This window comes from Burkholderia sp. FERM BP-3421, from assembly GCF_028657905.1.
Taxonomy (GTDB): domain Bacteria; phylum Pseudomonadota; class Gammaproteobacteria; order Burkholderiales; family Burkholderiaceae; genus Burkholderia.
Window position 1 is genome coordinate 1,710,868 of sequence record NZ_CP117782.1, and the last position, 113,190, is coordinate 1,824,057.

Consider the following 113,190-nt stretch of genomic DNA (forward strand, 5'->3'; position numbering starts at 1 on the left):
TGTATGAAATCGCTTCGGCCACGCAAGCCGAGTTCGCGAAGGTCGCGGAAGCCCAGTACGAAGAGCAGAACCGCAAGGTGCAGGCGCTCGTCGACAACGTCGCGAAGAACGCGCCGGCCGGTTCCGAAACCGCCGTTGCCGCGCTGAAGTCGGCGCTCAACGCCGCGACGACGACCTACGAAACGGTCCAGAAGGCCGCGAAGCAGGCCGTGGAAATCGCCGAAACGAACTTCAACGCCGCCGCAGCCGTTGCGACCAAGGCCGCCAACAGCGCCGCTGCCGCATCGCGCCGCAGCACCACCGCCGCCGCGCCGACGACGACCAAGTCGGCCTGAGCGGACGCCGCCCTGCGGGCGGCACGCGATATCGGAAAGCCTGCGTTCGCGCGGGCTTTTTCATGGGCGCTCGCCGCGAGGGGCACTGCGGGCCGAATCACGACGGAGCCGAACGGCCAGGGCTCTCCGCCGCGCCGCCTCTCCGATTCACTGCACCCGGCCCCACACGTACTCCCGCCCCCATGCAAAACGCCCGGCGCAATGCGCCGGGCGTTTTGGTGAACCACGATGGGCCGCGCCCTCCGGCGACGCCCTTCCGCGAACCGCGCGTTATGCCTTCTTGCGCGGCGGCGGCAGGTCCGTACAGACCCCTTCGTACAGCTCGGCCGCCATGCCGATCGATTCGCCGAGCGTCGGGTGTGGATGGATCGTCTTGCCGATATCCTCCGCGTCCGCGCCCATCTCGACCGCCAGACAGACTTCGCTGATCAGGTCGCCCGCGTTCAGCCCGACGATGCCGCCGCCGATCACGCGATGCGTCGCCTCGTCGAACAGCAGCTTCGTGAAACCCTCGTCGCGATCGTTCGCGATCGCCCGGCCCGACGCCACCCACGGGAACACCGCCTTGCCGTACTTGATGCCTTCGGCCTTGCACTGGTCCTCGGTCTTGCCGGCCCATGCGACTTCCGGATCCGTGTACGCCACCGACGGAATCTGCAGCGCGTCGAAGTAAGCCTTCTCGCCGTGCGCGGCCTCGGCCGCCACGTGGCCCTCGTGCACCGCCTTGTGCGCGAGCATCGGCTGGCCGACGATGTCGCCGATCGCGAAGATGTGCGGCACATTGGTGCGCATCTGCTTGTCGACCTCGATGAAGCCGCGCTCCGTCACCGCCACGCCCGCCTTGTCGGCGCCGATCTTCTTGCCGTTCGGGCTGCGGCCCACGGCGACCAGCACCAGGTCGTAGCGCTGCGCGTCCGCCGGGGCTTTCTCGCCCTCGAAGCTCACGTAGATGCCGTCGTCCTTCGCTTCCGCGCCGGTCGTGCGCGTCTTCAGCATCACGTTGCTGAAGCGCTTCGCGTTGTACTTCTCCCAGACCTTCACGAGATCGCGGTCCGCGCCCATCATCAGGCCGTCCATCATCTCGACGACGTCGATCTCGGCGCCCAGCGTCGAGTACACCGTCGCCATTTCGAGGCCGATGATGCCGCCGCCAATCACGAGCATGCGCTTCGGCAGCTGGCGCAGCTCCAGCGCGCCCGTCGAATCGATCACGCGCGGATCCTCCGGCATGAACGGCAGCTTCACCGCCTGCGAGCCGGCCGCGATGATCGCCTGCTTGAAGCGCACCACCTTCTTGCCGCCCTCGCCCTGCACTTCCAGGTGATGCGCATCGACGAACGCACCGACGCCCGTGACCACCTCGACCTTGCGCGCCTTCGCCATGCCGGTGAGGCCCACCGTCAGCTTCTTGACGACGCTGCTCTTGAAGTCGCGCAGCTTGTCGAGATCCACTTCCGGCTTGCCGAACGAGATGCCGTGCGACGCCAGCGCCGACGCCTCGTCGATGACGAGCGCGGTGTGCAGCAGCGCCTTCGACGGGATGCACCCGACGTTCAGGCACACGCCGCCGAGCGCGTCGTAGCGTTCGACGAGCACGGTCTTCATGCCGAGATCGGCGGCGCGGAACGCGGCCGAGTATCCGCCCGGGCCCGAACCCAGCACGAGCATCTCGCACTCGACATCGACCGGGCCGGCATAGCTGCCCGCCTGCGGCGCCTGGGTCGGCGCGGGCGCGGGCGCGGGGGCCGGTGCGGCGGCGGGCGCGGGCTTCGCGGGCGCCGGCGCGGCGGCGGACGCCGCGGCCTCGACGAGCGCGATCACCGTGCCTTGCGACACCTTGTCGCCCGCCTTGACCTTCACTTCCTTCACGACGCCGGCGACGTCGCTCGGCACTTCCATGGACGCCTTGTCGGATTCGAGCGTGACGAGCGTCTGCTCCTTCTCGATCGTATCGCCCGGCTGGACGTTGACCTCGATGACATCGACGCCGTTGAAATCGCCGATATCCGGCACCTTGACTTCGATGAGACTCATGAACTGTCCCCTACTTGTATGGACTACCGCTGACAGACACACGGGCGGGCGCGCCGCGACGGCATGACCGCCGCGCGCGCCCCCGCGCTCATCAAAGGATCACGCGGCGGAAATCGGCGAGGATCGCCGCCAGATATGCGTTGAAGCGCGCCGCCTCCGCGCCGTCGATCACGCGGTGGTCATACGACAGCGACAGCGGCAGCGTGAGGCGCGGCACGAACTGCTTGCCGTCCCACACCGGCTTCATCGCGCTGCGCGACAGGCCGAGGATCGCCACTTCCGGCGCGTTGATGATCGGCGTGAAGTTCGTGCCGCCGATCCCGCCCAGCGACGAGATCGAGAAGCAGCCGCCCTGCATCTGGTCCGGCTTCAGCTTGCCTTCGCGCGCCGCCTTCGACAGCTCCGTCATTTCCTTCGCGATGTCGACGAGACCCTTCTTGTCCGCGTCGCGGATCACCGGCACCATGAGGCCGTTCGGCGTGTCGGCCGCGAAGCCGACGTGGTAGTACTGCTTGAACACGAGGTTGTCGCCGTCGAGGCTCGCGTTGAAGGTCGGGAACTTCTTCAGCGCCGACACCACGGCCTTGATCACGAACGCCAGCATCGTGAACTTCACGCCGGCCTTCTCGTTTTCCTTGTTCAGCTGCACGCGCAACGCTTCCAGCTCGGTGATGTCCGCCTCGTCGTTGTTGGTGACGTGGGGGATCATCACCCAGTTGCGATGCAGGTTCGCGCCCGAGATCTTCTTGATGCGCGACAGCGGCTTCGGATCGACCGGGCCGAACTTCGTGAAGTCGACCTTCGGCCACGGCAGCAGGTTCAGCTCGCCGCCGCCCGCGGGCGCGGCCGCGCCCGCCGGCGCCGCGCGCTGGCCCGTCATCACGCCCTTCACGAAGCCCGTCACGTCGTCCTTGGTCACGCGGCTCTTCGGCCCCGTGCCCTGCACGCGCGCGACATCGACGCCCAGCTCGCGCGCGAACTTGCGCACCGACGGCGACGCGTGGCTCGCGCGGTATTCGCCGCCCGCCGCCGGCGCGACGGCCGGTGCGGATGCCGGCGCAGCCGACGGCGCGGGCGCGGCGGCTGCGGCCGGCGCGGGCGCCGGAGCAGGCGCGGCGGCCGGCTGCGGCGCGGGGGCCGGCGCGGCGGCGCCGCCCGCGGCTTCCAGCACCACGATCAGCGTGCCTTCCGACACCGTGTCGCCGAGCTTCACCTTCAGTTCCTTGACCGTGCCGGCGGCCGGGCTCGGCACGTCCATCGTCGCCTTGTCCGATTCGAGCGTGACGAGCGACTGCTCCTTCTCGACCGTGTCGCCGACCTTCACGCCGATCTCGATGACCGGGATGTCCTTGTAGTCGCCGATGTCCGGCACCTTCACGTCGACCGTGCCGCCGCTCGCGGCAGGCGCGGGCGCGGGCGCCGCTGCGGGCGCGGGCGCCGGCGCAGCCGCGCCGTTCGCCTTCGCGGCGCCGCCTTCCAGCAGGATGATCAGCGAGCCTTCCGACACCGAATCGCCCACCTTCACCTTCACTTCCCTGACCGTGCCGGCCGTGGGGCTCGGCACGTCCATCGTCGCCTTGTCCGACTCGAGCGTGACGAGCGATTGCTCCGCCTCGACCGTGTCGCCCGCCTTCACGAGCACCTCGATGACCGGGATGTCCTTGTAATCGCCGATATCCGGCACCTTCACTTCGATCGCTTGACTCATCTGTTTGTGTCTCCTGAGCCGCGCCGCCACCCCGCACGGGGCCGCGTCGCGGCGTCATACGGTGCGCGTGCGTTAAACCGTCATCGGGTTGGGTTTGGCCGGGTCGAGGTTGTACTTCGCGAGCGCGTCCGCCACCACCTTGCGCTCGATCGTACCCTCGTCGGCGAGCGCATTGAGCGCGGCCACGGTCACCCAGAAGCGGTCGACCTCGAAGAAATGGCGCAGCGCCTCGCGCGTATCCGAACGGCCATAGCCGTCGGTGCCGAGCACCACGAACTTGCGGTCCACCTGGCCGCGGATCTGGTCGACCAGCGCGCGCACGTAGTCGGTCGACGCGATCACCGGACCTTGCGTGTCCTTCAGGCATTGCTGCACGTGCGACAGCTTGCGCTCCGCGGTCGGGTTCAGCAGGTTCCAGCGCTCGACCTCATGACCTTCGCGGGCCAGCTCGGTGAAGCTCGGCACGCTCCACAGGTCGGCCGCGACGCCCCAGTCGTTCTTGAGCAGGTCGGCGGCGGCGATCACTTCGTTGAAGATCGTGCCCGCGCCGAGCAGTTGCACGCGCGGCGCCTTCTTGTCGGCGTCGGCCTTGCGGAACGCGTACATGCCCTTGATGATGTCGGCCGCCACGTGCTCGCCCTGCGGGATCGCGGGGTGCTCGTAGTTCTCGTTCATCACCGTGATGTAGTAGTACACATCCTCCTGCTCCCACACCATGCGGCGCAGGCCGTCCTGCACGATCACCGCCAGCTCGTAGCCGAAGGTCGGGTCGTAGCTCACGCAGTTCGGCACCGACGCCGCCCACAGCAGCGAATGGCCGTCCTCGTGCTGCAGGCCCTCGCCGTTGAGCGTGGTGCGGCCCGCGGTGCCGCCGAGCAGGAAGCCGCGCGACCGCATGTCGCCCGCGGCCCAGGCCAGATCGCCGATCCGCTGGAAGCCGAACATCGAATAGAAGATGTAGAACGGCACCATGATCTCGCCGTGCGTCGAATACGACGTCGCCGCCGCGATCCAGTCGCACATGCCGCCCGCTTCGTTGATGCCTTCCTGCAGGATCTGGCCGCTTTCCGATTCCTTGTAGAACATCAGCTGGTCGGAATCCTCGGGCACGTACTTCTGGCCCTGCTGGTTCCAGATGCCGATCTGGCGGAACAGGCCTTCCATGCCGAAGGTGCGCGACTCGTCGGGCACGATCGGCACGATGCGCTTGCCGAGCGCCTTGTCCTTGAGCAGGATGTTGAGGATCCGCACGAACGCCATCGTCGTCGAGATCTCGCGGCCTTCGCCCGTGCCCTTCAGCAGCGGCTCGAACATGCCGAGCGCCGGCACCGGCAGCGATTCCGCCTTCTGGCGGCGCTGCGGCAGGTAGCCGCCGAGGTCCATGCGGCGTGCGCGCATGTACTCGAGTTCCTTCGAGCCTTCCTCGAACTTCACGTACGGCACGTCGGCGATCACGTCGTCCGGGATCGGCAGGCGGAACTGGTCGCGGAACTTCTTCAGCTGCTCCACCGGCAGCTTCTTCTGCTGGTGGGTGATGTTCATCGCCTGACCCGACTCGCCCATCCCGTAACCCTTGATGGTCTTCGCGAGAATCACGGTCGGCGCGCCCTTCGAGTGGCTCGCCTCGTGGAACGCCGCGTAGATCTTGTGCGGATCATGGCCGCCGCGGTTCAGGTTCCAGATGTCGTCGTCCGACCAGTCGGCGACCAGCGCCTTCAGCTCGGGCGAATTGAAGAAGTGCTCGCGCACGAAGGCGCCCGACTCCGACTTGTAGGTCTGGTACTCGCCGTCGACGACGTCCATCATCCGGCGCATCAGCGCGCCCGACTTGTCGCGCGCGAACAGCGCATCCCAGCGGCTGCCCCAGATCACCTTGATCACGTTCCAGCCGGCGCCGCGGAATTCCGATTCCAGTTCCTGGATGATCTTGCCGTTGCCGCGCACCGGGCCGTCGAGACGCTGCAGGTTGCAGTTGATCACGAACACCAGGTTGTCGAGCTTCTCGCGGCTCGCCATGCCGATCGCGCCCAGCGATTCCGGCTCGTCGGTCTCGCCGTCGCCGAGGAACGCCCACACCTTGCGGCCTTCGGTCGTCACGATGCCGCGCGCCTGCAGGTACTTCATGAAGCGCGCCTGGTAGATCGCCATGATCGGGCCGAGACCCATGGAAACGGTCGGGAACTGCCAGAAGTCGGGCATCAGCCACGGGTGCGGATACGACGAGATGCCGTTGCCGCCGACTTCCTGGCGGAAGTTGTCGAGCTGGTCCTCGGACAGGCGGCCGAGCAGGAACGCGCGGGAATACACGCCCGGCGACGAGTGGCCCTGCACGAACACGAGGTCGCCGCCGTGCTGGGCGGACGGCGCATGCCAGAAATGGTTGTAGCCGACATCGTAGAGCGTCGCGGCCGACGCGAACGACGCGATGTGGCCGCCGACGTTGGTGTCCTTGCCGGCGCGCAGCACCATCGCGATCGCGTTCCAGCGCGTGTACGAGCGGATGCGGTGCTCGATGTCCTGGTCGCCCGGGATCTTCGCCTGGCCTTCGACCGGAATCGTGTTGATGTACGGGGTGTTCGCGGAGAACGGCAGGTGCTCGCCGTGCATGCGCGCGAATTCGATCTGCTTCTCGATCAGGTAGTGCGCGCGGCCCGGGCCGACGGAGGAGATCACGCCATCAAGCGCCTCGAGCCATTCGACGGTTTCCTGGGGATCGTCGTCACGATCGGCGACGACATACTTCATCACTTCGTTGGGTACGGCGGACATACTCGTCTCCTGGGGCCTTGAATGTGAGGATCGCTCTGGTTGCAGACGACGGAATTCCGGCCGCCTGCGGCAAGCTCCCGCGGATTGTAAAGAGCGTCGCGGGCCACGTGCAACAAAATTTTCGAATAGTGAGATCTTTTATCGTAATATGAAATATTGCTGCGCCGCACCCATCCGACAAGGCTCGCCGAGGGCCGGCCCGGCGATAATTTCGCTTTTGGTTCAATAATTCTTGTACGCCTTTTGCGCGCGGTGCGCTGCGCTACAATCCAGCCATGTTGACCGATCGGCTTTTCGCACGTTCGGCGCGGCCGTCGGGTTCGCCGGCGGATTCGCAGCCGTCCCGCTGGCACCACGGACCGTGGTGGTCCAATTCCTATCTACTGACCCCCCTGTTGTCGATCCTGGTGTTCCTGGTGGTGATGAGCCTCATTCTGTGGAGCCTCAACCGCCGCGAGCAGCAGCAGCAGGAAGACACGCTGTATCGCAACGTCGCCTGGGCGCAGCAGCAGATCCGCCTGTCGATGACGGGCGCGCAGGAGCAATTGCAGGCGTTCGCGCGCGATCTCGCGGCGGGCCGCATCGACGAGCACGCGTTCCAGATGGCGGTCGGCGACATCATGCAGGCGCACCCCGAGATCCTCTACCTGAACTGGTATACGTCGCCCGGCCAGCGCCGCTGGCCCGCGATGCTGCTGCCGCTCGTCGGCCAGCGCTTCGCGAAGCCGAACGACACCCAGATGGAGGACGCCGCGCGCGGCGCCTTCGCCGAGGCGCGCGGCACGCGCCGCCAGGTGTACTCGCCGCTCGTCTACGACGACTTCGGCAACGGCTACCTCGCGCTGCAGACGCCCGTGATGCGCGACCGCGAGTATCTCGGCTCGATCGCCGCGGTGTTCTCGGTCGAGGGCATGCTGAAGCACGACATCCCGCAGGAGCTGTCGGCCAAGTACAAGATCTCGATCACCGACGCGAACAACCGCGAACTCGCGTCGACCTCCTCGCGCCCGCGCCTGCCGCGCGACGCCCACTACGATCTGCCGCTCGACCCGCCCGGCCAGGGGCTGACGGTGCGCGTGTACGCGTACCCGCAGATGACCAACCTGACCAACAACACACTCGTCTGGCTCGTCGCCGGGCTGTCGTGCTTCGTGCTGTGGAGTCTCTGGAGCCTGTGGAAGCACACCCGCCAGCGCTTCGAGGCGCAGCAGGCGCTCTATGCGGAGGCGTTCTTCCGCCGCGCGATGGAGAACTCGGTGCTGATCGGGATGCGCGTGCTCGACATGCACGGCCGCATCACGCACGTGAATCCCGCGTTCTGCCGGATGACCGGCTGGGACGAAGGCGACCTCGTCGGCAAGGTCGCGCCGTTCCCGTACTGGCCGCGCGACACCTACCCGGAAATGCAGCGCCAGCTCGACATGACGCTGCGCGGCAAGGCGCCGTCTTCGGGCTTCGAGCTGCGGGTGCGGCGCAAGGACGGCTCGATGTTCCATGCGCGCCTCTACGTCTCGCCGCTGATCGACAGCGCCGGACGCCAGACCGGCTGGATGTCGTCGATGACCGACATCACCGAGCCGAAGCGCGCGCGCGAGGAGCTGGCCGCCGCGCACGAACGCTTCACGACCGTGCTCGAAAGCCTCGACGCGGCGGTCTCGGTGCTCGCCGCCGACGAGGCCGAGCTGCTGTTCGCGAACCGCTACTACCGCCACCTGTTCGGGATCCGGCCGGACGGCCACCTGGAACTGTCGGGCGGCGGCTTCGACAGCGCGCAGGCGTCGTCGGACTCGATCGACCTCGTCGACGCCTACGCCGGCCTGCCCGCCGCCGCGCTCACCGAGAGCACGGCCGACGCGCAGGAGGTGTACGTCGAAAGCATCCAGAAATGGTTCGAGGTGCGTCGCCAGTACATCCAGTGGGTCGACGGCCACCTCGCCCAGATGCAGATCGCCACCGACATCACGACCCGCAAGAAGGCGCAGGAGCTGGCGCACCAGCAGGAAGAGAAGCTCCAGTTCACGAGCCGATTGATGACGATGGGCGAAATGGCGTCGTCGATTGCGCATGAGCTGAACCAGCCGCTCGCGGCGATCAACAATTACTGTTCCGGCACCGTGGCGCTCGTCAAGGGCGGCCGCGCGACCCCCGAGACGCTGCTGCCGGCGCTCGAAAAGACCGCGCAGCAGGCGCTGCGCGCCGGAATGATCGTCAAGCGGATCCGCGAGTTCGTGAAGCGCAGCGAGCCGAAGCGCGAGCCCGCGCGGGTCGCGGACATCGTCGCGGACGCGGTCGGCCTCGCCGAGATCGAGGCGAGAAAGCGCCGGATCCGGATCGTCACCGAAATCCGCGCAAGAATGCCTATTATTTATGTCGACCCGGTGCTGATCGAGCAGGTGCTCGTGAACCTGATGAAGAACGCGGCCGAAGCGATGCACGATGCGCACCCGCAGGCGGTCGACGGCGCGATCCGCGTGGTCGCCGACCTGGAGGCGGGCTTCGTCGACATCCGCGTGATCGACCAGGGCCCCGGCGTCGACGAGGCGACGGCCGAACGGCTGTTCGAACCGTTTTACAGCACCAAGTCCGACGGCATGGGCATGGGGCTCAACATCTGTCGTTCGATCATTGAATCGCATCGCGGGCGTCTGTGGGTGGTCAACAACGTCGAGGCGGATGGCCGCATTGCCGGCGCGACGTTCCACTGCAGCCTGCCCGTGGGGGAACCCGAAGATCTCGGGCGCGGCGGGTCCGAGGCATCGACATCACAAACCGTAACGGGAGATATATGAATAGCCCTGTCACCACCACTCAGGAATCCGTCTTTGTCGTCGACGATGACGAGGCCGTGCGCGACTCGCTGCGCTGGCTGCTGGAGGCGAACGGCTATCGCGTGCAATGCTTCTCGAGCGCCGAGCAGTTTCTCGATGCGTACCAGCCCGCGCAGCAGGCGGGCCAGATCGCCTGCCTGATCCTCGACGTGCGGATGTCCGGGATGAGCGGCCTCGAACTGCAGGAACGCCTGATCGCCGACAATGCCGCGCTGCCGATCATCTTCGTGACGGGCCACGGCGATGTGCCGATGGCCGTCTCGACCATGAAGAAAGGCGCGATGGACTTCATCGAGAAGCCGTTCGACGAAGCCGAGCTGCGCAAGCTCGTCGAGCGCATGCTCGACAAGGCGCGCAGCGAGAGCAAGAGCGTCCAGGAGCAGCGCGCCGCGAGCGAGCGCCTGTCGAAGCTGACCGCGCGCGAGCAGCAGGTGCTCGAGCGGATCATCGCGGGCCGCCTCAACAAGCAGATCGCCGACGATCTCGGCATCAGCATCAAGACGGTCGAGGCGCACCGCGCGAACATCATGGAAAAGCTCAACGTCAACACGGTGGCCGACCTGCTGCGCCTCGCGCTGTCGAAGAAGCAGGCCTGACCCGTCTCATCCGCGCGCGTCCGGGCCCGCCCGCCGGACGCGCCGCGCGCGCGACCGCTCCCGTCGCGCGTCCCCGTCTGTCGCGCCCCTCTCGTTCGTCTCGTCTCATGCCGGCTCGCCGGCGAAGCCGCGCGACGGCGGGCGGGCGCGGCGACGGCTGAACGCGGCACCGGCCGACCGCGGCGCCGGCCGACCGCGGCACCGACCGACCGCGGCACCGGCCGACCGCGGCACCGGCCGACCGCGGCACCGGCCGACCGCGGCACCGGCCGACCGCGGCACCGGCCGACCGGTATAATTCCCTCCTTCGCCGCGACGCACTCCCCGCGTCGCGCGCCCCCGCTTTCCAACTCGCACGCGAATCACCATGACAGCCACTCTCATCGACGGCAACGCCCTCTCGAAGACCTTGCGCGGCGAAGCCGCGCAGCGCGCCGCGGCGCTGACCGCGCGCGGCCACCAGCCCGGACTCGCCGTGATCCTCGTCGGCAACAATCCCGCCAGCGAAGTGTATGTGCGCAACAAGATCAAGGCCTGCCAGGACCACGGCTTCCACTCGCTGAAGGACAACTACCCGGCCACGCTGTCCGAGGCCGACCTGCTCAAGCGCATCGACGAGCTGAATCGCGACCCGAAGATCCACGGCATCCTGGTGCAGCTGCCCCTGCCCGCGCATATCGACAGCCACAAGGTGATCGAGGCGATCGCCCCGGAGAAGGACGTCGACGGCTTCCACGTCGCGAACGCCGGCGCGCTGATGACGGGCAAGCCGCTGTTCCGCCCGTGCACGCCGTACGGCGTGATGAAGATGTTCGAGGCCTACCGGATCCCGCTGCAGGGCGCGAACGCGGTCGTGATCGGCCGCTCGAACATCGTCGGCAAGCCGATGGCGCTGATGCTGCTCGAAGCGGGCGCGACCGTCACGATCTGCCACAGCAAGACCCGCGACCTCGCCGCGCACACCCGCGCGGCCGACGTGGTCGTCGCGGCGGTCGGCAAGCGCGACGTGCTGACGGCCGACATGGTGAAGCCGGGCGCGACCGTGATCGACGTCGGCATGAACCGCAACGACGAAGGCAAGCTGTGCGGCGACGTCGAATTCGCCGGCGTGAGCCAGGTGGCCGGCCACCTGACGCCGGTGCCGGGCGGCGTCGGCCCGATGACCATCACGATGCTGCTGATCAACACCGTCGAGGCGGCCGAACGCGCGGCGAACGCGGCCTGACGCGAGCGGCGGCGCACCCCGCCGCCGCCGATACCGCCCCAATCGAGCCGGTAGAAACTTTCGATTGGAAAGCGCGCACCACGCCCCAATAATAAAGAGATGCCGCGCGCACGCCGCGCGCCACTCTCCGTTTCCATCCGAAATCACCCGGGAGCACCATGTCCGCCAGCGCAACCGCCAATCCCCTTCTCGATTTCACCGGCCTGCCCCGTTTCGGCGAAATCCTCCCTGAACACGTCACGCCGGCGCTCGACGCGCTGCTCGAGACCGCCGACGCCGCCGTCGAACGCGCGGCCGACCCGGCCACGCCCGCGACCTGGGAAGAGATCGTCGAAGCCGTCGAACGCGCGACCGAGCCGCTCGGCCGCGCCTGGGGCGTGATCGGTCACCTGAATGCCGTCGCCGACACGCCGGCGCTGCGCGCCGCCTACGGCGAGAACCTGCCGCGCGTGACCGAATTCTGGTCGAGCGTCGGCCAGAACCTCGCGCTCTACGAGAAGTACAAGGTGATCGCCGCGAGCGCGGCGTACCCGGCGCTGTCCGTCGAGCGCAAGAAGATCCTCGACAACGCGCTGCGCGACTTCCGCCTGTCCGGCGCGGAACTGCCCGAGGACCAGAAGCCGCGCTTCGCGGAACTGCAGGAGCGGCAGGCGGCGCTCTCGAAGACCTTCTCCGACCACGTGCTCGACGCCACCAACGGCTACGCGTTCTACGCGCAGACCGAAGCGGAATTGGCCGGCCTGCCCGACGACGCGATCGCCGCCGCGCGCGAGGCCGCGCAGAAGGAGGACAAGGCCGGCTGGAAATTCACGCTGCACTTCCCGTCCTACTTCCCGGTCCTGCAGTACGCGGACAACCGCGCGATGCGCGAGGCGCTGTACCGCGCCTACGTGACGCGCGCGTCCGAGCTGGGCCCGCAGTACGGCGGCGGCCAGGCGGACTGGGACAACACGGCGATCGTCTCCGAACAGCTCGGGCTGCGCCGCGAGGAAGCGCGCATGCTCGGCTACCACGACTTCGCGGAAGTGTCGCTCGCGCCGAAGATGGCCGAGTCGCCGCAGCAGGTCACCGCGTTCCTCGAGGATCTCGCCACGCGCGCGCGGCCGCACGCCGAACAAGACTGGGACGAACTGCGCAGTTTCGCCGCGCAGACGCTCGACACGACGGAGCTTGCGCCGTGGGACGTCGCCTACGCGGCCGAGAAGCTGCGCCAGCAGCGCTACGCGTTCTCCGAGAACGAGGTGAAGCAGTACTTCCCGGAACCCGCCGTGCTCAAGGGGCTGTTCACCGTCGCCGAAACGCTGTTCGGGGTGCGCATCCGGCCCGACAGCACGCCCGTCTGGCACGACGACGTGCGCTTCTTCCGCGTCGAGAACCGCGACGGCTCGCTCGTCGCGCAGTTCTACCTCGACCTGTACGCGCGCGAAGGCAAGCGCGGCGGCGCCTGGATGGACGACGCGCGCGCCCGCGCGAAGCGCGCGAGCGGCGTGCAGACGCCGGTCGCCTACCTGACCTGCAACTTCTCCGCGCCGATCGGCGGCAAGCCCGCCTGCTTCACGCACGACGAAGTGATCACGCTGTTCCACGAGTTCGGCCACGGGCTGCATCACATGCTGACGCGGGTCGACGAGATCGGTGTGTCGGGCATCAACGGCGTCGAATGGGACGCGGTCGAGCTGCCCTCGCAGTTCATGGAGAACTTCTGCTGGGAATGGGATGTGCTCGCGTCGATGTCGTCGCACGTCGAGACCGGCGCATCGCTGCCACGCGCGCTGTTCGACAAGATGCTCGCCGCGAAGAATTTCCAGAGCGGCCTCGGCATGCTGCGCCAGATCGTGTTCTCGATGTTCGACATCCTGCTGCACGTCGACTTCGACCCGGCTGGCGCGGCCGGCGTGAACGCGTTCGCGCGCGACATCAACGAGCGCTACCACGTGATCCCGCAAGCGCCGTTCTCGCGCTGGCCGAACACCTTCAGCCACATCTTCGCGGGCGGCTACGCGGCCGGCTACTACAGCTACAAGTGGGCCGAGGTGCTGTCGGCGGACGCGTACGCCGCGTTCGAGGAAGCCGCGCAGGCGGCGGGCGGCAGCGTGCTCGACACCGCGACCGGCACGCGCTATCGCCGCGAGATCCTCGAGGTCGGCGGCAGCCGCCCGGCGATGGAATCGTTCAAGGCGTTCCGCGGCCGCGAGCCGAGCATCGACGCGCTGCTGCGCCACAACGGCATGACGGACGCCGCGCACTGAGCGGCGCGCCGCCGCGTTGTTCCGCAACGGCAGTCCGCACGCGCGGACTGCCGTTTTTTCATGGCGCGCCGCCAGGCGGATCGTCGAACAGCGCGATCTGGCCGTGCCGCTCGGCGCTGTCCTCGTCGATCCGCACGCCCACGCCGAGCAGCCGCACCGGCTGGCGTCGCCGCACCAGGCCCCGTTCGAGCAGCGCGACGGCCGTGTCGGCGTCGGTCGCGTCGGCCACGCACTCGACCGTCGTGCGCTGGAAATCGGCGAAGCGGATCTTCACGTACAGCTTGCGGATCGCGCGCGCCGCGCCGGCCCGTTCGATGCGCGCGTCGAGCAGCACGGTCAGCCGGCGGATCTCGTCCGCGCATTGCGCGGGCGTCGTCAGGTCCTGCACGTAGGTCGTCTCGACGCTGACCGACTTGCGCTCCTGGTCCGCGCGCACCGGCCGCTCGTCGATCCCGCGCGAGAGGTCGTGAAGCCGCCGGCCGAACGCGCCGAACTCGCGGTGCAGGTCGAACAGCGACCAGGCGCGCAGCTGCGCGCAGGTCTGGATGCCGAGCCGCTCGAGCCGCGCGGCGGTCACCTTGCCCACGCCGAACAGCTTGCGCACCGGCAGCGCCGCCACGAACGCGTCGACCTCATGCGGCCGCACGACGAACAGCCCGTCCGGCTTGTTCCAGTCGGAGGCGATCTTCGCGACGAACTTGTTCGGCGCGACGCCCGCCGACACCGTCACGCCGACCGTCTCGAACACCCGCGCACGAATCTCGCGCGCGATCAGCGTCGCGCTGCCCTGGCACCGTTCCGTGCGGCTCACGTCGAGGTAGGCCTCGTCGAGCGACAGCGGCTCGACGTCGGGCGTGTAGTCGCGGTAGATCGCCATGATGAGCCGCGACGCCGCGCGATACTTGTCCATCGCGCTCGGCAGGATCAGCAGGTCCGGGCACTTGCGCATCGCGAGCGCCGACGACATCGCCGAATGCACGCCGAAGCGCCGCGCTTCGTAGTTGCAGGTTGCGATCACGCCGCGCTGGTCGGGCCGCCCGCCGACCGCGAGCGGCCGGCCGCGCAGCGACGGGTCGTCGCGCATCTCCACCGACGCGTAGAAGCAGTCGCAATCGCAGTGGATGATCTTGCGCGCGCGCGGCGCCGCGTCGCCCGAAGGCGGCGGCGTGGCGGGGAGGGAATCGGCGGTGGTGTCCAAGGTGTCGACACTGTACAAAAACACAGTGCAAGTTTCAACTGCGCCGGCCCGGCGCGCGGCCGGGCGCCGTACCGGCCGGATTCCCGCCCAACCGTACCGCCGCCGCGCCCGATCGCTCCCTATACTCGATCGATTACGGCATGAGCAGGAGAACACGGATGCGTACCATCGGATTGATCGGCGGAATGAGCTGGGAATCGTCGGCCGAGTATTACCGGATGATCAACCAGGATTCGAAGGCGCGCCACGGCGGCCACCATAACGCGAAGAGCGTGATGGTGACGGTCGACTTCGCCGAGATCGAGGCGTTGCAGCGCGCGCAGGACTGGGAGGCGCTCGGCGCGCGGATGGCCGAGGCCGGACGCCAGCTCGAACGCGCCGGCGCGGATTTCGTGGTGTTGACCACCAATACGATGCACCGGGTGTTCGACGCGCTCGAACAGGCGGTCGCGCTGCCCTGCGTGCATATCGCCGACCCGACCGGCGCGGCGCTGACGGCCGCCGGCATCGAGCGGGTCGGCCTGCTCGGCACCCGCTACACGATGGAGCTGCCGTTCTACGCCGAGCGGCTGCGCACGCGCCACGGGCTCGACGTGCTGACGCCCGATGCGGCCGACCGCGACGACGTGCACCGCATCATCTACGACGAGCTGTGCCACGGCGTCGTCGCGCCCGGATCGCGCGCGGCCTATGCCGCGATCGTCGCGCGGCTCGCGCAACGCGGCGCGCAGGCGGTGATCCTCGGCTGCACCGAGATCACCTTGCTGATCGGCCCGGACGACGTCGCGCTGCCGGTGTTCGACACCACGGCGCTGCACGCGCGCGCGGCGGTCGAACTCGCCGCGCGCTGAACGGCGCGCCCGCGCGTCACCGGGTCGGACAGGCGCGCCGCGCGGTCGCCGCGTCGACACCGCCCGGCGGCCGCTCCCCCTGCCCGGCCGGCGTGCCGAGCAGCGCGATCAGCCCGCACGCGAGCGAGCCGCGCCAGTGCAGATAGTCGTGGCCGCTCGCCGTCTCCGCGTAGGTCACCGGGTATGCCCTGGCGACCAGCACGTCGCGCAGATGGCGGCTGGTGGTGCCGATGCCCGTCGGCCCCTTGCCGTCCTCGAAGCGCCCGCTTTCCAGATAGAAACGCACCGGCAGCCGCTCGGCAGCCGCGTATTCGCGCGTCAGCCACTCGGCCGCGCGGGTGTGTGCATCGCCTTGCGCGGGCGCCCACCAGAACGAACCCGACTGGCTCAGCACGTTGCCGAACAGCTCCGGATGACGCAGCGCCACGTACGCGGACGCGAGCCCGCCATAGCTCGACCCCGCGACCACCGTGCGCGCGGGCGCGGCGCTCACGCCCTGCCCGCGCGCCCACGGCATCAGCTCCTCGGCGAGAAAGCGCGCGAACGCCGGATTCGGCGGCAACTCGCGAGCGCGCGCCGCGCCGTCGGGATTGCCGATGATCAGCGCCGCCGTGCGCGGCAGACGACCTTCCGCGATCAGGTTGTCGAGGATCGTCGGCGTGGGCACCGTGTCGGGATCGGCATAGGCGTGCGCGTCGAAGATCAGCGCGAGCGCGCGCGCCGGATCGTCGGCGCGATAGCCGGCGGGCCGATACAGGTAGACGTCGCGCGTATTGCCGAGGATCCAGCTCGTGAAGCGCGTGCGGGCGAGCGTGCCCGCCGGTACGCCCGGGCGCGGCGCGAGCCACGGCTGCGGCGGCGCATCGGGCAGTTCCAGCACCGACTTGCCCTGGTACGGGTCGGTGCCCGTGCGCATGAAGGTCCGTGGATTCAGCGGGTCGCGTTGCGCGGTCGCGAGAATCGCGCGCCGCCGCTCGCCCTCCGGCTGATCAAGCTCGGGCACGTCGGGCGCGAGCAGATAGCTGAGCCGCGTGCTCGCGGGCACCACGTAGCTGCGGTACCAGACATCGCTGCCGGCCAGCCGCGCAAGCGCGTCGTGCTCGCCGGACGGGCTGCCGAGCACGCGCACGTTGTCGCGCGCGCCGCGCCACAGGAACGTGACGAGCCGCACGGGCTCGTCCGCCGGCGTCGCGCCGCGCGCGAGGCTCGCATCGGTGCGCGCCGGCTCGGCGGGCGCGGCCTCGACGAGCGGCGTGCCGCGCTCGGCCATCTCGCGCCAGAACGCGTCGGTGCCGCCGCCCGCCTGCACGCCGCGCGCGAGCGCCGCGAGCCGCGGGCTCGCGAGCGCCGGCGTCGGACGACGCTGGTGCGCGCGCGGCACGACGGCGTCGAGCGTGATCCGGCAGCGCGGCGCGGCGGCCAACGCCGACGCGGCGGCCGCCGGCGTCGCGCGCAGCCTGTAACGGCCGGTCGCGGGCGCGACGAACATGAAGGTGCGCCCTTGCGCATCATCGGTCAGCAGCCGGCGCAACGCGCGCCCCTCGCTGTCGAGCAGGTCTAGGTTCGCCATCGCGCCGTCGAGGCGGCCCTGGATGAAGGCGCCTTCGTCGAGTTGCAGCACGTGCTCCCCCTCGCCGCTCAGCTCGCCGGCCGGACCGAGGTTCGTTGCCGCGACCGGCGCGGACGTGGGCGCGGCGCAGGCCGCCCCCGCCCCCGTCAGCCACGCGCCGCACAGCCACGCGCAGGCAAGCGCCCGCGCGCGGATCGGGTTGCGTTGATTCATCGGCCGCGTCCTCAGAAGTCGAGGCTCGCCGACACCTTGAAGGTGCGCGGCGCGTTCTGCGTGACGAAGCCGTCGTTGAACGAGCCGGCCCAGAACACCCGGTTCGCGACGTTCTCGACGCCGCCGCGCAGCACCACGTCCTTGCCGGCGATGCGCGTCGCATAGCGCGCGCCGAGATCGAAGCGGGTCCAGCCCGGAATCCGCTGGGTGTTCGCCGAGTTGACGAACTGCGCGCTCGTCGCGACCGCCCGGCCGCTCAGGGTCAGCCCCGCGACCCACGGCGCGTCCCATTCGAGGCCGAGATTGGCCGTCCACTTCGGCACGCCGAACGCGGTGTTGCCGTCATACGTGCGCCCCGCCGTGTGCGTGAGGATCGCCTGCGTGTAGGCGACGCCGCCCAGCACCCGCACGCGCGGCACGATCTGACCGAACACGTTCCACTCGATGCCCCGGTTGCGCTGCTCGCCGTCCGCGTTGTAGGTGTTGGTCGCGGCATCGCGCAACATGCCGGGCTTGGTGATCTGGAAAAAGCTCAGCGTGTTCGCGAACTCGCCCGTGTCCCATTTCGCGCCCACCTCGACCTGGCGGCTCTTGTACGGCACGAACATCTGCCCGAAGTTCTTCGCGGCGGGATCGCCGACCGTATCGCCCTGCGACAGGCCCTCGATGTAGTTCGCGTACAGCGAGATGTCCGGGCCGAACGGCTTCACGAGCAGGCCGAAGGCCGGCGTCAGCGCGGTCTCGTTGTAGTTGGCGGTCTGCTTGCCGGTCGCGCCGTCGTAGGTCTTCGCCTTCACGCGCTGGTGGCGAACGCCGGCCGTCAGCCGCACGCGATCGCCGAGGAACGACAGCGTGTCGGCGAGCGCGACGCCCGTCAGCGTCGTCTCGGCGGTGCGCGGCGCGTCGCCCGGAGAAGGGGCGAGCACGGGATCGACCGGCGCGTAGATGTTCGACGCATATGGCGCGCTCGCCTTGTTGACGGTGCCCGAGTCGATCTGCAGCGACGACCCGCTCACCGTCACCTCGTGCTTGACCGGCCCCGTGCGGAAGCGGCCGCGCACGCCGACCTCGGCCGATACCGTGTCGTTGTAGCCGTTCTGGTTGTAGGTCATGCCGCGATAGCTGCCATCCGGCTTCACCCCGCCCGCCCGCGTCCCGTTGAGAAAGCCCGAGTAGCTGTAGCTCCGCCCGCCCACGCCCGCGAACGCGGTCAGGCGATCGGTGATGTCGACCTCGGCGCGGCCGACGACGGCCTGGTTGAACGTCTTGCCCCACGCGCCGCGCAGCAGGTTGACACCCGCGCCGGGCGGCGACACGACCTGCGTCGCAAACGACGCCATCCACGGGCTGCCGCCGTCGAATCGCTCGGTGTCGGTATAGGCATCGAGCGAGAAGCGGAAGCGTTCGCCGCGGAAGTCGAATGCGAGCGAGCCAAGCTCGCGCTTCTTGCTCTGGTCGTCCATCGTGGTGTGCCCGTCGCGGAACACGCCGTTCACGCGCAAGCCGACCTGGTTGCGGTCGCCGAAACGCCGGCCGACATCCGCGTGCACGCCGAACTGGCTGTCGGATTGATAGTCGGTGGTGAGCCGCGCGAGCGGCTTGTCGCCCGCCCGCTTCGGCACGAGGTTGATCGCGCCGCCCACGCTGCCATTCGGCGACATGCCGTTCAGCAACGCGTTCGGCCCCTTCAGCACCTCGACGCGCTCGAGGAATTCGGTCGGAGCGTGGCCGTTGGGCGCCAGCCCGAACATGCCGTTGAACGAGAGATCGTCGGAATTCACGTTGAAGCCGCGAATGCTGTAGTTCTCGTAGATATGTCCGGTCGAGGTCGTGAAGCGCACCGACGGATCGTTTTCCAGCACGGCGGCCACCGTGCCCGCCTGCTGGTCCTCGATCAGCTTCGACGTATAGCTCGCGGTGCTGAACGGCGTCTCCATGAAGTCCGCGTTGCCGAGCATCCCGAGCCGGCCGCCGCGCGCGACCTGTCCGCCATCGTAGACCTCCGGCAGGTGGTCGACCTGGCCGCTCACGACGATGGTCGGCAGCGTGCCGGCCGCCGCATCGCCCGCCGTGTGCGCGCGACGCTTCACCACGTACGCGCCGCCCGCGCCGCGCTCGGCTTCGAGGCCGTGCGGCGCCAGCAGCTGCGCGAAGCCCTGGGTCACGCTCACGCGACCCTTGAGGCCGCTGCTCGTCCGCCCGTGCATGAGCGATGCGTCGGCCGCCAGCTCGACGCCGGCCTGCGCGGCGAAGCGGTTCAGCACGACGTCGAGCGGGCCGGCCGCGAGCGCGTACGCGCGGCGCTCGTCGGTCTCGACCCGCGCGGGCGGATCGTCGGGGCTCGCTTGCGCACCGAGCGGCGCGCTCAGCGCGAGCGCCGCGACGAGCGCGGGCCCCAGCGCGCGCGGCGGTGGGAACGGAACGGGAAGTGGATCGGCGGAACGCCATGGCGAGTCCTTTCAGGTTCGAAGAATGACGAGGTTCGTCATGTATTCCGAACGAGCCGACGAAACCCTCAATCGATGACGAAAATTGTTTGCGCGCGCGAGCGTGACGGCCTCAGCGCGGCACGATGCTGACCCAGTAGCGGGTGCGGTAGACGACCGCGACCGGCAATGCCGCCTGCAGGCTGGCGAGCGCGCGGTCGGTATCGACGAGCGAGAACACGCCGGATACGCGCGCAGCCGCCAGCGCCGGATCGCATCGCACGATGCCCGGCCGATAGCGGGCGAGCGCCGCGACGAAGGCGTCGACCGGCATGTGTTCGGCGATCAACAGCCGTCGGGTCCAGGCGGCCGCCTGCTCGTCGGCGGGCAGCGGCGCGCCGACCGCGGTGACCGAGAATGACGACGACTGGCCGGCGGCCAGGCGCATCGCGCGCATCGGCGCGGCGGCCGTCCGGATCTCCACCGCGCCTTCGAAGACGTCGACCCGCGTCGCGTCGCCGTCGTCGCGCACGACGAAGCGCGTGCCGAGCGCACGCACCACGCCCTGCCGGGTCTCGATGCGAAACGGCCGCCCCGCCGCGTCGTGCGCGGTCGTGATGCAGACCGCGCCGCGCAGCAGCACCACGCGCCGTTCGCGCGCGTCGAAGCGCACATCGACGGCGCTCGCGGTGTCGAGCCAGAAACGCGTGCCGTCCGCGAGCGTCACGGCCTTGATTTCGCCGACGCCGGTCGCCTGGTCGGCGGCCGCGACCTGCCACGCGCGGGTGCCGCGCATCGCCTGGAACGCGCCGCCGGCGGTGACCGCCAGACCGAGCGCGCGCAGCACGCGGCGGCGACGCGGCGCGGACCGGCGCTCGCCGCCCGGCTGCAGCGCGGCCCGCGCGACGGCGGGCACGCTCAGCAGCTTCGCCTCGATGCCGCCGAGCCGGCGCCACGCGCGCTCATGATCGGGATGGGCGGCGCGCCACGCGGCGCAGCGCGCCAGTTCGTCGTCGCTCGCCTCGCCCGACCAGAGCCGCGCGAGCCAGTTGCTGGCCTGTTCGACAATCGCGTCCGCGATCGCGCCCGGCTGCGCGGGTTCGTCGCACAGGCTCATGCGGCCTCGCCGTACAACGCGGCATAGCAGGCGCGCAGCGCGCACGCCACGTACTTCTCGACCGACGAGGTCGAGACGCACAGCCGGGTCGCGATCTCGGCATAGGTCAGCCCTTCGAGCTTGCACATGAGCAAGGCGTCGCGCGTGTTGGCGGACAGGCGATCGAGCATCGCGTCGATCTCGCACAGGGTTTCCAGAACGAGGGCCCGGGTTTCGGGCGACGGCGCCTCGGGTTCGGGCAACAGGCGGATCGCGTCGAGGTAGGCCGTCTCGATGCGCCGACGCCGGTACATGTCGACGACGAGGCCGTTGGCGATCTGGGTGAGGAAGCGCCGCGAATCCTCGGGCTGCGGCGCGCGGCCGGACGCCAGCACGCGCAGATAGGTGTCGTGCGCGAGATCGGCCGCGTCGCTCGCATTGCCGAGCCGCTTCCTCAGCCAGCCGCGCAACCAGCCGTGATGATCGCTGTAGAGCAGCCGGACATCCCGCTGCAGATGACTTTCGATAACGCCCATGCACTCCCCGGCGCTGCATCGACGTGCAGGCGCCACCCCGTAATGATAATTATTATCATTAATTCTATGGGACGTGCCAATGGAATGGCAAGCAGGATTATTGAAAGGAGCGAAACAACATAAGGAAAGGTCTCAGCCCCGACGCCGACCGGATCGTGTCCACGGGCCGACGGTCACGTCTTCGGGGCTGAGTGGCGGGGACGCGCGCCGGTACGGCGAAACCCACGGTGCTCGACGCCGTCCTCCCGCATGCATGAACATCGCGCGAGCGCGATGCGGCCGTGTCTCGCGCGATGCGCGTCACACTGGCTCCCGGCGGTCAGACGCCGAGTCCCGCCTTCACGAGCAAACCGAGCGCAACGCACACGAGCACCGAACCAAATGCGATCTGCACATGGAGCGCCGACAGAAAGCGGGACGCCCAGCGTCCGCCCGCCATGCCGAGCGCCGTCGTCGCGCTGAACCACAGGGTCAGCTCGAGCGGCGCGCGCACGCCCGCGAACAGCGCCACCAGCATCGCCCCGGTGCCCACGAACGCGATCACCGTGAGCGAGGTCGCGACGATGCCGTGCATCGGCACATGGGTGAATTTGCGAAGCATGGGAACGATCACGAAGCCGCCGCCGACGCCGAGCAGCCCGGTCATCAAACCCGTCATCGCCCCCGTCGAGGCCAGCGCCAGTGCAGTCTGCCAGGACCATATCAAGCGCCCGGTCTCCTGATTCACACGCCCCACGCACAGAGATGACGCGCGCGTCACGCCGCGTCTTTCCCCGAGCGCCTGCCGCAGCAAGCGAACCGCGACGACCCCCATCGTCAGCGCGAACAGCGTGAGCAGCACCCGTTGCGGCAGGCTATGCGCCAGCTTGACGCCAAGCGACGTGAGCGGTATGCCGGTCGCTGTCATCAAGAACGCCGCCCGATAGCGCACCAGGCCGCGGCGAAATCCCTCCAGGGCTCCAATCGCCGCGCTGCCCGCCACCGCGACGAGCGCCACCGGCGCCGCTTGCTGCATGTGCAGGCCCATGCCGACCACGAGGACCGGAACGGCGAGAATGCCCCCTCCCGCGCCGGTCAAGCCGAGCACGGCGCCGACCACGCCGCCGAGTATCAAAGCGATCAACATCGTTTATCCAGGTTTCGCGGCGTTTCAGATCGCGTCGAGCGGAATCTTCAGATAGCGCACGCCATTGCCTTCGGGGTCGGGCAATCGTCCCGCGTACATGTTGACCTGCACCGACGGCAGCATCAGCACCGGCATGTCGAGGGTCGCGTCGCGCGCGTTGCGCATCGCAATGAACCCTTCTTCGGTCACGCCGTCGCGCACATGGACGTTCGCACGCTTCTGCTCCGCGACCGTGCTCATGTATGCGACCGCGCGCCCGCCGGGCTGGTAGTCGTGGCAGGTGTAGAGGCGCGTGTCGGGCGGGAGGTCCAGTACCCGCTCGATCGAGCTGTACAGCGTGCGCGCATTGCCGCCTGGAAAATCACAGCGCGCCGTGCCGTAGTCGGGCATGAACAGCGTGTCGCCGACAAACGCCACGCGTTCGCCGCCCGCGTCACAGAAGTAAGTCAGGCAGGCAGGGGTATGGCCCGGCGTATGGATGGCGCGAATCGACAAGGTGCCGAGCGGCAGGGTATCGCCGTCGTCGAGCAGCCGGTCGAACGGGCAGCCGTCCGCCAAGCGATCGTGCCGGGTGTTGAACAAGCGGCCGAACACATCCTGCACGCGCTGCACGTGGACGCCGATCGCAATCGAGCCGCCCACGCGCGACTTCAAGTACTGCGCCGCCGAAAGATGATCCGCATGCACATGCGTTTCCAGCAGCCAACGGACTGTCCCGCCCAGTTCGGCCACGCGCGTGATCAGTCGGTCGGCGCTTTCGGTGCGCGTCCGTCCGGACTTCGGGTCATAGTCGAGCACGCTGTCGATCAGCGCACAATCGCGGGTCGACGTATCGAGCACGAGGTAGCTGACGGTGCTGGTTGCCTGGTCGAAGAAGCCTTCGACCAGGATGGCCGGCGCAGCGCCCATCGAACGCCCATGATCGGGATTTGCTCGCTCGGCCCTCATTTCCGACGCGGCTCCGACATGTTCCAGAGCATGCCGGATCGATTGCCCGTGCGGCAATAAGCCAGCACGGGCGCGGGCAGGCTCTCGATGCACGCGGCAAACGACGCAAGCTCATCTGCGCCGATCTTGTCCCCCACGACCGGGAGATAGCGCACCTCGATGCCAAGCCGGCCGGCGGTCGCGGCGATCTCGGCAAAGCTCGGCTGCTCCGGCGCCTCGCCGTCCGGCCGGTTGCAGATGATGCTCTTGAAACCCTGGTTGCGAACGGCTTCGAGGTCGCCGGGCATCAATTGAGGCGAGATCGAGAATTCCGGAGAGATTCGCGTTGCCACGACCTTCGAGCGGCAGACGGCCAGCGCGCGTTGAAAGCACGCGATGGCATGGTCGACGTCCTCCCAGGAGGTATAGCGGCCGAAGCTGAGACGCACGGTGCGGCCGGCCGCGTTCGCATCGAGACCGATCGCGGTCAGCACATGCGAAGGCTTGCCCGCCGCCGAGTTGCACGCCGACGTCGACGACACGGCCAGGTTCTCGCCGAGCATGGCCGCCTGGAAACCGGGCAGGCCGATGGTCAGGCTCAGCGTGTGGGGGATGCGGCGGGCATCGCGTGCATTCTGCGTGATGTCGCCGAGCGCCAGCACGGCATCGAGCAGGTACGCGCTCAATCCGGCAATCCGTTCGCTGTCGCCGGCCATCCTTTCCGCGGCCAGCTCGCACGCCACGCCCATCCCGACGATCTGGTGCGTGGCAAGCGTGCCCGAGCGCAGGCCGAACTCATGACCGCCGCCATGCATCTGCGATGCGATGCGCTCGCCGACCCCGCTGCCGACGTACAACGCACCGATGCCTTTCGGTCCGTAGACCTTGTGCGCGGACAGGGACATGAGATCGATCCCGAGCGCCTTGACATCGATCGGGGTCTTGCCGAGCGCCTGGGCCGCGTCGACGTGCAGGAGCGCGCCCGCCGCATGGACGACGGCAGCGATCGCGGCGATGTCGGTCAGCGTGCCGATCTCGTTGTTGACGAGCATCAGGGAAACCAGGCCGGTTTGAGGACCGACCGCCCGGGCGACCTCGTCGACGGTCAGTTCGCCGCGGCTCGACGGGCTCAGATACGTGACCGTCATGCCGCGTTTCTCGAGGCTGGCCATCGTATCGAGAATCGCCTTGTGCTCGATCCGGCTCGTGACCAGATGCCGGCGCGCCGTGGCCATCTCGGCGTAACCCTTCAGCGCGAGATTGTTCGATTCGGTCGCACCGGACGTCCAGACGATTTCCCGCGCGTCGGCGCCGATCAGATCCGCGACTTGCTGCCGCGCATGCTCGACCTTCTCGCGCGCCGCGATGCCTGCGGCATGCGAACTCGAAGCCGGATTGCCGAACACGCCATCGGCGCCGAGACATTCGAACATCGCCGCGATGACCCGAGGATCGGCCGGGGTGGTGGCGGCGTAGTCGAAGTAATGCAGGGTGTTGGGTGCGCTCATGAACTCGATCAAAGTAATCCTCTGTGCCTGCAAGGTTACTGTTCCGCGCGCAGCATTTGTTTCCAAAAATTATCGACCTGACAGGTATTATTAGAAATATTTTCTAGTTTTTGGGTGTCATGGACAAACGTGATGTTCAACTGCTCGCGCTGCTTCAGGACGACGCGACGATCGGGCTCAATGATCTGGCGAAAGCCGTCAACCTGTCGCCGACACCCTGCTGGCGTCGGCTGCAGAAATTGCGGGAGGATGGGGTCATTTGCCGGCAGGTCGTGCTGTGCGAACCGACCAGGCTGAATCTCGGGCTGACGGCCTTCGTCACCGTGCGCTCGAACCAGCACGGCGACGCCTGGACGAACCAGTTCATCGCGGCGGTGCGCGAGATTCCCGAAATCGTCGAGATCCATCGGATGAGCGGCGAGATCGACTACCTGCTCAAGGTCGTCGTGCCCGACATCGCCGGGTATGACAGTGTCTACAAGCGGATGATCAAGAGCGTCGAGCTGAGGGATGTGAGTTCCGCGTTCTCGATGGAGGTCATCAAGCAAACCACCGCACTCCCCCTGGATTACGTCGAGGCGCGATAGCGTTGGCTTCATGAGCGCCGATCGGCTTGGGCCGCGCACGTTGGGCCGGCCCGAGGGCGAGAACGCGGCCCGAGCGGCCGGATGCGCTTCATGCGGAATTCGATCCAGCCGTTGAGGCGATCCGAGCCTGCGCCGACAGCGGTCCGGACATCGAGAAAAGCAAAAAGCCCTGATTTCCAGAAGAAATCAGGGCTTCGAAGCTTGGTTGCGGGGACAGGATTTGAACCTGTGACCTTCGGGTTATGAGCCCGACGAGCTGCCAGACTGCTCCACCCCGCGTCAGAGAAAAAGATTATATGTTGATTTCAGTCCGGCGTCAAATACCTTGCGCGTCATGCATCGCGTGCACCCGGCACCGGCACGACTGCGCCCGGGAAAAGCAAAAAGCCCTGATTTCCAGAAGAAATCAGGGCTTCAAAGCTTGGTTGCGGGGACAGGATTTGAACCTGTGACCTTCGGGTTATGAGCCCGACGAGCTGCCAGACTGCTCCACCCCGCGTCAGAGAAACAAGACTATACCTCTTTTAAGCGGAAACATCAAATTTTCATCGACGTGCCATGAAAACATGACCGCACGCTCACGGCCGACCACCGCGCCTCGCTCGAATCCCTTCTCCCCCACGAACGAAAGCAGCATGCATGATCGCGACGCAGATCCCCGCCGGCCCTACCCGTCCCGCGCGGACGGAACCGCCGCCCGCCGCGCGACGCGCTGGTACACTGCGGCTCGTCAACGCTCGTGGATTGCGCGCGGCGCCACGTCCGCCGGCGTCGCAGCCGTGCGCGGCGCGACAGCCTCGATGCGGCTGCCGATCCACGTCGCGCGCCACGCTCTCTCCGGCAAGGAATCGAATATCGTGAAAATCGCCACCTGGAACGTCAACTCCCTGAACGTACGCAAGCAGCACGTGCTCGACTGGCTCGCGCAAAGCCAGACCGACGTGCTGTGCCTGCAGGAACTGAAGCTGCCCGACGAGAAATACCCGCGCGAGGAACTGGAAGCCGCCGGTTATCGCAGCTGGTTCGCCGGCCAGAAGACCTACAACGGCGTCGCGATCATCGCGCGCGATTCGCTGCCGTTCGACGAATCCGACGTCGTGCGCAACATCCCCGGCTTCGAGGATCCGCAGCAGCGCGTGATCGCCGTCACGGTCGGCGGCGTGCGCATCATCTCCGCCTACTTCCCGAACGGCCAGGCACTCGACTCCGACAAGTTCGTCTACAAGCTGCAATGGCTCGATGCGCTGCAGACCTGGCTCGCCGGCGAACTGCAGCGCCATCCGAAACTCGCGCTGCTGGGCGACTACAACATCGCCCCCGAGGATCGCGACGTGCACGACCCGGCCAAGTGGGAAGGCCAGAATCTCGTGTCGCCGCAGGAGCGCGCACATTTCGCGAAGCTCCTCGAACAGGGCTTCGTCGATGCATTCCGGCGCTTCGAGCAGCCGGACAAGAGCTTCAGCTGGTGGGACTACCGGATGTTCGGGTTCCGCCGCAACGCGGGGCTGCGGATCGACCACATCCTGCTGTCGCCGGCGCTGGCCGCGACCTGCACCGCGTGCGAGATCGATCGCGTGCCGCGCACCTGGGAACAGCCGTCCGACCACACCCCCGTGTTCGCGCTCGTCGAGTAAGTGCGCGCCCGCGCGCCGCGTCAGACGCGCGGCGCGGCGGGCCCCAGCTGCGCCCACAGGAAGCCGAACTCGGCCGCGTTGTCCTCCGCCCGCGCGAGATCGTCGGCGCTGCCGTGCCCGCCGTCGGTGTTCTCCCAGTACCACACCCGCTCGTGCCCCTGCGCCCGCATGCGCGCGGCCATCTTGCGCGCGTGCGCCGGATGCACGCGGTCGTCGCGCGTCGAGGTCGTGAGCAGCAGCGGCGGATACGCGACGCCCGCCGCGACCCGGTGATACGGCGAGTACGCGGCAAGCGCGGCCGCCTCGTCCGGATCGTCCGGGTCGCCATACTCGTCGAGCCACGCCGACCCCGCGTGCAGCAGCGGATAGCGCTGCATGTCGAGCAGCGGCACCTGGCACAGCACCGCGCCGAACAGCTCGGGCCGCTGCACCATGCAGGCCCCCACCAGCAGCCCGCCGTTGCTGCCGCCCTCGATGCCGAGCTGCGCGGCCGTCGTCACGCCGTCCGCGATCAGTTGCTCGGCGATCGCGATGAAATCGTCGAACGCGCATTGACGGTGCTCGCGCTGCGCGTCGAGATGCCAGTCCGGACCGAACTCGCCGCCGCCCCGGATGTGCGCGAACACCGCAACGCCGCCCTGCTCGAGCCAGCCGATCCCGAGACCGTCGCTGTAGGCCGCGAGATTCGGCAGCGCGAAGCCGCCGTAGCCGGCCAGGAGACACGGCCGCGCGGTGCGCGCCGCGCCCTCCAGCGCGTCGCGCGGGCCGATCAGCGTATACGGCACCGGCGTGCCGTCGCGCGAGCGCGCATGCGCGCGCCGCACCACGAGCCCGGCCGCGTCGAATTGCACGGGCGGCCGGTCGAGCAGCACGCGCCGCGCGGGCGCATCGTCCGCGAGATCGGCAAGCCAGCATTCGGGCGGATTCAGATAGGTGTCGATGTCGACATAAACTTCGTCGTTCAGCAGCGACTCGATCGGCTCGACGCCGATCTGCGCGCCCGCCGGGCCGTCGAACGGCCGCGATCGCCACGACCAGCCGCCCGCGTCGTCGCACAGCGGCTGCCACAGCTCGGTGCGGCTGTCGACGTCGTCGAGCCAGCTCGCGAGCAGGTAGTGGCGCGTCGCGGTCCAGGTGCAGGCCGAGGTCGATGCGCTCGGCGAGAACAGCGTGAAGCAGTCGCGCGCGCCCGCGAGGAACGCGTCCTCGCGGATCGCGAGCAGCGCGCCGCCCGGATGGCGCACGCCGCCGCAGGTCCAGTCGAGACGCGGCTCGAACACGAGCCAGCCGCGCCAATGGCCGATCCCGACGTGCGACGGCACGTCGTAGCGCGCCCACGCGCCGTCGGCGTCGAGCCGATAGGTATGCACGTCGAAGAAATCGACGCTGCGCCATGCCACGTGCCGCGCGTCGACCGGATCGAAGCTCGCGCCGGCCGAGATGTCCTCGTACTCGCCGCGGAACACCACGGGCGCCTGCGCGAGCGCCGCGCCGCGGGCCCAGCGCCGCACCTCGAACGGATAGCCGGAGCGCGTGAGCGACGCGTCGCCGCGATCCCAGCTCGCGTAAACCGTATCGCGATTGATCCAGTCGAGCGTGTGATGGCCCGGGGTGTCGATCGTGAAGCCGTCGGCCACGAAACGGCGCTGCGTCAGATCGAACTCGCGCACGACGACCGCATCCGAGCCGCCCGGCGACAACGACAGCAGCGCGCGGTCGCCGTCGGGATACAGGATCGCGTGCCCCTCGAACACCCACGGCTCGCCCTCTTCCTCGCCCAGCGCATCGATGTCGAGCAGCGTCTCCCACACGGGCGCGCCGGCGCGCCAGTCCGCCCACGGCGCGCGCCGCCACACGCCTTTCGGATGGCGGTCGTCCTGCAGCAGGTCATAGGCCCACGACTGCCAGCGCTCCGGAATCACCGGCGCGTCGCGCGGCAGATAGGCGCGCGCGAGGCGGTCGGCCAGCGCGCGCCATGCCGCGCCGTCGCGCCACGCCGCGCGGGTGCGCGCATTCTGCGCGTCGACCCATTCGCGGGCGCGCGGGCTGTCGAGGTCTTCGAGGAACAGGAAGGGGTCGGGCGTCGCCGGCCACACGGAGGAAGCGGACATCGTGGTATCGGGTTGCGTCAAACCCCGATTATGCCCGGCTCCGTGCGGCCGTCGCGTCTCACGATTCGAGACGCAGCTCCTGGATCTTGCGCGTGATGGTGTTGCGGCCGATGCCGAGCCGCTCGGCGGCCTCGACCTTGCGTCCGCGCGTGAAGTCGAGCGCCTCGCGGATCACCGCGGCCTCGAAGCGACGCGCGAGCGCATCCATCACATCGGCCGAGTTCTCGCGCAACAGGCGCGCCACCTCGGTGCGCAGGCCATGCTCCCATACCGGATGGCCCGGCGCCGCGCCGTTCACGGACGCATCCCCCACGACCATCGCGTGCGCCGCGCCGGGCAACTCGCCGTGCGCGGGCGCGCCCGGCGTCGCCAGCGCGGGGGCGCCCGCGCCGGACATCGCGAACCCGTCGCCGGACGCGTACACCGGCATCAAATCGGGCGGCAGGTCCTTGATCTCGACCGTCTGCGCGGGCGCCATCACGGTCAGCCAGTTCGCGAGATTCTCGAGCTGCCGCACGTTGCCCGGGAACGGCAGCGAACTCAGGTGGAGCAGCGCCTCGTCCGACACGCGCTTCGGCTCGACGCCGAGATCACGCGCGCTCTTCTGCAGGAAGTGACGCATCAGCAGCGGGATGTCCTCGCTGCGCTCGCGCAGCGCCGGCAAGCGCAGGCGGATCACGTTGAGCCGATGGTAGAGATCCTCGCGGAACAGGCCCTGCCGCACCCGCGCCTCGAGATTCTGGTGGGTCGCGGCGATCACGCGCACGTTTGCGCGCAAGGGATTGTGTCCGCCGACCCGGTAGAACTGGCCGTCCGACAGCACGCGCAACAGACGCGTCTGCAGATCGAACGGCATGTCGCCGATTTCGTCGAGGAACAGCGTGCCGTTCTCCGCCTGCTCGAAACGGCCCTGGCGCGTCGTCTGCGCGCCCGTGAACGCGCCGCGCTCGTGGCCGAACAGTTCGGATTCGAGCAGATCCTTCGGGATCGCCGCGGTGTTGAGCGCGATGAACGGCCCGCTCGCGCGCGGGCTGTGCCGATGCAGCGCGCGTGCGACCAGCTCCTTGCCGGTGCCCGACTCGCCCGTGATCAGCACGGTCGCGGCCGAATGCGACAGCCGGCCGATCGCGCGGAACATGTCCTGCATCGCGGGCGCCTGGCCCAGCATCTCGGGCGCCTCGGCGGGCCGATCGTCGTCGGGCACGCCCGCGCGCAGGCTCTCCTCGACCGCGCGCCGGATCAGCTCGACCGCCTTGTCGACGTCGAACGGTTTCGCCAGATACTCGAACGCGCCGCCCTGGAACGCCGCCACCGCGCTGTCGAGGTCCGAGAACGCGGTCATGATGATCACCGGCAGCGCCGGCAGCCGCTCGCGCACCGCCTGCAGCAGTTCGAGCCCGGAGCCGCCCGGCATCCGGATGTCGGACACCAGCACCTGCGGCGTTTCCTGGTCGAACGCATGCAGCGCGTCGCGCACGTTGGCGAAGCTGCGCGTCGCGAAGCTCTCCCGCGCAAGCGCCTTTTCGAGCACCCAGCGGATCGATTGGTCGTCGTCTACTATCCAGATCGGCTTCATAGGTCGGTCAAAAGGATGGGGGAATCTGGGCCGCCGCTCAATGGTCGAGCGGCAGCAGAATCTGAAATTCGGTGCGCCCCGGGCGGCTCTCCGCCTCGATCACGCCGTCGTGCTGCTGAACGAAGGTCTGCGCGAGCGTGAGCCCGAGCCCGCTGCCGTCCTCGCGCCCGGACACGAGCGGATAGAACACCCGGTCGCGGATGTCCTCGGGAATCCCCGGGCCGTTGTCGATCACGCGCAGGTCCAGCGCGAGCCGGTACAGGCGCTTCGCGATCGTCACCTTGCGCGCGACGCGGGTGCGCAGCTCGATGCGCGCGTCGCCCTGCGCGATCCGCTCGCGCAGCGCCTGCGCCGCGTTGCGCACGATGTTCAGCAGCGCCTGGATCAGTTGCTCCTTGTCGCCGCGCAAGTCGGGCACGCTGACGTCGTAGTCGCGCTCGATCGTGAGCCCGCGCGGGAATTCCGCGAGCATCACCGCGCGCACCCGCTCGCACACCTCGTGGATGTTCACATCGCCGACGATGTGCGGATGTCGGTGCGGCTCCAGCAGCCGGTCGACCAGCGTCTGCAGCCGGTCCGATTCCTTGATGATGACCTGCGTGTACTCGCGCAGCTCGCCGCGCTCGCGCTCGCTCAGCTCGAATTCGAGCAGCTGCGCCGCGCCGCGGATGCCGCCGAGCGGATTCTTGATCTCATGCGCGAGATTGCGGATCAGCTGCTTGTTGACCGCCGTGAGGTCGTGGATCCGTTCCTCGCGGTCGGTGCGCGACTGCCGTTCGTTCTCGAACAGCTCGACGAGCACGTAGTCCTGCGCGCCCTCCAGGAAGCCGACGATCGCATGCACGTGCAGCGGCTCGCGCCCCGGCCGATCGAGCACGGTGTCGAGGTGGGTCGCGTGAAAACGCTCCTCGCCGATCGCGGTGATGGTGGTCGCCAGCTCGCCCGCGTTCGGAAAAATCTCGCCCCACGGCTTCTGCGCGAGCTGCCGCCGCGAGATGTCGAGCATCGCCTCGGCCGACGGATTCGCGAACGCGATCCGCAGCGTGCGGCGGTCGAGCACCAGCACGACGGTCGGCAGCGCTTCCAGTCCCGTCAGGAGCCCGGAGCGCACCAGCCGGTCGTCGTCCGACAGACGCTCCGGCTGGCCGGCCCGGGCCTTGATCAGATTCTTCAGAACCATCTTGCTTGGATGCCGTGTCAAAAATTATGTCCTGGCCGGCGAACAAAAAAGGGACGGCTGGACGCCGTCCCCTTGTCAAGCCGCGGCGCGCGCCCGTGGAACCGTGCCGCGGACACGCGCCGGCGACGCGGCGCTTCGTGCGCTGAGGTGACGAAGCGCCATCGCCGCTTACAGCGAGTAGTACATCTCGAACTCGATCGGGTGCGTCGTCATGCGGAACTTCGCCAGCTCCTGTTCCTTGAGGCCCAGGTACGCATCGATCATGGCGTCCGTGAACACACCGCCGCGCGTCAGGAACTCGCGATCCTTGTCGAGCGCCTCGAGCGCCTGGTCGAGGCCTGCGCACACGGTCGGGATCTTGGCATCCTCTTCCGGCGGCAGGTCGTACAGGTTCTTGTCGGCGGCTTCGCCCGGATGGATCTTGTTCTGGATGCCGTCGAGACCCGCCATCATCAGCGCCGTGAAGCACAGGTACGGGTTCGCCATCGGGTCCGGGAAGCGCGTCTCGATGCGGCGGCCCTTCGGGTTCGACACGTGCGGAATGCGGATCGACGCCGAGCGGTTGCGCGCGGAGTACGCGAGCTTCACGGGCGCCTCGAAGTGCGGCACGAGGCGCTTGTACGAGTTGGTCGTCGGGTTCGTGATCGCGTTCAGCGCGCGCGCGTGCTTGATGATCCCGCCGATGTAGAACAGCGCGAGTTCCGACAGGCCGGCGTAGCCGTTGCCCGCGAACAGGTTCTGGCCGTCCTTCCAGATCGACTGGTGCACGTGCATGCCCGAGCCGTTGTCGCCGACGACGGGCTTCGGCATGAAGGTCGCCGTCTTGCCGTACGAGTGCGCGACGTTATGGATGATGTACTTCGACCATTGCGTCCAGTCGGCGCGCTCGACCAGCGTCGAGAACTTCGTGCCGATCTCGTTCTGGCCCTGGCCCGCCACCTCGTGGTGGTGCACCTCGACCGGGATGCCGATCTGTTCGAGCAGCAGACACATTTCCGAACGCATGTCCTGGAACGCATCGACCGGCGCGACCGGGAAATAGCCGCCCTTCACGCCCGGACGGTGGCCGGTGTTGCCGCCTTCGAATTCCTTGCCCGACGACCACGGCGCTTCTTCCGAATTGATCTTCACGAAGCAGCCCGACATGTCGGTATTCCACTGCACCGAATCGAAGATGAAGAATTCCGGCTCCGGACCGAAGTACGCGGTGTCGCCGATGCCCGTGCTCTTCAGGTAGGCTTCCGCGCGCTTCGCGAGCGAACGCGGATCGCGCTCGTAGCCCTTGCCGTCCGCCGGCTCGACCACGTCGCAGGTCAGCACGAGCGTCGATTCCTCGTAGAACGGGTCGACGAACGCCGCGTTCGGATCCGGCATGAGCAGCATGTCCGACGCTTCGATGCCCTTCCAGCCGGCGATCGACGAGCCGTCGAACGCATGACCGCTTTCGAACTTGTCTTCGTCAAACGCCGACACCGGCACCGACACGTGCTGTTCCTTGCCGCGCGTATCGGTGAAGCGGAAATCGACAAACTTGACGTCCTCGTCCTTCACGAGCTGCATGACGTCGGCGACGGTTTTACTCATAACCTCTTCTCCTGATTGAACAAATTCGGCGGACTGGGACCGCCTCGTTAAGCGAGCTGCTCGGCGCAGCGTGCGATGTGCCGCGTACAACCGATTCGACTGGAACTTGTATAGCAGCTTCCGTGCCATGCATGCGCCAGATCGGCGCGACGCGTGCCGGCCCGCGTCCGGACAAGGGGCGCGGCGCGCGCTTTCGGGGCTTGCGGCCGACGGGCCGCCCATTCGGCGCACCCATCCGGTGCGCGCCATCGACCCCCTTCCATGGCGAGCCCCGATTTGGTGCCAACGCGCTATTTTGCACCATCTTGGTGAGATTCGGGCATCCGGCCGGTCCGGACGGACGCCGGGCATCGCGCACGGCGCGACGCGCTAGAATGCTTTTTTGACTCGCAGGAGACCTCCCGCCATGAGTACGCTTGAACAGCTGTATGCGCGTGCCGAGCAGCGCCGCACGGCGAACCAGCTGAATTACGCGGGCGCGCTGTCGCCCGCCGAGGCGTTCGAGCTGCTGCAGCTCGAACCGGGCGCCCGCCTCGTCGACGTGCGCACGCGCGCGGAACTGGATTGGGTCGGCCGCCCGCTCATCGGCGACGGCCAGTACGTGCACCTCGAATGGACGCGCTATCCGGGCGGCGTGCCGAACCCGGAATTCCTCGCGCAGCTGCAGGCGGCGGTCACGCCGGAGACGCCGGTGCTGTTCCTGTGCCGCAGCGCGGCGCGTTCGAAGCTGGCCGCGGTCGCCGCCGCGCAGGCGGGCTTCGTCAAGGCCTTCGACCTGCTGGAGGGCTTCGAGGGCGCGAAAGACGGCCAGGGACATCGGAAGACGGTCGAGGGCTGGTGCTACCACAAGCTGCCTTGGATCGGCGCATGACATGCGCGGCGCCTCATCGTCCGTCCAGGCGATGACGCCATGATGAACGGGCCGCCCTGGGGCGGCCCGTCTCGCATCCGGGGCGGCCGGCCGCCCTGCGCCGGCGTTCAGCCGGCCACCGGCGGTTCCGGCTCGACGATGTCGCCGCCCAGCTGGTGCACGCCTTCGCGCAGCTTCACATAGGCGGCCGCCACCGCCTCGGGCTCCCCTTTCACGCCCAGGTCGATGTGCCGGCGCGCGTAGATGCCGCCGCGCTCCGCATCGCCGACGCTCGGCAGGCTGAACACGCGCACGCCGGGAAAATCCCGTTCGATCCGCTCCATCAGCGGCGTCAGCGTCGACTCGGGCAGCTCGAACACGTACAGCGAACGCTCCGCATGCGGGGTGGCGTGATGCAGGTGCGCGTACTTCGTGTCGAGCACCCATTCGATCATCGGCCACGCCATCACCGGGAAGCCCGGCACGAAATGCACCTCGCCCACCGAAAAACCCGGAATCCGGTTGTAGCCGTTCGGAATGATCGACGCGCCGCGCGGAAACACGCCCATGTTCAGACGATGCTGGTTCTCCGCCGAGTCGAAATCGGGCGGCGTCGCCGCATCGGCGTGCATCTCGCGGATCCGCGCCTCGATCAGCACCCGCGCCTCCGGATGCAGCTCCAGCGGCACGTCGAGCGCGGCGGCCGCGCACTGGCGCGTGTGATCGTCCGGGGTCGCGCCGATGCCGCCCGTCGAGAACACGAGGTCGCCCGCCTCGAACGCGCGGCGCAGCGTCGCGGTGATGCGCGCCGGATCGTCGCCGACGTATTCGGCCCAGCCCAGCGCAAGCCCGCGCGCGGCGAGCAGTTCGATGAGCTTCGCCAGGTGCTTGTCATGGCGGCGACCGGACAGGATTTCGTCGCCGATGATGATGATGCCGATGGTCATGCGTGCCTCGTCAGGTCGAAAGGGAAGGTCCGGCGGCGGCCTGCGCGCGCTGGTCCTGCAGCGCGCGCAGGCAGTAGAAGCCGAACCACAGCGCGGAAAACACCAGGATGAACGCGTACACCCAGATCATCGCCGCCGCGACGAACGGAAACAGCACCATCATCCAGATCGACGACACCCAGATGAACGTCGGCACGGTGCCGAGCAGCCCGCTCGCGACGCCGATGCCGATCAGCGGCCAGCGATGGCGGCGCAGCAGCGCGCGCCGCTCGTCGCTGCTCGCGTGCAGCGCGAGCGCGTCGTAGGTCATCACGCGATAGGTGAGCCAGCCCCAGATCACGGGCGGCAGCAGCGCGAAGAACGGCGGAATCAGCCACAGCGGCAAGGTGACGATCAGGAGCACGAGGCTTGCGAGCGCGGCCCCCACCGAATTGAACACGCTGCCGTACCAGGTGCCGCCCCGCTTCATCTCGAGCGCCGCGAACTGCCGCTTCGACAGGTGGGTGACGACGACCGGCATCGACAGCGTCGCGATCAAGGTCAGCACCGTCAGCACGATCAGCGGAATCGTCGCCGCGACGACCACGAACGGCGCGACCACCGCCTGCAGCTGCGGCGCGCCGATCGCATTGAACAACCGGTACAGCAGCGCGGTGAGCGCGAAGCCGTCGAGCACCGCGCGGGCGCCGTCGATCAGCGGCTGCCAAGCGAACCACAGCACGACGCCCCAGAACACCGCGGCGACGATAAACGGCATGAAGGTGAGCCAGAGCATCCGCGGGTGCAGCGCACTCGCGAGCGCCCGGCCGAAAGAGCGCAGCAGGTCGTTCATGCGGGCCTGTCAGAAAGGGGAAATCGGGACATGCGCAGAAAGGATAAACCACGCCGCGCCCGCGCGCCAAAGGCCGTGCGGTGCGGCGGGGATTGCCGCGCGCAGCGGCGCGGGGCCGGCGCGCGCCGCGCGGGTCAGGCGGACGCCGCGCGCTTCTTCGGCGCGAGCCGCTTCGCGATGCGCACGAACGCGAGGCCGTGCTGCGACCAGAAGCCGTCGCCGTACGACACGCCCTCGTACTGCGCGCGGATGCCGGTCGGCTCGACCGTGCGGTTCCACGACGCGGTGCCGAACAGCATGTCCCACCACGGGAACAGCACGCCGAAGTTGCAGCCGTACTTGGTGCCCTCGTGGCCGTAGCCGACCGCGTGGTGACGCCGGTGGAAGATCGGGCTCACGAGCAGGCGCTCGCCGAGCCGGCCGAACGGCAGCTTCGCGTTGGTGTGCTGGATGCTCTGCGCGAAGTTGGTGAGCGCGGTCAGCACGACGTACTGCGACGGCGGCACGCCGATCACGAGCGCGATCACCGCGAAGAAGCACGCCTGGATCACGTCGTCGAGCAAGTGGTTGCGATCGTCGGCCCACAGCGACATCTGCCGCTGGCTGTGATGCACCGCGTGCAGTTCCCACCACACGCCGAAGCGATGCTGCCAGCGGTGATACCAGTAGCCGGCGAAGTCGAGCACGATCAGGTAGATCGCGAACGACACGATCGGCTGCGAGGTGACGCCCGGCCACAGCGCATCGAGGTTGTAGTTCGCGACGCCCTTCAGGCGCAGCCAGGCCTGGAAGTTGTCGAACAGCGGCTGCATCGCGAAGAAGAAGAACAGGCTGAAGATCCCGAGCTTCGCGATCAGCGTGTAGAGGATGTCGACCCGCGCCTCCTTGCGGTTGCGCCAGGCCTCGATCGGCCGCCAGGCCTCGAGCGGGCGCAGCAGCACGTACATCACGACCACCTGCAGCGCGCCGACGATCACCCAGTAGAGCGCGTCGTAGGTGTCCTCGTCGTAGTCCATCAGGTCGAAGCGATACATCAGCGGCTGCACGACGTCGACGTACAGCCAGGTCTGCAGGTTCGACACGAAGCCGTCCAGCGCGGCGGCGATCATATGCAACATGCTGCGCCCTCCGCGTGCATCAGGCGCCGTTCGGCGCCGTCACGGGCGCGCGATCGAAGAAGTAGATGCCGTGCGGGGAGCGCCCCACGGGAATCGTCTGCACCAGCTTGCGGGTCGCGAGGTCGATGATCCCGACCTTCTTCGCGAAGCGGAACGTGACCCACAGCGACTTGCGGTCGGCGGACAGCTCCATGTCGTCCGGCCCCGGCAGGAGGCCCGTGATGTCGCCGACATTGGTCAGCGTGTTCTCGTCGATGATGCTGATGGTGTTCGCCACGCGGTTCGTGACCGCGACGTGGGTGCCGTCGGCGAGCGAGCGGAAGTTGTGCGCGCCCTTGCCGGTCGGGATCGTCTTCACGACCTTCTGGTTGCGCCAGTCGACCACCGCGACGTAATCCGCGCCCGTCATGCCGATCAGCACGTACTTGTCGCCCGGGGTCATCCACAGGCCGGCCGGCACCTTGCCGACCTTCATCTTCCACTTGACGGTCTGCGTGGCCAGGTCGATCGCGGCCAGCTCGCCCGACACCTGCAGCGACACCAGCACGGTCTTGCTGTCCTTCGTGAACGCCAGGTGGCTCGGCATCACCTCGAGCGGCACGCGCTTCGCGAGCTTCACGTCGCGCCCGTCGTAGCTGTAGATGTCCACCCGGTCGAGCCGCAGCCCGGCCGCGACGAACCACTTGCGATCGGGCGAGAAGCCGAGCTGGTACGGATCGTCGATCCCCTCGACGGTGCGCTGCAGCTTGCCCGTCTTCGGATCGAGGAACATCAGGCTGTTCGAAACCGAATTCGCGACGATCAGCGAGCCGTTGTCGGGCGTCGCCATCAGGTGATGCGGCTCCTTGCCGGTCGGCATCGTGCCGATCACCTGGCGTGTGTTCTGGTCAATGAGGGACAACGTCGCTTCGGCCGAATTCAGGACGATCACGTTGTTCGCGAAGGCGGCGACGGGCGCCAGGACTGCTGCGGCCAGCGCGCACGCGCGGCCGAGGGAAAAAAGAGTACGCATGAAGACTCACGTCGTGGAACAACCGTCATTGTAGAACGTCCGGGGGCGCCGCCCGGTTGACGCGCGGCGCCCTGCCCCCGGTTGCATCAACGCTGCATCGATTCCCAGACCTTGTGCAGACGCTTCACAGAGACCGGCATCGGCGTGCGCAGTTCCTGCGCGAACAGAGAAACACGCAGTTCCTCGAGCAGCCAGCGGAACTCCGCGAGCCGCGCGTCCGCGACGCCGCCGCGCTGCGACACCGCGCGCTGGTAGTGCTGCGCGAGCGGCTGCAGGTCGGTCATCTGGCGCGCGTCGCGGGCCGGATCGGCCTTCAGCTTGTCGATCCGCAGCGCGATGCCCTTCAGGTAGCGCGGGAAATGCGCGAGCTGAGGATACGGCGTGTCGATCACGAAGCGCTTGCCGATCAGCGCGCCGAGCTGCGCCTGCATGTCCGCGTGCGGCGCCCCGAACGCCTTGGCCTGTGCGAGCTTCTTCGCGAGCCCCGCGTATTCGGCGAGGATCTGCCCGACGAGGCGCGCGATCTCCTGCGCGAGCAGGTTCAGGCGGCTGCGCCCCTCGTCGCGGCGCGCATGGAAGCTCGCGTCGTCGTCCGGCAGCGGCTCCTGCAGGCAGGCGCGGTCGAGCGCGGTCTCGATCAACTGGTCGCGCAGCGCCTCCTGGGTGCCGAGCGCCATATAGTGCATCGCCATCTCGCGCAGCCCCGGCAGGTTCTTCTCCAGGAACTTGATCGGTTCGCGCAGCTGCAGCCAGAACAACCGCCGCAGCCCCGCGCGATGGATGCGCGCCGCCTCCTCCGGCGAATCGAACACCTCGACATCGCAGTGCGCGCCGCGATCGACGAGCGCCGGATAACCGAACAAGGTCTGGCCGCGCCGCCGGATCTCCAGCAGCTCGGGCAGCTTGCCGAAGTTCCAGGTCGTCAGGTTTTCGTAAAGTGCGGTCGCACCCGCCTCGGCGCCCGGCGCGCCGGGCGTCGCCGCGCCGCCCGCCGGCGCGGTCTGCGGCCCCGTCGGCTTGCCCGGCGCCGCACGCGCGGGCCGCGCGCCCGGCGCAGGCGCGTCGTCGGCCGTCGCCTCGCCCGCCGGCGCGAGCGTCGCGCTCGCCGCGATCTTCTGGAAATGCTGCTGCGCCTGCGCGCCCAGCTCGGCGCGCAGCTGCGCGAGATTGCGGCCCATCGCGAGCTGGCGGCCGTGCTCGTCGATCACCTTGAAGTTCATGAACAGGTGCGCGGGCAGCGTCTCCAGCTTGAAGTCGCCGCTCTTCATCGCGATCTGGGTCTGCTCGCGCACGTCGGCGATCAGCACCTCGACCAGCCCGCCCGCGCCGAAGCGCGCGCCGGCCGTGCGCTCGACGAAACCCGCCGCATACTCGGGCAGCGGCACGCAGTGGCGGCGCAGCTTCTGCGGCAGCGACTTGAGCAGCAGCTGCACCTTCTCCTTCAGCATGCCCGGCACCAGCCATTCGGCGCGGCGCGCGTCGACCTGGTTCAGCGCGAACAGCGGCACCGCGAGCGTCACGCCGTCGCGCGGCGAGCCCGGCTCGAAGTGATAGCCGAGCGTCATCTCGACGCCGGCCATGGTCGCCCGCTTCGGGAACAGGTCGGTCGTCACGCCCGCCGCCTCGTGGCGCATCAGGTCGTCGCGCGACAGGTACAGCAGGCGCAGCCTGTCCTCGGGCTGGCCGCTCTTCTTCACCTCGTCGCGATACCAGCGCTCGAACGCCGCGCCCGTGTGGATGCCCTCCGGGATCGCCTGGTCGTAGAACGCCTGGATCAGCGCGTCGTCGACCAGCACGTCCTGGCGGCGCGACTTGTGCTCGAGCTGCTCGATGTCGGCGAGCAGCTTGCGGTTGTGCGCGAAGAACGCGAGCTTGGTGTCGAACTCGCCGTCGACGAGCGCGCCGCGGATGAACAGCTCGCGCGCGCGGGCCGGATCCTGGCGGCCGAACGCAACCCGCCGCCGGTGATAGATCGTGAGCCCGTACAGCGTCGCGCGCTCGAACGCGCTCACCTGCGCGGGCCGTTTCTCCCAGTGCGGCTCGGACAGCGATTTCTTCAGCAGGTGCGCGCCGACCTTCTCGACCCACTCCGGTTCGATCTTCGCGATGCAGCGCGCGTACAGGCGGCTCGTCTCGACCAGTTCCGCCGCCATCACCCAGCGCCCCGCCTTCTTGACGAGCGCCGAACCCGGCCACAGGAAGAACTTGATGCCGCGCGCGCCGAGGTAGTGCGGCTCGTCGTCCGCCTTCAGCCCGAGATTGCCGAGCAGGCCCGTCAGCAGCGCGAGGTGGATCTGCTCGAAGGTCGCCTCGGTCTCGTTCAGGCGCCAGCCGTGCTCGCGCACCACGGTCAGGAGCTGCGAATGGACGTCGCGCCACTCGCGCAGCCGCACGTGCGACAGGAAATTCTGGCGGCATGCGTCGATCAGCTGGCGGTTCGACTTCTTGTGCGCCACCGCCTCCTCGAACCACGCCCAGATCCGCAGCCACTGCAGGAACTCGGAGCGCTCGTCCGCGAAGCGCCGGTGCGCCTGGTCGGCCTGCTCCTGCGCCTCGATCGGCCGGTCGCGCGGATCCTGCACCGACAGCGCGCTCGCGATCACCAGCACCTCGCGCAGCGCCTGCTGGTCGCGCGCGGCCAGGATCATCCGGCCGACCCGCGGGTCGAGCGGCAGGCGCGCCAGCTCGCGGCCGAGCGGCGTCAGCGCGTTGTCGTCGTCGACCGCGCCCAGCTCGTTGAGCAGCTGGTAGCCGTCGGCGATCGCGCGGCCGGGCGGCGGCTCGATGAACGGAAACGACTCGATCGCCGACAGATGCAGCGACTTCATCCGCAGGATCACGGCCGCCAGCGACGAACGCAGGATCTCCGGATCCGTGAAGCGCTGCCGCGCCTGGAAATCGCTCTCTTCATAGAGGCGAACGCAGACGCCGTCGGCCACCCGGCCGCAACGGCCCGCGCGCTGGTTCGCGGCGGCCTGCGAAATCGACTCGATCTGCAGCTGCTCGACCTTGTTCCGGTACGAATAACGCTTGACCCGCGCGAGGCCGGTGTCGACCACGTAGCGGATCCCCGGCACCGTCAGCGAGGTCTCGGCGACGTTGGTCGCGAGCACGATCCGGCGCGCGTTCGAGGCCTTGAACACGCGCTCCTGCTCCGCCGCCGACAGCCGCGCGAACAGCGGCAGGATCTCGGTGTGCGGCGGGTGGTGCTTGCGCAGCGCCTCGGCCGCGTCGCGGATCTCGCGCTCGCCGGGCAGGAACACCAGCACGTCGCCGGGGCCTTCGCGGCACAGCTCGTCGACCGCGTCGACGATCCCGTCCATCAGGTCGCGCTCGGCCTCGCGCGCGCTCTTCACGCGGTCGCGGCCGGACGCCGCGCCCTCGGCATGGCGCACGGCGGCCGGGCGATCCTCCGCGATCGGCCGGTAGCGCATCTCGACCGGGTACAGGCGGCCGCTCACCTCGATCACCGGCGCGGGCCGCGCGTCGCTGCCGAAATGGCGCGCGAAGCGGTCGGCGTCGATGGTCGCCGAAGTGACGATCAGCTTCAGGTCCGGCCGCCTGGGCAGGATCTGCCGCAGGTAGCCCAGCAGGAAGTCGATGTTCAGGCTGCGTTCGTGCGCCTCGTCGATGATCAGCGTGTCGTAGGCCTTGAGCAGCGGATCGGTCTGGGTCTCGGCGAGCAGGATGCCGTCGGTCATGAGCTTGACGGACGCACCCGGCGCGAGATTGTCGGTGAAGCGCACCTTGTAGCCGACCACCTCGCCGAACGGCGTGCCCAGCTCCTCGGCGATGCGCCGCCCGGTGGACGACGCGGCGAGCCGGCGCGGCTGGGTGTGGCCGATCAGGCCGCCGCCGCCCGCGCCGAGGCCGCGGCCGAGCGCGAGGCAGATCTTCGGCAACTGCGTGGTCTTGCCCGAGCCGGTCTCGCCGCAGACGATCACGACCTGGTGGGCGGCGATCGCCTGCGCGATCTCGTCGCGCTTGCCGGAAACCGGCAGGCTCTCGGGAAACGTGATGGGCGGCACCGGGTTCGGCGCGGCCTTCGGACGGGCCGCGCGCGGAGCCTGGGCGGCGCGCGGCGTCTGACCGGAAGGAGGCTGCGGGCGCGGCTGCCGCGCACGCGGCGCCGGCGCGCCGTCGGGGCGCGGCTCCGCCTGCGCATCTGCCCGCTTTTGTGCGGGGCTTTTGGGTACATTCGACATGGGGGCGCATTATAATCCCGCCCATGAATTCCCAAACCGACCTCCCCACCGCCCAGTCAGGCGTCGACGACGCCGCCGGCCACGCCCAGTTCGTCGACTGGATGCGCTCCGTCGCGCCCTATATCCACAGGTTCCGCAACAGCACGTTCGTGGTCGGTTTCGGCGGCGAAGTCGTGCAGCAGGGCCTCCTCAACGCCCTGGTGTCCGACATCGCGCTGCTGCAGGCGATGGGAATCCAGATCGTGCTGGTGCACGGCTCGCGGCCGCAGGTCGAGGAGCAGCTGAGCCTGCACGGGGTCGAGTCGGCGTTCTCGCACGGCCTGCGCATCACCGACGCGCGCGCGCTCGAATCCGCGAAGGAAGCGGCCGGCGAAGTGCGTCTCGACATCGAGGCGGCGATCAGCCAGGGCCTGCCGAACACGCCGATGGCGCACGCGCACATCAGCGTGGTGTCCGGCAACTTCGTGACCGCGCGCCCGGTCGGGATCCTCGACGGCGTCGACTTCGCGCACACCGGCATCGTCCGCAAGATCGACGCCGAGTCGATCCGCCATTCGCTCGCGAGCCGCAAGCTGGTGCTGCTGTCGCCGCTCGGCTTCTCGCCGACCGGCGAGGCGTTCAACCTGTCGATGGAGGATGTCGCCTCGGCGGCGGCGATCGCGCTGCGCGCCGACAAGATCATCTTCCTGACCGAGACGCCCGGCATCGTCGACGAGACGGGCGAGCTGGTCCGCGAAATGTCGCTCGACGCGGCGGCCGACCTGCTCGACTCCGGCGACCTGCAGGGCGACGACGCGTTCTTCCTGCGCCATTCGATCCGCGCGTGCCGCGGCGGCGTGACCCGGGCGCACCTGATTCCGCAGGCGCTCGACGGCAGCATGCTGCTGGAGCTGTTCCTGCACGACGGCGTGGGCACGATGATCTCGTACGAGAACCTCGAAAGCCTGCGCGAAGCGACGCCGGACGACGTCGGCGGCATCCTGACCCTGATCGAGCCGCTGGAGACGGACGGCACGCTGGTGCGGCGCGGCCGCCACCAGATCGAGCGCGACATCGATCACTTCTCGGTGATCGAGCACGATGGCGTGCTGTTCGGCTGCGCGGCGCTGTATCCGTATCCGCTCGAGAAGATCGGCGAGATGGCCTGCCTGACCGTCGCGCCCGAGGCGCAGGGTTCGGGCGACGGCGAGCGGCTTCTCAAGCGGGTCGAGCAGCGCGCCCGCGCGCGCGGCCTCACGCACATCTTCGTGCTGACGACCCGCACCGAACACTGGTTCCTCAAGCGCGGCTTCGTCAAGGCCACGGTCGACGACCTGCCGGAAGACCGCCGCAAACTCTATAACTGGCAGCGCAAGTCGCTCGTGCTGATGAAGCAGCTCTGAGCGGCGCCGAGCGCCCGCCCTCCCCCAGTCCGATTACAGGAGAAGTACACGATGGCCCGTATGATTCAATGCGCGAAGCTCGGCAAGGAAGCCGAGGGACTCGATTTCCCGCCGCTGCCCGGCGAACTCGGCAAGCGCCTTTATGAAAGCGTCTCGAAGGAAGCCTGGCAGGGCTGGCTCAAGCAGCAGACCATGCTGATCAACGAGAACCGCCTGAACATGGCCGACCCGCGCGCGCGCCAGTACCTGATGAAGCAGACCGAGAAGTATTTCTTCGGCGATGGCGCGGACCAGGCGTCCGGCTTCGTGCCGCCGCCCCAGGCCTGACCGATCCGGCGGGCCGCGCGCGACGCGCGCGCTTGCCCGCCCCCTCGCCGCGGCCCGCCCAGGCGGGCGGCTCAGCCGGCTTCCAGCCCCTTGGCCCCGCCGGCCGTGCCCTGCGGCCGCGCCGCCTCCCGCTCCCGCTCCCGCTCCCGCTCCCGCTCCCGCTCCCGCTCCCGCTCCCGCTCCCGCTCCAGTTCCAGCTCGTCCGCCCGCTCCACCGTGGACAGTTCGTTCGCGCGATGGCCGGTGCGCGCGAGCAGCGCCAGCATGCAGGCGAGCGACACGAGCGCATAGAGCGCCGACACGAGCGCGACCGCGCCGATGCCGCCCGTCGCGTTGAGCAGCGCCTGCGCGAGCACCGGCGTGCCGCCGCCGATCAGCAGCGAGCACAGCTGGTAGGACAGCGACAGCCCCGTATAGCGCACGTTGACCGGGAACACCCTGGCGAGCATGCCGCCCACCGCCGCGTAGTACATCGCCGACGGAATCGTCGAGAGCACCATGCCCGCGAGCGCGATCGCATAGGAACGGGTTTCGATCGCGTGGAACATCACGGGCATCAGCACGCACTCGGGAATCAGGATCGCGCACATCGCGCGCCGCATGTCGACCCGCGACACGAGCCACGCGCCGATCGGCTGCACGCAGAACTGCACGATGATCGAGATCGCCAGCATGCCGAGGAAGGTGCTCTGCGCATAGCCGAGCTCCTTGGTTGCCCAGGACAGCGCGAAGGTGCTGCGGAAGTAGGTGACGTGAATCACCGGCAGCGCGCCCGCCGCGAGCAGCACGGTCGGCCAGTGGTGCCGCAGCACCTCGGCGAGCGGCAGCTTCACCGTGCGGTTGCGCTTGAGCACGCGCTGCATGTCGGCCGATTCGACGAGCTTGAGGCGGATCACCATGCCGACGATCACCAGCACCGCCGACAGCAGGAACGGGATGCGCCAGCCCCAGCCGACGAAGATGGGCGTCGGCAGCATGCTCAGCGCGAAGAACGCGCCCGTCGCCAGCAGGTTGCCGGCGGGCGAACCCTGCTGCGCGAACGCCGCGTAGAGAATGCTCTTGTGGCGCGGCGCGTTCTCGCTCGCGATCAGCACCGCCCCGCCCCACTCGCCGCCGACCGCGATCCCCTGCAGCACGCGCAGCAGCACGAGACACACGGGCGCCCACGCGCCGATGCGGTCGTAGCCGGGCAACAGGCCGATCGCGGTCGTCGCGAGCCCCATCATCACCAGCGTGATCACGAGCGCCTGCCGGCGGCCGACCCGGTCGCCCAGGTGGCCGAACACGATCCCGCCGATCGGCCGCGCGACGAAACCCGCCCAGAACGTGACGAACGCGAGCAGCGTCGCGACGCCCGGCGCCATCTGCGGCGAGAAGAACACCTTGCCGAACACGAGCGCCGCGGCCGTGCCGTAGATGTAGAAGTCGTACCACTCGATGGTCGTGCCGACGAAGGCGGCGATCGCGGCCCGGCGCGGGGAATTGCCCGGCGCGCGGGGTTCGTGCTGAGGGTTCATGCTTGTCTCCTGGTTGCTGGGGGCGTGGCGCGACTGGTGCGCGCCTTGCCGGGGGGGCCGGTTCGCCGCCGGCCGGCGGCGCCGTCATGGATCGACGGCCGACTCCTTCAGCACGCCCGCGTCGAACAGGCGCCGCTGGGTCGCGGCGTCGATGCCGAGCCCGTCGAGCACCGTGCGCGTGTCGCGACCGAGCGCGGGCGGCGCATCGCGGTAGGTCGCGGGCGTGCGCGACAGCCGGATCGGCGACGCCGTGCCGCGATAACGGCCCAGTTCCACCAGCAGCCCGCGATGCAGCGTATGCGGATCGCGCGCGACCGCATCGACGGTTCGCACGGGGCCGCACGGCACCCCTTCCGCCATCAGCGCGCGCGCCAGCGCATCGCACGGCTGCCCGGCCAGCCTCGCTTCGAGCGCCGCCTTCAGTTCCACGCGATGCGCGCAGCGGCGCGCGTTGTCGACGAAGCGCGGATCGTCCGCGAGCGCCGCCGCGCCGAGATGCGCGCACAGGCGCGCGAACTGGCGATCGTTGCCGACCGCGAGAAACAGCGGCTCGGTCGCGGTGCGATAGCTGTCGTACGGCGCGATGTTCGGATGCGCATTGCCGCTGCGCGCCGGCACGGCGCCCGAGCCGAAATGGTTCGGCAGATGCGGATGCAGCAGGGACACGCCGCAGTCGTACAGCGCGATGTCGATCGATTGCCCCATGCCGCTCTGCGCACGCTCCGCGAGCGCGAGCAGGATGCCCGCGAGCGCATTGAGCCCCGTGACCATGTCGACGATCGGCAAGCCGATGCGCGTCGCCGGGCCGTCACGCTCGCCGTTCACGCTCATCAGGCCCGCCATCGCCTGGATCACCGCGTCGTAGCCGGGCAAGCCGCCGAGCGGACCGTCCGGACCGAAGCCCGTGATCGCGCAATGGATCAGCCGCGGCAGCCGCGGCCGCAGATCGCGTGCGTAGTCCATGCCCCAGCGCGCGAGCGTGCCGGGCTTGAAGTTCTCGACCAGCACGTCGGCGTCGTCCAGCAGGCGCCACAGGATCGCGCGCCCCGCCTCCTGCGACAGATCGACCGCGATCCCGCGCTTGTTGCGGTTCACGCCCATGAAGTACCACGCTGCGTCGTCGAGGAACGGCGGCCCCCAGCCGCGCGTCTCGTCGCCGCCCGGCGGTTCGAGCTTGATCACGTCGGCGCCGTGGTCGGCCAGCGCCTGCGTGCAGTACGGGCCGCCGAGCACGCGGCTCAGGTCGACCACCTTCAGCCCCGCCAGCGCGCCGGGCGGCAGGTGCGCGGAACTCATGCGTTCACCTGTGCGTCGTCGAGAAGGCGCAGCGCCGCGTCCAGCGGCACCGGCCGGTCGCCCAGCAGGAGCGCGCCGGCCTCCGCGTCGGCCGCGCCGTCGCGCGGCGCCAGCGGATCGAGCGGCGACAGCTTGTGACGCAGCACCAGGTGCGCGAGCGCGAGCCGCCGATAGTCAGGCGCGAGCCGCGCCCCTTCGTGCGCCAGCAGGATCGCCGTCGTCGCGTGGTACAGCGCCGACCCGGCGGCGCGCACGCGCGCATCGTCGCCCTGCGTCGCCACGCGCGCCATCAGTTCGCATGCGCGCGCCAGGGCCCGTTCCAGCGCGACCTCGCTCGCGGGTGGCAGGCCCGCGTCCGCGAGCAGCCGCGCCAGGTGCGCGCGCAGCGGTTCGAGCGCCTGCTCGCGCGTGACCGCGCGGGCAATGTCGAGCGCGACGATATTGCTCGTGCCTTCCCAGATCGACCCGAGATGCGCGTCGCGCAGCACCCGCGCGTCGCTCCACTCCTCGATGTAGCCGGTCCCGCCGCGCACCTCCATCGCATCGCCCGCGACGCGGCGCGCGTCGCGGCACGCGCGGAACTTGATCAGCGGCGTGAGAATGCGCACGCAGCGTGCCGCCTGCTCGTCGCCCGCGTCCGCGCGCGGCAGCAGCAGCGCGATCTGGATGAACAGCGAGCGCGCCTGCTCGGCGGGCACGAGCATCTTCAGCAACTGCCGCTGCATCAGCGGCATCTCGATCAGCTTGCGGCCGAACGCCTCGCGGTGCCGTGCGATGTGCAGCGCCTCGGTCAGCGCGCGCCGCATCAGGCCCGCCGCGCGCACGCCGTTCGACAGGCGCGACATGTTGATCATGTCCGCCATCTGGTGGAAGCCGCGCCCGACCTCGCCGATCAGGTAGGCGTATGCGCCGTCGAGCGTGATCTCGCCGCTCGCCATCGAGCGGCTGCCGAGCTTGTCCTTCAGGCGGACGATGCGGTAGTGATTGCGCGCGCCGTCCGGCAAGGCCTTCGGCAGCAGAAACAGGGCGAGCCCCTTGAGGCCCGACGGCGCGCCGTCGGGACGCGCGAGCACCATCGCGAGATCGGCATCGGCGTTCGAGCAGAACCACTTGTCGCCGTACAGCCGCCACGCCGTCGCGCCGTCCGCGCCGGTTTCGCGCACCGCGCGCGTCTCGATGCGGGCGACGTCCGAGCCCGCCGCCTGCTCGGTCATGAACATCGCGCCCTGGTACAGCGTGTCGAAATCGCGCGACGCGAGCCGCGGCAGGAAACGCTCGACCAACTCCGGCGCACCGTAGCGGCGCAGCGTGCGGGTCAGCGAATCCGTCATGCTCACCGGACAGCACAGGCCGAACTCGGCCTGCACGAACAGGAAGGTCAGCGCGTACTTGACGAGCGGCGGCGGCGCATCGTCGCGGTGGCTCATCGACGCGAGCCCCAGTTCGGCAAACGCGACGCGCTCGAGCGCGACGTAGTCGGGATGCTTGTCGATGCGCTGCAGCGGTTCGCCGCGCCGCGTGCGGTGCTGCAATTCGGGCGGATGGCGATCCGCGCTCCCGGCCCAGCGATCGAGCTCGTCCGACGCCCGCCGACCCAGCGCATGCAACGTCGGTTCGAGGCGGCGATAGCCCGCGTCGTCGAGGTACAGGCGCAGCAGCGCGGCCAGGTCGTGGTCGGTCGTGAAGAAATTGACGCCGCGGCTGTCGGGGATGTTGTTCGCGCCCGCGGCGAACGCTTCGGTGTTCTCGTGCATGGTGTCGCCTCCTTGTCCGGCCAGCTTAGGAACACCATCGATAAACGTCCAATACAGGATTTATCCGGTACGATAAATAATCCTGATCGATGCAAGCAGGCGGAGGCGGCATGGAACTCAAGCAGTTGCGCTACTTCGTGGCGGTGGCCGAGGAACTGCATTTCGGCCGCGCGGCGAAGCGGCTTTTCATCTCGCAGCCGGCGCTGAGCTTCGACATCCGCAAGTTCGAGGAGGAGCTGGGTGTCGCGCTGCTCGTGCGGACCAGCAAGCGGGTCGCGCTGACCAATGCGGGCGAGGTGCTGCTCGGCGAGGCGCGCCGGTTGTTGCTGCAGGCCGGGGAAGCCGCGCGGCTGACGGTGCGTTCGGCGTCCGGGCTCGGCGGGCGGCTGCGGATCGGCTTCGTCAATTCGATGCTGTACCGCGGCCTGCCGCAGGCGGTGGCGCGCTTCGGCGCGGATCATCCAGGCGTCGAGATCGTGCTGAAGGAAATGAACACGCATGAACAGGTCGACGCGATCCGGCGCGCGCAGATCGATCTCGGCTACGCGCACTGGGGGAGCTTCCCCACTGACATCGCGGCCGAGACGATCTATTCGGAGCCGTTCGAGTGCTGCCTGCCGGCCGGTCATCCGCTCGCGGGCGAGGCGCGGCTCGCGCTCTCGGCGCTCGCGGCCGAGCCGTTCATCCTGTTTCCGCGCGACGTCGCGCCGCATTATCACGACCTGATCATCGCGCAGTGCGTGCAGGCGGAATTCAGCCCGTTGATCCGGCATGAGGCGCGGCTGTGGCAGACGGTGCTGTCGATGGTCGAATTCGGGATGGGGGTCGCGCTCGCGCCGCATGCGCTGCGGAAGGCGCGCGGCGAGCGCGTGTGTTTCGTGTCGCTGCTAGACACGGGATTCGCGTCGCAGACCTTGCAGCTGCGCCGCGCGGATGATGTGGAGCCGGTCGTGGAACGGTTCGCGGGGTATGTGCGGGAAGCGATCGGAGGGCTCGCGCGGGAAGCGTGACGGCATGCGCGGCTTCGCGGCATCCCCGCCCTTCTGCTGCGTGATTGAAAATACTGCTGGATAAAAGTGACGGATTGATTGTAGAATCCCGCTTCTGGTTGCGCCACGGTGCGGTCAGAACCCGCCGCGATGAATTAGTTTCAGAAAGTGCTTTACGAAGTTGGCCAACTCTGACATAATTCAAGGCTCTTTGGGCGGTTAGCTCAGCGGTAGAGCACTGCCTTCACACGGCAGGGGTCACTGGTTCGATCCCAGTACCGCCCACCAAGGATTCATCGGTGTGTGAAGCCCGAAAGATAAAAGGCCCTCAAGCGAAAGCTGAGGGCCTTTTTCTTTGCGCGCAAACCTCGCCGAACACCCTTTGAGGGCGCCGCGAAATTGGCCCAGACAACGATCAACGACTGTCTGGAGCATCCAGTGGCATCAATCTTGAAGCGGGGAAACGATGGGCGCGCGCTCATTCGTCGACGCGCCGCCCCCAACACGCAGGTTTGACACAAAGGCTATAGCCGAAGCCTGGACGCGCCGCATCGAGTCTGAAATGGATCGAGGAACCTTTGTCGGTAGAACGGAAGCGGAGCACAACACGTTTGACGACCTCGCGCAGCGATACACTCAGGAGGCCTCGCCCCATAGGAAAAAGGGTGAGGGGTGACCCGCCAGATCGGCACTTCCGACCCGCACGCCCTTCCGGCACTCAGGTTTTGTCATTCAGCGCGGTGGCGGCAGTGCTGGCAACCCGCTGCCTGACGGGCAAATGCACGGTGAAGGTTGTGCCTCGCCCGGGTTCGCTCTCGACGTCGATGGTGCCCTTATGACGCTCCACGATCCCATGCGACACCGACAGTCCGAGACCGGTGCCTTCGCCGATCGGCTTGGTCGTAAAGAACGGATCGAAAATCCGGCGCTGTACGTCTTGCGACATGCCACTCCCGGTATCGGAAATCGCAATCGCCACCTGGTCGCCCTCCAAGGTCGTCCGAACCGAGATAACACCGCGCCCGACAATAGCCTGCGCCGCGTTGACGAAAAGGTTCATGAACACCTGATTCAATTGCGACGGCAGGCATTCGATCAACGGCAAGTCGCCGAAATCGCGAACCACGTCCGCCTTGTACTTGATCTCGTTATGAACGACGTTCAACGTACTTTCGATGCCGGCATGGATATCGACCATGCTCCAATCGCCGCTGCCAGGACGCGAAAAATCGCGTAGATCCTGCACGATGCGGCGAACACGCGTGGTGCCGTCGATCGACTCGTCGATCAAGGTGATGATCTCGTCCCGAACGAAGTCGATATCGGCGCTTTTCCAGGCATTCAGGAGTGTGTCGCGCGTAGCGGAATCCAGACTGGACATGAGCGTCTCATGAGCCGTCACCACGCCGAGCAGGTCGCGTACCCAGCCACGCAGCGTGTTCAGATTCGAGTTGACGAAGCCGATCGGATTGTTGATTTCGTGCGCGACGCCCGCGGCCAGTTGGCCGATCGAAGCGAGCTTGTCGGATTGCAGCAACTGGACGTGCGTATCCGCCAGCTCGCTCATCAGCCGACGCTGTTCGTCCTTCTCCTGCTCGAGTCTCGCCTGCGCCGACTTGCGCTCCTCGATCTCGCGCTCCATCTTTTCGCGGGTCTGTTGCAGCATCCGGGTCGTCCGCTCGTAACGTTTCAGCGCGCCTTCCAGTTCCGAGGTTCGCTGCTTTACGAGTTCCTCCAGCGTATCCGCCATCCCCCGAAGGAAGGTCGCCCGCGCGTCGAAACGGGAAACCAGCAGCGTTACCACCAGGAGCGCCAGCGTAAACAGCGCAATCGTCGTTGCCAACCACGGCGCATCGATGCCGTTGGCCGCGCCGCATATCGCGTCCGGACCGAAGTTGGCCGCCGCCATCGCTGTGTAGTGCATGCCGCCGATCGCCACGCCCATGACCATCGCAGCGCCGATCCTTCGCACGGTCGCATGTCTTGTATGCTGCGCGCGCAGGGTCTGCGCGATCCACAGTGCCGCCGTGGAGGCCCCGACCGCGATCATGAGCGACGCGGCAAACAGGACCGGGTCGTACGCGATTGCCGGCTGCATGTGCATCGCCGCCATCCCGGTGTAGTGCATGCCGGCGATACCGCCGCCCATCGATGCTCCGCCGACGCACAGGCGGCCCCAGGTCAACAATTCGCGCGTCACAACGCTCAGCGCGAAGTACGACGCGAGTACGGCAAGCAGGAGCGACACGCCGGTCTCGGCGAGGTTATAGCCGAGCGGAATCGGCAGCGAGAACGCCAGCATGCCGACGAAGTGCATCGACCAGATACCCGTTCCCATGGCCGCGGCGCCGCCGCTCAGCCATACGCGCCGCAACTTCGGTTGCTTGAGCAGCGAGATAAAGGCCGTCAAATCGAGCGTTGCATACGACGCCAGCGTCGCAATGCCGAATGACAGCAGAACCAGCCAATGGTTGTACGTACCTTGCATGATCGTAGTCCGAGTCAGAGTGACACAAGGTCGCCACGCCCGGCGATCGACCGCCACGAAGACGGTATCCAATAGCCCCCACCCGCCTCAGCCGGGCTGACCGGCAATTCTCGAGAAGCCGTCCGCTGCCCCGCGCGATGCCTGGATCAGGATCTTGAACGGCGAATCCTCGTGCGCCTCGAAACGGCGGATCAGTTCGATCTGATGGGCCGACATCGCGCTACCCTTGGCCATCAGCAGCACGCCCCGGCGCGTGCGCAGATCATCGGCAAGCCGCATTCCCTCGACCAATCCGGCTGCCGAGACCTCCGATATCGATGCAGCCATGCCGGAAATCACCGGATTTTTCATCAAGGTGATCAAGCGACCAACGACCTGCGGGTCGTAACGGATGCCCGCCTGAGATCGAAGTGCGTCCAGTGCTTGATCGCGGGTATGCTGCACGCCGATATCGCCGTGACACAGCCCGTCGAAATCCCGCGCCACCGCGATGATGCGCGAGCCCAGCGGAATGTCGTTTCCCACGAGGCCATCCGGTATCCCCCGGCCATTGAAGCGCTCAAATTGGTGCCCGATGATCGACGCGACCTGATGCAATTGATCCACAGGTGTCAGAACCATCTGGGCGCGCAACGGGTGCTGGTGGAACAGGTGACGTTCTTCCGTCGACATCTTCGCGATCGGCTTGTGCAATAGCGCGTCGGGCAACGACAATTTGCCTATGCCATGCAACAGGCCGGCGAAATACACCTCCTGTGTCTGCAGCGCGCTCATCTCCAACGACGAGGCGAGATGTTTCGCGATCTCCCCGATCCGCATCGCTTGTCCGCCGCCGCTGCCGCACCGCAGTTCGACCATATTTGCGCAGACCTGCGCCATTGCGGTGAAATTGCTCTTCAGGTCCCGTTGGGCGGCTTCGAGAAACATCACAGTCTGGCCGATCTCCTCGGTACGCGCCCGGACCTGCCGCTCCAATTCGTCATTGAATCGGCGTAGCGTTTCGTTTTGCGTCTGCGTAAGTGCCGCGAGACGCATCGCTTCGGCGCGCAAACGGCGCTGTTCGAGGGCCTGCCCGATCGTCAAAAGCAGATCCTGGTCATCCCAAGGTTTATTCAAATAGCGATAGATCCCACCCTCGTTCACGGCTCGCACAACGGAATCGATCTCCGAGTAGCCAGTCAGCAGGATTCGCATCGTCTCGGGCCACATCGTGCGGCAGCGTGCCAGAAAGTCCGAGCCGTTCATATGTGGCATGCGCATGTCCGATACGATCAGATCGACCTCCGTCGAGGTCAGTAGATCGAGCGCCGCCTCCCCACTCTCCGCCGTTCGCACGTCGTATCGAGCGACTCTTAGAACACGCTTGAGTGCGGACAGAACGTTCGGTTCGTCGTCGACCAGCAGGACCACGGGGGTTGGCGCCGTCTGGCCCGGGATCTGCCCGTCGCTTGCCATTTCATCCAACGGAGGTTCCGGCTTTATTGTTTCATTCATTGTGCGACTCTCCTGGCATGGCCCTCTCATGCGACGCACGACATCGACCACCTATGCGTCTTGATTCGCGAAAACGCCAGCCGATGCCATGTATGAACAGCCCCCATTGGGTAACGGGGCGCCCGCCACCACTCCAGACAATCATGCGTCTATTCAAGCTCAAAAAACGGCCAACAGCCAGTCAAAGCTCATAAGGCAGCTGCAATCGGTCGTCGCGCCTCCTGCAATCGGGGGAAGCGTCGATACCTTTGGTACCGACGTTGCAAGTTACGCTTCCAGTAAGCGTCTCCGCCACTGGGCAAACGTGTGCAGGTGCTGTTTGATCTATCAGTTGCCCTTGGGGGCGCCCTGCGTGCCCGCGCCGACGGCGAACGTCTCCATCTCGATGACCTTGCACCGAATTTCAACCTGCGGAAGCGTGACGGCTGCGGGCAAGCTCAGAACGAAATCGATCGTCGCCACGACATCCTCGACCTGGATCTTCGCCTCGTTCGGGATGCGGCCGTCATTGGTCATGCCGGTATTGACCACACAGGAGCACAGGCAGGTCACGCGCACGTCGAAGGACAACAACTCCTTGTGCAGAGCCTGCGCGTAGCTGATCAACGCGGCCTTGGTCGCCGCATAGACCCCAAGCTTCGGCATGCTCTCCATCCCGGCCATCGGGGAGAGCAGGAAAATCTGTCCGCCACCGTCGAGCCGCATGCGGTTCGCCACGAGATTGGTGACAACCAGCGCGCTGGTGAGGTTGATGTCCACCATGGAGATGACATCCTCGCCGGCAAGGGCCGCCCCCCCCTCTTGAAGACCCCGGCCGAACTTACCACCATGGTGATCCGCATCGTGCCGGACAGGGCTTTCGCGACTGCTTCGTGTACCTGATTCGGAAAACGCATGTCCACGCTGAGCAGTTCAATCCTGCAATCCGGGTGCAGGGCGAGGATCTGGGCCCTGGCCCGAGCAAGCCCGGCAGGATCTCGTGCCGACAGAAGCAAGTTCATACCCCTGCCAGCGACATACTTTGCTACTGCCGGGCCAATCCCTCGGCTGCCGCCGGTGACAAGCGCAGGGCACGCGCCATGCAGCCGGCTCGTTCGCCGCGCCGCCCTGGCCGCCGCTGCCGTAAGGCGCGGCCGGGCCAAAGAGAACCGCCGACCGATCGCGCGCCGGAACGCAGCGGGAAACCGGGCCGGCCCAGGCCGTCGAGGCGGCGCACGCCGAACGCGTCACCGGCAAGCCGCCCCGGCTCCGCGCCTCTTCATCCGAGCCGCCGGCGCGCCCGGCCCGGCCGCTCGCCATCCGCGGCCGCCCTCACTGCGACGCCGCCTCCTTCCCCGCCGCCGCCACCGGCGCCCCGACATACCTGAGCGTCCGCACCACCTGCTGCGCCTGCTCCGACTGCTCCAGCGTCGGCATCAACGGCCCCGCCACCACCGAGTACGGCACGCTCAGCCGCACGTAGCGCGTATCGCCGCCGGCGAGCTTCACCGTGAGCGGCGTGTCGCGTGCGCTCGACGTCGTGATCGTGTACTCGCCGGCCGGCTCGTCGACATAGAAGAACGCCCCCATCGGCATCGTCCCGACCGGCTGGTCGTTCACCCGCACCTGCGAGCCGCTCGCCGCGCCCAGCACGCCGGTCTCGCGGAAGAAATACAGCCGGCCGTGGTCGGCATCGAGCGTCGGTATCGAAGCCGACATGTCCTGATACGGCGTCCCCTGCTGCGTCGCGCAGCCTGCGGCCCCCAGCACCACACCGCCCACCACGCAAAGCACTCGCCAGTTCCGGATCATCGCTGCCTCCTTCATCAGAATGGGGACGCGGCGCCCGCATCCGGCGCCGCGGGTTTGCCACACCATAGCGCCGCCCGACCGTCGCCACTGTTAAATTTGGTGAAGGTCACCCGGCTCCTCCCAACGTTATAGTGCATCCCGGATCCGATACCACGCCATCGCGAGCATCAGCGCGGGCGTCCGCCAGCGCGCGCCGCCCGGGAAATCGCGGTGACGGATCGCGCCGAACAGATCGAAGCGGCCCGCCTGCGCATCGATCGCCTCCGCGATCAGCGTGCCCGCGAGCGCCGTCACATTGACCCCGTGCCCGGAAAAACCCTGCGCGAAATACACGTCCGGTTCGAGCCGGCCGAAATGCGGCGCGCGGTTCATCGTGATGTCGACGAACCCGCCCCACGCGTAATCGACCCGCGCGTCGGCGAGCATCGGGAAGGTCTTCAGCATGTCGGCGCGCATCGCCTGCGCGAGGCGGCGCGGCGGCCAGGTCGAATAGCTGACCTTGCCGCCCCACAACAGCCGGTGGTCCCGCGACAGGCGGAAGTAGTCGAGCACGAACGCGCTGTCGCAGATCGCCGCGCCGGCCGGCATCAGCGCGCGGGCGCGCGCCTCGCCCAGCGGCTCGGTCGCGATCATGTAGGTGCCGACCGGCATGATCTTGCGCGCGAGCGCGGGCGCGAGCCGCCCCAGGTAGGCGTTGCAGGCGAGCACCACGCAGCGCGCGTCGACGCTGCCGGGGCCGGCCGCCACCCGGTAGCCGGCTCCGGTCTTCGCGAACGACGTCGCGCCGCTCTCCTCGAAGATCGACACGCCCGCCTCGCGCGCCGCCCGCGCGAGCCCGAGCGTGTAGTTGAGCGGATGCAGGTGGCCGCTCGCCGCATCGAACAGGCCGCCGAGATAGCGCGCCGAATCGACGTAGCGCGGCAGGTCCTGCCGCTCGACGTACCGGAACGCGTGATCGTCGTAGCGCGCGGCCGCCTCGTCGCGCCAGGCGCGCAGCGCGCGCACGTCGCGCGGCTTGTTCGCGGCGGTCAGGTAGCCGAGCCGCAGGTCGCAGTCGATCGCATGCCGTTCGATCCGCGCCTTGACGAGTTCGACCGCCTCGCGCCCCATCGCCCAGATCCGCTTCACGTCCTCGGCCGGCAGGTGCGCCGCGAAGGTGTCGATCTCGCATGCGTAGCCGCCGATCAGCTGGCCGCCGTTGCGCCCGCTCGCCGCCCATCCGACCCGCGACGCTTCCAGCAGCGCCACCCGATAGCCGCGCTCGGCCAGATTCAACGCGGCCGTCAGGCCCGTGAGCCCGCCGCCGATCACGCACACGTCGGCGCGGATCGCCGCGTCGAGCGGCGGATGCCGGGTCGTGTCGTTGACGCTCGCCGCATAGTAGGACGGCACGTGGGCCTGCTTGACGAAGCTGAGCATCGCGGTCTCCGTTCAAATGGTGGACGCGGAACCGCGCACGCCGAAGCGACCGCCCGCGGGCGACGCGCCCGCGCCGGCGGCCGGCGGCTCGCCCGAGGCCGCGGCGAGCGCGGCGCGCAGGTCGCGCGCGCGCCGCCGCTCGCGCGACAGCATCAGCATGTTGATGCCGATCACGCCGATCGTCACGAGCACGATGAACAGCGTCGCGAGCGCATTCATCTCGGGGTTCAGCCCGAGCCGGACGCGCGAGAACACCAGCAGCGGCAGCGTGGTCGAGCCGGGCCCGGACAGGAACGCCGACAGCACGAGATCGTCGATCGACAGCGTGAACGACAGCAGCCAGCCGGCCAGCAGCGCCTGCGCGATCAGCGGCAGCGTGATCACGAAGAACACCTTGACGGGCGTCGCGCCGAGATCGAGCGCCGCCTCCTCGAGCGCGCGGTCGAGTTCGCGCACGCGCGACTGCACGACGATCGCGACATACGACACGCACAGCATCATGTGGCCGATCCAGATCGTGAGCATGCCGCGCCCGGTCGGCCAGCCGATCAGCTGCTCCATCGCGACGAACAGCAACAGCAGCGAAATGCCCTGGATCACCTCGGGAATCACGAGCGGCGCGTTGATCATCCCGCTGAACAACGTGAAGCCGCGAAAGCGCCCGAAGCGCGCGAGCACGAACCCGGCCCAGGTACCCATCGCGACCGAGGTGCAGGCGGTCAGCAACGCGATCTTCAGCGACAGCCACGCCGCGCCGAGCAGTTCGTCGTCCTTCAGCAGCGCCGCATACCACTTCAGCGAGAAGCCGGACCAGACGGTCACGAGCTTCGATTCGTTGAACGAGTACACGACGAGGCTGATGATCGGGATGTACAGGAACAGGAAGCCGGCCGTCAGCACGGCCACCGTGATCGCCTTGTTCGACTTGATCATCGCGCGCTCCCCTGTTCCTTGACCTGGTAGTACTGGAACACCGCCATCGGCACCAGCAGCAGCAGCACCATCGCGACCGTCACGGCGGACGCCATCGGCCAGTCCATGTTGTTGAAAAACTCATTCCACATCACGCGGCCGATCATCAAGGTGTCCGCGCCGCCGAGCAGCTCGGGGATCACGTACTCGCCGACGGCCGGGATGAACACCAGCAGGCAGCCCGCGATGATGCCGTTCTTCGACAGCGGCAGCGTGATCCGCACGAACGCCTTCCACGGCTTCGCGCCGAGGTCGTAGGCCGCTTCGAGCAGGCGCAGGTCCATCTTCACGAGATGCGCGTAGAGCGGCATCACGAGGAACGGCAGGTAGGAATAAACCATGCCGATGTACACCCCGGCATTGGTTCTGTACAGCTCGATCGGCGTGCTGATGAGCCCCGTCGACAACAGGAAGTTGTTCAGGAGCCCGTTGTTCTTCAGGATGCCGATCCACGCGTACACGCGGATCAGGAACGACGTCCAGAACGGCAGCATGACCGCCATCATCAGCAGGTTGCGCGTGGCCGGGTTCGTGCGCGCGATGCAGTACGCCATCGGATAGCCGATCAGCAGGCAGAACACGGTCGTCACCGCGGCCATCTTCAGCGAACTGATGTAGGTCGCGACGTACAGGCTGTCCTCGATCAGGAACGCATAGTGGCTGAACTGCAGCGTCAGGTTCAGCGCGCCGTCCTTGAGCGCGACGAGTTCGGTATAGGGCGGGATGCCGATGCGCAGATCCGCGAAGCTGATCTTCAGCACCAGCACGAACGGTACCGCGAAGAGCAGCGCGAGCCACAGGAACGGCACGCCGATCACGAACGAACGGCCGGACGACAGGCCGCGTGCGGGGGAGGATGGGAGCGTTTTCATTGGGTCAGCACCACGCCGCTCGCGGGCAGCCAGGAGACGAACACGGTCTCGTCGTAATCGGGCAGTCCGGCCTGCGCGATCTGCGCGCTGGACACGTTCGACATCACCATCTTGCCGCTCGGCAGGCGCACGTGATACAGCGAATAGCTGCCGAGGTACGCGATGTCGGCCACGACGCCGCGCGCCCAGTTGTGCGGCGAGTCCGGCTGTTCGCGCGACAGCGCGATATGCTCGGGCCGCACCGAAATCCCGACCGGCATGCCGAGCGGCCCGGTGACGCCGTGGCTGACGTGGATGCGCGCGTCGAGCGCGTCGCTCTCGACGAAGATATAGTCGGGCTCGTCCTCGACGACCACGCCCTCGAACAGGTTCGTCGAGCCGATGAACTCGGCCGAGAAGCGGCTGTTCGGATACTCGTAGACCTCGCTCGGCGAACCGGTCTGCACGATCTTGCCCTCGCTCATCACCGCGAGGCGATGCGCCATCGTCATCGCCTCCTCCTGGTCGTGCGTGACCATCACGCAGGTCACGTCGACTTTCTCGATGATGTTCACGAGTTCGAGCTGGGTCTTCTGGCGGATCTTCTTGTCGAGCGCCGACATCGGCTCGTCGAGCAGCAGCAGCTTGGGCCGCTTGACGAGCGAGCGCGCGAGCGCGACCCGCTGCTGCTGGCCGCCCGACAGCTGGTGCGGCTTGCGGCCCGCGTAGCGGCTCATCTGCACGAGTTCGAGCGCGTCGCGCACGCGCTCCCTCAGTTCGGCCTTCGGCACGCCTTCCTGCTTGAGGCCGAACGCGACATTCGCCTCGACCGTCATGTGCGGGAACAGCGCATACGACTGGAACATCATGTTCACCGGACGCTTGTACGGCGGCAGCGCCGCCAGGTCCTCGCCGTCGACGAGGATCCGCCCCGAGGTCACGGTCTCGAAGCCCGCGAGCATGCGCAGCAGCGTCGACTTGCCGCAGCCCGAGCTGCCGAGCAGCGCGAACAGTTCGTTCTTCTCGATCGTGAGACTCACGTTGTCGACGGCGACGCTGTCGCCGAACTTCTTCACGACCTGCTCGATCCGCACGAATGCGGCCGCCGGCGCGGACGGCGCATCGGGCGACGCGCGGCGCGCGGTGTCGGGTAAGACCTGGCTTGGGTTCATCGCATCTCCTCCGGTGACGAATCGCGGGCGCGAACGCGTCCGCGCAAAGCGCGGGGCGTTCGCGGGCAATCTCGCGCAAGCGGAAAGCGCGCGGCCGGCGGGTTTCTGCGCCCGGCCGGCGCGCGTGGAAAACGGTGCGACGACGGGCGTCGAGCGACGCCCGGGCCGCGCGCATCATGTCAACGTCCGGCCTTCAACTGCGACCACAGCCGGTTCTCGAGCTTCACGATCACGATCGGCAGCGGCTTCTGGAGCGACATCCGCGCCAGCTCCGCATCGCTCGGATAGGTCGCCGGATCCTGCGCGATCGCGGGCGTCACGAAGCGGCGCGCCGCGCGATTGGCCGACGGATAGAACACCGCGTTCGTGATCGCCGCGTTCACCTTCGGGTCCGACACGTAGTTGATCCATTGCAGCGCGGCCTGCGGATGGGGCGCATCCTTCGGCACCACCATCACGTCGAACCACAGAATGCCGCCCTCCTTCGCGTTCGCGAAATGGATCTCGTAAGGCCGCTTCGCCTCCTTCGCGCGACGCTTCGCGATGCCGACGTCGCCCGACCAGCCGAGCACGACGCACACGTCCTGGTTGACGAGGTCGTTGATGTAGCCCGACGAGCTGAACTGCGTGATGTACGGCCGCACCTTCCTGAGCACCTCGTAGGCGGCGCGGTAGTCGGCCGGGTCGTTGCTGTTCGGGTTGCGGCCCATGTACTGCAGCGTCGCGGCGAACACGTCGGACGCCTGGTCGAGGAACGATACGCCGCAGCCCTTGAGCTTCGACAGGTAGGCGGGATCGAGCACCAGCGCCCAGCTGTCGACGGGCGCGGCCGGCCCGAGCGCCTTGCGCACCGCATCCGCGTTGTAGCCGATGCCGGTCGTGCCGAACGCCCAGGGTACGCCGTACTGATTATCGGGATCGACGTCGGCCAGCATCTTCATCAGCGTGGGATCGAGGTTGACCAGATTGGGCAGCTTCGACTTGTCGAGCTTCTGGTAGACGCCCGCCTCGATCTGTTTGGCCATCGTGTTGGAGGTCGGCACGACCACGTCGTAGCCGGTGCTGCCCGACAGCATCTTCGCCTGCAGGGTGTCGTCGCTGTCGTAGTTGTCGTAGCGGACCTTGACGCCGGTGTCCTGCTCGAAGCCCGGGATCGTGCCCTTCGCGATGTAGTCGGACCAGTTGTACAGATTCAGCTGCTTCTCGGCGGCGCCTGCGCCGGGCGCCGCCAGCGCCGCCAGCGCTGCCAGCAGCGCGACGCCTGCCAGCGCGCCGCGCCTGAAGTGATGTGCGGTCATGTCGAGATCCTGTCGTTGCAGGCCGCCCGCGCGACGCGCGCCGCGCGGGAGGCCTTCGCCATTACGAAATCCCCAGTTGGGCAGCCGTCGCATCGATCGCGCGCTTCGCCTTCGCGACGATCTCGTCGACCTCCTCGGTCGACACCACGAGCGGCGGCGACAGCAGCATCCGGTCGCCCGTTGCGCGCATGATCAGCTGGCCGTTGAAGCAGTGGTCGCGGCAGATCGTGCCGACCTCGCCGCCGTTCGTGAAGCGCTCGCGCGTCTCGCGCGACGCGGCGAGCTGCAAGCCGGCGACGAGCCCCGTCCCCGCGATCTCGCCGATGAGCGGATGCCCCTCGAACGTGTCGCGCAGCCGCTGCTGGAAGTACGGGCCGATCTCGCGCTTCACGCGCTCGACCACGCCGCCGTCGCGCAGCACCTTCAGGTTCGCGACCGCCACCGCCGCCGCGACCGGATGGCCGGAATAGGTCAGCCCGTGATTGAACTCGCCGTGCGTGATCAGCGCCTGCGCGATGCGCTCGTGCAGCGCGACCGCGCCCATCGGCACGTAGCCGCTCGTCAGGCCCTTGGCGAGCGTCATCAGGTCCGGCGAAAAACCGAAATGCTGGTGCGCGAACCATTCGCCGGTGCGCCCGAAGCCGCCGATCACTTCGTCGGCGACGAGCAGCACGTCGTACTTGCGGCAGATCCGCTCGATCTCCGGCCAGTACGTCGACGGCGGGAAGATCACCCCGCCCGCGCCCTGGAACGGCTCGCCAATGAAGGCCGCGACCTGGTCCGGGCCCAGTTCGAGGATCTTCGCCTCGAGCTGGCGCGCCCGCTCCAGGCCGAACGCCTCGGGCGTCATGCCCGCCGGCGCCTCGCCGAAGAAGTACGGCTGGTCCAGATGGACGATGTGTTCGACCCGCGACGGCATCTGCTCGTGCATGTAGTCCATGCCGCCCAGCGTGGCGCCCGCGATCGTCGAGCCGTGGTAGCCGTTGCGGCGCGCGATCACGTACTTGCGCGTCGGCTGGTTCTGGGTGCGCCAGTACTGATGCACGATGCGCAGCACCGTGTCGTTGCCTTCCGAGCCGCTGTTGCAATAGAAGAAGTGCTTGAACGGCGCGGGCGTCAGCTCGGCGAGCAGCGCCGACAGCTCGATCACGGGCGGATGCGTGGTCTTGAAGAAGGTGTTGTAGAACGGCAGCTCGCGCAGCTGGCGGCTGCCGGCCTCGATCAGCTCCTCGCGGCCGTAGCCGACGTTCACGCACCAGAGGCCCGCCATGCCGTCGATGATCCGGTTGCCGTCCGAATCCCACAGATACACCCCTTCCGCCTTCACGATCACGCGGCTGCCGGCGCGGTTCAGCGCGCCCATGTCCGAGAACGGATGCAGGTGATGCGCGGCGTCGAGCGCCTGGTACTGCGCGGTGCTGCGTTGCCGGACCGCCTGCGCGGCCGGCGCGGCCTGCGCCTGATACGGTTGCACATAGGCGAATTCGCCCACTCTCGATGTCATGTCCTTCTCCTGGTCCTGGTTGCGATGCCCGGGCCGGGCCCGCTCAAACATGCAGCAGCAAGTGCCGGCGCTCCCACGAGCTGATCACGCGGAAGTACGCCTCGTATTCGGTTTCCTTCAGGGCGACATAGGCCTTCATGAATTTCTCGCCCAGCAGCTCGGCGAGCGGCGCGCACGCGCTCATCAGCGTGAGCCCCTCCTCCAGGTTGCGCGGCAGCTGGTACGGCAGGTTGTAGCCGTCGGTCGAGATCGGCTCGGTCGGCGTGAGCCCCTGCGACACGCCGAGATAGCCGGCCGCGAGCGTTCCCGCGAGCGCGATGTAGGGATTGCAGTCGACGCCCGGGATGCGGTTCTCGATGCGCCGCGCGGCCGGGCTCGCATGCGGGATCCGGAAGCCCACCGTGCGGTTGTCGTAGCCCCACTGCACGTTGATCGGCGCGGCCATGAAGCGCGACAGGCGGCGGTACGAATTGATGTACGGCGCGAAGATCGGCATCAGCGCCGGCGTGTACTTCTGCAGGCCCGCGAGGAAGTGATGGAACATCCGGGTCGGCTGGCCGTCTTCGCCCGTGAACAGGTTGCGCCCGGTCTCGGCGTCGACGATGCTCTGGTGGATGTGCATCGCGGACCCCGGCTCGTCCTCCATCGGCTTCGCCATGAAGGTCGCGTACATGTTGTGGCGCAGCGCCGCCTCGCGCACCGTGCGCTTGAACAGGAACACCTGGTCGGCGAGGCTCAGCGGATCGCCGTGCAGGAAATTGATCTCCATCTGCGCGGCGCCGACCTCGTGGATCAGCGTGTCGATGTCGAGCCCCTGCATTTCGCAGTACTCGTAGATATCCTCGAACAGCGGGTCGAATTCGTTGACGGCCTCGATCGAATACGACTGCCGGCCGGTCTCCGCGCGGCCCGTGCGGCCGATCGGCGGGCGCAGCGGCAGGTCGGGGTCCTTGTTCATGTCGACCAGATAGAACTCCAGCTCCGGCGCGACCACCGGCTTCCAGCCCTTCGCCTTGTACAGGTCGAGCACGCGGCGCAGCACGTAGCGCGGCGAGATCTCGACCGGCGTGCCGTCGAAATGCACGCAGTCGTGGATCACCTGCGCGGTCGGGTCGACGGCCCACGGGATCAGGCAGATCGTCGCAGGGTCGGGCACGCACACCATGTCGGGATCGGTCACGCCGGTCAGCGAGCCGTCCTCCGGATACTCGCCGGTGACGGTCTGCACCATCACGGCCTGCGGCAGGCGCATCGCCTCGCCGGTCTCGAACTTGTTGCGCGGGATGATCTTGCCGCGCGCGCGCCCCGCCATGTCGGGGATGATGGCTTCCACTTCGGTGATGCGATGCTGTTTCAGAAAGTCGTCTATGTCTTGCATGATCAGCCTCTTTGAATTGGCGTCGACGGCTTACGCGCGCGCCGTGGTGCCCACGGCCTGCGCGGCCGTCGAGCGCATTCGGGCGCGGCATGCCGCGCCGAACGCCGCGAAGATTTCCCGGGACAGCGGATTGCCCGCGAACTGCCACTCCGGGTGCCATTGCACGCCGAGCACGAAGCCGCGCGCAGCGGGCATGCTGACCGCCTCGACGAGACCGTCGGGGGCCCGCGCATCGACCGCGAGGCCCGCGCCGAGACGCGCGAGGCCCTGCCCGTGCAGCGAATTGACCCGCGCCTCGGCCGCGCCGCCCGCGATGCGCTGCAACAGCCCGCCCGGCGTGAGCCGGATCGTGTGCGCGGGACCGTATTGCGCGTCGAGCGGTTCGTCCCGGTCTTCACGGTGATCGGCGTAGCCGTCCACCGCATGCACCTGCTGATGCAGCGTGCCGCCCAGCGCGACGTTCAGCTCCTGCAGGCCGCGGCAGATCGCGAGCACCGGCACCCCGGCGTCGAGCGCCGCGCGCAGCAGCGGCAAGGCGGTCGCGTCGCGCTCGGGATCGTGCAGCGTGCCCGGCTCGCTCGCGCCGCCGCCGTAGCGCGCCGGCTCGACATTCGAATAGTTGCCGGTGAACAGCAGCCCGTCGACCAGCGCGAGCAACGCGTGCGCGGGTTGCCGCTCGCCGAGCGCCGGCAGCACGATCGCGAGCGCCTGCGCACCCTCGACGACGGCCGTGAGGTACTTCTCGCCCGCCTTGTGGACGGGGTGCGGGCCGATCACCATGCGGTCGGCGCACACCCCGACCACGGGCCGGCCGGTTCGATCAGTCATGAGGACTCCTCCGGTTTGACGGAAGCAACGGCCGCGCGCTGACGCGCTTTCTCCGTTGCGATCAAGGGGACGGCGCGGCGCGCGGGCGAACGCCCGCCGCGCGCCATCGCGATTCGGTCTGGAAAGCGGTGCGCCGCGCGACGCTCCCAACCCGCTCGCGCCGCGAACGACGCGCGAGCGCGACGCACACGGCCCGGCCCCATGCATGCGCATGGGCACGGCGGGAACGGCGGATCGGACGGCGGGCGGAGAGAGGCGCTAGGGCAACAGCGACGCGACGTCGTCGCAGTGCACGGCAATGAAGGCGCGGGCGGCCACGACGTTGTAGCGGCGCACGCAGCGGCGGGACAGGATGGCGTAGATAGACAGGCTTGGGCTAGCGAGATGCTTGCCGCAGCTGCCGTCGTCGCAGGGCTCGGCGGCATGCGGAAGATCCGCCTGCCGACTTCGATCCCATCTGACCAAGGGGCCTTGGACTCTCACGATCACACTCGTCTGGCTGTTTAAAGTATTGAACGTCCCGGCATGCGGTGCGAACAGCCTGGCACCGTGGACCGGCCCGTCGGCGCGCCGTCGCTGCCGGGAAGCCTTGCCATCGCCCAGGTGCGGGATGGCGTTTTGACGGGCCTCAACATCGACATGACGACTTGCTGACATCCAGCTTAACTGATTCAAAAATGCCGTCAATTCCGTTTCAAAAATACCCGCTCAGTGTTTTCCCCTAAAGGCGGCGCGTCACGACTGCTTAAAATATTCGACAATTCGGATGCCGACGGAAATGCTGCGGTGCACGCGTTTTCCTTTATGCGGGGTCCGAAACGTCTCTTTCCATGCGGGTCATATCCGGGGTCGCACGATGTCCGTCGAAGTCGCCACGCGTCTGCAATACATTCGAAAAAAGCACGGCCTGTCGCAGCGCGAACTCGCGAAGCGCGCGGGCGTCACGAACGGCACGATCTCGCTGATCGAGCAGAATCGCGTGAGTCCGTCGGTGGGCTCGCTGAAGAAGCTGCTCGAATGCATCCCGATGAGCCTCGCCGAATTCTTCACGTTCGAGATCGAAGAGAGCCGCGCGATCGTGTCGCGTCGCGACGAGATGCCGAACCTCGGCAACGATGCGATCCGCCTCTATCTCGCCGGCGCGGCGAACCGCGACCGCACGATCGGCATCATGCGCGAGGTCTACGAGCCGCTCGCCGACACCGGCCCCGACATGCTGCAGCACGCAGGCCACGAAGGCGGCGTGGTCGTCAGCGGCGCGATCGAGCTGACGGTCGCCGGCACCACCTGGCGGCTCGATCCGGGCGACAGTTACTACTTCGAGAGCCGCCTGCCCCACCGTTTCCGCAATCCGAGCGCGGAGCACCGCTGCGAGATCGTGTCGGCCAATTCGCCGCCGACCTTCTGAGCGACGCGCCCGGGCATCACGGCGCGCGGGCCGTCCGCGCCGCGCGCCCCAACCACGAGGCATACCGATGAGCAAGACACTCGCATACTGGCAGGATCTGGCCGCATCGCTGAGGTTCGAAGGACGCGCCTTCATCGACGGCGCCTATCGCGACGCGGCCTCGGGCCGCCGCTTCGACTGCGTGAGCCCGATCGACGGCCGCGCGCTCGCGACGATCGCCGACAGCGGCGCGGCCGACGTCGACGCCGCCGTGGCCGCCGCGCGCCGCGCCTTCGAGGCCGGCGTCTGGGCCGGGCTCAATCCGCGCGAACGCAAGGCCGTGCTGCTGCGCTGGGCCGCCCTGCTGCGCGCGCATCAGGATCAGCTCGCGTTGCTCGAAACGCTCGACGCGGGCAAGCCGATCGGCGACACCACCACCGTCGACGTGCCCGGCGCGATCTATTGCATCGAGTGGTACGCGGAGGCGATCGACAAGCTCGGCGGCGAGGTCGCGCCGGCCGACCATCACCTCGTCGGGCTCGTCACGCGGGAGCCGGTCGGCGTGGTGGCCGCGGTGGTGCCGTGGAATTTCCCGCTGCTGATGGCCGCGTGGAAGTTCGCGCCCGCGCTCGCGGCGGGCAACAGCGTCGTGCTGAAGCCGTCGGAGAAATCGCCGTTGACCGCGCTGCGGATCGCGCAGCTCGCGCACGAGGCGGGCATCCCGGCCGGCGTGTTCAACGTGGTGCCGGGCGGCGGCGAACCCGGCAAGCTGCTCGCGCTGCATCGCGACGTCGACTGCCTCGCGTTCACGGGCTCGACCGCGGTCGGCAAGCTGATCATGCAATACGCGGGGCAATCGAACCTGAAGCGCGTGTGGCTCGAACTGGGCGGCAAGTCGCCGAACATCGTGCTGCCCGACTGTCCGGATCTCGACCGCGCGGCGCGCGCGGCGGCGGGCGCGATCTTCTACAACATGGGCGAGATGTGCACGGCCGGCTCGCGGCTGCTCGTGCATCGCGACATCCGCGACGCGTTCGTCGCGCGCCTGCTCGATGCGGCGCGCGCCTACACGCCCGGCAATCCGCTCGATCCCGCGACCTCGATGGGCGCGATCGTCGATGCGACCCAGCTCGAACGCGTGCTCGGCTACATCGAGGCGGGCCGCGCGGAAGCGACGCTGCTCGCGGGCGGTGCGCGGGTCAGGCAGGACAGCGGCGGCTTCTACGTGGAACCGACGGTGTTCGAGGTGCCGGACGCCGATGCGCGGATCGCGCGCGAGGAGATCTTCGGGCCGGTGCTGTCGATGATCGTGTTCGATACGTTGGACGACGCGATCCGCATCGCGAACGACAGCGACTATGGTCTCGCGGCCGCGGTGTGGACCGCGGACCTGACGACGGCGCACGAGGTGTCGCGGCGGCTGCGCGCGGGCACCGTGTGGGTGAACTGCTATGACGAGGGCGGCGACATGAATTTCCCGTTCGGCGGCTACAAGCAGTCGGGCAACGGCCGCGACAAGTCGCTGCACGCGCTCGAGAAATACACCGAACTGAAGTCGACGCTGATCCGGCTGCGATGAGGCGAGGCGCGCCGCGCGGCTCGACAGCCGCCGGCGCGCCGTCGACCGGACGCGACCTCAGTGCCGCGCGAGCGCGGTGGTGACGAGCGCTTCGAGGATCGGCGTGATGCGCGCGGCCTTCGCTTCGTCGTACGCGTAGGGCCGCGCCTCTTCCATGTAGGTGTCCTGCACGAGTTCGAGCTGGACCGCCTGGACGCCGGTTTCCGGCGCGCCGTAGTGGCGCGTGATGTAGCCGCCCTTGAAGCGGCCGTTCGCGACCGACGTGTAGCCGCCGTGCGCGCGGACCACCTCGGCCAGCGTCTCGGCAAGCCCTGTCACGGCGCTCGCGCCGTTCGACGTGCCGAAATTGAAGTCCGTCAGCCGGCCGTCGAAGAAGCGCGGCACGTGCGAGCGGATCGAGTGCGCCTCCCACAGCAGCACCCGCCCGTGCACGGCCTTCAGGCGCGCCAGTTCTTCGGCGAGCGCGTCGTGATAAGGCTGCCAGTACAGCGCGCGCCGACGCGCGACCTCGGCCGCATCCGGAACCGCGCCGTCCGGGTACAACGGCGTCTTGTCGAACGTGTCGACGGGCACGAGCCCCGTGGTGTCCTGGCCCGGATAGAGATTCTCGTCGTCGGGCGGCCGGTTCAGGTCGACCACGTAGCGCGCGTGCGCCGGCACCAGCACCGACGCGCCCAGCGTCTTCGCGAAGCCGTACAGCCGCTCCAGGTGCCAGTCGCAATCGTCGACGTGCCGCGCGACCGGGGTCATGGTCGCGGCGATCTCGTCGGGCACGGCCGTGCCCGCATGCGGAATCGAGATCAGCATCGGCAGGCTGCCGCGCTGCAACGAGAAAACCGGTGGATGGGATGCGGAACTCATGATCGTCAACCTCTTGAATGGAAAACCGGGGCCCCGCGGCCCCGGTTGCGACGTCAGCGCAGCAGCTCGGCGAGCGCCGCGCGATAGGCCGCGTAGGCGCGCCCCTCGTCGCGGTGGCGACGCGCGCTCACGACCTGCGCGCCGCCCGTATAGACATCGAATACCGGCGTATCGCCATGCTCGGCGAACACCACGCCCGACAGCCAGGTCTCGCGGCCATGCTCGGCGATCGCGGGATGATCGGGGTCCAGCACGAGCCAGTCGGCGCGCGCGCCGACGCGCAGCGCACCCACCGCGCGGCCGCTCGCGAGCGCCCCGCCGTGCAACGAGGCCGCGTACAGCCGATCGGCCACATGAGTATGCGCCGAATCGGCCAGCACGTTGCGCTCGCGCCGCGCGAGCCGCTGCCCGTACTCGAAGAGCCGCAATTCCGAACGCCAGTCGACGGCCGCATGGCTGTCCGAGCCGATGCCGATCACGCCGCCCTGCGCGAGATAGTCGACGGCCGGGAACAGGCCGTCGCCCAGGTTCGCCTCGGTGGTCGGGCACAGGCCGGCGACCGCGCCGGAGCGCGCGAGCGCGGCGGTCTCGGCCGCATCGAGATGGGTCGCGTGCACGAGGCACCAGCGCGCGTCGACGCCGAAGCGGTCGAGCAGCCACTGCACCGGCCGCGCGCCGTAGGCCGCCACGCAATCGTCGACTTCCGCGGTCTGCTCGGCGATGTGGATATGGACCGGCGCATCGCCGGGCAAGCCGTCGAGCAGCGTGCGCAGCCCCGCCTCCGACACCGCGCGCAGCGAATGCGGCGCGACGCCGTAGCGCAGGCCCGCATGCTCGGGCGCGTCGCGGCGCAGGCCGTCGAGCAGCGCGAGCAAGGCCTCGGACGTGTTGATGAAGCGGCGCTGGTCGTCGCGCGGCGGCCGCGCGCCGAACCCGCTGTAGGTGTACGCGACGGGCAGCATGGTGATGCCGATGCCCGCGTCGCCCGCGGCCCCGACCACCCGCAGCGCGAGTTCCGCGGGCCGCGCATAGCGAGCGCCGTCGGGGGCGTGGTGTACGTAGTGGAACTCGCACACCGACGTATAGCCGCACTTGAGCATCTCGACGTACAGCCAGCGCGCGATCGCCGCGAGCGCATCGGGCGTGAGCCGCAGCGCGAAGCGGTACATCAGGTCGCGCCAGCTCCAGAACGTATCGGACGGATTCGCGCGATATTCGGTCAGGCCCGCCATCGCACGCTGGAATGCGTGCGAATGCAGGTTCGGCATGCCGGGCAGCAGCGGGCCGTGCGCGCGCGCGACGCCGGCGGGCGCCGTCGCATCGGGCCGCACCTCGCGCAGCGTGCCGGTCTCGTCCCAGCGCAGCAGGACATTGCGCCGCCAGCCCTCCGGCAGATAGGCATCGGCGGCGAACAGCATCGAATCGCTCATGATCATTCCTGTCGGGTCACGCGGCGGACCGCTGGTAGACGGTGACGCCGCCCTTCACGACGCGTTCGCACAAGGGCCGGCCGAACCAGTAGGCCAGCTCGGCGAGGCTCGCCACCGGCCACACCGCGAAGTCGGCCTGGCGGCCCGCGGCGAGTTGCCCGTGCCGCGCGCCCTGGCCCAGCGCCGCGGCCGCATGGCGCGTGACGCCCAGCAGCACCTCCGGCACCGTCATGCGGAACAGCGTGCAGGCGAGATTGAGCGTCAGCAGCAGCGAGGTCAGCGGCGAGGTGCCCGGGTTGTGGTCGGTCGCGAGCGCGATCGGCACCCGGTGCTTGCGCAACAGGTCGAGCGGCGGCAATTGCGTCTCGCGAATGAAGTAGTACGCGCCCGGCAGCAGCACCGCGACGGTGCCCGCGGCCTTCATGGCCTCGACGCCGGCCTCGTCGAGGAATTCGAGGTGATCGGCCGACAGCGCGCGGTAACGCGCGGCCAGCGCGGTGCCGCCGCCGTTCGACAGCTGCTCCGCATGCATCTTGACGGGCAGCCCGCGCCGGGCGGCCGCTTCGAAGACGCGCTCGCTCTGCGCGAGCGAGAAGCCGATCCGCTCGCAGAACACGTCGACCGCATCGACGAGCCCTTCGTCCGCGAGCGCCGGCAGCATCCGTTCGCACACCTCGTCGATATACGCGTCGGCGCGCCCCGCGTACTCGGGCGGCAGCGCATGCGCGCCGAGGAACGTGGTGTAGACGGCGACGGGAAAGCGTTCGCCCAGCTGCCGCGCGACGCGCAGCATCTTGCGCTCGCTCGCGAGGTCGAGCCCGTAGCCGGACTTGATCTCGATCGCCGTGACGCCCTCGGACAGCAGCGGTTGCAGGCGCGCGGCGGCCTGCGCGAACAGCTGCGCCTCGTCGGCCTCGCGCGTGGCGCGCACCGTCGAGACGATGCCGCCGCCGCGCCGCGCGACTTCCTCGTAGCTCGCGCCCGCGAGCCGCAGCGCGAATTCGTCGGCGCGCTGCCCGCCATAGATCAGGTGGGTATGGCAGTCGACCAGGCCGGGCGTGACCCAGGCGCCGCCGAGGTCTTCGTGCGGCCAGTGCGCATAGCCGTCGGGCAGCGCCGCGCGCGGCCCGAGCCAGGCAATCGTGCCGTCGCCCTGGACGGCGAGCGCCGCGTCGTCGATCGTGTCGTCGGGGTCGCCCTGCGGGCACAGCTTCAGGTTATGCCAGAGAATCGGTTTCATGCGGTCGTGCGGTTGCAGTTGGATTCACGCGCGTCACGCGGACCGCGAGCAGCGTGCCCTCGCCGCGGACCGCGCAGGACGCGTCCGCCGCCGGAGCGTCGATCCGCAGCGTATCGAACGGATACAGCGTGTACGACTCGGCGCCGCCGTCGAGCGCGACGGCCAGCTCGCCCGCGACGCAGAACAGCAGCACGGTGTCGGCGTCGAGCCGCTCGCGCGCCCCGCCGCACCAGATCGCCACGTCGCCGCGCGCCAGCTCGCGCCGCACCATCAGGTTGAAATCGCGGGTCGGCCCGTCGTGCAGTTCGGCCCGCAGCGCCATTTCGCCGGCGAACGCGAGCCGGTCGAGCGGCCGCGCGAGCACGTGGCGCGCGCCGCCCTCCTCCACGAGCGTCATGCCCGCGCCCGACAGCAGCACCAGCGTGCGATCCACGCCGTCGAAGCGCGAGAACGGCCCCGGCTGCGCGACGTCCGCGACGCTCACGCGCCAGCTGAACGCGTCGAAGGTTGTGGCGGCGGCCGATGCCGCGGCCGCGGCCGCGGGCCGGCCGTCCGGCCCGCCCGCCGCGATCTCGCGCGTCACGCCGCCGCCGTTCTTCCACGGCGTCGCGACCAGCGCCTCCGCGCGGATCAGCGTCGTAGAGGACGTGGCAGCCATGCGCTCAGCGGCCGAGCATCGGCAGCTTGAGACCGGCTTCGCGCGCGGTCTCCTGCGCGAGTTCGTAGCCGGCGTCCGCGTGGCGCATCACGCCCGTCGCGGGATCGTTGAACAGCACGCGCTCGACGCGCCGCGCCGCGGCGTCGGTGCCATCGCAGACGATCACCACGCCCGAATGCTGCGAGAAGCCCATGCCCACCCCGCCGCCATGATGCAGCGACACCCAGGTCGCGCCGCCCGCCGTATTGAGCAGCGCATTCAGCAGCGGCCAATCGCTGACGGCGTCGGAGCCGTCCTTCATCGATTCGGTCTCGCGGTTCGGGCTCGCGACCGAGCCGGTGTCGAGGTGGTCGCGGCCGATCACGACGGGCGCCTTCAGCTCGCCCGACTTGACCATCTCGTTGAACGCGAGGCCGAGACGATAGCGGTCCTTCACGCCAACCCAGCAGATCCGCGCGGGCAGGCCCTGGAACGCAATGCGTTCGCGCGCCATGTCGAGCCAGTTGTGCAGGTGCGGATCGTCCGGGATCAGTTCCTTGACCTTCGCGTCGGTCTTGTAGATGTCTTCCGGATCCCCCGACAGCGCCACCCAGCGGAACGGCCCCTTGCCTTCGCAGAACAGCGGACGGATATAGGCCGGCACGAAGCCCGGGAAGTCGAACGCGTTCTCGACCCCCATCTCGAGCGCCATCTGGCGGATGTTGTTGCCGTAGTCGAGGGTCGCCGCGCCGCGCTGCTGCAGCGTGAGCATCGCGCGCACCTGCGCGGCCATCGAGGTCTTCGCCGCATGGACGATGCAGCCCGGATCGACCTTCTGGCTCTCGCGCCACTGGTCGACGGTCCAGCCCTGCGGCAGATAGCCGTGCACCGGATCGTGCGCGCTCGTCTGGTCGGTCACGCAATCGGGCGTGATGCCGCGCGCGACGCATTCGGCGAACACGTCGGCCGCGTTGCCGAGCAGGCCGACCGACACCGGCTTGCCGGCGCGCTTCGCGTCCTCGACGATCGCGAGCGCTTCGTCGAGCGTGCGCGCCTTCTTGTCGACATAGCGGGTCTTCATGCGGAAATCGATGCGCGACTCGTCGCATTCGACGGCGATCATCGAGAAGCCCGCCATCGTCGCGGCGAGCGGCTGCGCGCCGCCCATTCCGCCGAGGCCGCCCGTCAGGATCCAGCGGCCGCTCGGGTCGCCGTTGAAATGCTGGTTCGCGACCGCGAAGAAGGTTTCGTACGTGCCCTGCACGATGCCCTGGCTGCCGATGTAGATCCAGCTGCCGGCCGTCATCTGGCCGTACATCATGAGGCCCTTGCGGTCCAGCTCGTTGAAGTGCTCCCAGTTGGCCCAGTGCGGCACCAGGTTCGAGTTCGCGAGCAGCACGCGCGGCGCGTCGGCATGCGTGCGGAACACGCCGACCGGCTTGCCCGACTGCACGAGCAGCGTCTCGTCGTCGTTCAGGTCCTTCAGCGACGCGAGGATCTGGTCGTAGCAATCCCAGTTGCGCGCCGCGCGGCCGATGCCGCCGTACACGACGAGCGCATGCGGATGCTCGGCGACCTCTGGATCGAGATTGTTCTGAATCATCCGGTAGGCCGCTTCCGTCAGCCAGCTCTTGCAGGTCTTGACGTTGCCGCGCGGCGCGCGGATCACGCGGGTGGGATCGAGGCGAGGATCGATGTGTTTCGGATGATTCATGACGGCTTGCTCCCGCAGGGAAAAAAAGACGGTTCTCAGAAATGTCCGGTGAAGCGATAACGGCTGCCCGGGTGCCACAGATTCACGACCGATGCCACGACGCCCTGCGACCAGGTTCGGCGATGCAGCACGAGACACGGCTCGGTGTCGCTCATCTCGAGGTGCTCGCGCATCGCCTTGTCCGGCGTCGCGGCCTCGATCCGGTACTCGACGCGCTGCAGCGGCGCGGCGCGCATCAGGTACTGGTTCGGCGTGACGTGCGTGAAATCCTGGTCCGCGTAGTCCGCCGCGACGGCCGGATTGACCCAGCGTTCCTCCAACTGCACGGGCTCGTCGTTCTCGTAGTGCAGCACCATCGAGCGGAAGATCCGCGCATGCAGCGCGACCTGCATCTCGTCGGCAAGCGCCTCGTCGGCCTTCATCGTGACGAGGTCGAGCACGCGCGCATGGTGCCGGTGCCCGCGCGCGTCGATCTCGTCGGAGATGCTGCGGATCGCGACCAGCGTCGATTCGTACTTGGGCCGCGCGACGAAGGTGCCCGCCCCCTGGATCCGGGTCAGCACCTGCTCGGCCGTCAGCTCGCGCAGTGCGCGATTGACGGTCATCCGCGCGACCTTGAACTCGCGCGCCAGCTCATTCTCGGACGGCACCTGATCGCCCTCCGCCCATTCGCCGGCGTGGATGCGTTCGAGGATGAAATCCTTGATTTCCTGATAGGCGGGCGTGTTCATCGCGTCACTGTTCCGATTCGAACGACAGCGGGCTGTGCGCGGCGAATGCGCCCGCCTGCACGAGACGCGCGATCGCGGCGATGTCCGGCGCGAAGTAGTGGTCGAGATCGTAGTGCGCGACCTCGGCGCGGATCGTCTTCATCACGCGGTCGAGCGCGGGGCTCGTCTCGCGCGGCGCGCGCAGGTCGACGCCCTGGGCGGCGGCGAGCAGCTCGATCGCCAGGATGTACTGGGTGTTGTCGGCGATGTCGGCGAGCTTGCGCGCGGCGAAGGTCGCCATCGACACGTGGTCTTCCTGGTTCGCCGAGGTCGGCAGCGAATCGACCGAGGCCGGATGCGCGAGCGTCTTGTTCTCGGACGCGAGCGCGGCCGCCGTCACGTGCGCGATCATGAAGCCGGAATTCACGCCGCCATCCTTGACCAGGAACGGCGGCAGGCCCGACAGCGTCGCGTCGATCAGCAGCGCGATGCGGCGTTCCGCGAGCGCGCCGATCTCGGCCGCCGCGAGCGCGAGGTTGTCGGCTGCGAATGCGACCGGCTCCGCGTGGAAATTGCCGCCCGACAGGACTTCGCCCGTGTCCGGGAAGATCAGCGGGTTGTCCGACACCGCGTTCGCCTCGATGAGCAGCACCGACGCCGCGTGGCGCATCTGGTCGAGACACGCGCCCATCACCTGAGGCTGGCAGCGCAGGCTGTACGGATCCTGCACCTTGTCGCAATCGCGGTGCGACAGGTTGATGTCCGAACCTTCGAGCAGCGCGCGATACGCGGCCGCCGCCTCGATCTGGCCGCGATGGCCGCGCAGTTCGTGGATGCGCGCGTCGAACGGCTTCACGGAGCCCGCCGCCGCGTCGACCGACAGCGCGCCGGCCACCAGCCCGGTGCGGTACAGGTCCTCGATCGCGAACAGGTTGTTGAGCGCGAGCGCCGTGGACGCCTGCGTGCCGTTCAGGAGCGCGAGCCCTTCCTTCGCCTGCAGCGTGAGCGGTTCGAGACCCGCGACGCGCAGCCCGTCGACGGCGCTCGCGCGCTCGCCGCGGATGAACACCTCGCCGATGCCGAGCAGCACGGCCGACATGTGCGCGAGCGGCGCGAGGTCGCCCGATGCGCCGACCGAACCCTTGACCGGGATCAGCGGCAGCACGTCGGCGTTGAACAGCGTGACGAGCGCCTCCATCACGACGCGGCGGATACCCGAATGGCCGCGCCCCATGCTCGACAGCTTGAGCGCCATCAGCAGCCTCACGACGGGCAGCGCCATCGGCTCGCCCACGCCCACCGCATGCGACAGCACCAGATTGCGCTGCAGCAGCTCGAGCTGGTCGTGCGGGATGTGGGTGCTCGCGAGCCGGCCGAACCCCGTGTTGATGCCGTAGGCCGGCTCGCCCTTCGCGGCGATGGCCTCCACCGCCTGCGCACAGCGGTCGATCGCGGCGTGGCTCGCGGGATCGAGCACGATCCGCACCTGTTCGCGGGCGATCCGGCGCAGTTGCGGGAGGGTCAGGTGGCCTGGGGTCAGCGTGATCATGAAAGCGTCCTGTCTATACAAGTGTTCGGGTGACTGAAGTGTAGAGTCACGAGCTTGTATAGACAACTTGTTTTTGCGCTTTCGAAGGTCGGGAATTTCCCTTAGATCGATCTCGCGCGGACAGGCGAAGGACCGGGTGGAAGCACGCCGGGGGCCCACCGGCGCGGCGTGCGCGCCACCGTCATGGAAGGGCCGGATCGGGGGAAATCAGCGCACGGGCCAAGGGCGGGCGCGCCGGCCCGCGCCGCCGCGTTACGCGCGCGGCCAGGCGACGCAGGCCGCGTAGCCGTCGGGCGCCTCGAGCCAACCGGCCTCGAAGCCGGCCACGCCGCGCGCGGGCGACGCCGGCTCGACCACGCGCACGGCGGGCCGCGTCGCGTCGTAGGTGGGATCGACGACCGAGAACGCGGTGAGGCCGCCCGCGATGCCGGTGCCGAGCGCCTTGAGCAGCGCCTCCTTCGCGGACCAGACCCGGTAGAACGCCGCCTCGCGCGCGCCTTCCGGGTGCGCCTCGACCCACGCGCCGTCGTCGGCCGCGAACACCGCGGGCCCGAGCGACGCCCAGCCGATGCCCGGGCGATGCCATTCGATATCGACGCCGACCCGCGCCGTGTCGCTCCACGCGATCAGCGCATGCCGGCCCGAATGCGAAACGTTGAAGTCGAACCCCGGCACGCACGCGGCCAGGTCGGGCGCGAGCCCGGGCCGGCCGGCCGCATCGGTGACGAGGCGCACCTCGGCGGGCGCGATGCCGAGCCGCGCGCCGAGCAGGCCGCGCAGCGCCGTGCGGGTCGTCGCGCTGCGCACGCCGTCCTCGGCGCGCAGGAAGCGTCGGGCGCGGGCGCGCTCGTCGCCGCTCAGCACGTCGAATGCCGGCGTGTCGAGCGGCGTGTCGAACGCGAAATCGATGCGCAGCACCCGTACGGCCGCGCGCCGCGCCGCATCGGGTACGCGCACTTCGACAATCCGGCCGGCGGGCGCGCAAGCGGTCGAGAGAACGGCGTCGAGGTCGGCGGGCAGGCTCATGGGTGGCGAGGGCGTGCAATGGAAAAAGGCATCTTAGCGGATGCAGCCGCCGGACGAAGTATCGATTGCCCTAGCTCGCGCGCCGGCCTCGCTCGACGTCGCGATCCCGCCGCCTGGCGCCCCCCTCCGTCGAGGCCGCCGCGAGCCGGCCCGCCCACCGACGCCGGCGACCTCGCCGCGCCCGCCTCCCGTCGACCCAGCGCCCCGGCCCGCACACCGGACATCCCGCGCGGGAAGCGCGTCTCGCCGCCCCCAGCGCACGTCTCGCCGGCCGTTACGCGCGCCGCCCCGCCGCGGATTCGGCCGGACGCCGCACGACCTCGCCCGGCGCCCCGGCCGGCAGCGCGCCGTCCTGCAGCCAATGCAGCGCGAGCGGCCACAGCGTCGCCGCGAAACACGAATGAAAGAATGCGAAGTGACCGATCGCCGGCACACCGATCTCCTGCGGCGCGATCCGCACATGCGTGACCTCGCTGCGTGCGTAATACGCGAGCAGGCGCTCGATCGCCGCGACCGTGCCGAACTCGTCGTCGGCCAGACCGACCGCGAGGATCGGCGCACTCACGCGTGCAAAGCGCGCGACCAGCTCGCGGCGGGTCTCCTGCGTCTCGAACAGCGGCGCGCGCGCGTAGGTGTCCTCGAAGCGCGGCCGGCAGCGGCTCCACGACAGCGCCACGCCCTTGGGCGTGTCCTCCATCCAGCCGAGCCGCTTCGCGGGCACGTAGCCGAGCAGATGCGCGAGCGCCGGCATCGCGAGATACCACTTGAGCAGCATCCCGAACCGGTGCGTCGGCGCGGTGTCGCGCCAGTACGCATACTGCGCGCCGACGGTGAACACGCGGCGCAGCTGCGCGCTCGAGGCCGCGAGGCCGAGCGCGAAGCCGCCGATGCTGTGGCCGACGAGATCGAGCGGCCGGCCGGGAAAGCGCTGCAGCGCGAACTGCAGCACCGCCTCGCAATCGAAGCGCCCCCAGTCGAGCCAGGTCGCATGAAAGCCCGCGAGCCGCGCGGGGCGCGATTCGCCGATGCCGCGATAGTCGTAGACGAGCACGTCGCGGCCCTGGCCGAACAGATAGGCCGCGAACCGGAAGTAGTAGCGGCAGCGCACCGAGGTCGCGCAGTTGATGACCGTGACCGGTCGCCGCGAAGCCGGCGCGCGATGGCGCCACATGAAGCCGCGCACCGGATAGCCGTCCGCCGCGATCGCGACGAACGGCTCGGGCGGCATGGCCTCGGGAAACGGTATCGCCATGGGTTCTCCTGATTCCGGCGGCCGCATCGGCCCCCGCGTTCTCATTCTGTCCTGTCTCGCCATTGCACTTGACGCATGACGATATCTCAACCAATCTTCGGGCTCCGTTCGCATGAGCGTCACGCATGTCAACTCCCCTCGTCCGCCTGCCGCCCCTCGATCTGCTGCGCGGCTTCGTCGCGGTGGGCCGGCGCATGAGCATCACGCTCGCCGCGCAGGACCTGTGCCTGACCCAATCGGCCGTGAGCCGCCAGGTGCACGCGCTCGAGGCGCAGCTCGGCGTCGCGCTGCTGCATCGCGGCTACCGGTCGATCGCGTTCACGCCGGAAGGCGAACGGCTGTTCCACGCCGCCGACGCCGCGCTGCGCCAGCTGCAGGACACCGTGGCGATGCTGCGCGCGCCGCAGGCGCGGCAGCCCGTGACGATCACCGCCAGCATCGGCGTGACCGCGCTGTGGCTGCTGCCGAGGCTCGGCGGGTTCCAGCGGCGCCATCCCGACATCGACCTGCGCGTCGCCGCCAACGACAAGTCGCTCGACCTGCGCGCCGAAGGCATCGACCTCGGCATCCGCTATTGCACCGCGCAGCGCGCGCCGGCGGGCGCGCTGCGCCTGTTCGACGAAACCGTCGTGCCGGTCGCGCATCCGTCGGTCAGCCGCACGGCGCTGTCGAGCGCCCGTGCGCTCGGCGCGCACGTGCTGCTCGAATTCGACGGCCCGCGTCACGCGCAACTGCAATGGACCGATCATCTCGCCGCGATCGGCCTCGCGAACGCGCGGCCCAAGGGCGTGCTGCGCTTCAACCAGTACGATCAGGTGATCCTGGCCGCCGTCGCCGGCCAGGGCATCGCGCTTGGCCGGCTCGCGCTCGTCGGGCCGCTGATCGCCGACGGACGGCTCGCGGTGCTCGGTCGCAGCGCGCCCGAACTCAAGCGCGATTTCGGCTATTGGCTATACGCCGCCGAGCCGTCCCCGCGCGCCAACGTGCTCGCCGTGCGCGACTGGATCCGCGACGAGGCCCGCGCCTACGAGGCCGCGCCCACGCTCGGCTGACGCCGCCGGCGTCAGGCTACCAGTTCTGGTAGTTGCGGTGCTTTTTCCTCCCGCGTGAAATAGGTCGCGATGGAACCGCGAACTCGACCGCGCACCCTTGTCGAGCCGGCCCATCCCAGACATCCGACCGGAGGTCACGCGTGAGTCCGACTGTCCCCCTGCTTCGCATCGAAGCGCTCGCCTGCGGCTATGGCAAGCGCGAAATCCTGCATGGCATCTCCCTCGTGGTCGCGCCCGGCGCGATCGAGGGCCTGCTGGGCCGCACCTCGGCGGGCAAGACCACCCTGCTGATGACGATCGCGGGCCTCGTGAAGGCCTACGACGGCTCGATCCGTTTCGACGGCATGGAACTGGCCGGCCTGAAAAGCCACGAGATCGTCATGCGCGGCGTGGCTTACGTCCCGCAGAAACGTTCGCTGCTGCGCGCGCTGTCGGTTCGCGACGCGCTGATGGCGGGCGCCTGGCGCGACGCCGACCAGGAACGCATCCGTCACGACACCGATTGCCTGCTCGACCGCTTCGCATGCCTGCGCGCACGCGCCGCGCAATGCGTCGCGCTGCTCGACGACCACGAGCAGCAATTGCTCGCGATCGCGCGCGCACTCGTCCAGCGACCGCGCCTGATGCTGCTCGACGAACCCGCGCTCGGCCTCACCGACGCCCATGCGGAACAGATCGCCGCGCTGCTCGCCGAGCTGCGCGCCGAAGGCCTGAGCATCCTGATCGCCGAGCGCGAGCCGCGGCTCGTGCCGCGGCTCGCCACGGGCACCCACACCCTGGTCGAGGGCTGCATCGCCGGCATGCCCGCGCCGGCCCCGCGCGAGGCGCCCCGCCGCCGGGTGCGCCGCCACGTGCTGCCGCAGGAGGAAGCGCTGCCCGCAGCCACCCTCTGACACGCCGTCTCCGGCTCGCGGGGGCCATCGCGCGCGCCGCCGCCGGGCGCGTGCGCCCGCGCATCCGGCCGCCTTCCCGCCTGCTTCCCGCTCGCCGTGTTTCGCATGCGCGCCACGCATGCGAAACGCACCGAGGAATCGATTGAAACACCCCGCCGCGCCGCGTCTAATGGCGACGGCGGCTCCCCTCCGACGGGCCGCCCCCACTCGGAGACGCCTGTCATGCCCTCATCCCGGCCCCCTGTCCGCCATCGCTGGCGCCTCGTGATCGCCGGCGGCCTGGTGATGGGCGCCGCGCTCGGCATCCGCCACGTCCAGGGCCTGTTCCTGCTGCCCGTCACGCTCGAGCGCGGCTGGTCGCGCGAGGCGTTCGGGCTCGCGCTCGCCTTGCAGAACCTGCTCTGGGGCCTCGCGCAACCCTTCACGGGCATGATCGCCGATCGCTTCGGCTCGGCGCGCGTGATCGTCTCCGGCATGATCTGCTACGCGCTCGGCCTTGCACTGATGGCATACGCGAACACCCTGGGCCTGTTCACGCTGGCCAGCGGCGGGCTGATCGGCGTCGCGCTGTCCGGCTCCGCATTCGGCGCCGTCTACGGCGCGCTGAGCCGGCTCTACCCGGGCGAGGAACGCAGCTGGGCGCTCGGCGTCGCCGGCGCGGTCGGCGGCTTCGGCCAGTTCTGCATGGTGCCCGCCGCGCAGGGATTGATCAGCGGCTTCGGGTGGATGACCGCGCTGCTCGCGCTTGCGCTCGCCTGCCTGCTGCTCGCGCCGCTCGGCGGCCTGTTGAACGATGCGCCGGGCGCGGGCGCGCCGACCGCCGACAACGACCAGACGCTGCGCGCCGCCATCCACGAAGCGCTGTCGCATCGCGGCTTCCTGCTGTTGAACCTCGGCTTCGTGGTGTGCGGCTTCCAGCTCGCCTTCATCGGCGCCCATCTTCCCGCCTACCTGTTCGACCAGGGCTTCACCGCGCGCCATGCGAGCATCGCGCTCGCGCTGATCGCGCTCGCCAACGTGGCCGGCACCTATGGATGCGGCTACCTGGGCGGCTTCCTGCGCCGCAAGTACGTGCTCTCCACGCTCTACCTGGTGCGCGCGGGCGTGATCGCGCTGTTCGTCGCGCTGCCGCTCACGCCCGCGAGCCTGTATGTCTTCGCGTGCGCGATCGGCCTGCTGTGGCTCGGCACCGTGCCGCTGACCAATGGCCTCGTCTCGCAGGTGTTCGGCGTGCGCTACATCACCACGCTGTTCGGACTCGTGTTTCTCGGCCATCAACTGGGCGGCTTCCTCGGCGTCTGGCTCGGCGGCATCGTGTTCGACGCGACCCGCTCCTACCTGCCGCTCTGGTACGGCGCGATCGGGCTCGGCCTCGTCGCCGCGCTGCTGCACCTGCCGATCGACGATGCGCGCGTGGCGCGCACACCGCGCGCCGCGCCCGCGCGCGTGCCCGCATGAAGCCGCTGCGCGCGGCCGGTCGCGCGCTCGGCATTGCGGCCGCCCTGGCGCTCGTCGCGCTGTGCTTCGCCGCGTACCTGCGGCCGGACGCGCTGCTGTCGGTCGCCACCGCCCTGAGCTTCTGCGGCTGACGCGCGCTGCGCGGCCGCCCGCCTTGATGCAGATCCGCTCCATGCCGCGCGGCCGCGCGCACGGCCGCCGCGAACGTTAGAATCTCGATTGCGCACCCTGCGCAATCATTCGTTCAAACCACATCCGGCATCCCGGGAGGGCCTTATTTCCATGAAAGCAACGACGTTCGTCGGCACCGCCATCCTTACCCTGTCCGCCCTGCACCTTGGTTCCGCCGCCGCGCAGGAACCGGCCGCCCCCGCGGCGACGGGCGAATCGGCACTCGCCGCGACCGCGCAAAACGTCGTGGACAACGTCAAGCCCCGCCACATGCGCGCGCTGATCGTCGGCATCGACGCGGCGTCGCGCACCCTCACGCTGAAAGGCGCGAAGGACTTCGTCTCGAACGTGGTGGTCGGGCCGGAAGTCCCCGGCTTCGAGAAGCTGAAGGTCGGCGACCGGGTCGACGTGTTCTCCCGCAACGCCCTGCTCGTCACGGCCGACAAGGTCGACGCGTCGGACATCCGCGAAAGCAAGGTCACGCGCTCGCTCACGCCGAAGCCGAGCGGCTTCGACACGACGCGCCAGGTCGAACTGCTCGCCACCGTGACGCGCATCGATCGCAAGGCGCGCGTCGTGACGCTGCGCGGCCCGCAAAACACCGCGTCGTACGAAGTGTCGCCGCAACTCGACCTCGGCGCGCTGAAGGTGGGCGATACGGTGCATGCGGTGTATGTGTCGGCCACCGCCGTCAACGTGACGTCGCAGCCGACCGCGCAGGACTGAACGTGGTGTCCCGCGCCTCGCGCGCGGGCCCCGGCCTGCTCAGCTGAGCAGGCCGAGCATGGCGGCGCGCACGACTGCGGCCGTCTTGTTCGCGGTCTTCAACTTGACGATCGCGTTCTTCACGTGGAAGTTCACGGTATCCACCGAGATCGCGAGAATCTTCGAGATTTCGCCGGAAGTCTTGCCGTCGGCGGCCCACTTGAGCACCTCCACCTCCCGCTCGGTCAAGCCGCGCTCCGGGTCCGCCATCAGCTTCGGCAGCATCCTGCGGCCCAGCGCATGATGCGCGGTGCTGACGAGCCAACGCATGCGCGGTTCCTTGCTCTCGAGTTCGTCGGCCGTCAACGGCGCCGAGGAACGGACCATCACCAGCATGCCCATCACGCCGTAGGCGTCGCAGTTCGATTGCGCCCAGCCGAAACGCAACCCGAACGACTGCGCCTCGATCCACAGCTGATGCGCGGGCGCGAACAGCTCGTCGCTCCAGATGATGGGCGCCTGCGAACGCCGGCCATGCGCGACGATCGGATCGATATCGAGAAAGCCCGCTTCAAGGTAGCGACGCTGCCAGGGCTCCGGGTAGTTGCTGCGCATCACGATCCGGGGACGAGACAGCGGCCAGGGCACGCGCAGCCCATACGCGCAGTACTCGAAGCCGAGGTCGGCCGCGGCGGCCTCGACCTTCGCGAATACATCGTCCTCGGACCGTGCGCGATCCAGCCCCGATAGCACGTTCTCTGCCCAGTTCATCATGTAGGCCCTCTTCGGATCTGTGTGCCGGACTTGCCGCCCCCCACGCCCCAGATGAGCGCACGAACCCGGGCCGCCCGTTTTTTTTGAGGTTATTAAACCCGTCTATTCAAATCAGGAATCATTAAACATTAAGCCCGTGACGAAATCAATTGCAACCATCCCGAATCCGTCATTGGCGCAATGAATAAGTAAAGTTCAGTCTCAACAGCGACCTCGATTATTCAACCCGCAATCCACGAATTTCACAAATAAATCAATATGATGCCGGCCGTTACGATACCGCGCACAATTCAGGGCACGCTGACATTACGCAAACGTTCTCAACATTCTTGACGAAATGAAAGAATTCAATCCTCAAGGATAAATTTACCTGCGATAGCAGATTGCCAATTTTCTTGCTTTTGAAATCAGAAAAGAATTGACGAAATTCCCTTGCTTAACAAATGAATATAATTAAATGCACAATGAAAGGCGTGGGGAGTCGAGCGTGCGCGCACGCCGGACGAGGACGGCGCGGGTCGCGCGGCGAACGGCGGGAAACGAGGCGGAAGGAATCGCGCCGGATGCAGGAAGGGCGCGGGTAAAACGGTGCGCCAAGCATCGGCGCGGCAGACACGCACAGGCGCCTGCCGCCGGAAAACGTCAGAGCCGGCCGGGCAGCTCCGCGACGCTCGCCAGTTGCGCAAGCAAGGTCAGGATCGACACGCCGACCTCGCAGCCCGACGTATCGAGCACCATCTCGGGCGCCGCCGGCGCCTCGTACGGGCCCGACACGCCCGTGAATTGCGGCAGCTTGCCGCGCTCCGCGAGCGCGTACATGCCCTTCGGATCGCGTGCTCGGCACACGGCTGCCGGCGTGGAGACGAAGGTCTCGAAGAAACCCTTGCCGATGATCGAACGCGCGAGGTCGCGCTGCGCCTGCAGCGGCGAGATGGTCGCGACGATGACGAGATAGCCTTCGTACTGGAACAGCTTCGCGATATGCGCGAAGCGGCGGATATTCTCCATGCGGTCGGCATCGGAAAAACCGAGATCGGCGCACAGGCCGGCGCGCAGGGTGTCGCCGTCCAGCACGATGGCCTTCACGCCGCGGGCCAGCAGCAGGTTCAGCAAGGCGTTCGCGGTCGTGGTCTTGCCTGCGCCGGGCAAGCCTGTCATCCATACGACCGGAGCAACGGCCTCCGGTGGATATCCACCCTTCATATCCATTTCAAATCCCTCTCAAGATCCTGATATCGAGGGGAGTCTAGCCGCTAGACGAATAAACAAAAATGCATGAATTTTTACAAAATATTCTCAAGAAATATGCTAAAGCGGAAACCGAGCACAACGCTGCATCGGTTTGGGCACAATGCCGCACGGGCGAACTCAACCGCGCGTGACCTGCTCCAGCGCCGCGAGCGCCCGAGCGCGCGCGGCGTCGTGCTCGACGATCGGCAGCGGATAATCCGCGCCAAGCCGCACCCCGGCCGCCGCCAACTGTTCGGGCCGCGCCCGCCAGGGCGCATGGATCACGCCGGCCGGCAGGCGCGCGAGCGCCGGCACCCAGCGCCGGACGTAGTCGCCGTCGGGATCGAACTTCTGCCCCTGCAGGACCGGATTGAAGATTCGGAAGTATGGCGCGGCGTCGGCGCCGCAGCCCGCCACCCATTGCCAGTTCGCCGCGTTGCTCGCGGGATCCGCGTCGACCAGCGTGTCCCAGAACCAGGCCTCGCCGTCACGCCAGTCGAGCAGCAGATGCTTGACGAGAAACGACGCCGCCACCATCCGCACCCGGTTGTGCATCCAGCCCGTCGCCCACAGCTCCCGCATGCCCGCATCGACCAACGGATAACCGGTCATGCCGCGCTGCCACGCCGCCAGCGCCGCCGGATCGCGGCGCCAGGGCATTGCGTCGAACTGGCGGCGGACATTACAAACCGATAAGTCCGGTAACGCATACAACATGCCGTAACAAAATTCCCGCCAGCCGAGCTCGCTCAAAAACTTGTCGAGATCCGCGAGCGCGGCGGCGCCCTGCTCGTGCGCCGCCGCCTGCGCCACATGCCAGATCTGGCGCGCGGACAACTGGCCGAAGCGGAGATACGGCGACAGTCGGCTCGTCGCCGGCTGATCCGGCCGATCGCGGGCATCCGTGTAGCCGCGCAGGCGCCGAGCCAGGAATTCGCGCAGGACGTCCAGCGCGTCGTCCTCGCCGCAACGCCAGGCGTCGCGCAGGCCGCCCGACCAATCCGGGCGGACTGGCAACAGGCCCAGTTCAGGGAGCGCCGCGCGGCGCGCCGCGAGCGCGGGCGGCAGCGGAAGGAATCTCGGCGACTCCGGCTCCGGCAGCGGCGGCGCAACCTCGCGGCCGGCGCGCGCCGCGCGCCAGTACGCGGTAAATACCTGGTAGGGCTTGCCTGCACCGGTCAGGACCTCCCAGGGCTCGTTGAGCAGCGCCGCGTTGCCGCTCTCCGCGACGATCCCACGCGCCTTCAAGGCTGCCTTGAGGCCGCTGTCGAGCGTGCGATGCCCCAGCGCGTAGCGACGGTTCCAATACACCGCGCCCGCGCCGAGTTCGACCGCCAGCCCCTCGATGGTGGCGGCCTCGTCGCCTCGCAGCAGCACGAGTTCACCGCCGCGCGCGCGCAACGCGCGATCGAGCGACGCCAGCGCGCCATGCAGCCACCACCGCGCCGCGCCGCCGAGCGACCGGCCCGCCCCCGCCGGATCGCTGACGAACACGCACACGAGCGGACGACCGGACGCCGCCGCGCGATACAGCGCGGGCTGGTCGATCAGGCGCAGATCATCGCGAAACCAAACGATGGCGGGAGCATCAGGGTTGGACACGGCGGGACACCTCGAAGCGGACGTTCTGGCAGGGGCGGTCATTGTCGCGTGGGGAGATCGCGTTGTCGATGCAAAGGGCGGGCAGCCTCCCCGATCGTTGCGTGAGCACCCGACTCCCTCCTCGTTCCACTCCACCCGTCCGGCTGCACGGCATCCGCTCCGGGCTCGAACCAACCGTCGCCTCCGTGCCGCGTTTCAATCGCCGCGCCAGGCGAGCCGCATCGCATCGCGACGGACAGCGCCCCGTTTGGAGTCGTACACCTAACCGGGGATTTGGCGAAGCCCGGGCGCAGCACATATAAATCAGGCCATCGGGGCGCGCGCGAGGCGGCCAAACCACAACAAGGAGGGAGACCATGTCGACACCCGCACCGGCATCCGTGCCGTGGACCGACGGCAAGCGCTACTGGTGGCTGCTCGGCGCCTTGACCGTCACGCTGCCGATCGCCTCCGCGCAACTCGCGCTCGCGACCGGCTGGCATATTTTCTGGTGGTTCGGGCCGCTATTCGCGTTCGGCGTGATTCCGCTCCTCGACATCCTGATCGGCGACGACCGGGACAATCCGCCCGAGGCCATCGTGCCCGCGCTCGAGCAGCAGCGTTACTACCGCTACGTGGTGTACCTCGCGACCTTCGTCGAATACGTCGTGTTCGCGGGCGCGATGTGGGTGGTCGTCACGCAGACGCTGACCTGGTATGACTACCTCGGCTTCGCGCTGTCGCTGGGCGTGGCGACCGGCGCCTCGATCAACACCGCCCACGAGCTCGGCCACAAGACCAGCCGCTTCGAGCGCTGGCTGGCCAGGATCACGCTCGCGCCCGTCGCCTATGGTCATTTCTATGTCGAGCACAATCGCGGCCATCATGTGCGCGTCGCGACGCCCGCCGATCCGGCCAGCGCGCGCTACGGCGAATCATTCTGGGCGTTCCTGCCGCGCACCGTGACGGGCAGCATCGCCTCCGCGTGGCGGCTCGAACGCCAGCGCCTCGCGCGCGGCGGACACAGCGTCTGGTCGTGGCGCAACGAGGTACTGCAGGCGTGGGCGATGACGGCCGTGCTGTGGGGCGTCGCGATCGCGTGGTGCGGCGCGATCGTCGTGCCCTTCCTGCTGATCCAGGCGGTGTACGGCGCGTCGCTGCTCGAGGTGGTCAACTACGTCGAGCACTACGGGCTCGGCCGCAAGCAACTGCCGAACGGGCGCTACGAGCGATGCGCGCCGCAGCACTCGTGGAACAGCAACCATGTCGTGACAAACCTGTTTCTCTATCAGTTGCAGCGGCACGCGGATCACCATGCCAACCCCACCCGCTCGTATCAGGCGCTGCGTCACTTCGACGACGCGCCGCAGCTGCCCGTCGGCTATGCGGCGATGATCCTGCTCGCGTATGTGCCGCCGCTGTGGTTCCACGTGATGAACCCGCGGGTGGTCGCGCATTACGGGGATCGGTTCGCGCAGTCGAACATCAAGCCGTCGATTCGGGAGAAGGTGCTCGCGCAGGTGGCGGCGGGACGGCGTTAGGCGGGGCTAAGCGTTACGCATCGCCCGCCCTGAAAGACAAAACCCCCGCAAATCGGCGATTCGCGGGGGTTTCGGTATTCTGGCGGAGAGAGGGTCCGCCATAATTAGATTCCGTTAGACGTCTAAAGATTTCTCGCCTCCCTTTTCTAACAAGGGTTCCGAGAAACACCTTGTCTACCCAAACCTTCGGATGTACCCTCCAATCGTTGCGTTTATGGCGGGTAGCATGGTGGGTTTACTGGGAACAAGAAAATGCCAAAAGTAGCAAAAGAACTTGGCGCATTAGCGGTGTCTCGGATAACCAAGCCGGGAATGCATCCGGTTGGAAAAATTGCGGGTCTCTACCTCCAGGTCACCGAGTCTGGATCGCGATCATGGATCTTGCGGGTTAAGGTTGGCGACAAACGCCGGGAGATCGGACTCGGGCCGTACCCCGCGGTCGCGCTGAAAGACGCGCACGCAAAAGCGCAAGCGGAGCGCGACAAAATCAGCTCTGGCGTCGATCCCGTACTGGAGCGACGCGCTGCCGAAAGCGCATTAAAGGCTGCGCAAGCCTCGGAAATCACCTTTGCTGAGGCGGCCAAGCAGTTCATCAATTCCCGCGCGCACGGCTGGAAGAACGCCAAGCATGGCGACCAGTGGCGCAATACCTTGTCCCAGTACGCCGAGCCGATTCTCGGCAAGATGTTTGTCCGGCACATCACCCGCGAACACGTTCTGCAGGTGCTCGAGCCGATCTGGACGATAAAGACGGAAACCGCGTCGCGAGTGCGCGGGCGCATTGAGAATGTGCTTGATTGGGCGCGGGTGAAGGGCTATCGGTCGGGCGAGAATCCGGCTCTCTGGCGCGGCAATCTGGACCACCTCCTCGCCGCGCCTGCCGACGTCAAACCAGTGAAGCATCACGCTGCAATTCCCTATCGCGAAATCGGCGATTTCATAACCTCGTTGAAGGCTGTCGACGGGATTGGCGCCCGCTGCCTCGAATTCGCAATATTGACTGTCTCCCGATCTGGCGAAGCGCGCGGGGCGCGCTGGCCTGAAATCGACTTCGATTCGGGCGTGTGGCGCGTTCCGGCTGATCGGATGAAGGAAAAGAAGGAACATCGCGTTCCGCTGTCGACTGTGGCGATGGAACTGCTGCGCGCGCTTCCCTGCACGGACAAGGAGGGGCTGATCTTTCCGAGTCCACGCGGCAAGGTGCTGAGTGATATGACGCCCCTGATGGCCGTACGTCGACTTGGCGTCCAAGCCACCGCGCATGGAATGCGATCCACCTTCAAGGACTGGGCGAGCGACGTCACAAATCATCCGCGCGAACTGATCGAAGTGGCGCTGGCCCACATACCGGGCGATTCGAGCGAGATGGCGTACTGGCGCAGCGACGTGCTCGAGCGGCGCCGGCAGCTCATGGAAGACTGGGCTCAGTTTATCTCACGCCCGTTCAAGAGCGGCACCGTGGTACCGCTACAACGGCAAGCCTGATTGATCAAACCGTGCCTAGCCCGACGGGGCGAAAACCGGGTTCCCTTGCCCGGCTGGCGCGGTTTCCCAACAAGGACTGCGTAAAGGGATGCAGATGCGAAATGAAGACGAAACTGATCGCATTGCGGACGCGATCGAAGCGCCGGACGTGGGCGACACTGAAGCCGCCAAGAAAAAGGCCGGAGAGATCTTGACCAGGGCTCGCGCAACGGTCGAGGAGATCGCTTGGGCATGGGTCACCCTGCGCGATCTCGATGCTGGCAACGGAATCACATCCGGAGAGGCACGGTATAGAAAAATTCTGTTTGCTCAGGAGGAGATCGAGAAGCTGGGCCTTTTGAAGACCAACGAGGCTGGTTTCCCCGTGCGCAAATATAACGGCGTCGCGGTGTCGGGAATGAATGACGGTGCAATCGTACGGGGCTTGGTGTCGATCCCTGCCGTTCGCGATGCATTCACGGCCAGTGGCGTTTCATGGCCCGGAGTCGCCATGGCATCCGTCCTATGGCAGACAGTACCGATGGGAAACGATACGAGTGCTTACCGCTTTGCCTACCTCATCAAGAGGGCAATCACAAATCTGCAGCGGAGCGAAATCTCCGTCGACAAAAATTCCATATGGGACGAACTCGTACGTCTGGCGAATGACGAAGCTGGGGTGTTCCTGTCCGCGGCGGACAATGTCATTTACTATCGTAGTGACGACGATGGGAACAAAAATAAAAAATACAAGAGGGAAGCATTCACGAAATACTGGTCCCGGAACAAGTCAAAATATGGGTTCTGATGTAGCTGGCTGGACACACTTAGACACACGTGGACAGCCTCGGACAAATCATAGGACAGAGGCGCGAGCAAAAATAATCTACTGACAAGCCGCAACGAAATGCGGTGAAACCTGATTAGACGAGGTTTAAATGTCAGCAGTTGCCGCAGTCTCGCCGCGGGCGCTTCGCCCCGCAAAGGCCGCCGAAAAACTCGGTATCGGTCTCTCCACGCTCTGGGCCAAAGCTAAAAACCAATCCGACTTCCCCAAGCCGGTAAAGATCGGCCCGAGCACAACAATTTTCCTGGAACACGAACTCGACGCGTACATCGCAACGTGCGCCGCGGCCCGCAAATAAGGAGCCGCGCGCATGACCACCAACGCAAACGAAAAGGGCCGCAACTCCGGCAAGAGCGCGACCCGCAAGACCACCAAAGCCAATGATAGAGACATGTCGGCCGCTGCGCAATGTAAGCGCGTGCTCGAATATCTCAAGGCCGATGGTCAGACTACCTACAGCCTGCGCGCGAAAGGCATCAGCCACCCCGCGCAGCGCGTCAAAGAGCTTATTCAGCTTGGTTATCGCATCTACTCGCACCGCGTCACGGCGGTAGACAGCGACGGCTTCGCGCATGCCAACGTCGCCCGCTACAGCCTGATCGACCGCGAGCTGGATCTCGTCGACTTGATGGAGGCCGCGTGATGTATGGCCAAATCGAAGCGACACAGTTCTTCCAGTCGCGATCACGGCGGATTCTCGGCGATACCCTGGATGGTGCTGGACAGTCCGGCGTATCTGGGGCTGTCGCATCCGGCCGCGCGACTGCTGCTGGAAATGGCGCGTCAGTACCACGGGGACGACAACGGGAGAATGATCGCCACCTTGGCGCACCTAAAGCCAAGGGGATGGACGTCCTACGACACGATCCAGCGGGCCAAGCAGGAGCTTCTGAGTGCCGGCCTGATCTACGAGACCGTCAAGGGTCACAGACCGCACCGGGCGAGCTGGTACGCACTGACGTGGTTAAACCTGGACAAGCTCGACGGGTACGACCAGGGAGCAGCCGCCGGCTTTGTGCGGAGTGCCTATCTGAAAACGCAGCCCCTACACCGTGTGACGGTGTAGGCAGACCGTCTATTGCACCGGGAGACGGTGTAGAGGCCCTTTCTACTACACCGGGAGACGGTGCAATAGAGCCCATTTTCTGGCTTCTCTCTACACCGCCAGACGGTGACCCTCTAGAGAAGCCATCTGATGGTGACGTTTCGATGGGGGACCGGCAATGAGCGATGTTCAAGACGTCCGCATGTGGGCAGCGATCGAGGGGACACTGTCGAGCGAGCCACATCGGGCCCGGACCGGGTTCACGCTGCGCGCCAAGCTAATCGCGCAGGATGCCAAAGGTGAGTGGATTCGCGTGCGCCTCGTCATTCGCCGCGGTGACGCATACAAATGCATGAATGGACTCACGGCGGGCGTCCGCGTCCGGGTGATCGGCCAACTTGCCTTGGCGGATGCTGATGGCGACGGCGGCGAGACGAAATGCCATCTCTGGATGGACGTGGATAGTGCCGTGCGGCTGGAAGGCGCCGAACGCACCAAGCACTCAGTTTTCAAGCGCCTTATCAAACCGTTTAAATTTTGGAGCACTAAATGAATCAAAAATCTTACTGGCAGATCCGCGACGTGGGCGGACGCATCCTTGCTGATCATCTGGCGTGGTCGATGGTCTCGGACGTGCTGGCGACGTTCCAGCATCACAACATCCAAGTGACCCTGCACCAGATGCAGGCGGAGGTCTGATATGCAAGAACCGGCAATTTTCCGAATCGTGGACAACGCGGGAACCGTGCACCACACGCGTTTGACGTCAGCGCAGGCCGACGCCTTCATGACGGTCATGGTCGGCGGCGGCCAATTCCCCGGCCTGCGCAGCGAACGAATGGACGCATCGCCGTCTGCCAATGCGGACACCGGGACGCCCGTCCTTGCGGCTGCATTCGCGGCGGAGCAGGCGATTTCCAAGGCATTGGCGACGGTAGAACAGGGCGCGGAACGTGAGGTTCTACGGGAGGCGATCGAGGCACATCGAAAGGCGTCTAATTGCCTGGCACACGCCGGCCAGGTCGTAGAGCGGGCCAAGGCGTTTGTGGATGCCCGCAAGCTTGAGCTCGACGTCCTGACGGCTGCGCGCGATAACGAGATCGAGGCGAGCGGCGCAAATCTGGCTGAGATGCTGAAGACGGGAGGCCCGGTCCTTGAGGCGTACCGGTGCGTTGATAGCCGGGCCGTGGCGAACGCCGAGCGGGCGCATCAGGAAGCCGGCGCCGCGCTCGACCACCTGAAGGCGGAGCAGCAGGCGGCCGACACAGCATACAGGTCTGCAGAGAGCGCCGTGCGGCTCGCCATCATGGCTGTGAAGCGTGCCGACGTTGCGGCGATGGTGGACCGTCTGAAAGACGTCCGCGCTGAGTTCATCGCTCTGGCAACCGCGATCGACGCCGCACGATTCGCAGAGGTCCCGATGACGATCGAGGCGCAGAACGCCATGCGCTTCGAGATTCAGCCGCCGGACGCTGCAGTCTCGGCATGGCACCGCTACAGCGCCGCGCTGCGCGAAGACCCGGCCGCGACATGGGAGGCGCAGCAATGACCTTCACGACCGACGCTAAACCGTGCGGCTGCTCGCGACGTCCGAAAGCACCGAAGTGCGAGAAATGCACTCCGCGCCAGCGACGCACCGCTGATCGCGCCGCTAAGACGCCGCTGCACATCAACGTCGACGAGATCCTGACGATGATGCGCGCGCACTTGCGAACCAAGGGAAGGCGTTAGGAATGTCCAGGCGGATTAGTCGGTGAGTGCCGCCACTCCAGAAAACCCCGACAGCCGGCGGGCGTCACCACCGACGCCGCGGCCGGCACTAATTTCATCAAAGGATATGAGATGACTAATTTTCTGCAGACGGGCGTCGGTATCACAGCATCAATCGGCGGCGAGCTGGTAAGCGCCTTTTTCAGCCCTAAGCGTTCGATTACTTCGTCGATCGCCTCGTTCCAGGCCTACGTGACGCTCGAGGAGCGCCATCATGACGAAGTGGTTATAACTGACCATCCGGTCGAGCAAGGCGCTTCGATTTCCGACCACGCGTACAAGAAGCCGGCGGAAGTCACGTTGACGCTGGCCTGGTCAAACAGCAGCCTCAGTTCAATCACATCGCTGCAGTTCGGCAGCTACAGCCAGTTTGTGTACAAGAACCTGCTCACCTTGCAGGCTTCCCGCACGCCGTTTGATTTGTCGACCGGTAAGCGCAGGTACACAAACATGCTCATCCAGTCCATCAGCGTTACGACTGATGCCAAGACGGAAAACAGTCTAATCGCGACGATCCACTGCAGGGAGGTAATCATCGTCCAAACCCAAACGACGCAGCTTCAGCCGGCGGAAAACATGGCAAGCCCGCAGAAGACGGCGGCGATCGCCAATACGGGGGTGAAGCAGCCTCAGGCGACGAACGCCAGCATCATCTGGCACGGCGCTCATGCGATCACGGGGCAAAGCCAATGAGCAAACACACGAAAAACGGGCAGTCCGACGCCGGCACTGATTCTACCGATAGCGTTAGTTCAGAAGCGCTTGCAAAGGCAAAGAAACGTGGCGCCATTACGGCCGATCTGATGACCCGTCCGTCGTTCATGGCAGCCCACACGAGTATGAGCTTTATCCCCGACTCGATGAAGGTGTACGGCCCGGCGAACATGGTCAGCATGTACGAGGAGGTCCATGCCGCCGTGAAGAAGGTAGTCGACGGCGATATGACCGGCCCGGAAGCCTTGCTGATTGCTCAGGCGATGTCGCTGAACTCGATATACAACGAGTGCGCCCAGCTTGCCGGATTGAACATCGCGACGCGCCTTCCCCAAGCCGAGACCCTGATGCGAATGGCTCTGAAGGCCCAAGCCCAATGCACCCAGACCCTACGCGTGCTGGGCGAACTGAAGAACCCTAAAGCCGTCGCCTTCATCAAACAGCAGAACAATGCAGCCGGCAATCAGCAGGTCAACAACGGGCCGGTGACGCAGGGCACGCACGCGCACGCGAGCGAGGAAAAGGTAACCACGACGAACGAACTATTAACCGACGAACGGGAGGCGCAAGATGCCGCGACGCTGGACACCGGAGCAACGGGCCGAGCAGGCCGCGAAAATCAGCCGCTGGAAGCCGTGGGAGAGGTCGACGGGGCCGACCTCTAAGGACGGCAAGGCAGCAGCCTCTCAGAACGCCCTGAAGCACGGCATGAGGGGCGCGGCATGGATCGAGAGGCGCCGACAGCTTGCCGAGCTGTTGAGGGACGCGCGGGCGATGCTGAAAAGCTTTCGTTAACCCGCGCAGTTTCCGAACGCGCCGACCCGCTGGAGGCCCTGCCCGCAACGGGCAAGGGCTCGACGCTCCTTCCATTTCTTAACGATTTCCCCGCGGATGGAATCCGATTCCACGACGCGCGCAAAAACGATTGTTGCAAATCGAGCAACAAGGAAACGACTGGTGGCCACTATGGTAGCCACGGAAAACGAGGTTAGTTTCCACGATGGTTTCCACGGTTTCGGGCCGTTTGGAAACCATCGGTACGCAGGCCGGTACGCACGGAAAGCGCCCATTTACGTTGATCCAGCGTGGATGGAATCGGACCGTCCATCAAAGCACAAATCGCCCGCAAACCCTTGTCAGACGGCGAGTCTAGTTGGATGGTGCTTTGATGGTTTCTTGCGCGCTTCAACGTGGCAGACAGGGTTTCCTGAGTCCGCGGAACGACCAGCACACCGGCCCCTGCGGCGGTGAGGAGTCCTACGCGGCGCGTTGCTGTGGTCGTCACCAACGACCGCACCTCACCGCGTAGACACTGACACGTGTCGCAAAATCAGTCGTCATCGAACGTCGTGGGCGGATCGATGTTCCGCCGTTCATCCTTATGGGGCGCAGTGCTTCCAGCTATCCGGTCAAAAGACCCACCATCACGCCCGCCAAACGGACGCGTGCGGACGCTTCGTTTCCCAGACGAACTCAAACAGCGATTCTCCTACTCAAGCTGAGACTTTAGACCACTAGCGGCAGCAAACGCACAAAGAAACACTCAGCCCGCGAATAGCTGTTGCGCGAGCTTTCTATGACCACCAGTCCATCAGCGGGCATCGATGCAGCCGTGCTGAATTTTGATCTGATGCCCGATTCGGCATACTTGCCGCGGCGCATTCTGGCCGCACTCTTGGGCTGCTCTGAGCAGACAATCAACCGCCGCATTGCAGACGGCGCACTCCCCCCTCCCGTTGGCATTTTAGGCCTGCAGCGCTACCAGGTGAGCACGATTCGCGAGATTCTGGCGGGCCGCGACCTCATCGCGCTTGACGACCCGGCTGGCGGCTTTGATGTGCCGCTGACCGATGCCAATTACAGGGAGGAAAACCATGTCTAATGACTTCCTGCCTTTTGCAGTTGGCGGTGCGGCGAACGTCGAAACCCAGTCGGACTATGTTGCGGACGCTACTACTCGCCAGACGGGCTTCCAGTCAGGCGTCGCAAACTCGGCAAAGTTGAACAAGGTATGGCGCCAGAGCTCGATCATGGCCGCCGTGCTTGGTCAATTCGCCGCGGATTACTCGGGCAACAATTCGACCGACGACGGCACGACAACGACGCTCGAGGCGAACCTGGTTGCGGCCATCCGCAATGCAACGAAAACTGGCGTAATCCTCGCCGACACTGGCGCGGCAAATGCCTATGCAGCAGTCAATGCGCCTCCACTCATCGCCGGAACATGGGTCGATGGCGTCGTGCAGCAGATCAGGATCGCTCACGCCAACACGGGCGCATCGACCTACGCTCCAGACGGCCTGACGGCGATTCCGATCTACGGTCTAGGACTTCAGCCGCTGCAAAGTGGCGAGCTTGTACTGAACGGTATCGCCATTCTCGTCAGGATGACCATCCCCGGCGTGAATAGCGGCAACCCGATTGCTGTGCTCATGGAGTGCGCAGGAGGAGCGCAGCAAGTCGCTCCGGCCACCGCCTCGCAGCATGCGATTCAACTTGGTCAAGCCACAAACACAAGTTCTCCACTTGCACTAGCTACACTTGCCGCAACGGTCGCAAATCAAGCGGTCAATTTAGGACAATTTTCATCGTCGCAAGCAGCCAATGGATATTTCAAACTCCCAAATGGGGTAATAATTCAATGGTGCATAGGAACAACGAGCGGCGGAGGTGCGACGCTGACATATCCTATCGCTTTTCCGAATGGGGTGCTCGCAGCAGTTCCGATTTTTTATGCAGCAAGCGGCGCAGCAAATTCATTGGCAATAAATACGCCATCCAAAACTGCTGCATTAGTTAATGCCGTTAATTCTAGTGGAAGTGGGGTATCTGGAATTACTGTTGGATGTATCGTAATCGGAAATTAAGGACAAATCATGGGGCAAAAATTTGCTGCGTTCGGTGCCACTGGTGCGATCATCACCTTCTATGACAGTGATGACAGTCCGGTTCCGAGTGGGGTTGCGGTTATAGAAATCACGGATCAACAATGGCAATCTTGCCTCGAAAATCCGGGCTATACAGTAAGTGATGGCGCTTTGGTCCCCCCCGCACCACCCACTACTGCGGAAGTAGCTGCACAAGAATTGCTGTTGTCAGCGCAATCCATGTTTAGTGCTGGAATTGCTATTTCCAGCACATCTACTCCTGCACTCAATGGGACATATGCATGTGATCAACTCTCGCAGATGGACATCATCGCAATCGAGACAAGCATCAATGCAGGCAAAGGCTTTCCTGGCGGCGCCACGACGTTCAACTATCCGGACGTAAGCGGCGTGATGCACGCGTTCAGCGAGGCAAATTTCACGAACTTTGCCGCCGCGGTACGCAATTACGTCTATGCGCTGAAGTCAGTCATCGCGGGCGTGTCCACCACCCTTCCCAGTTCCACTGCGGAAATTGCCTGATTACCAGATAACGCGCGCCACTGAAGCGGCGCGCGTTCTTCGAATGGAGTTGATATGAATCCCTGCACAAAAAAGCTAAGCGTTAGCAGCATCAATCCGGATGCGCTGTAGAAGTTGTCGCCGATCGTTGCCTTTCTTCACCTCGGCCAGCAACGCGGTGTTCATATAAGCGCCTGAGGCAACCAGCCCAAACGTTCCGCGGTACATGAGGAAGGTTCCGACCAACCCCAAAACCGCGCTGGCGATATTCAATGTTTTGCTGATATTCATGGATTGTTCGAAGGTTCAGACGCACACAGCCGCAGTCTCTTTTCCCACATCTCCGTGACTGATCGCACGATCCCGGCGAGCGGCCGCGCTTTGCCGTCGTCGAAGGTCACTATCACCCAAGACGCTTCGTTGAACACGCCGGTTCCAAACGGAACGCCAAAGAACCCAGGTGGCCGCGTTAATTGCTCCGCCGTCGATATTTGCCGAGGAGCTGCCTTCTTCGGAACCGATAGCCGCGCGTGCTTTGAGGCATCAGCAATGTCATGGATTAGCGTGAAGTCCGGACATGCATCGCCGAGTTCCTGACGAAGCTTGTCGAGGCGCGCGTTCATTATTTGCCGATCATTGCCGTCATAGCCTTCCAGCGCGGCATGGTCTGCCATGTGATACAGCACGATCGCCGCCAGACGACCCCTGCGGATGTTCTGGACGTCGGTCATAAATTCATCGACGGTCGGCTTCACGGTCGACGCGAAGAATTGTGCCGGAGACATCCGCTCTATTTTGCGCATCGTTGATCAGCGCTTTGTGCGCTTCTTTTCCCGCTCATCTAGCGCCCGAACGACCTTGCCCGCGACAGTATCGGCGAAGAGGTCGAGCGTGTATTCGTCGACCACTGGCGACTTCCCTGCACCGGCGTTCGTAACGCTTTCCTCAAGACGCTTCACTACCTCTGCATTGAGTGAGCGGTTGTTTTCTTGCGCAGCAGCGGTGAGAACGTCTTTCAGCTCGGCCGGCAGGCGCAATTTCATCTGGGGATCTTCACGAGTCATGGGTTGATTATGATGAACCACGGTGGTATTGACAATAGGACCACGGTGGTTCATTATGGTTTCAACGAAGTGCAGCGATGTGCACGCGTGTTCAAACCGGACCAGAGGGGATCGAAATGAACCAGCCTGAAATCACCAAGCCTTCCATGTCGTTCTGTGCAGCAGCCGGTGCTGAGGCCGCACGCCGTTGGCTGCTCTGCCCGAGCGCCAGCATGGCCGATTACCGCGATGGCGCACTGGCCGACTTGCTAGCCGCATGTGATGAGCCGCAGCACGCCGACGAGCGCACTCGGCAGTTTCGTGACGGCTTTGCGGCGCGTATCGCGAAGGAGATCGCCGATCGCTCGTCGGACGTCCACTATCGGGCGCGAAAGGCTTTGCTGACGCCGCGCCGTACCGCCCGCATCCGCGGACGCCGAAAGCCTGCACCGCCCCAACTGCCGACGCTCCTTGCGATTGCGAATAGAGGCGTACTGTAGGCATTGCGCCAACGTTGGCGCCCTTAGAAACGTGATAGGAGTCTTGTTATGAGCACCTCTGCAAAGGGTGAGCTTCCGCTCGTCCGTACCTCCTCCGCATCCAACGAAATCGCTCCGGAACAGTCGTCCGAGGCCTCCGCACGTCCGCTCGACATCGGCGAGCTGACCATCATCCTGCGCCCGATGGACATGTCGATGTCCCAATACATCGGCACCCGTATGCAACTCGAAGCCGAAGGCGTTATCCCGGCCGGAACGAAATGGCCGGACGGGTATCGGGATCTTATCTGGGTAGCCGATGGCCTCAGATTCCATCTGAGACGCGAGCGGCCAGAGGGCGCGAAAGGTTCTCGCCGAGATTTCATCGACTGTGACAACTGGGTTCTGCGTATGCAACGGCCCGGTTCAAACTGGCCCGACGACTGTCTCAAACTCCAGGCGGAGAAGCTGAGGCAGATGCTTTACGCGCAGTCTGATGAAGGGCGCGCAGCGTGGAATCGCCGCTACAAACTGTATTTCGCTGCCGGTGACGACGAGAAGTTCCAAGCATTCAAAGCACTAATCCCCAGTCTCATCCCGCCGCCCCGTAAGCCGCGCGGCCGCCGTCCGAATGAAGGCGAATTCTGATGACCGAACAACCGTATGTTCCGAATACTCTCTTTTCAGAGGTGAGCCATGTCTAAGGTAGAAGTGATCGAGGCAAACGAAAACAAGCTCGCGAACGCGCTGCAGCTCGTTGACTGCATTGCCCAGAAAGGGTTGTCAGAAATCATCTCGATTTGCAGCATTTCGCTTGCAGCAATGACGAACCCTGATTTCTGGAGCAAAACCGACGATATCGCGACAATCATGCACTCGATCAGTGCACGAGCCGGTGACTTGATGAACACGATCAACTGCGAAGCGGAAGAACACGGTTGCAATTGGGCAGATCACGAACAAAACCGCGCGCGCCATGATGCTCACGAGTCGTATGTGAAAGATCGCGCAGCCTTCCTTCAACAGGTAAGGGGGCGTCATGACTAACGCAGCCATTGTTAAATTCAAAGATTATGGCGGTGGAATGCGTGAGGCGACCAAGCGCATCAAGTGGTCTGCCTCGAGTAGCGCGCCATGCACGCCAGAAGATCTTCCTTTCACCGCCCGAGATGAAAATGGGCACATGGTGTGGTGGAGCGTCGTCCCTCCGAACACTGACTATTGCGCCGTTCATCATACGTTGGGGCGCGCGTATGCGTTTGAGCTGCTTGATCTATTAAACAATCCAGAGGGCGAATTCAATGAGCACATCCTGAGCTTTATTACCGGAAACATGCTCAGAAGCGTGCAACGTTCTGGTGATTGGCGAGAGGCCACAATGGTAGAGGGCTTTTTCGCGGTGGTCAGCGAATATATCAGTACCGGCCAAGTAAGCCGGTAATCGAGCCATGCAAGAAGAACAACATCTCATCCGCGATCGTGCTTATGGTGTTTGGCATCGGCCGCGGTCCATTGGTCGCTTCCTCGGCCGTCGTCGGTCGCAATCATTGACGATGGCTGACCTTGATAGCGTCTTGTTCGTCGAGTACGGGTATTCCGGCAAGTTGCCGCTGGCGCTCGTTGAAGTCGCCCAAGACATCGGCCAAGAGAAGCCTACCGGCGTGATTCGCGAGCTGGCTCGGATGGCAAACCTGCCAGCGTTCGTGGCGCTATACACGCCCGCATCTCGAGCCAATCCTGTTAGCCCGGCATGGCATGACATCGAGCAATTTCGCGTGAAACGCGTCTGGCCCAGGCCCGAGCCAGACTGGCGAAACCTGTCTCCGGCCGAATGGGCGAATGCCCTTGTGCAGATCCGTGATTGGCAGTTGCGGCGGTACTCGTCGCGACCGGCGGCGAACGATAAAACCTACTGACTTCCGCTTCGAGGGGGCGACGTATGAGCCGGTCGAAGCGGTTCAAGGCCGATGCAAAACGACGCGACGGCTCGACGTTTGCCGCGCTGCCAATGGTCGTTTTAGAGAGCCAGGGCTACATCAACCTCAGCGTGTACGCTCGCGCCTTGCTGCTTGAGTTCTGTCGAGAATTCAACGGTCGCAACAATGGCCGTCTGTGCTGCATCTGGGACCAGTTGAAGCTGCGCGGCTGGAACTCGCCAAATACCGTCACGAAAGCCAAGGCCGAGTTGATCGACAACGGCCTGATCTGGGAATCGCGCAAAGGTGCTTTTCCGAACCGGACTGCATGGTATGCGCTTACTTGGCGCGACCTGGATGTCACCGAGGATCTGGATGCGTCAGCTGCGGCATTTCCACGGCGAGCCTACCTGGCCGTTGAGCCGATTGCGCGCACGAAGAAGACAGTCGGTCGCAATAAGGTCGAGACGCCTATTACATTGCGTGTAGCTAAGGCAGCTTGAACAGATACATGCGATGTAACGGGCGATTCGTTTCCAGATACATGCCATGTATCTATTGGAGCCCGTTTCGACGATCCTAGTTACATGGCATGTACTTCTCTAAGAGTTACCATCTGTTTTCGGCATCGCCCCAGTCGATACCAATTCATCAGCCGTTGTCGTTTTGACAACCGGGATTGTTGATTCGACAAACGCTCAGCCCCGTCGAAACCTGTTCATGCATTCGCGAATCCTCGCGAACGTTCTGTGCGTGGTCGTAGAGGAGTTAGGATAACCTCGACGCAACCTCACCCGCCCCCTTTGGAGGCCCTTGCAAGCCCCTGCTGCCGTTGGGACGGATCGAACGCGTTCCGAACGCGTTCCGAACGCGTTCTCAATGAATCCAGGCCGGACGCTCCGTACCAGGCAGCAGGGCTTTTCACCAAGGACGCAAGCGCTTGTCCAACGGGACAGATGCAGGCGGCCCATGGGACGCGGGCTCTGGCATGGGAGGCTTCACCGAACGCGGTCTTTGGTGAAGGGTTTGATGAATCCCGTCGAGCCCCTTCGATGACGACTTGATATCGGGTCGATATCGTGCGGGTAACGTTTCTGAAACGGTTGAGTAACGCCGCTAGCGCCGGTCCCGAATCGGGACAGAGATCCCATATCAGGACTTGGTGTTAGCAACGCGAGGGGACGAGACGCAACGCTGTGCAACGCGACTACGCGTCTGGATCTTCGGAGATCTTCTCCAAATGGTAGCCGCGGATATTTCCGCCCCCTGTAATGTAGACGGAAAAGCGACTGACTGAGGTCGCGTTTTTGGCGGCGGCCTTTGCTTTGTCCATTGCCGCAGTCCGAGCGGCTTTGCCGTCGTCTGCCGTCACATCGATCGTATATTCGCCGGGCGGCAGCTTGAACTTGTCACCGTCTATGCTTTCGTAAAAGCGCCGATAGCCGCGCGCGTACATCTGCTCATGCAGCGTCGCGTATTCTTCGGCATCCGGAGAGTGTTCTTTGGCGCGCTCGTCGTCTTTGTGCAGAACGACTCTGGCAGTCAGCGTGTAGCTCGGCATTTCGTGCCCCCTGTGGCAGAAATACGACGTTTGTGATTTAGGTGGGTGCTTTGGCGGGTAGATACGAAAAACGGGCCGAGAGGCCCGTTCTTACTAGTGTCCTGGCGGAGAGAGGGGGATTCGAACCCCCGATAGGCGATTAACCTATACACGCTTTCCAGGCGTGCGACTTAAACCACTCATCCATCTCTCCAGCAAGAGCGAGAGTATAGCAAACTCCCGGCCCCTTTCACCAGCCCCCGTCAAGGATGCCGGATGTAGTCCACGAGCGCGTTCGTATACGCATCCGGCGGCCGGTCGCACAGACTCACGACGATCGCGACCGCGAACCCCGCCGGCACGCCGAACACGCCCGAGCTGATCGGCTCGATCCCGAACCAGCTGGGCCCGGCGAACCCGGTGATCTGGGTAAAGAACGGATAGGTCGACACGATGTAATACACGCACACCGCGAGCCCCGTCACCATGCCGGCGATCGCGCCGCGCGTGGTCGTGCGCTTCCAGAACACCCCGAGCACCAGCACCGGGAAGAAACTCGACGCCGCCAGCGAGAACGCCGCGCCCACCAGGAACAGGATCTTCCCCGTATTGAGCGACGCGACATACGACGCGAACAGCGCCACCCCGAGCAGCAACACCTTGGAGATGGTCACGCGCCGCTGGCTCGACGCATCCGGCGCGACCATGTGGTAATAGACGTCGTGCGACAACGCATTGGCGATCGTGAGCAACAGCCCGTCCGCGGTCGACAGCGCCGCCGCGAGCGCCCCCGCCGCGATCAACCCGGACACGACATACGGCAGCCCCGCGATCTCGGGCGCCGCGAGCACGACGATGTCGGGCTGCATCTGGATGCCCGCCCAATGCACGACGCCGTCGTGGAGCAGATCGAACACGCCGACCAGATCGGGTTCGAGGTGATGCCACTGCGTCACCCAGGCCGGCAGTTCCGCGAACGGCCGCCCGACCAGGTTCGCGAGGATCTCGTACTTGATGAGCACCGCGAGCACCGGCACCGTCAGATAGAACAGCGCGATGAAGAACAGCGTCCAGCCCACCGAGCGCCGCGCCGAGGCCACCGAGGTCGTCGTGTTGTAGCGCGTGAGGATATGCGGCAGGCTCGCCGTGCCGAGCGACAGGCACAGCAGCAGCGCGAGGAAATTGCGCTCGCGCGGACGGCGCTCGCCGTCGTTCGCGGCGGGGAACGGCTCGGCCATCGGCTCCGGGTCGGCCGCGCGCACGAGCAGGTCGTCGCGCGCCTGCTCCCACACCACCCGCGCCGCGTCGGGATCGCGCGGGAATTCCGCGAGCCGGCGCTCCTGCTGGCTGATCTCGCGCAGCGGCCCGTTACGGCGGCGCAGCGCCGCCAGCTCGTCGGCCAGCCGCGCCTTTTCCTCGCCGTACGACGCCGGCAGGCGATCGAGCATGCCCTGGATCTGCACGGCCCGGGCGCGATAGGTCTCGCGCGCGCGACGTTCGTCGGGCGAAGTGCGCACGCGCGCCTCGAGTTGTTCGACGCGTGTCATGAGCCGGCCGTAATCGAACTGCGGCGCCGGTCCGAGCCCCTGCTTCATCGCGATCAGCGACACCGGGATCAGGATCGCGCTGATCAGGATGATGTATTGCGCGACCTGGGTCCAGGTCACCGCGCGCATGCCACCGAGAAACGAGCAGACCAGGATCCCGGCCAGCCCGCAAAAGATCCCGATCGAGAAATCGACGCCGATGAAGCGCGTCGCGATCAGGCCGATGCCCTGGATCTGCGCGACCAGATACACGAACGAGCACAGGATCGCCGCCCCCGCCGCCAGCCCGCGCATCGCCGTGCTCGAGAACCGCGTGCCGAGGAAATCGGGAATCGTGTAGCGCGCGAGCTTGCGCACGTACGGCGCGAGCAGGAACGCGACGAGGCAGAAGCCGCCCGTCCAGCCCATCAGATAGGCGAGCGCGTCATAGCCGGTTGCGTACAGCGAGCCCGCGAGGCCGATGAACGACGCGGCCGACAGCCAGTCCGCCGCGGTGGCCATGCCGTTGAACGCGGACGGCACGCGCCGCCCCGCCACGTAGTACTCGACCAGATCCGAGGTGCGCGACAACAGCCCGATCACCGCGTACACCGCGATCGGCACGAACAGGAACACATAGCCGATCCATACGCCGGGCCCGGTCACGTGCTCGATGCGCGCGAGCAGCAGCACGAATGCGAGAAAGCCGACCGTATAAAGCGCGTACGCGTGGATCAGGCGGTTCGTCAGCATCGCTCAGCGGCCGCCGCCAGGATGCGCGGCAGGGTCTGCCTGCTGGTCGTAAGCGCGGCGCAGCACGCGGTCGGCGCGCTGCATCAGCACGATGTACACGAGGATCAGCGCCAGGTAGATCAGGATCGCGCCTTGCGCCCCGAGGTAGAACGGCAGGCTGAAACCGGCGAAGCGCAGCGGCGCGAGCGCGTGCGCGAAGCTCGGAACCACGAACGACACCGCGAAGCCGATCGCCATCAGGATCGCGATCAAACCGACGTTGAAGCGCCAGTAGCGCGCATGCGCGCGCGCGAGCGCGGCGGGCACGTCGGGCGGCTCAGCGGGATGCGCGGGGGAGGAGGACGAGGCGGCCATGCGCTTGTGTAACAAAAAGCCCCCGCGCGGGCAATCGGGATTGCCGCGCAGGGGCCGGTCGCACGAAGCCGCGCGAACGCTCAGCGCACTTCGGCGAGCTGTTCCAGGATGGCCGGATTCTCGAGCGTCGAGGTGTCCTGCGTGATCGCCTCGCCCTTCGCGAGCGAGCGCAGCAGCCGGCGCATGATCTTGCCCGAGCGGGTCTTGGGCAGGTTGTCGCCGAACCGGATGTCCTTCGGCTTCGCGATCGGCCCAATTTCCTTGCCGACCCAGTCGCGCAGCTCCTTCGCGAGCGCGACGCCTTCCTCGCCCTCGGGGCGCGAGCGCTTGAGCACCACGAACGCGACCACCGCCTCGCCCGTCGTATCGTCCGGGCGGCCGACCACGGCCGCTTCCGCGACGAGCGGATGCGACACCAGCGCCGATTCGATCTCCATCGTGCCGAGCCGGTGCCCCGAGACGTTCAGCACGTCGTCGATGCGGCCCATGATCGTGAAGTAGCCGCTGTCCTTGTCGCGCACCGTGCCGTCGCCGGCGAGGTACAGCCGCCCGCCGAGCTCCTCGGGGAAATAGCTCTTCTTGAAGCGCTCCGGATCGCCCCAGATGGTGCGCGCCATCGACGGCCACGGCCGCTTGACGACGAGGATCCCGCCCTGCCCGTTCGGCACGTCCTGGCCGGTCTCGTCGACCACGGCGGCCATGATGCCCGGCAGCGGCAGCGTGCACGAGCCCGGCACCGTCGGCGTCGCGCCCGGCAGCGGCGTGATCATGTGGCCGCCCGTCTCGGTCTGCCACCAGGTGTCGACGATCGGGCAGCGCTCGCCGCCCACGTGCTTGTGATACCACATCCACGCTTCCGGATTGATCGGCTCGCCCACCGTGCCGATGATGCGCAGGCTCGACAGGTCGTAGCTCTTCGGATGCACGACCGGGTCGGCCTCGGCCGCCTTGATCAGCGAGCGGATCGCGGTCGGCGCGGTATAGAACACCGTCACCCTGTGGTCGGCGATCATCTTCCAGAAACGCCCGGCGTTCGGATAGGTCGGCACGCCCTCGAACACGACCTGGGTCGCGCCGGTGGCGAGCGGCCCGTAGGTGATGTAGGTGTGGCCCGTGATCCAGCCGATGTCGGCCGTGCACCAGAAGACGTCGTCGGGCTTCCAGTCGAAGGTCCACTTCATCGTCTGGGCCGCCCACAGCAGGTAGCCGCCCGTGCTGTGCTGCACGCCCTTCGGCTTGCCGGTCGAGCCCGACGTATACAGGATGAAGAGCGGATGCTCGGCGCCGACCCATTCCGGCTCGCACACCTCGGCCTCGGCCGCCGCCAGCTCGTGCATCCACAGGTCGCGCCCGGCGTGCCAGTCGACCTTGCCGCCCGTGCGGCGGTACACGATCACGCTCTTGACCTTCTCGCAGCCGCCCATCGCGATCGCCTCGTCGGCGATGCTCTTGAGCGGCAGCGTCTTGCCGCCGCGCATCTGCTCGTCGGCGGTGATGAGCGCGCTCGCGCCCACGTCGACGAGCCGCTCGTTGAGCGACTTCGACGAGAAGCCGCCGAACACGACCGAGTGCGTCGCGCCGATGCGCGCGCAGGCCTGCATCGCGACGATCCCCTCGATCGACATCGGCATGTAGATCACGACCCGGTCGCCCTTGCCGATCCCACGCTTCTTCAGCGCGTTCGCGAAGCGGCTCACGCGCGCGAGCAGGTCGGCGTACGTGACACGTGTCACGGCGCCGTCATCGGCCTCGAAGATCACCGCGACCCGCTCGCCGTTGCCGGCCGCGACATGGCGGTCGAGGCAGTTGTACGACGCGTTCAGCTCGCCGTCCTCGAACCAGCTGTAGAACGGCGCGCGCGTCTCGTCGAGCACCTTGCTGAACGGCTTGCGCCATTCGAGCGTCTCGCGCGCGAGGCGCGCCCAGAATCCTTCGTAGTCACGCGCCGCCTCATCGACGAGCGCCTGGTAGGCCGCCATCCCGGCAATGGTCGCCGCCTGCCCGACGGTGGCGGGCGGTGCAAACTGGCGGCGTTCGTGCAGAACCGATTCAATCGCAGACATCGACAACCCCTTGGTGAACGTGAAACCGACTGCATGGCGGCGCGATCGTGCGCGCCGCATCTCGTTGGCGCGTGACGCGCCTGTCTCCACCCTCGCGCGACGGCCGGACCCGCATGGCTCGCGATGCTGCAGCGCAGCACGCCACGCGGCCGCGCAGCGCGACACGGCGATTGCCACGATAAGCGCCGCAACTTACCCGTCACTTACGCGGGCGGCGCCCGGCCCAAGCTTTACGCCGGCTTTCGGGCGACTCTACAATGCTAACTGAACTCGTCGTCCGGATTCCAGCTTGAATCGCTACGCTCTCTTCCTCATCCTGTCGATGCTGCTGGTCGGCAGCAACGTCGGCATCGGCAAGTCCATCGTCGTCTTCGTTCCCGTCGCCCTGCTCGCCACGCTGCGCTTCGTGGTCGCGATCGCCGTGCTGTGGCCGCTGTTCAGCCCGGTCAAGATGCGCACGGTCAAGCGCGGCGAATGGCTGAACCTGTTCCTGCAGGCGTTCTTCGGCACCTTCATGTTCACGCTGCTGATGCTGAACGGCGTGCAGCGCACGAGCGCGGTCGCGGCGGGCGTGATCACGAGCACGATCCCCGCCGTGGTCGCGCTGTTCGCGTGGCTGTTCCTGCGCGAGAAGCCGAGCGGCCGCGCGCTGGTGTCGATCGCGCTCGCGATCGTCGGCGTCGTGACCATCAATCTCGCCGGCGGGCAGGCCGACGACGGCGCGCAGGCGGGCTCGCTCACCGGCAACCTGCTGATGCTGGGCGCGGTGTGCTGCGAATCGCTGTACGTGATCCTGTCGCGCCGCCTCACGCAGACGCTCGCGCCGATCGACATCTGCGCGTACACCCACCTGTTCGGCCTGCTGCTGATGCTGCCGCTCGGCGCGAGCGCGCTCTGGCGCTTCGACTACGCGAGCGTGCCGGCGGGCATCTGGGCGCTGGTCGTCTGGTACGGGCTGTCCGCGAGCATCTTCTCGTTCTGGCTGTGGATGAAGGGCATCCGCCACGTGCCGGGCAGCCTCGCCGGCGTGTTCAGCGCGGTGCTGCCGATCGCCGCGGCGCTCTACGGCATCCTGGTGCTCGGCGAGCGCCCGACGCTCGCGCACGGCTTCGCGCTCGCCTGCGTGGTCACGGGCATCGCGCTCGCGAGCGTGCGGGCGCGGCGCGCGCCGCCCGTGTCCTCGTAGCCGCTTCGCGGCGCCCGCCGTCGCGAACGGGCGCCGCTGCAGCCCGGCCGGGCGACGCGTTACAATGACGCGCTTTCAAAAATACCCCCGATACCCGCGCCATGTCTGCCCCGTCGCCCACGCCGCACGCCCGTTCCTCCCGTCACCGGATGCGCCCGCTGCCCGCGCTCATCTTCATGAGCCGCTGGCTGCAAGTACCGCTCTACCTGGGCCTGATCCTCGGGCAGGCGGTCTATGTCTTCCTGTTCCTCACGGAAGTCTGGCACCTGGTCTCGCACGCGACCTCGCTCGACGAAACGAGCGTGATGCTCGTGGTGCTGAGCCTGATCGACGTGGTGATGATCTCGAACCTGCTGATCATGGTGATCGTCGGCGGCTACGAAACCTTCGTGTCGCGCCTCGGCATCGAGGGGCATCCCGACGAGCCCGAATGGCTCGATCACGTGAACGCGGGCCTGCTGAAGGTGAAGCTGTCGATGGCGCTGATCAGCATCTCGTCGATCCATCTGCTCAAGATCTTCATCAGCCCGGACCAGCACACGAACCACGCGATCATGTGGCAGGTGCTGATCCATGTGTCGTTCCTGCTGTCGGCGCTCGTGATGGCGTGGGTCGACCGCCTGACGACGCGCACCCATACCGAGCATTTCCATACCGATGCGCCCGCGCAGCCCGCCGCGCATCGCGAGCCGGCGTAACGACCGGCGCTGCCCAACCGATTCCCACTGTCCCCACAGAGTCTCAGCCATGACCGTCATCAAACAGGAAGACCTGATCCAGAGCATCGCGGATTCGCTGCAGTACATCAGCTACTACCATCCGCTCGACTACATCCAGGCGCTCGGCCGCGCGTACGAGCGCGAGGAAAGCCCGGCCGCGAAGGACGCGATCGCGCAGATCCTCACCAACAGCCGCATGTGCGCCGAAGGCCGTCGCCCGATCTGCCAGGACACCGGCATCGTGACGATCTTCGTGAAGGTCGGCATGGACGTGCGCTGGGACGGCGCGACGATGGGCGTCACCGACATGATCAACGAGGGCGTGCGCCGCGGTTACCTGAACCCGGACAACGTGCTGCGCGCGTCGATCGTGAACCCGCCCGAAGGCGGCCGCAAGAACACGAAGGACAACACGCCGGCCGTGATCCACTACGAGATCGTGCCGGGCGACAAGGTCGACGTGCAGGTCGCGGCGAAGGGCGGCGGCTCGGAGAACAAGTCGAAGTTCGTGATGCTGAATCCGTCCGACTCGATCGTCGACTGGGTGCTGAAGACCGTGCCGACGATGGGCGCGGGCTGGTGCCCGCCGGGGATGCTCGGGATCGGCATCGGCGGCACCGCCGAGAAGGCGATGGTGATGGCGAAGGAATCGCTGATGGATCCGATCGACATCCAGGATGTGATCGCGCGCGGTCCGAAGGACTGGGCCGAGGAACTGCGCATCGAGCTGTACGAGAAGGTCAACGCGCTCGGCATCGGCGCGCAGGGGCTCGGCGGTCTCGCGACCGTGCTCGACGTGAAGATCATGGCGGCGCCGACGCATGCGGCGTCGAAGCCCGTCGCGCTGATCCCGAACTGCGCGGCGACCCGTCACGCGCATTTCACGCTCGACGGCTCGGGCGTCGCGCGCCTCGACCCGCCGCCGCTCGACGCATGGCCGAAGGTCCAGTGGGAGCCGAACACCGAAACCAGCCAGCGCGTGAACCTCGACACGCTGACGCCCGCCGAGGTCGCAAGCTGGACGCCGGGCCAGACGCTGCTGCTGTCGGGCAAGATGCTCACGGGCCGCGACGCCGCGCACAAGCGCATCGCCGACATGCTCGCGAAGGGCGAGACGCTGCCCGTCGACTTCACGAACCGCGTGATCTACTACGTCGGCCCGGTCGATCCCGTGCGTGACGAAGCCGTGGGCCCGGCAGGCCCGACCACCGCGACGCGGATGGACAAGTTCACCGAGATGATGCTCGCGCAGACCGGGCTGATCTCGATGATCGGCAAGGCCGAGCGCGGCCCGGTCGCGATCGAGGCGATCAAGAAGCATCAGGCCGCCTACCTGATGGCCGTGGGCGGCGCCGCCTATCTCGTGTCGAAGGCGATCCGCCACGCGAAGGTGCTCGCGTTCGAAGACCTCGGCATGGAAGCGATCTACGAGTTCGACGTGCAGGACATGCCGGTGACGGTCGCGGTCGATTCGTCGGGCACATCGGTGCATCAGACGGGGCCGAAGGAATGGCAAGCGAAGATCGGCAAAATCCCGGTCGCAAGCGTGTAAACAAGAATGATTTTCAGGCCGGATTTCAATCCGGCCTTTTTGATTCTCATTACGCGCGGCCTTTCGGATATCGAACCGATTTACGCTTGGCTTTTCGGGTGCGAGCGTTTATCTTTCGATAGTCTGAGCCCCACACGATTTAAAAGGAACCATCATGCAAGGCGATAAGAAAGTCATCGAATATCTCAACGCCCAGTTGAAGAACGAGCTGACTGCAATCAACCAGTATTTCCTGCATGCGCGCATGTACAAGCACTGGGGCCTCGAAAAGCTCGGCAAGCATGAATACGACGAATCGATCGGCGAGATGAAGCACGCCGACTGGCTGATCGAGCGCGTGTTCATGCTCGACGGCCTGCCGAATCTTCAAGACCTGCACAAGCTGCTCGTCGGCGAAGAAACCGAAGAAATCCTGAAGTGCGACCTGAAGCTCGAACAGATCTCCCAGGCCACCTGCAAGGAAGCAATCGCCTATTGCGAAACGGTGCGTGACTACGTCTCGCGCGAGATCTTCGAAAAGATCCTCGACGACACCGAAGAACATATCGACTGGCTGGAAACGCAGATCGATCTGATCGGCAAGGTCGGCCTGCAGAACTATCAGCAGACGATGATGGGCTCGCCGGAGTAACTCCCCGCCCCTCTCCCGCCGCACCCGCATGCTCCGCCCGTCCCCGTTGCCCGATATACCGCCCGCCGCCGCGCCGGCGGCGCGCGCGCACGCGCCGATCGGCATCTTCGATTCCGGGCTGGGCGGCCTGTCGGTCCTGCGCGCCGCGCGCGCGCTGCTGCCCGCCGAAACATTCGTTTACGTTGCCGATTCCCGCCACGCGCCCTACGGCGAACGCGACGACGCGTTCATCACCGAGCGCACGCTGGCCATCGGCGAATGGTTGGTCGGCCAGGGCGCGAAGGCGCTCGTGGTCGCCTGCAACACCGCCACCGCGCAATCGATCGCCGCGGTGCGCACGCAATTGCCGATCCCGCTCGTCGGCGTCGAGCCCGGCATCAAGCCGGCCACGCAGGTATCGCGCTCGCGCGTGGCGGGCGTGCTCGCCACCCAGGCCACGCTGCGCAGCGAGCGGTTCCGCGCGCTACTGGAGCGGCACGCGGCCGACTGCCGTTTCATGTGCCAGCCCGGCCACGGGCTCGTGCAGGCGGTCGAGCGCTGCGACATCAACTCGCCCGAGCTGCGCGCGCTCCTGGCGTCCTATCTCGAACCGATGCTCGCCGCCGGCGCCGATACGCTCGTGCTCGGCTGCACCCACTACCCGTTCCTCGACGAAACGATCCGCGCGCTCGCGGGCGATCGTCTCACCCTCGTCGACACCAGCGACGCCATCGCGCGCCAGCTGGGCCGCGTGCTCGACGCGCACGGCCTGCGCGCGCCGGCCGACGCCGTCGCGCGCCCGACCCGCCTGTGCTCCACCAGCGACGGCGCGCATCTGCACACGCTCGCCGCCGCCCTGCTCGGGCTGGAAACCGGGGTCGAAACCGTGTCGATCGTTTCGCCGAGCGCGGCCGCCCGTTCCGCCCAGCCGGCCTGAACGGGCCGCCGGGCGGCCATGCGTGCCGCCCGTTGCCGGGAAACCCTGCTAAGCACCTGGTTTTGTTACAAAAAAGCCCGCCCCACCCTTGCCAAGCCTCGTGAATAGAATGATAATAATTCGCATTAACGTTAGCTATCACGTCCATCATGATCGTCTGCGTGTGCAAATCGGTATCCGACCGGAAGATTCGCGCCTCCCTCGCCGAGGGTGCCGCCAGCTTTGAAGAGCTTCAATTCGAACTGGGCGTCGCCTCCTGTTGCGGGAAGTGCGAGGAGTCCGTGCGCGACCTCATGGCGGAGCACGGCGTCTGCGCGAGCCGTTGCGGCGTCGAACACCACGCCCACCCGATTCCCGTGACGTTCTACGAACGCAAGGCGGCCTGAAGGCACGATTGCGCGTTGCGCGGCGCGAGCCGCGTCGTATTGTTGTTTCCACCCGCCCGTCAGCAAGCCTTTCCCGCGAGCCAGCGGCTTACCTGCAAAGGAGCCTGTGATGGAGTTGCTGATCGGATTCGTGACGACTGTGTGTATCTCGCTGTTGATTTTCCGCAAATGAGATCGCCATCCCGGGTGCGCCGGCCGCGCACCACCGCCCTACCAAGCTAACATGCAGGCCTCGACTTCCGTACCGACCGGCTCCTGGCCGGTTGCTTCCCGTATGAATCCCCGTGTCGTTACCGCCACCGCCGCAGTCCTCGCCGGACACGCGCTGCTGCTGGCCGGCGCGCTGCTGATGCGCAACGACGTGCCGGAGCGTCCGCTCGAATCGAAAGCGATCACCGCGCAGCTGCTGAGTTCGACGCCGGTTGCCCAACCGGTCGGCGTGCAGTCCGCGCCGACGCCGCAACCGAAACCCATCCCCACGCCGCGGCCGAAGCCCACGCCCAAGCCCGTGGTCAAGCAGACGCCCACGCCGCTGCCGGTCACGCACGAGCCCTCGCCCAATGCGGTCACCGCGCCCGAACCCGCGCCGCCGGCCCCGGCGGCCCCCGCCGCGCCGCCGGCCGCACCGGCTCCGGCGCCCGCGCGGCCGACGATGGAAATCGCCGCGCCCAAGGGCGGCGCGTCGCTGTCGTGCCAGATCGTCAAGGCGAATTACCCCGCGCTGTCGAAGCGCCGCGGCGAAACCGGCGTCGCGAAGGTGCGCTTCGTGGTCGGCGTCAGCGGCCAGATCGAAAGCGCGCAGATTGCCCAGAGCAG

99 protein-coding genes, 4 tRNA genes and 3 pseudogenes (2 of these 106 cut by a window edge) are annotated in these 113,190 nt (G+C 67.0%); 47 read left to right on the forward strand and 59 right to left on the reverse strand.

Annotated features, from left to right (window positions below):
• On the forward strand, nucleotides 1-335 hold the 3' portion of the coding sequence (locus Bsp3421_RS23555) for a phasin family protein (protein WP_252986625.1). It extends 259 nt beyond the left edge of the window; 335 of the gene's 594 nt are visible here — the last part of the coding sequence; its start codon lies off the left edge, out of view; it ends in the stop codon at nucleotides 333-335.
• Nucleotides 336-605: 270 nt separating this feature from the next.
• Here the strand turns inward: Bsp3421_RS23555 and lpdA are convergent, their stop codons facing one another.
• The 4 genes and pseudogenes from lpdA to Bsp3421_RS34100 form a co-directional block, all read right to left on the reverse strand.
• Nucleotides 606-2,369 (reverse strand): dihydrolipoyl dehydrogenase, encoded by a 1,764-nt coding sequence (gene lpdA / locus Bsp3421_RS23560; RefSeq protein ID WP_274003882.1) that lies wholly within the window; start codon nucleotides 2,367-2,369, stop codon nucleotides 606-608.
• A 91-nt stretch (nucleotides 2,370-2,460) separates the two neighbouring features.
• Nucleotides 2,461-4,077 (reverse strand): dihydrolipoyllysine-residue acetyltransferase, encoded by a 1,617-nt coding sequence (gene aceF, locus Bsp3421_RS23565; protein WP_274003884.1) that lies wholly within the window; start codon nucleotides 4,075-4,077, stop codon nucleotides 2,461-2,463.
• 72 nt (nucleotides 4,078-4,149) lie between these two features.
• Complete coding sequence (gene aceE / locus Bsp3421_RS23570; protein WP_274003885.1) at nucleotides 4,150-6,846, reverse strand: pyruvate dehydrogenase (acetyl-transferring), homodimeric type; 2,697 nt, start codon at nucleotides 6,844-6,846, stop codon at nucleotides 4,150-4,152.
• 137 nt (nucleotides 6,847-6,983) lie between these two features.
• A pseudogene (locus Bsp3421_RS34100) lies at nucleotides 6,984-7,202 on the reverse strand (hypothetical protein); the annotation flags it as partial.
• Here Bsp3421_RS34100 and fixL point away from each other — a divergent pair.
• The 4 genes from fixL (at nucleotide 7,122) to Bsp3421_RS23590 (ending at nucleotide 13,744) form a co-directional block, all read left to right on the forward strand.
• Nucleotides 7,122-9,635 carry an oxygen sensor histidine kinase FixL gene (fixL, locus tag Bsp3421_RS23575; protein ID WP_274003887.1) on the forward strand — a complete coding sequence of 838 codons (2,514 nt, stop codon included), beginning with the start codon at nucleotides 7,122-7,124 and terminating at the stop codon, nucleotides 9,633-9,635. The pseudogene Bsp3421_RS34100 and the gene fixL overlap by 81 nt on opposite strands.
• On the forward strand, nucleotides 9,632-10,270 hold the full coding sequence (gene fixJ, locus Bsp3421_RS23580) for an oxygen response regulator transcription factor FixJ (RefSeq protein ID WP_274003890.1): 639 nt from the start codon (nucleotides 9,632-9,634) through the stop codon (nucleotides 10,268-10,270). The genes fixL and fixJ overlap by 4 nt, the downstream gene beginning before the upstream one ends.
• Nucleotides 10,271-10,637: 367 nt before the next feature.
• Nucleotides 10,638-11,495, forward strand: coding sequence for a bifunctional methylenetetrahydrofolate dehydrogenase/methenyltetrahydrofolate cyclohydrolase FolD (gene folD / locus Bsp3421_RS23585; protein WP_274003891.1), 858 nt, complete (start codon nucleotides 10,638-10,640; stop codon nucleotides 11,493-11,495).
• Nucleotides 11,496-11,653: 158 nt separating this feature from the next.
• The gene (locus Bsp3421_RS23590) at nucleotides 11,654-13,744 is read left to right on the forward strand and encodes a M3 family metallopeptidase (protein ID WP_274003894.1); all 2,091 of its coding nucleotides are present in this window, start codon (nucleotides 11,654-11,656) and stop codon (nucleotides 13,742-13,744) included.
• Nucleotides 13,745-13,802: 58 nt separating this feature from the next.
• Here Bsp3421_RS23590 and dinB read toward each other — a convergent pair whose 3' ends face one another.
• The gene (gene dinB, locus Bsp3421_RS23595; protein WP_337995321.1) at nucleotides 13,803-14,966 is read right to left on the reverse strand and encodes a DNA polymerase IV; all 1,164 of its coding nucleotides are present in this window, start codon (nucleotides 14,964-14,966) and stop codon (nucleotides 13,803-13,805) included.
• 134 nt (nucleotides 14,967-15,100) lie between these two features.
• Here dinB and Bsp3421_RS23600 point away from each other — a divergent pair, with 134 nt between their 5' ends.
• Entirely contained in the window at nucleotides 15,101-15,793 is a 693-nt protein-coding gene (locus Bsp3421_RS23600; RefSeq protein WP_274003895.1) for an aspartate/glutamate racemase family protein, read from the forward strand.
• Between the two features lie 16 nt (nucleotides 15,794-15,809).
• Here Bsp3421_RS23600 and Bsp3421_RS23605 read toward each other — a convergent pair whose 3' ends face one another.
• The 7 genes from Bsp3421_RS23605 to Bsp3421_RS23635 all read right to left on the reverse strand — a co-directional run bounded on the left by Bsp3421_RS23605 (nucleotide 15,810) and on the right by Bsp3421_RS23635 (nucleotide 25,195).
• Complete coding sequence (locus Bsp3421_RS23605; RefSeq protein ID WP_274003898.1) at nucleotides 15,810-17,576, reverse strand: enterochelin esterase domain-containing protein; 1,767 nt, start codon at nucleotides 17,574-17,576, stop codon at nucleotides 15,810-15,812.
• 11 nt (nucleotides 17,577-17,587) lie between these two features.
• Complete coding sequence (locus tag Bsp3421_RS23610; RefSeq protein WP_274003901.1) at nucleotides 17,588-19,840, reverse strand: TonB-dependent receptor; 2,253 nt, start codon at nucleotides 19,838-19,840, stop codon at nucleotides 17,588-17,590.
• 295 nt (nucleotides 19,841-20,135) lie between these two features.
• Nucleotides 20,136-21,119: a FecR domain-containing protein gene (locus tag Bsp3421_RS23615; protein WP_274003903.1), complete on the reverse strand. Its 984-nt coding sequence runs from the start codon at nucleotides 21,117-21,119 to the stop codon at nucleotides 20,136-20,138.
• Nucleotides 21,116-21,634, reverse strand: a complete 519-nt coding sequence (locus Bsp3421_RS23620) for a sigma-70 family RNA polymerase sigma factor (RefSeq protein WP_274003904.1) — start codon at nucleotides 21,632-21,634, stop codon at nucleotides 21,116-21,118. The genes Bsp3421_RS23615 and Bsp3421_RS23620 overlap by 4 nt, the downstream gene beginning before the upstream one ends.
• A 319-nt stretch (nucleotides 21,635-21,953) precedes the next feature.
• Nucleotides 21,954-22,760, reverse strand: a complete 807-nt coding sequence (locus Bsp3421_RS23625) for a sulfite exporter TauE/SafE family protein (RefSeq protein WP_274003906.1) — start codon at nucleotides 22,758-22,760, stop codon at nucleotides 21,954-21,956.
• 24 nt (nucleotides 22,761-22,784) lie between these two features.
• Nucleotides 22,785-23,669, reverse strand: a complete 885-nt coding sequence (locus Bsp3421_RS23630; RefSeq protein ID WP_274003909.1) for an MBL fold metallo-hydrolase — start codon at nucleotides 23,667-23,669, stop codon at nucleotides 22,785-22,787.
• Nucleotides 23,670-23,704: 35 nt separating this feature from the next.
• Nucleotides 23,705-25,195, reverse strand: a complete 1,491-nt coding sequence (locus Bsp3421_RS23635) for an aminotransferase class V-fold PLP-dependent enzyme (RefSeq protein ID WP_274003910.1) — start codon at nucleotides 25,193-25,195, stop codon at nucleotides 23,705-23,707.
• 119 nt (nucleotides 25,196-25,314) lie between these two features.
• Here Bsp3421_RS23635 and Bsp3421_RS23640 point away from each other — a divergent pair, with 119 nt between their 5' ends.
• A complete protein-coding gene (locus Bsp3421_RS23640) occupies nucleotides 25,315-25,782 on the forward strand; it encodes an Lrp/AsnC family transcriptional regulator (RefSeq protein ID WP_274003911.1) in 468 nt (155 codons plus the stop codon).
• A 202-nt stretch (nucleotides 25,783-25,984) separates the two neighbouring features.
• Here the strand turns inward: Bsp3421_RS23640 and Bsp3421_RS23645 are convergent.
• Both Bsp3421_RS23645 and Bsp3421_RS23650 read right to left on the reverse strand, forming a co-directional pair.
• A tRNA-Met gene (locus tag Bsp3421_RS23645) sits at nucleotides 25,985-26,061 on the reverse strand.
• A 143-nt stretch (nucleotides 26,062-26,204) separates the two neighbouring features.
• Nucleotides 26,205-26,281 (reverse strand) — tRNA-Met (locus tag Bsp3421_RS23650).
• A gap of 358 nt (nucleotides 26,282-26,639) precedes the next feature.
• Here Bsp3421_RS23650 and xth point away from each other — a divergent pair.
• Nucleotides 26,640-27,416, forward strand: coding sequence for an exodeoxyribonuclease III (gene xth / locus Bsp3421_RS23655; RefSeq protein WP_274003912.1), 777 nt, complete (start codon nucleotides 26,640-26,642; stop codon nucleotides 27,414-27,416).
• Nucleotides 27,417-27,436: 20 nt separating this feature from the next.
• On the opposite strand, the gene Bsp3421_RS23660 is transcribed toward xth, so the two are convergent.
• The 4 genes from Bsp3421_RS23660 to glnA form a co-directional block, all read right to left on the reverse strand.
• Nucleotides 27,437-29,527 carry a prolyl oligopeptidase family serine peptidase gene (locus Bsp3421_RS23660; protein ID WP_274003914.1) on the reverse strand — a complete coding sequence of 697 codons (2,091 nt, stop codon included), beginning with the start codon at nucleotides 29,525-29,527 and terminating at the stop codon, nucleotides 27,437-27,439.
• Nucleotides 29,528-29,585: 58 nt separating this feature from the next.
• Nucleotides 29,586-31,103: a nitrogen regulation protein NR(I) gene (ntrC, locus tag Bsp3421_RS23665; RefSeq protein WP_274003915.1), complete on the reverse strand. Its 1,518-nt coding sequence runs from the start codon at nucleotides 31,101-31,103 to the stop codon at nucleotides 29,586-29,588.
• A 37-nt stretch (nucleotides 31,104-31,140) separates the two neighbouring features.
• On the reverse strand, nucleotides 31,141-32,283 hold the full coding sequence (gene glnL, locus Bsp3421_RS23670; RefSeq protein ID WP_274003916.1) for a nitrogen regulation protein NR(II): 1,143 nt from the start codon (nucleotides 32,281-32,283) through the stop codon (nucleotides 31,141-31,143).
• Between the two features lie 168 nt (nucleotides 32,284-32,451).
• A complete protein-coding gene (gene glnA / locus Bsp3421_RS23675) occupies nucleotides 32,452-33,867 on the reverse strand; it encodes a type I glutamate--ammonia ligase (protein WP_252987528.1) in 1,416 nt (471 codons plus the stop codon).
• A 406-nt stretch (nucleotides 33,868-34,273) separates the two neighbouring features.
• Here glnA and Bsp3421_RS23680 point away from each other — a divergent pair, with 406 nt between their 5' ends.
• Entirely contained in the window at nucleotides 34,274-34,738 is a 465-nt protein-coding gene (locus Bsp3421_RS23680; RefSeq protein ID WP_274003919.1) for a rhodanese-like domain-containing protein, read from the forward strand.
• A 107-nt stretch (nucleotides 34,739-34,845) separates the two neighbouring features.
• Here Bsp3421_RS23680 and Bsp3421_RS23685 read toward each other — a convergent pair whose 3' ends face one another.
• The 5 genes from Bsp3421_RS23685 to hrpA form a co-directional block, all read right to left on the reverse strand.
• Nucleotides 34,846-35,664, reverse strand: coding sequence for a competence/damage-inducible protein A (locus tag Bsp3421_RS23685; protein WP_274003920.1), 819 nt, complete (start codon nucleotides 35,662-35,664; stop codon nucleotides 34,846-34,848).
• A 10-nt stretch (nucleotides 35,665-35,674) separates the two neighbouring features.
• Complete coding sequence (locus Bsp3421_RS23690) at nucleotides 35,675-36,496, reverse strand: EI24 domain-containing protein (protein ID WP_274003922.1); 822 nt, start codon at nucleotides 36,494-36,496, stop codon at nucleotides 35,675-35,677.
• 134 nt (nucleotides 36,497-36,630) lie between these two features.
• Complete coding sequence (locus tag Bsp3421_RS23695; protein ID WP_274003923.1) at nucleotides 36,631-37,614, reverse strand: sterol desaturase family protein; 984 nt, start codon at nucleotides 37,612-37,614, stop codon at nucleotides 36,631-36,633.
• A gap of 19 nt (nucleotides 37,615-37,633) precedes the next feature.
• Nucleotides 37,634-38,626, reverse strand: a complete 993-nt coding sequence (locus tag Bsp3421_RS23700) for a YVTN family beta-propeller repeat protein (RefSeq protein WP_274003925.1) — start codon at nucleotides 38,624-38,626, stop codon at nucleotides 37,634-37,636.
• A gap of 86 nt (nucleotides 38,627-38,712) precedes the next feature.
• A complete protein-coding gene (gene hrpA, locus Bsp3421_RS23705) occupies nucleotides 38,713-42,831 on the reverse strand; it encodes an ATP-dependent RNA helicase HrpA (RefSeq protein WP_274003926.1) in 4,119 nt (1,372 codons plus the stop codon).
• A 23-nt stretch (nucleotides 42,832-42,854) separates the two neighbouring features.
• On the opposite strand from hrpA, the gene argA reads away from it, so the two are divergent.
• Both argA and Bsp3421_RS23715 read left to right on the forward strand, forming a co-directional pair.
• The gene (gene argA / locus Bsp3421_RS23710) at nucleotides 42,855-44,213 is read left to right on the forward strand and encodes an amino-acid N-acetyltransferase (RefSeq protein ID WP_274003927.1); all 1,359 of its coding nucleotides are present in this window, start codon (nucleotides 42,855-42,857) and stop codon (nucleotides 44,211-44,213) included.
• A 51-nt stretch (nucleotides 44,214-44,264) separates the two neighbouring features.
• Nucleotides 44,265-44,540 carry an oxidative damage protection protein gene (locus Bsp3421_RS23715; RefSeq protein ID WP_274003928.1) on the forward strand — a complete coding sequence of 92 codons (276 nt, stop codon included), beginning with the start codon at nucleotides 44,265-44,267 and terminating at the stop codon, nucleotides 44,538-44,540.
• A gap of 71 nt (nucleotides 44,541-44,611) precedes the next feature.
• On the opposite strand, the gene Bsp3421_RS23720 is transcribed toward Bsp3421_RS23715, so the two are convergent.
• The 3 genes and pseudogenes from Bsp3421_RS23720 to Bsp3421_RS23730 form a co-directional block, all read right to left on the reverse strand.
• Nucleotides 44,612-46,057, reverse strand: coding sequence for an MFS transporter (locus Bsp3421_RS23720; protein WP_274003930.1), 1,446 nt, complete (start codon nucleotides 46,055-46,057; stop codon nucleotides 44,612-44,614).
• An 84-nt stretch (nucleotides 46,058-46,141) separates the two neighbouring features.
• Nucleotides 46,142-47,332: pseudogene (locus Bsp3421_RS23725) on the reverse strand (CaiB/BaiF CoA transferase family protein); the annotation flags it as partial.
• A gap of 17 nt (nucleotides 47,333-47,349) precedes the next feature.
• Nucleotides 47,350-49,107: an acyl-CoA dehydrogenase family protein gene (locus tag Bsp3421_RS23730; RefSeq protein WP_274003931.1), complete on the reverse strand. Its 1,758-nt coding sequence runs from the start codon at nucleotides 49,105-49,107 to the stop codon at nucleotides 47,350-47,352.
• 110 nt (nucleotides 49,108-49,217) lie between these two features.
• On the opposite strand from Bsp3421_RS23730, the gene Bsp3421_RS23735 reads away from it, so the two are divergent.
• Entirely contained in the window at nucleotides 49,218-50,117 is a 900-nt protein-coding gene (locus tag Bsp3421_RS23735) for a LysR substrate-binding domain-containing protein (protein ID WP_274003933.1), read from the forward strand.
• A 192-nt stretch (nucleotides 50,118-50,309) separates the two neighbouring features.
• Nucleotides 50,310-50,384: transfer RNA gene (locus Bsp3421_RS23740), tRNA-Val, on the forward strand.
• A 430-nt stretch (nucleotides 50,385-50,814) separates the two neighbouring features.
• Here Bsp3421_RS23740 and Bsp3421_RS23745 read toward each other — a convergent pair.
• The 13 genes and pseudogenes from Bsp3421_RS23745 to Bsp3421_RS34485 form a co-directional block, all read right to left on the reverse strand.
• Nucleotides 50,815-52,584, reverse strand: a complete 1,770-nt coding sequence (locus Bsp3421_RS23745; protein WP_274003934.1) for a histidine kinase — start codon at nucleotides 52,582-52,584, stop codon at nucleotides 50,815-50,817.
• 87 nt (nucleotides 52,585-52,671) lie between these two features.
• On the reverse strand, nucleotides 52,672-54,039 hold the full coding sequence (locus Bsp3421_RS23750; RefSeq protein ID WP_274004332.1) for an HD domain-containing phosphohydrolase: 1,368 nt from the start codon (nucleotides 54,037-54,039) through the stop codon (nucleotides 52,672-52,674).
• Nucleotides 54,040-54,405: 366 nt separating this feature from the next.
• Nucleotides 54,406-55,220: pseudogene (locus tag Bsp3421_RS34480) on the reverse strand (SDR family NAD(P)-dependent oxidoreductase).
• Nucleotides 55,221-55,389: 169 nt separating this feature from the next.
• The gene (locus Bsp3421_RS23760; protein WP_274003938.1) at nucleotides 55,390-55,869 is read right to left on the reverse strand and encodes a DUF2846 domain-containing protein; all 480 of its coding nucleotides are present in this window, start codon (nucleotides 55,867-55,869) and stop codon (nucleotides 55,390-55,392) included.
• Nucleotides 55,870-55,995: 126 nt separating this feature from the next.
• Nucleotides 55,996-57,288, reverse strand: a complete 1,293-nt coding sequence (locus Bsp3421_RS23765) for an NAD(P)/FAD-dependent oxidoreductase (RefSeq protein WP_274003939.1) — start codon at nucleotides 57,286-57,288, stop codon at nucleotides 55,996-55,998.
• A 12-nt stretch (nucleotides 57,289-57,300) separates the two neighbouring features.
• Entirely contained in the window at nucleotides 57,301-58,221 is a 921-nt protein-coding gene (locus Bsp3421_RS23770; protein WP_274003942.1) for an ABC transporter permease subunit, read from the reverse strand.
• Complete coding sequence (locus Bsp3421_RS23775) at nucleotides 58,218-59,132, reverse strand: ABC transporter permease subunit (protein WP_274003943.1); 915 nt, start codon at nucleotides 59,130-59,132, stop codon at nucleotides 58,218-58,220. Before Bsp3421_RS23775 ends, Bsp3421_RS23770 begins: the two co-directional genes overlap by 4 nt.
• The gene (locus Bsp3421_RS23780) at nucleotides 59,129-60,283 is read right to left on the reverse strand and encodes an ABC transporter ATP-binding protein (protein WP_274003944.1); all 1,155 of its coding nucleotides are present in this window, start codon (nucleotides 60,281-60,283) and stop codon (nucleotides 59,129-59,131) included. Before Bsp3421_RS23780 ends, Bsp3421_RS23775 begins: the two co-directional genes overlap by 4 nt.
• Nucleotides 60,284-60,462: 179 nt before the next feature.
• Nucleotides 60,463-61,581, reverse strand: coding sequence for a polyamine ABC transporter substrate-binding protein (locus tag Bsp3421_RS23785; RefSeq protein ID WP_274003945.1), 1,119 nt, complete (start codon nucleotides 61,579-61,581; stop codon nucleotides 60,463-60,465).
• A gap of 61 nt (nucleotides 61,582-61,642) precedes the next feature.
• Complete coding sequence (locus Bsp3421_RS23790; RefSeq protein WP_274003947.1) at nucleotides 61,643-63,085, reverse strand: aspartate aminotransferase family protein; 1,443 nt, start codon at nucleotides 63,083-63,085, stop codon at nucleotides 61,643-61,645.
• A gap of 43 nt (nucleotides 63,086-63,128) precedes the next feature.
• Nucleotides 63,129-64,463, reverse strand: a complete 1,335-nt coding sequence (locus Bsp3421_RS23795; RefSeq protein WP_274003949.1) for a glutamine synthetase family protein — start codon at nucleotides 64,461-64,463, stop codon at nucleotides 63,129-63,131.
• Between the two features lie 30 nt (nucleotides 64,464-64,493).
• On the reverse strand, nucleotides 64,494-65,291 hold the full coding sequence (locus tag Bsp3421_RS23800; protein ID WP_274003951.1) for a gamma-glutamyl-gamma-aminobutyrate hydrolase family protein: 798 nt from the start codon (nucleotides 65,289-65,291) through the stop codon (nucleotides 64,494-64,496).
• 258 nt (nucleotides 65,292-65,549) lie between these two features.
• Entirely contained in the window at nucleotides 65,550-65,978 is a 429-nt protein-coding gene (locus tag Bsp3421_RS34485) for a hypothetical protein (RefSeq protein ID WP_443111587.1), read from the reverse strand.
• Between the two features lie 169 nt (nucleotides 65,979-66,147).
• Between Bsp3421_RS34485 and Bsp3421_RS23810 the strand changes: the two genes are divergently transcribed.
• Together Bsp3421_RS23810 and Bsp3421_RS23815 are read left to right on the forward strand one after the other, a co-directional pair.
• Entirely contained in the window at nucleotides 66,148-66,699 is a 552-nt protein-coding gene (locus tag Bsp3421_RS23810) for a cupin domain-containing protein (RefSeq protein ID WP_274003953.1), read from the forward strand.
• Between the two features lie 67 nt (nucleotides 66,700-66,766).
• Entirely contained in the window at nucleotides 66,767-68,257 is a 1,491-nt protein-coding gene (locus Bsp3421_RS23815; RefSeq protein ID WP_274003954.1) for an aldehyde dehydrogenase, read from the forward strand.
• Nucleotides 68,258-68,314: 57 nt separating this feature from the next.
• On the opposite strand, the gene hutG is transcribed toward Bsp3421_RS23815, so the two are convergent.
• The 9 genes from hutG to Bsp3421_RS23860 form a co-directional block, all read right to left on the reverse strand.
• Entirely contained in the window at nucleotides 68,315-69,118 is an 804-nt protein-coding gene (hutG, locus tag Bsp3421_RS23820) for an N-formylglutamate deformylase (RefSeq protein WP_274003956.1), read from the reverse strand.
• Between the two features lie 53 nt (nucleotides 69,119-69,171).
• Entirely contained in the window at nucleotides 69,172-70,554 is a 1,383-nt protein-coding gene (locus Bsp3421_RS23825) for a formimidoylglutamate deiminase (protein ID WP_274003958.1), read from the reverse strand.
• Nucleotides 70,555-70,564: 10 nt separating this feature from the next.
• The gene (gene hutI / locus Bsp3421_RS23830) at nucleotides 70,565-71,788 is read right to left on the reverse strand and encodes an imidazolonepropionase (RefSeq protein ID WP_274003959.1); all 1,224 of its coding nucleotides are present in this window, start codon (nucleotides 71,786-71,788) and stop codon (nucleotides 70,565-70,567) included.
• Entirely contained in the window at nucleotides 71,766-72,446 is a 681-nt protein-coding gene (locus Bsp3421_RS23835) for a HutD/Ves family protein (RefSeq protein ID WP_274003961.1), read from the reverse strand. Before Bsp3421_RS23835 ends, hutI begins: the two co-directional genes overlap by 23 nt.
• Nucleotides 72,447-72,450: 4 nt before the next feature.
• Complete coding sequence (gene hutU / locus Bsp3421_RS23840; protein WP_274003963.1) at nucleotides 72,451-74,139, reverse strand: urocanate hydratase; 1,689 nt, start codon at nucleotides 74,137-74,139, stop codon at nucleotides 72,451-72,453.
• 35 nt (nucleotides 74,140-74,174) lie between these two features.
• Nucleotides 74,175-74,870 carry a histidine utilization repressor gene (gene hutC, locus Bsp3421_RS23845; protein ID WP_274003965.1) on the reverse strand — a complete coding sequence of 232 codons (696 nt, stop codon included), beginning with the start codon at nucleotides 74,868-74,870 and terminating at the stop codon, nucleotides 74,175-74,177.
• A 4-nt stretch (nucleotides 74,871-74,874) separates the two neighbouring features.
• Entirely contained in the window at nucleotides 74,875-76,398 is a 1,524-nt protein-coding gene (gene hutH / locus Bsp3421_RS23850; RefSeq protein ID WP_274003967.1) for a histidine ammonia-lyase, read from the reverse strand.
• Between the two features lie 252 nt (nucleotides 76,399-76,650).
• On the reverse strand, nucleotides 76,651-77,424 hold the full coding sequence (locus tag Bsp3421_RS23855) for a 4'-phosphopantetheinyl transferase family protein (protein ID WP_274003970.1): 774 nt from the start codon (nucleotides 77,422-77,424) through the stop codon (nucleotides 76,651-76,653).
• A gap of 274 nt (nucleotides 77,425-77,698) precedes the next feature.
• Nucleotides 77,699-78,676, reverse strand: coding sequence for an alpha/beta hydrolase family protein (locus Bsp3421_RS23860; RefSeq protein WP_274003971.1), 978 nt, complete (start codon nucleotides 78,674-78,676; stop codon nucleotides 77,699-77,701).
• 125 nt (nucleotides 78,677-78,801) lie between these two features.
• Between Bsp3421_RS23860 and Bsp3421_RS23865 the strand changes: the two genes are divergently transcribed.
• From Bsp3421_RS23865 to Bsp3421_RS23885, 5 genes are all read left to right on the forward strand, one after another.
• Nucleotides 78,802-79,728: a LysR substrate-binding domain-containing protein gene (locus Bsp3421_RS23865; protein ID WP_274003973.1), complete on the forward strand. Its 927-nt coding sequence runs from the start codon at nucleotides 78,802-78,804 to the stop codon at nucleotides 79,726-79,728.
• A gap of 140 nt (nucleotides 79,729-79,868) precedes the next feature.
• Nucleotides 79,869-80,621 (forward strand): ABC transporter ATP-binding protein, encoded by a 753-nt coding sequence (locus Bsp3421_RS23870; RefSeq protein ID WP_274003975.1) that lies wholly within the window; start codon nucleotides 79,869-79,871, stop codon nucleotides 80,619-80,621.
• A 222-nt stretch (nucleotides 80,622-80,843) separates the two neighbouring features.
• Nucleotides 80,844-82,079, forward strand: a complete 1,236-nt coding sequence (locus Bsp3421_RS23875) for an MFS transporter (RefSeq protein ID WP_274003977.1) — start codon at nucleotides 80,844-80,846, stop codon at nucleotides 82,077-82,079.
• Entirely contained in the window at nucleotides 82,076-82,210 is a 135-nt protein-coding gene (locus tag Bsp3421_RS23880; RefSeq protein WP_274003979.1) for a hypothetical protein, read from the forward strand. The genes Bsp3421_RS23875 and Bsp3421_RS23880 overlap by 4 nt, the downstream gene beginning before the upstream one ends.
• A 151-nt stretch (nucleotides 82,211-82,361) precedes the next feature.
• Nucleotides 82,362-82,976: a hypothetical protein gene (locus tag Bsp3421_RS23885; protein ID WP_274003981.1), complete on the forward strand. Its 615-nt coding sequence runs from the start codon at nucleotides 82,362-82,364 to the stop codon at nucleotides 82,974-82,976.
• A gap of 39 nt (nucleotides 82,977-83,015) precedes the next feature.
• On the opposite strand, the gene Bsp3421_RS23890 is transcribed toward Bsp3421_RS23885, so the two are convergent.
• The 3 genes from Bsp3421_RS23890 to Bsp3421_RS23900 form a co-directional block, all read right to left on the reverse strand.
• Nucleotides 83,016-83,729 carry an autoinducer binding domain-containing protein gene (locus Bsp3421_RS23890; RefSeq protein WP_274003982.1) on the reverse strand — a complete coding sequence of 238 codons (714 nt, stop codon included), beginning with the start codon at nucleotides 83,727-83,729 and terminating at the stop codon, nucleotides 83,016-83,018.
• Nucleotides 83,730-84,371: 642 nt separating this feature from the next.
• Nucleotides 84,372-84,938 (reverse strand): adenylyl-sulfate kinase, encoded by a 567-nt coding sequence (gene cysC / locus Bsp3421_RS23895; RefSeq protein WP_274003984.1) that lies wholly within the window; start codon nucleotides 84,936-84,938, stop codon nucleotides 84,372-84,374.
• 159 nt (nucleotides 84,939-85,097) lie between these two features.
• Complete coding sequence (locus Bsp3421_RS23900; RefSeq protein ID WP_274003986.1) at nucleotides 85,098-86,603, reverse strand: cryptochrome/photolyase family protein; 1,506 nt, start codon at nucleotides 86,601-86,603, stop codon at nucleotides 85,098-85,100.
• Between the two features lie 314 nt (nucleotides 86,604-86,917).
• On the opposite strand from Bsp3421_RS23900, the gene Bsp3421_RS23905 reads away from it, so the two are divergent.
• The 14 genes from Bsp3421_RS23905 (at nucleotide 86,918) to Bsp3421_RS23970 (ending at nucleotide 97,331) form a co-directional block, all read left to right on the forward strand.
• Nucleotides 86,918-88,081 carry an alkane 1-monooxygenase gene (locus Bsp3421_RS23905; RefSeq protein ID WP_274003988.1) on the forward strand — a complete coding sequence of 388 codons (1,164 nt, stop codon included), beginning with the start codon at nucleotides 86,918-86,920 and terminating at the stop codon, nucleotides 88,079-88,081.
• A gap of 252 nt (nucleotides 88,082-88,333) precedes the next feature.
• Nucleotides 88,334-89,566 carry a tyrosine-type recombinase/integrase gene (locus tag Bsp3421_RS23910; protein ID WP_274004006.1) on the forward strand — a complete coding sequence of 411 codons (1,233 nt, stop codon included), beginning with the start codon at nucleotides 88,334-88,336 and terminating at the stop codon, nucleotides 89,564-89,566.
• 88 nt (nucleotides 89,567-89,654) lie between these two features.
• A complete protein-coding gene (locus Bsp3421_RS23915) occupies nucleotides 89,655-90,353 on the forward strand; it encodes a hypothetical protein (RefSeq protein ID WP_274004008.1) in 699 nt (232 codons plus the stop codon).
• A 130-nt stretch (nucleotides 90,354-90,483) separates the two neighbouring features.
• Nucleotides 90,484-90,690: a helix-turn-helix transcriptional regulator gene (locus Bsp3421_RS23920; RefSeq protein WP_274004009.1), complete on the forward strand. Its 207-nt coding sequence runs from the start codon at nucleotides 90,484-90,486 to the stop codon at nucleotides 90,688-90,690.
• A gap of 12 nt (nucleotides 90,691-90,702) precedes the next feature.
• The gene (locus Bsp3421_RS23925; RefSeq protein ID WP_274004012.1) at nucleotides 90,703-91,035 is read left to right on the forward strand and encodes a helix-turn-helix domain-containing protein; all 333 of its coding nucleotides are present in this window, start codon (nucleotides 90,703-90,705) and stop codon (nucleotides 91,033-91,035) included.
• 3 nt (nucleotides 91,036-91,038) lie between these two features.
• A complete protein-coding gene (locus Bsp3421_RS23930) occupies nucleotides 91,039-91,458 on the forward strand; it encodes a hypothetical protein (RefSeq protein WP_274004014.1) in 420 nt (139 codons plus the stop codon).
• A gap of 157 nt (nucleotides 91,459-91,615) precedes the next feature.
• A complete protein-coding gene (locus Bsp3421_RS23935) occupies nucleotides 91,616-91,990 on the forward strand; it encodes a hypothetical protein (RefSeq protein WP_274004016.1) in 375 nt (124 codons plus the stop codon).
• Nucleotides 91,987-92,136 carry a hypothetical protein gene (locus tag Bsp3421_RS23940; RefSeq protein WP_274004017.1) on the forward strand — a complete coding sequence of 50 codons (150 nt, stop codon included), beginning with the start codon at nucleotides 91,987-91,989 and terminating at the stop codon, nucleotides 92,134-92,136. Before Bsp3421_RS23935 ends, Bsp3421_RS23940 begins: the two co-directional genes overlap by 4 nt.
• A gap of 1 nt (nucleotide 92,137) precedes the next feature.
• Nucleotides 92,138-92,986, forward strand: coding sequence for a hypothetical protein (locus Bsp3421_RS23945; protein WP_274004018.1), 849 nt, complete (start codon nucleotides 92,138-92,140; stop codon nucleotides 92,984-92,986).
• 293 nt (nucleotides 92,987-93,279) lie between these two features.
• Complete coding sequence (locus tag Bsp3421_RS23950) at nucleotides 93,280-93,900, forward strand: phage baseplate protein (protein ID WP_274004019.1); 621 nt, start codon at nucleotides 93,280-93,282, stop codon at nucleotides 93,898-93,900.
• Nucleotides 93,897-94,586, forward strand: coding sequence for a hypothetical protein (locus tag Bsp3421_RS23955; protein WP_274004020.1), 690 nt, complete (start codon nucleotides 93,897-93,899; stop codon nucleotides 94,584-94,586). Before Bsp3421_RS23950 ends, Bsp3421_RS23955 begins: the two co-directional genes overlap by 4 nt.
• A gap of 911 nt (nucleotides 94,587-95,497) precedes the next feature.
• On the forward strand, nucleotides 95,498-95,803 hold the full coding sequence (locus tag Bsp3421_RS23960) for a helix-turn-helix transcriptional regulator (protein ID WP_274004023.1): 306 nt from the start codon (nucleotides 95,498-95,500) through the stop codon (nucleotides 95,801-95,803).
• A complete protein-coding gene (locus Bsp3421_RS23965) occupies nucleotides 95,796-96,788 on the forward strand; it encodes a gp53-like domain-containing protein (protein ID WP_274004024.1) in 993 nt (330 codons plus the stop codon). The genes Bsp3421_RS23960 and Bsp3421_RS23965 overlap by 8 nt, the downstream gene beginning before the upstream one ends.
• 9 nt (nucleotides 96,789-96,797) lie before the next feature.
• Nucleotides 96,798-97,331: a hypothetical protein gene (locus Bsp3421_RS23970; protein WP_274004026.1), complete on the forward strand. Its 534-nt coding sequence runs from the start codon at nucleotides 96,798-96,800 to the stop codon at nucleotides 97,329-97,331.
• Between the two features lie 75 nt (nucleotides 97,332-97,406).
• On the opposite strand, the gene Bsp3421_RS23975 is transcribed toward Bsp3421_RS23970, so the two are convergent.
• From Bsp3421_RS23975 to Bsp3421_RS23985, 3 genes are read right to left on the reverse strand one after another with little or no spacing between them, the layout of a single operon-like run.
• On the reverse strand, nucleotides 97,407-97,601 hold the full coding sequence (locus Bsp3421_RS23975) for a hypothetical protein (protein WP_274004028.1): 195 nt from the start codon (nucleotides 97,599-97,601) through the stop codon (nucleotides 97,407-97,409).
• Nucleotides 97,598-98,113, reverse strand: coding sequence for a hypothetical protein (locus tag Bsp3421_RS23980; protein WP_274004030.1), 516 nt, complete (start codon nucleotides 98,111-98,113; stop codon nucleotides 97,598-97,600). Before Bsp3421_RS23980 ends, Bsp3421_RS23975 begins: the two co-directional genes overlap by 4 nt.
• A gap of 6 nt (nucleotides 98,114-98,119) precedes the next feature.
• Complete coding sequence (locus tag Bsp3421_RS23985; RefSeq protein ID WP_274004031.1) at nucleotides 98,120-98,428, reverse strand: Arc family DNA-binding protein; 309 nt, start codon at nucleotides 98,426-98,428, stop codon at nucleotides 98,120-98,122.
• Nucleotides 98,429-98,490: 62 nt separating this feature from the next.
• Between Bsp3421_RS23985 and Bsp3421_RS23990 the strand changes: the two genes are divergently transcribed.
• From Bsp3421_RS23990 to Bsp3421_RS24015, 6 genes are read left to right on the forward strand one after another with little or no spacing between them, the layout of a single operon-like run.
• Complete coding sequence (locus Bsp3421_RS23990) at nucleotides 98,491-98,853, forward strand: hypothetical protein (RefSeq protein WP_274004034.1); 363 nt, start codon at nucleotides 98,491-98,493, stop codon at nucleotides 98,851-98,853.
• A gap of 48 nt (nucleotides 98,854-98,901) precedes the next feature.
• Nucleotides 98,902-99,480 carry a hypothetical protein gene (locus Bsp3421_RS23995; RefSeq protein WP_274004035.1) on the forward strand — a complete coding sequence of 193 codons (579 nt, stop codon included), beginning with the start codon at nucleotides 98,902-98,904 and terminating at the stop codon, nucleotides 99,478-99,480.
• Nucleotides 99,481-99,528: 48 nt separating this feature from the next.
• Entirely contained in the window at nucleotides 99,529-99,879 is a 351-nt protein-coding gene (locus tag Bsp3421_RS24000) for a hypothetical protein (RefSeq protein ID WP_274004038.1), read from the forward strand.
• Nucleotides 99,872-100,273, forward strand: a complete 402-nt coding sequence (locus tag Bsp3421_RS24005) for a hypothetical protein (RefSeq protein WP_274004039.1) — start codon at nucleotides 99,872-99,874, stop codon at nucleotides 100,271-100,273. The genes Bsp3421_RS24000 and Bsp3421_RS24005 overlap by 8 nt, the downstream gene beginning before the upstream one ends.
• Nucleotides 100,274-100,280: 7 nt before the next feature.
• Nucleotides 100,281-100,748, forward strand: coding sequence for a hypothetical protein (locus tag Bsp3421_RS24010; RefSeq protein WP_274004041.1), 468 nt, complete (start codon nucleotides 100,281-100,283; stop codon nucleotides 100,746-100,748).
• Between the two features lie 23 nt (nucleotides 100,749-100,771).
• A complete protein-coding gene (locus tag Bsp3421_RS24015; protein ID WP_274004043.1) occupies nucleotides 100,772-101,251 on the forward strand; it encodes a hypothetical protein in 480 nt (159 codons plus the stop codon).
• Between the two features lie 704 nt (nucleotides 101,252-101,955).
• Here Bsp3421_RS24015 and Bsp3421_RS24020 read toward each other — a convergent pair.
• The 5 genes from Bsp3421_RS24020 to acs form a co-directional block, all read right to left on the reverse strand.
• Nucleotides 101,956-102,309: a hypothetical protein gene (locus Bsp3421_RS24020; protein ID WP_274004045.1), complete on the reverse strand. Its 354-nt coding sequence runs from the start codon at nucleotides 102,307-102,309 to the stop codon at nucleotides 101,956-101,958.
• A 102-nt stretch (nucleotides 102,310-102,411) separates the two neighbouring features.
• Nucleotides 102,412-102,502 (reverse strand) — tRNA-Ser (locus Bsp3421_RS24025).
• A 49-nt stretch (nucleotides 102,503-102,551) separates the two neighbouring features.
• Nucleotides 102,552-104,567: a sodium:solute symporter family protein gene (locus Bsp3421_RS24030; RefSeq protein ID WP_274004046.1), complete on the reverse strand. Its 2,016-nt coding sequence runs from the start codon at nucleotides 104,565-104,567 to the stop codon at nucleotides 102,552-102,554.
• 3 nt (nucleotides 104,568-104,570) lie between these two features.
• A complete protein-coding gene (locus Bsp3421_RS24035) occupies nucleotides 104,571-104,921 on the reverse strand; it encodes a DUF4212 domain-containing protein (protein ID WP_274004048.1) in 351 nt (116 codons plus the stop codon).
• An 80-nt stretch (nucleotides 104,922-105,001) separates the two neighbouring features.
• Nucleotides 105,002-106,984, reverse strand: a complete 1,983-nt coding sequence (gene acs / locus Bsp3421_RS24040; RefSeq protein ID WP_274004050.1) for an acetate--CoA ligase — start codon at nucleotides 106,982-106,984, stop codon at nucleotides 105,002-105,004.
• Between the two features lie 289 nt (nucleotides 106,985-107,273).
• Here acs and Bsp3421_RS24045 point away from each other — a divergent pair, with 289 nt between their 5' ends.
• From Bsp3421_RS24045 to Bsp3421_RS24075, 7 genes are all read left to right on the forward strand, one after another.
• Entirely contained in the window at nucleotides 107,274-108,170 is an 897-nt protein-coding gene (locus tag Bsp3421_RS24045) for a DMT family transporter (RefSeq protein ID WP_274004053.1), read from the forward strand.
• A 101-nt stretch (nucleotides 108,171-108,271) separates the two neighbouring features.
• On the forward strand, nucleotides 108,272-108,868 hold the full coding sequence (locus Bsp3421_RS24050) for a TIGR00645 family protein (protein WP_274004055.1): 597 nt from the start codon (nucleotides 108,272-108,274) through the stop codon (nucleotides 108,866-108,868).
• Nucleotides 108,869-108,917: 49 nt separating this feature from the next.
• A complete protein-coding gene (locus Bsp3421_RS24055; RefSeq protein WP_274004056.1) occupies nucleotides 108,918-110,441 on the forward strand; it encodes a fumarate hydratase in 1,524 nt (507 codons plus the stop codon).
• Nucleotides 110,442-110,595: 154 nt separating this feature from the next.
• Nucleotides 110,596-111,072, forward strand: coding sequence for a bacterioferritin (gene bfr / locus Bsp3421_RS24060; protein WP_252982814.1), 477 nt, complete (start codon nucleotides 110,596-110,598; stop codon nucleotides 111,070-111,072).
• Nucleotides 111,073-111,100: 28 nt separating this feature from the next.
• Complete coding sequence (murI, locus tag Bsp3421_RS24065) at nucleotides 111,101-111,988, forward strand: glutamate racemase (RefSeq protein WP_274004060.1); 888 nt, start codon at nucleotides 111,101-111,103, stop codon at nucleotides 111,986-111,988.
• Nucleotides 111,989-112,137: 149 nt separating this feature from the next.
• Nucleotides 112,138-112,374, forward strand: coding sequence for a (2Fe-2S)-binding protein (locus Bsp3421_RS24070; RefSeq protein WP_274004062.1), 237 nt, complete (start codon nucleotides 112,138-112,140; stop codon nucleotides 112,372-112,374).
• Between the two features lie 223 nt (nucleotides 112,375-112,597).
• A protein-coding gene (locus Bsp3421_RS24075; RefSeq protein ID WP_274004064.1) for an energy transducer TonB crosses the window boundary here: on the forward strand, nucleotides 112,598-113,190 show its 5' portion. 130 nt of this gene lie beyond the right edge of the window; only the first 593 of its 723 coding nucleotides appear in the window; its start codon is at nucleotides 112,598-112,600; the stop codon falls past the right edge of the window.

Bases quoted from the DNA above. Each gene is read 5' to 3' on its own strand.
- Bsp3421_RS23885 (WP_274003981.1), top strand. From the start codon at position 82,362: ATGAAAGCAACGACGTTCGTCGGCACCGCCATCCTTACCCTGTCCGCC.
- aceE (WP_274003885.1), bottom strand. From the start codon at position 6,846: ATGTCCGCCGTACCCAACGAAGTGATGAAGTATGTCGTCGCCGATCGT.
- Bsp3421_RS23995 (WP_274004035.1), top strand. From the start codon at position 98,902: ATGAGCACCTCTGCAAAGGGTGAGCTTCCGCTCGTCCGTACCTCCTCC.
- Bsp3421_RS23700 (WP_274003925.1), bottom strand. From the start codon at position 38,626: ATGCGTACTCTTTTTTCCCTCGGCCGCGCGTGCGCGCTGGCCGCAGCA.
- Bsp3421_RS24055 (WP_274004056.1), top strand. From the start codon at position 108,918: ATGACCGTCATCAAACAGGAAGACCTGATCCAGAGCATCGCGGATTCG.
- Bsp3421_RS23750 (WP_274004332.1), bottom strand. From the start codon at position 54,039: ATGGCAAGCGACGGGCAGATCCCGGGCCAGACGGCGCCAACCCCCGTG.
- Bsp3421_RS23765 (WP_274003939.1), bottom strand. From the start codon at position 57,288: ATGCTCAGCTTCGTCAAGCAGGCCCACGTGCCGTCCTACTATGCGGCG.
- Bsp3421_RS23905 (WP_274003988.1), top strand. From the start codon at position 86,918: ATGTCGACACCCGCACCGGCATCCGTGCCGTGGACCGACGGCAAGCGC.
- Bsp3421_RS23800 (WP_274003951.1), bottom strand. From the start codon at position 65,291: ATGACTGATCGAACCGGCCGGCCCGTGGTCGGGGTGTGCGCCGACCGC.
- hutH (WP_274003967.1), bottom strand. From the start codon at position 76,398: ATGATCACGCTGACCCCAGGCCACCTGACCCTCCCGCAACTGCGCCGG.
- Bsp3421_RS23825 (WP_274003958.1), bottom strand. From the start codon at position 70,554: ATGATCATGAGCGATTCGATGCTGTTCGCCGCCGATGCCTATCTGCCG.
- Bsp3421_RS23625 (WP_274003906.1), bottom strand. From the start codon at position 22,760: ATGTTGATCGCTTTGATACTCGGCGGCGTGGTCGGCGCCGTGCTCGGC.
- lpdA (WP_274003882.1), bottom strand. From the start codon at position 2,369: ATGAGTCTCATCGAAGTCAAGGTGCCGGATATCGGCGATTTCAACGGC.
- Bsp3421_RS23835 (WP_274003961.1), bottom strand. From the start codon at position 72,446: ATGGCTGCCACGTCCTCTACGACGCTGATCCGCGCGGAGGCGCTGGTC.
- Bsp3421_RS23980 (WP_274004030.1), bottom strand. From the start codon at position 98,113: ATGCGCAAAATAGAGCGGATGTCTCCGGCACAATTCTTCGCGTCGACC.
- aceF (WP_274003884.1), bottom strand. From the start codon at position 4,077: ATGAGTCAAGCGATCGAAGTGAAGGTGCCGGATATCGGCGATTACAAG.
- hutC (WP_274003965.1), bottom strand. From the start codon at position 74,870: ATGAACACGCCCGCCTATCAGGAAATCAAGGATTTCATCCTCGAACGC.
- glnA (WP_252987528.1), bottom strand. From the start codon at position 33,867: ATGAGTAAAACCGTCGCCGACGTCATGCAGCTCGTGAAGGACGAGGAC.
- Bsp3421_RS23900 (WP_274003986.1), bottom strand. From the start codon at position 86,603: ATGACCGCCCCTGCCAGAACGTCCGCTTCGAGGTGTCCCGCCGTGTCC.
- glnL (WP_274003916.1), bottom strand. From the start codon at position 32,283: ATGGTTCTGAAGAATCTGATCAAGGCCCGGGCCGGCCAGCCGGAGCGT.
- hrpA (WP_274003926.1), bottom strand. From the start codon at position 42,831: ATGTCGAATGTACCCAAAAGCCCCGCACAAAAGCGGGCAGATGCGCAG.
- Bsp3421_RS23790 (WP_274003947.1), bottom strand. From the start codon at position 63,085: ATGACATCGAGAGTGGGCGAATTCGCCTATGTGCAACCGTATCAGGCG.
- Bsp3421_RS23715 (WP_274003928.1), top strand. From the start codon at position 44,265: ATGGCCCGTATGATTCAATGCGCGAAGCTCGGCAAGGAAGCCGAGGGA.
- cysC (WP_274003984.1), bottom strand. From the start codon at position 84,938: ATGGATATGAAGGGTGGATATCCACCGGAGGCCGTTGCTCCGGTCGTA.
- Bsp3421_RS23810 (WP_274003953.1), top strand. From the start codon at position 66,148: ATGTCCGTCGAAGTCGCCACGCGTCTGCAATACATTCGAAAAAAGCAC.
- Bsp3421_RS23735 (WP_274003933.1), top strand. From the start codon at position 49,218: ATGGAACTCAAGCAGTTGCGCTACTTCGTGGCGGTGGCCGAGGAACTG.
- hutG (WP_274003956.1), bottom strand. From the start codon at position 69,118: ATGAGTTCCGCATCCCATCCACCGGTTTTCTCGTTGCAGCGCGGCAGC.
- bfr (WP_252982814.1), top strand. From the start codon at position 110,596: ATGCAAGGCGATAAGAAAGTCATCGAATATCTCAACGCCCAGTTGAAG.
- Bsp3421_RS23635 (WP_274003910.1), bottom strand. From the start codon at position 25,195: ATGAGCGCACCCAACACCCTGCATTACTTCGACTACGCCGCCACCACC.
- Bsp3421_RS23970 (WP_274004026.1), top strand. From the start codon at position 96,798: ATGGGGCAAAAATTTGCTGCGTTCGGTGCCACTGGTGCGATCATCACC.
- Bsp3421_RS23780 (WP_274003944.1), bottom strand. From the start codon at position 60,283: ATGAACCCAAGCCAGGTCTTACCCGACACCGCGCGCCGCGCGTCGCCC.
- Bsp3421_RS23720 (WP_274003930.1), bottom strand. From the start codon at position 46,057: ATGAACCCTCAGCACGAACCCCGCGCGCCGGGCAATTCCCCGCGCCGG.
- fixJ (WP_274003890.1), top strand. From the start codon at position 9,632: ATGAATAGCCCTGTCACCACCACTCAGGAATCCGTCTTTGTCGTCGAC.
- Bsp3421_RS23775 (WP_274003943.1), bottom strand. From the start codon at position 59,132: ATGAAAACGCTCCCATCCTCCCCCGCACGCGGCCTGTCGTCCGGCCGT.
- Bsp3421_RS23630 (WP_274003909.1), bottom strand. From the start codon at position 23,669: ATGGGCGCTGCGCCGGCCATCCTGGTCGAAGGCTTCTTCGACCAGGCA.
- Bsp3421_RS23915 (WP_274004008.1), top strand. From the start codon at position 89,655: ATGCAGATGCGAAATGAAGACGAAACTGATCGCATTGCGGACGCGATC.
- hutI (WP_274003959.1), bottom strand. From the start codon at position 71,788: ATGAAACCGATTCTCTGGCATAACCTGAAGCTGTGCCCGCAGGGCGAC.
- Bsp3421_RS24070 (WP_274004062.1), top strand. From the start codon at position 112,138: ATGATCGTCTGCGTGTGCAAATCGGTATCCGACCGGAAGATTCGCGCC.
- Bsp3421_RS24035 (WP_274004048.1), bottom strand. From the start codon at position 104,921: ATGGCCGCCTCGTCCTCCTCCCCCGCGCATCCCGCTGAGCCGCCCGAC.
- Bsp3421_RS23950 (WP_274004019.1), top strand. From the start codon at position 93,280: ATGACTAATTTTCTGCAGACGGGCGTCGGTATCACAGCATCAATCGGC.
- Bsp3421_RS23680 (WP_274003919.1), top strand. From the start codon at position 34,274: ATGAGTACGCTTGAACAGCTGTATGCGCGTGCCGAGCAGCGCCGCACG.
- Bsp3421_RS24010 (WP_274004041.1), top strand. From the start codon at position 100,281: ATGCAAGAAGAACAACATCTCATCCGCGATCGTGCTTATGGTGTTTGG.
- Bsp3421_RS24050 (WP_274004055.1), top strand. From the start codon at position 108,272: ATGTCTGCCCCGTCGCCCACGCCGCACGCCCGTTCCTCCCGTCACCGG.
- Bsp3421_RS24000 (WP_274004038.1), top strand. From the start codon at position 99,529: ATGTCTAAGGTAGAAGTGATCGAGGCAAACGAAAACAAGCTCGCGAAC.
- Bsp3421_RS23760 (WP_274003938.1), bottom strand. From the start codon at position 55,869: ATGATCCGGAACTGGCGAGTGCTTTGCGTGGTGGGCGGTGTGGTGCTG.
- Bsp3421_RS23695 (WP_274003923.1), bottom strand. From the start codon at position 37,614: ATGTTGCATATGATCGCCGCCGCGCTGGACGGCTTCGTGTCGAACCTG.
- Bsp3421_RS24030 (WP_274004046.1), bottom strand. From the start codon at position 104,567: ATGCTGACGAACCGCCTGATCCACGCGTACGCGCTTTATACGGTCGGC.
- murI (WP_274004060.1), top strand. From the start codon at position 111,101: ATGCTCCGCCCGTCCCCGTTGCCCGATATACCGCCCGCCGCCGCGCCG.
- Bsp3421_RS23880 (WP_274003979.1), top strand. From the start codon at position 82,076: ATGAAGCCGCTGCGCGCGGCCGGTCGCGCGCTCGGCATTGCGGCCGCC.
- Bsp3421_RS23815 (WP_274003954.1), top strand. From the start codon at position 66,767: ATGAGCAAGACACTCGCATACTGGCAGGATCTGGCCGCATCGCTGAGG.
- Bsp3421_RS23600 (WP_274003895.1), top strand. From the start codon at position 15,101: ATGCGTACCATCGGATTGATCGGCGGAATGAGCTGGGAATCGTCGGCC.
- Bsp3421_RS24005 (WP_274004039.1), top strand. From the start codon at position 99,872: ATGACTAACGCAGCCATTGTTAAATTCAAAGATTATGGCGGTGGAATG.
- Bsp3421_RS23965 (WP_274004024.1), top strand. From the start codon at position 95,796: ATGTCTAATGACTTCCTGCCTTTTGCAGTTGGCGGTGCGGCGAACGTC.
- Bsp3421_RS23860 (WP_274003971.1), bottom strand. From the start codon at position 78,676: ATGGCGATACCGTTTCCCGAGGCCATGCCGCCCGAGCCGTTCGTCGCG.
- Bsp3421_RS24015 (WP_274004043.1), top strand. From the start codon at position 100,772: ATGAGCCGGTCGAAGCGGTTCAAGGCCGATGCAAAACGACGCGACGGC.
- Bsp3421_RS23770 (WP_274003942.1), bottom strand. From the start codon at position 58,221: ATGATCAAGTCGAACAAGGCGATCACGGTGGCCGTGCTGACGGCCGGC.
- Bsp3421_RS23910 (WP_274004006.1), top strand. From the start codon at position 88,334: ATGCCAAAAGTAGCAAAAGAACTTGGCGCATTAGCGGTGTCTCGGATA.
- ntrC (WP_274003915.1), bottom strand. From the start codon at position 31,103: ATGAAGCCGATCTGGATAGTAGACGACGACCAATCGATCCGCTGGGTG.
- Bsp3421_RS23660 (WP_274003914.1), bottom strand. From the start codon at position 29,527: ATGTCCGCTTCCTCCGTGTGGCCGGCGACGCCCGACCCCTTCCTGTTC.
- Bsp3421_RS23920 (WP_274004009.1), top strand. From the start codon at position 90,484: ATGTCAGCAGTTGCCGCAGTCTCGCCGCGGGCGCTTCGCCCCGCAAAG.
- hutU (WP_274003963.1), bottom strand. From the start codon at position 74,139: ATGAATCATCCGAAACACATCGATCCTCGCCTCGATCCCACCCGCGTG.
- Bsp3421_RS23960 (WP_274004023.1), top strand. From the start codon at position 95,498: ATGACCACCAGTCCATCAGCGGGCATCGATGCAGCCGTGCTGAATTTT.
- Bsp3421_RS23640 (WP_274003911.1), top strand. From the start codon at position 25,315: ATGGACAAACGTGATGTTCAACTGCTCGCGCTGCTTCAGGACGACGCG.
- Bsp3421_RS23975 (WP_274004028.1), bottom strand. From the start codon at position 97,601: ATGAATATCAGCAAAACATTGAATATCGCCAGCGCGGTTTTGGGGTTG.
- acs (WP_274004050.1), bottom strand. From the start codon at position 106,984: ATGTCTGCGATTGAATCGGTTCTGCACGAACGCCGCCAGTTTGCACCG.
- Bsp3421_RS23935 (WP_274004016.1), top strand. From the start codon at position 91,616: ATGAGCGATGTTCAAGACGTCCGCATGTGGGCAGCGATCGAGGGGACA.
- Bsp3421_RS23955 (WP_274004020.1), top strand. From the start codon at position 93,897: ATGAGCAAACACACGAAAAACGGGCAGTCCGACGCCGGCACTGATTCT.
- Bsp3421_RS23605 (WP_274003898.1), bottom strand. From the start codon at position 17,576: ATGAATCAACGCAACCCGATCCGCGCGCGGGCGCTTGCCTGCGCGTGG.
- Bsp3421_RS24020 (WP_274004045.1), bottom strand. From the start codon at position 102,309: ATGCCGAGCTACACGCTGACTGCCAGAGTCGTTCTGCACAAAGACGAC.
- Bsp3421_RS23795 (WP_274003949.1), bottom strand. From the start codon at position 64,463: ATGCAAGACATAGACGACTTTCTGAAACAGCATCGCATCACCGAAGTG.
- Bsp3421_RS23615 (WP_274003903.1), bottom strand. From the start codon at position 21,119: ATGAGCCTGTGCGACGAACCCGCGCAGCCGGGCGCGATCGCGGACGCG.
- fixL (WP_274003887.1), top strand. From the start codon at position 7,122: ATGTTGACCGATCGGCTTTTCGCACGTTCGGCGCGGCCGTCGGGTTCG.
- Bsp3421_RS23785 (WP_274003945.1), bottom strand. From the start codon at position 61,581: ATGACCGCACATCACTTCAGGCGCGGCGCGCTGGCAGGCGTCGCGCTG.
- Bsp3421_RS23865 (WP_274003973.1), top strand. From the start codon at position 78,802: ATGTCAACTCCCCTCGTCCGCCTGCCGCCCCTCGATCTGCTGCGCGGC.
- Bsp3421_RS23875 (WP_274003977.1), top strand. From the start codon at position 80,844: ATGCCCTCATCCCGGCCCCCTGTCCGCCATCGCTGGCGCCTCGTGATC.
- Bsp3421_RS23940 (WP_274004017.1), top strand. From the start codon at position 91,987: ATGAATCAAAAATCTTACTGGCAGATCCGCGACGTGGGCGGACGCATC.
- Bsp3421_RS23590 (WP_274003894.1), top strand. From the start codon at position 11,654: ATGTCCGCCAGCGCAACCGCCAATCCCCTTCTCGATTTCACCGGCCTG.
- Bsp3421_RS23690 (WP_274003922.1), bottom strand. From the start codon at position 36,496: ATGAACGACCTGCTGCGCTCTTTCGGCCGGGCGCTCGCGAGTGCGCTG.
- argA (WP_274003927.1), top strand. From the start codon at position 42,855: ATGAATTCCCAAACCGACCTCCCCACCGCCCAGTCAGGCGTCGACGAC.
- Bsp3421_RS23990 (WP_274004034.1), top strand. From the start codon at position 98,491: ATGAACCAGCCTGAAATCACCAAGCCTTCCATGTCGTTCTGTGCAGCA.
- Bsp3421_RS23745 (WP_274003934.1), bottom strand. From the start codon at position 52,584: ATGCAAGGTACGTACAACCATTGGCTGGTTCTGCTGTCATTCGGCATT.
- Bsp3421_RS23925 (WP_274004012.1), top strand. From the start codon at position 90,703: ATGACCACCAACGCAAACGAAAAGGGCCGCAACTCCGGCAAGAGCGCG.
- Bsp3421_RS23855 (WP_274003970.1), bottom strand. From the start codon at position 77,424: ATGAGCCTGCCCGCCGACCTCGACGCCGTTCTCTCGACCGCTTGCGCG.
- Bsp3421_RS23730 (WP_274003931.1), bottom strand. From the start codon at position 49,107: ATGCACGAGAACACCGAAGCGTTCGCCGCGGGCGCGAACAACATCCCC.
- Bsp3421_RS23685 (WP_274003920.1), bottom strand. From the start codon at position 35,664: ATGACCATCGGCATCATCATCATCGGCGACGAAATCCTGTCCGGTCGC.
- Bsp3421_RS23890 (WP_274003982.1), bottom strand. From the start codon at position 83,729: ATGATGAACTGGGCAGAGAACGTGCTATCGGGGCTGGATCGCGCACGG.
- Bsp3421_RS23620 (WP_274003904.1), bottom strand. From the start codon at position 21,634: ATGGGCGTTATCGAAAGTCATCTGCAGCGGGATGTCCGGCTGCTCTAC.
- Bsp3421_RS23945 (WP_274004018.1), top strand. From the start codon at position 92,138: ATGCAAGAACCGGCAATTTTCCGAATCGTGGACAACGCGGGAACCGTG.
- Bsp3421_RS23930 (WP_274004014.1), top strand. From the start codon at position 91,039: ATGGCCAAATCGAAGCGACACAGTTCTTCCAGTCGCGATCACGGCGGA.
- folD (WP_274003891.1), top strand. From the start codon at position 10,638: ATGACAGCCACTCTCATCGACGGCAACGCCCTCTCGAAGACCTTGCGC.
- Bsp3421_RS23985 (WP_274004031.1), bottom strand. From the start codon at position 98,428: ATGAACCACCGTGGTCCTATTGTCAATACCACCGTGGTTCATCATAAT.